At 62.8% G+C, this 115,343-nt stretch carries 100 protein-coding genes and 4 tRNA genes (2 of these 104 only partly in view); 61 read left to right on the top strand and 43 right to left on the bottom strand.

The window, feature by feature from the left end:
* The 5 genes from queA to AB433_RS06860 form a co-directional block, all read right to left on the bottom strand.
* Window positions 1–573 carry the 5' portion of a tRNA preQ1(34) S-adenosylmethionine ribosyltransferase-isomerase QueA gene (queA, locus tag AB433_RS06880; RefSeq protein ID WP_047820454.1) on the bottom strand. It extends 462 nt beyond the left edge of the window, so only the first 573 of its 1,035 coding nucleotides appear in the window; it begins with the start codon at window positions 571–573; the stop codon falls past the left edge of the window.
* A gap of 98 nt (window positions 574–671) precedes the next feature.
* On the bottom strand, window positions 672–1,457 hold the full coding sequence (locus tag AB433_RS06875) for a peptidylprolyl isomerase (protein ID WP_047820453.1): 786 nt from the start codon (window positions 1,455–1,457) through the stop codon (window positions 672–674).
* Between the two features lie 70 nt (window positions 1,458–1,527).
* Window positions 1,528–2,040: a pantetheine-phosphate adenylyltransferase gene (gene coaD, locus AB433_RS06870; protein ID WP_047820452.1), complete on the bottom strand. Its 513-nt coding sequence runs from the start codon at window positions 2,038–2,040 to the stop codon at window positions 1,528–1,530.
* A gap of 57 nt (window positions 2,041–2,097) precedes the next feature.
* Window positions 2,098–3,036 carry a polyprenyl synthetase family protein gene (locus AB433_RS06865; RefSeq protein WP_047820451.1) on the bottom strand — a complete coding sequence of 313 codons (939 nt, stop codon included), beginning with the start codon at window positions 3,034–3,036 and terminating at the stop codon, window positions 2,098–2,100.
* A gap of 5 nt (window positions 3,037–3,041) precedes the next feature.
* Complete coding sequence (locus tag AB433_RS06860) at window positions 3,042–3,296, bottom strand: exodeoxyribonuclease VII small subunit (protein WP_047820450.1); 255 nt, start codon at window positions 3,294–3,296, stop codon at window positions 3,042–3,044.
* A gap of 122 nt (window positions 3,297–3,418) precedes the next feature.
* Here AB433_RS06860 and purL point away from each other — a divergent pair, with 122 nt between their 5' ends.
* Window positions 3,419–5,638, top strand: a complete 2,220-nt coding sequence (purL, locus tag AB433_RS06855) for a phosphoribosylformylglycinamidine synthase subunit PurL (RefSeq protein ID WP_047820449.1) — start codon at window positions 3,419–3,421, stop codon at window positions 5,636–5,638.
* Between the two features lie 84 nt (window positions 5,639–5,722).
* Window positions 5,723–6,451 (top strand): hypothetical protein, encoded by a 729-nt coding sequence (locus AB433_RS06850; RefSeq protein ID WP_047820448.1) that lies wholly within the window; start codon window positions 5,723–5,725, stop codon window positions 6,449–6,451.
* Window positions 6,452–6,503: 52 nt separating this feature from the next.
* On the opposite strand, the gene serB is transcribed toward AB433_RS06850, so the two are convergent.
* Window positions 6,504–7,385, bottom strand: a complete 882-nt coding sequence (serB, locus tag AB433_RS06845) for a phosphoserine phosphatase SerB (RefSeq protein ID WP_047820447.1) — start codon at window positions 7,383–7,385, stop codon at window positions 6,504–6,506.
* Between serB and miaA the strand changes: the two genes are divergently transcribed.
* The 7 genes from miaA (at window position 7,378) to leuA (ending at window position 15,084) form a co-directional block, all read left to right on the top strand.
* Window positions 7,378–8,364: a tRNA (adenosine(37)-N6)-dimethylallyltransferase MiaA gene (gene miaA, locus AB433_RS06840; RefSeq protein ID WP_047820446.1), complete on the top strand. Its 987-nt coding sequence runs from the start codon at window positions 7,378–7,380 to the stop codon at window positions 8,362–8,364. The genes serB and miaA overlap by 8 nt on opposite strands.
* A gap of 110 nt (window positions 8,365–8,474) precedes the next feature.
* Window positions 8,475–10,217, top strand: coding sequence for a biosynthetic-type acetolactate synthase large subunit (gene ilvB, locus AB433_RS06835; RefSeq protein ID WP_156170900.1), 1,743 nt, complete (start codon window positions 8,475–8,477; stop codon window positions 10,215–10,217).
* Complete coding sequence (gene ilvN / locus AB433_RS06830; protein ID WP_047820444.1) at window positions 10,217–10,732, top strand: acetolactate synthase small subunit; 516 nt, start codon at window positions 10,217–10,219, stop codon at window positions 10,730–10,732. Before ilvB ends, ilvN begins: the two co-directional genes overlap by 1 nt.
* Before the next feature lie 123 nt (window positions 10,733–10,855).
* On the top strand, window positions 10,856–11,875 hold the full coding sequence (ilvC, locus tag AB433_RS06825) for a ketol-acid reductoisomerase (RefSeq protein WP_047820443.1): 1,020 nt from the start codon (window positions 10,856–10,858) through the stop codon (window positions 11,873–11,875).
* A 102-nt stretch (window positions 11,876–11,977) separates the two neighbouring features.
* On the top strand, window positions 11,978–12,625 hold the full coding sequence (locus AB433_RS06820) for a YceI family protein (RefSeq protein ID WP_047820442.1): 648 nt from the start codon (window positions 11,978–11,980) through the stop codon (window positions 12,623–12,625).
* On the top strand, window positions 12,625–13,023 hold the full coding sequence (locus AB433_RS19405) for an I78 family peptidase inhibitor (protein WP_053059031.1): 399 nt from the start codon (window positions 12,625–12,627) through the stop codon (window positions 13,021–13,023). Before AB433_RS06820 ends, AB433_RS19405 begins: the two co-directional genes overlap by 1 nt.
* Before the next feature lie 381 nt (window positions 13,024–13,404).
* Window positions 13,405–15,084 carry a 2-isopropylmalate synthase gene (gene leuA / locus AB433_RS06810; protein WP_047820441.1) on the top strand — a complete coding sequence of 560 codons (1,680 nt, stop codon included), beginning with the start codon at window positions 13,405–13,407 and terminating at the stop codon, window positions 15,082–15,084.
* A 28-nt stretch (window positions 15,085–15,112) separates the two neighbouring features.
* Here the strand turns inward: leuA and AB433_RS06805 are convergent, their stop codons facing one another.
* The 3 genes from AB433_RS06805 to AB433_RS06795 form a co-directional block, all read right to left on the bottom strand.
* Complete coding sequence (locus tag AB433_RS06805) at window positions 15,113–15,598, bottom strand: AHH domain-containing protein (RefSeq protein ID WP_245626605.1); 486 nt, start codon at window positions 15,596–15,598, stop codon at window positions 15,113–15,115.
* A 76-nt stretch (window positions 15,599–15,674) separates the two neighbouring features.
* Window positions 15,675–16,598, bottom strand: coding sequence for a hypothetical protein (locus AB433_RS06800; RefSeq protein WP_156170708.1), 924 nt, complete (start codon window positions 16,596–16,598; stop codon window positions 15,675–15,677).
* Between the two features lie 27 nt (window positions 16,599–16,625).
* On the bottom strand, window positions 16,626–16,979 hold the full coding sequence (locus tag AB433_RS06795) for an NAD(P)H-dependent oxidoreductase (protein WP_311735621.1): 354 nt from the start codon (window positions 16,977–16,979) through the stop codon (window positions 16,626–16,628).
* A gap of 227 nt (window positions 16,980–17,206) precedes the next feature.
* On the opposite strand from AB433_RS06795, the gene recJ reads away from it, so the two are divergent.
* The 12 genes from recJ to AB433_RS06735 all read left to right on the top strand — a co-directional run bounded on the left by recJ (window position 17,207) and on the right by AB433_RS06735 (window position 28,917).
* A complete protein-coding gene (gene recJ / locus AB433_RS06790; protein WP_375782401.1) occupies window positions 17,207–19,024 on the top strand; it encodes a single-stranded-DNA-specific exonuclease RecJ in 1,818 nt (605 codons plus the stop codon).
* Between the two features lie 80 nt (window positions 19,025–19,104).
* A tRNA-Glu gene (locus tag AB433_RS06785) sits at window positions 19,105–19,179 on the top strand.
* A gap of 31 nt (window positions 19,180–19,210) precedes the next feature.
* A tRNA-Glu gene (locus tag AB433_RS06780) sits at window positions 19,211–19,285 on the top strand.
* Between the two features lie 128 nt (window positions 19,286–19,413).
* Window positions 19,414–20,622 (top strand): sensor histidine kinase, encoded by a 1,209-nt coding sequence (locus AB433_RS06775; protein WP_245626604.1) that lies wholly within the window; start codon window positions 19,414–19,416, stop codon window positions 20,620–20,622.
* 152 nt (window positions 20,623–20,774) lie between these two features.
* Window positions 20,775–22,151, top strand: a complete 1,377-nt coding sequence (locus tag AB433_RS06770) for an OprO/OprP family phosphate-selective porin (RefSeq protein ID WP_047820437.1) — start codon at window positions 20,775–20,777, stop codon at window positions 22,149–22,151.
* Between the two features lie 125 nt (window positions 22,152–22,276).
* A complete protein-coding gene (locus AB433_RS06765) occupies window positions 22,277–23,320 on the top strand; it encodes a substrate-binding domain-containing protein (RefSeq protein ID WP_047820436.1) in 1,044 nt (347 codons plus the stop codon).
* A 21-nt stretch (window positions 23,321–23,341) separates the two neighbouring features.
* Entirely contained in the window at window positions 23,342–24,724 is a 1,383-nt protein-coding gene (pstC, locus tag AB433_RS06760; protein ID WP_047820435.1) for a phosphate ABC transporter permease subunit PstC, read from the top strand.
* A gap of 7 nt (window positions 24,725–24,731) precedes the next feature.
* Window positions 24,732–26,006 carry a phosphate ABC transporter permease PstA gene (gene pstA, locus AB433_RS06755; RefSeq protein ID WP_047820434.1) on the top strand — a complete coding sequence of 425 codons (1,275 nt, stop codon included), beginning with the start codon at window positions 24,732–24,734 and terminating at the stop codon, window positions 26,004–26,006.
* Window positions 26,007–26,014: 8 nt separating this feature from the next.
* Window positions 26,015–26,824, top strand: coding sequence for a phosphate ABC transporter ATP-binding protein PstB (gene pstB / locus AB433_RS06750; protein WP_047823510.1), 810 nt, complete (start codon window positions 26,015–26,017; stop codon window positions 26,822–26,824).
* 18 nt (window positions 26,825–26,842) lie between these two features.
* Window positions 26,843–27,517 carry a phosphate signaling complex protein PhoU gene (phoU, locus tag AB433_RS06745; RefSeq protein WP_047820433.1) on the top strand — a complete coding sequence of 225 codons (675 nt, stop codon included), beginning with the start codon at window positions 26,843–26,845 and terminating at the stop codon, window positions 27,515–27,517.
* A 99-nt stretch (window positions 27,518–27,616) separates the two neighbouring features.
* Complete coding sequence (gene phoB, locus AB433_RS06740; protein WP_047820432.1) at window positions 27,617–28,306, top strand: phosphate regulon transcriptional regulator PhoB; 690 nt, start codon at window positions 27,617–27,619, stop codon at window positions 28,304–28,306.
* 158 nt (window positions 28,307–28,464) lie between these two features.
* Window positions 28,465–28,917, top strand: coding sequence for a hypothetical protein (locus tag AB433_RS06735; protein ID WP_053059029.1), 453 nt, complete (start codon window positions 28,465–28,467; stop codon window positions 28,915–28,917).
* Window positions 28,918–28,957: 40 nt separating this feature from the next.
* Here AB433_RS06735 and AB433_RS06730 read toward each other — a convergent pair whose 3' ends face one another.
* From AB433_RS06730 to AB433_RS20925, 6 genes are all read right to left on the bottom strand, one after another.
* Window positions 28,958–29,704 carry an extensin-like domain-containing protein gene (locus AB433_RS06730; RefSeq protein WP_047820431.1) on the bottom strand — a complete coding sequence of 249 codons (747 nt, stop codon included), beginning with the start codon at window positions 29,702–29,704 and terminating at the stop codon, window positions 28,958–28,960.
* Window positions 29,704–33,270, bottom strand: a complete 3,567-nt coding sequence (locus AB433_RS06725; RefSeq protein ID WP_047820430.1) for an error-prone DNA polymerase — start codon at window positions 33,268–33,270, stop codon at window positions 29,704–29,706. Before AB433_RS06725 ends, AB433_RS06730 begins: the two co-directional genes overlap by 1 nt.
* A 4-nt stretch (window positions 33,271–33,274) precedes the next feature.
* A complete protein-coding gene (locus AB433_RS06720) occupies window positions 33,275–34,708 on the bottom strand; it encodes a UdgX family uracil-DNA binding protein (protein WP_047820429.1) in 1,434 nt (477 codons plus the stop codon).
* Window positions 34,705–35,961 (bottom strand): putative DNA modification/repair radical SAM protein, encoded by a 1,257-nt coding sequence (locus tag AB433_RS06715; RefSeq protein ID WP_047820428.1) that lies wholly within the window; start codon window positions 35,959–35,961, stop codon window positions 34,705–34,707. The genes AB433_RS06720 and AB433_RS06715 overlap by 4 nt, the downstream gene beginning before the upstream one ends.
* Window positions 35,962–36,363: 402 nt before the next feature.
* A complete protein-coding gene (locus tag AB433_RS06710; protein WP_082134819.1) occupies window positions 36,364–37,944 on the bottom strand; it encodes a DUF6504 family protein in 1,581 nt (526 codons plus the stop codon).
* Window positions 37,868–38,767 (bottom strand): hypothetical protein, encoded by a 900-nt coding sequence (locus AB433_RS20925; protein ID WP_179944960.1) that lies wholly within the window; start codon window positions 38,765–38,767, stop codon window positions 37,868–37,870. The genes AB433_RS06710 and AB433_RS20925 overlap by 77 nt, the downstream gene beginning before the upstream one ends.
* Before the next feature lie 56 nt (window positions 38,768–38,823).
* On the opposite strand from AB433_RS20925, the gene AB433_RS06705 reads away from it, so the two are divergent.
* Window positions 38,824–39,423, top strand: coding sequence for a pyridoxamine 5'-phosphate oxidase family protein (locus AB433_RS06705; RefSeq protein ID WP_245626603.1), 600 nt, complete (start codon window positions 38,824–38,826; stop codon window positions 39,421–39,423).
* A 70-nt stretch (window positions 39,424–39,493) separates the two neighbouring features.
* Here AB433_RS06705 and AB433_RS06700 read toward each other — a convergent pair whose 3' ends face one another.
* Window positions 39,494–40,924, bottom strand: a complete 1,431-nt coding sequence (locus AB433_RS06700) for a sodium-dependent transporter (protein ID WP_047820425.1) — start codon at window positions 40,922–40,924, stop codon at window positions 39,494–39,496.
* Window positions 40,925–41,034: 110 nt separating this feature from the next.
* Here AB433_RS06700 and panB point away from each other — a divergent pair, with 110 nt between their 5' ends.
* Together panB and AB433_RS06690 are read left to right on the top strand one after the other, a co-directional pair.
* Window positions 41,035–41,910: a 3-methyl-2-oxobutanoate hydroxymethyltransferase gene (panB, locus tag AB433_RS06695; RefSeq protein ID WP_047820424.1), complete on the top strand. Its 876-nt coding sequence runs from the start codon at window positions 41,035–41,037 to the stop codon at window positions 41,908–41,910.
* A 60-nt stretch (window positions 41,911–41,970) separates the two neighbouring features.
* Window positions 41,971–43,032: a DUF475 domain-containing protein gene (locus tag AB433_RS06690; RefSeq protein ID WP_047820423.1), complete on the top strand. Its 1,062-nt coding sequence runs from the start codon at window positions 41,971–41,973 to the stop codon at window positions 43,030–43,032.
* Here AB433_RS06690 and prsR read toward each other — a convergent pair.
* The 4 genes from prsR to AB433_RS20405 form a co-directional block, all read right to left on the bottom strand.
* Window positions 43,029–44,402: a PEP-CTERM-box response regulator transcription factor gene (gene prsR, locus AB433_RS06685; protein WP_047820422.1), complete on the bottom strand. Its 1,374-nt coding sequence runs from the start codon at window positions 44,400–44,402 to the stop codon at window positions 43,029–43,031. The genes AB433_RS06690 and prsR overlap by 4 nt on opposite strands.
* Entirely contained in the window at window positions 44,402–46,480 is a 2,079-nt protein-coding gene (gene prsK / locus AB433_RS06680) for an XrtA/PEP-CTERM system histidine kinase PrsK (protein WP_156170707.1), read from the bottom strand. Before prsK ends, prsR begins: the two co-directional genes overlap by 1 nt.
* Window positions 46,481–46,646: 166 nt before the next feature.
* On the bottom strand, window positions 46,647–46,931 hold the full coding sequence (locus tag AB433_RS06675) for a hypothetical protein (protein ID WP_047820421.1): 285 nt from the start codon (window positions 46,929–46,931) through the stop codon (window positions 46,647–46,649).
* A gap of 82 nt (window positions 46,932–47,013) precedes the next feature.
* Entirely contained in the window at window positions 47,014–47,163 is a 150-nt protein-coding gene (locus AB433_RS20405; protein WP_156170706.1) for a hypothetical protein, read from the bottom strand.
* 186 nt (window positions 47,164–47,349) lie between these two features.
* Here AB433_RS20405 and AB433_RS06670 point away from each other — a divergent pair, with 186 nt between their 5' ends.
* Window positions 47,350–47,970 (top strand): response regulator transcription factor, encoded by a 621-nt coding sequence (locus tag AB433_RS06670; protein WP_169749310.1) that lies wholly within the window; start codon window positions 47,350–47,352, stop codon window positions 47,968–47,970.
* Here AB433_RS06670 and AB433_RS06665 read toward each other — a convergent pair whose 3' ends face one another.
* The 4 genes from AB433_RS06665 to efp form a co-directional block, all read right to left on the bottom strand.
* Window positions 47,971–49,770 (bottom strand): SLC13 family permease, encoded by a 1,800-nt coding sequence (locus tag AB433_RS06665; RefSeq protein WP_311735622.1) that lies wholly within the window; start codon window positions 49,768–49,770, stop codon window positions 47,971–47,973. It abuts the gene before it with no gap.
* Window positions 49,771–49,838: 68 nt separating this feature from the next.
* A tRNA-Leu gene (locus AB433_RS06660) sits at window positions 49,839–49,922 on the bottom strand.
* A 78-nt stretch (window positions 49,923–50,000) separates the two neighbouring features.
* Window positions 50,001–50,825 carry an inositol monophosphatase family protein gene (locus AB433_RS06655; protein WP_047820419.1) on the bottom strand — a complete coding sequence of 275 codons (825 nt, stop codon included), beginning with the start codon at window positions 50,823–50,825 and terminating at the stop codon, window positions 50,001–50,003.
* Window positions 50,826–50,834: 9 nt separating this feature from the next.
* Window positions 50,835–51,398 carry an elongation factor P gene (efp, locus tag AB433_RS06650; protein WP_047820418.1) on the bottom strand — a complete coding sequence of 188 codons (564 nt, stop codon included), beginning with the start codon at window positions 51,396–51,398 and terminating at the stop codon, window positions 50,835–50,837.
* A 188-nt stretch (window positions 51,399–51,586) separates the two neighbouring features.
* Here efp and AB433_RS06645 point away from each other — a divergent pair, with 188 nt between their 5' ends.
* The 6 genes from AB433_RS06645 to AB433_RS06620 all read left to right on the top strand — a co-directional run bounded on the left by AB433_RS06645 (window position 51,587) and on the right by AB433_RS06620 (window position 57,853).
* Window positions 51,587–52,126: an adenine phosphoribosyltransferase gene (locus tag AB433_RS06645; RefSeq protein ID WP_047820417.1), complete on the top strand. Its 540-nt coding sequence runs from the start codon at window positions 51,587–51,589 to the stop codon at window positions 52,124–52,126.
* A 137-nt stretch (window positions 52,127–52,263) separates the two neighbouring features.
* Entirely contained in the window at window positions 52,264–53,892 is a 1,629-nt protein-coding gene (locus AB433_RS06640) for a peptide ABC transporter substrate-binding protein (protein ID WP_218916925.1), read from the top strand.
* Window positions 53,893–53,896: 4 nt separating this feature from the next.
* Window positions 53,897–54,814, top strand: a complete 918-nt coding sequence (locus AB433_RS06635; RefSeq protein ID WP_047820416.1) for an ABC transporter permease — start codon at window positions 53,897–53,899, stop codon at window positions 54,812–54,814.
* Window positions 54,807–55,748 carry an ABC transporter permease gene (locus tag AB433_RS06630; RefSeq protein WP_082134817.1) on the top strand — a complete coding sequence of 314 codons (942 nt, stop codon included), beginning with the start codon at window positions 54,807–54,809 and terminating at the stop codon, window positions 55,746–55,748. The genes AB433_RS06635 and AB433_RS06630 overlap by 8 nt, the downstream gene beginning before the upstream one ends.
* A 6-nt stretch (window positions 55,749–55,754) precedes the next feature.
* Window positions 55,755–56,798: an ABC transporter ATP-binding protein gene (locus AB433_RS06625; protein WP_047820415.1), complete on the top strand. Its 1,044-nt coding sequence runs from the start codon at window positions 55,755–55,757 to the stop codon at window positions 56,796–56,798.
* Entirely contained in the window at window positions 56,795–57,853 is a 1,059-nt protein-coding gene (locus tag AB433_RS06620; protein ID WP_047820414.1) for an ABC transporter ATP-binding protein, read from the top strand. The genes AB433_RS06625 and AB433_RS06620 overlap by 4 nt, the downstream gene beginning before the upstream one ends.
* Window positions 57,854–57,920: 67 nt before the next feature.
* On the opposite strand, the gene AB433_RS06615 is transcribed toward AB433_RS06620, so the two are convergent.
* Window positions 57,921–62,630: an NAD-glutamate dehydrogenase domain-containing protein gene (locus AB433_RS06615; protein WP_156170705.1), complete on the bottom strand. Its 4,710-nt coding sequence runs from the start codon at window positions 62,628–62,630 to the stop codon at window positions 57,921–57,923.
* Window positions 62,631–62,915: 285 nt separating this feature from the next.
* On the opposite strand from AB433_RS06615, the gene otsB reads away from it, so the two are divergent.
* From otsB to AB433_RS06600, 3 genes are read left to right on the top strand one after another with little or no spacing between them, the layout of a single operon-like run.
* Window positions 62,916–63,659 (top strand): trehalose-phosphatase, encoded by a 744-nt coding sequence (otsB, locus tag AB433_RS06610; RefSeq protein WP_047820412.1) that lies wholly within the window; start codon window positions 62,916–62,918, stop codon window positions 63,657–63,659.
* 34 nt (window positions 63,660–63,693) lie between these two features.
* Window positions 63,694–65,085: an alpha,alpha-trehalose-phosphate synthase (UDP-forming) gene (locus AB433_RS06605; RefSeq protein ID WP_047820411.1), complete on the top strand. Its 1,392-nt coding sequence runs from the start codon at window positions 63,694–63,696 to the stop codon at window positions 65,083–65,085.
* A gap of 33 nt (window positions 65,086–65,118) precedes the next feature.
* Entirely contained in the window at window positions 65,119–65,634 is a 516-nt protein-coding gene (locus AB433_RS06600) for a hypothetical protein (protein WP_047820410.1), read from the top strand.
* On the opposite strand, the gene recG is transcribed toward AB433_RS06600, so the two are convergent.
* A complete protein-coding gene (gene recG, locus AB433_RS06595; RefSeq protein ID WP_047820409.1) occupies window positions 65,631–67,709 on the bottom strand; it encodes an ATP-dependent DNA helicase RecG in 2,079 nt (692 codons plus the stop codon). The two genes, AB433_RS06600 and recG, sit on opposite strands and share 4 nt — an antisense overlap.
* A gap of 52 nt (window positions 67,710–67,761) precedes the next feature.
* On the opposite strand from recG, the gene AB433_RS06590 reads away from it, so the two are divergent.
* From AB433_RS06590 to AB433_RS20395, 20 genes are all read left to right on the top strand, one after another.
* Window positions 67,762–68,028 (top strand): FAD assembly factor SdhE, encoded by a 267-nt coding sequence (locus AB433_RS06590; protein ID WP_047820408.1) that lies wholly within the window; start codon window positions 67,762–67,764, stop codon window positions 68,026–68,028.
* 51 nt (window positions 68,029–68,079) lie between these two features.
* A complete protein-coding gene (mfd, locus tag AB433_RS06585) occupies window positions 68,080–71,628 on the top strand; it encodes a transcription-repair coupling factor (RefSeq protein WP_047820407.1) in 3,549 nt (1,182 codons plus the stop codon).
* 77 nt (window positions 71,629–71,705) lie between these two features.
* Window positions 71,706–72,500, top strand: a complete 795-nt coding sequence (locus AB433_RS06580) for an NAD kinase (protein WP_047820406.1) — start codon at window positions 71,706–71,708, stop codon at window positions 72,498–72,500.
* Between the two features lie 102 nt (window positions 72,501–72,602).
* Window positions 72,603–72,677: transfer RNA gene (locus tag AB433_RS06575), tRNA-Asn, on the top strand.
* A 176-nt stretch (window positions 72,678–72,853) separates the two neighbouring features.
* On the top strand, window positions 72,854–74,026 hold the full coding sequence (locus tag AB433_RS06570; RefSeq protein WP_047820405.1) for a tyrosine-type recombinase/integrase: 1,173 nt from the start codon (window positions 72,854–72,856) through the stop codon (window positions 74,024–74,026).
* The gene (locus tag AB433_RS06565) at window positions 74,023–74,712 is read left to right on the top strand and encodes a hypothetical protein (RefSeq protein ID WP_047820404.1); all 690 of its coding nucleotides are present in this window, start codon (window positions 74,023–74,025) and stop codon (window positions 74,710–74,712) included. Before AB433_RS06570 ends, AB433_RS06565 begins: the two co-directional genes overlap by 4 nt.
* Window positions 74,713–74,781: 69 nt before the next feature.
* Window positions 74,782–74,982 (top strand): helix-turn-helix transcriptional regulator, encoded by a 201-nt coding sequence (locus AB433_RS06560; RefSeq protein WP_047820403.1) that lies wholly within the window; start codon window positions 74,782–74,784, stop codon window positions 74,980–74,982.
* Window positions 74,979–75,266 (top strand): hypothetical protein, encoded by a 288-nt coding sequence (locus AB433_RS19395; protein WP_156170704.1) that lies wholly within the window; start codon window positions 74,979–74,981, stop codon window positions 75,264–75,266. Before AB433_RS06560 ends, AB433_RS19395 begins: the two co-directional genes overlap by 4 nt.
* Window positions 75,263–75,574, top strand: coding sequence for a hypothetical protein (locus AB433_RS19390; protein WP_053059026.1), 312 nt, complete (start codon window positions 75,263–75,265; stop codon window positions 75,572–75,574). Before AB433_RS19395 ends, AB433_RS19390 begins: the two co-directional genes overlap by 4 nt.
* Before the next feature lie 143 nt (window positions 75,575–75,717).
* Complete coding sequence (locus AB433_RS06550) at window positions 75,718–77,067, top strand: IS1380 family transposase (protein ID WP_169749280.1); 1,350 nt, start codon at window positions 75,718–75,720, stop codon at window positions 77,065–77,067.
* Window positions 77,068–77,301: 234 nt separating this feature from the next.
* Window positions 77,302–77,526, top strand: a complete 225-nt coding sequence (locus tag AB433_RS06545; protein WP_053059025.1) for a hypothetical protein — start codon at window positions 77,302–77,304, stop codon at window positions 77,524–77,526.
* Window positions 77,523–77,753, top strand: coding sequence for a hypothetical protein (locus AB433_RS06540; RefSeq protein WP_047820401.1), 231 nt, complete (start codon window positions 77,523–77,525; stop codon window positions 77,751–77,753). Before AB433_RS06545 ends, AB433_RS06540 begins: the two co-directional genes overlap by 4 nt.
* 3 nt (window positions 77,754–77,756) lie before the next feature.
* Window positions 77,757–78,542: a helix-turn-helix domain-containing protein gene (locus tag AB433_RS06535; RefSeq protein WP_047820400.1), complete on the top strand. Its 786-nt coding sequence runs from the start codon at window positions 77,757–77,759 to the stop codon at window positions 78,540–78,542.
* Between the two features lie 81 nt (window positions 78,543–78,623).
* A complete protein-coding gene (locus tag AB433_RS06530) occupies window positions 78,624–79,202 on the top strand; it encodes a hypothetical protein (protein WP_218916924.1) in 579 nt (192 codons plus the stop codon).
* On the top strand, window positions 79,189–79,413 hold the full coding sequence (locus AB433_RS06525; protein WP_047820398.1) for a hypothetical protein: 225 nt from the start codon (window positions 79,189–79,191) through the stop codon (window positions 79,411–79,413). Before AB433_RS06530 ends, AB433_RS06525 begins: the two co-directional genes overlap by 14 nt.
* Window positions 79,406–80,116: a hypothetical protein gene (locus tag AB433_RS06520; protein ID WP_156170702.1), complete on the top strand. Its 711-nt coding sequence runs from the start codon at window positions 79,406–79,408 to the stop codon at window positions 80,114–80,116. The genes AB433_RS06525 and AB433_RS06520 overlap by 8 nt, the downstream gene beginning before the upstream one ends.
* Window positions 80,100–81,560, top strand: a complete 1,461-nt coding sequence (locus tag AB433_RS06515) for a phage terminase large subunit (RefSeq protein ID WP_183309171.1) — start codon at window positions 80,100–80,102, stop codon at window positions 81,558–81,560. Before AB433_RS06520 ends, AB433_RS06515 begins: the two co-directional genes overlap by 17 nt.
* 12 nt (window positions 81,561–81,572) lie before the next feature.
* Window positions 81,573–82,052: a phage upper tail fiber protein gene (locus AB433_RS06510; RefSeq protein ID WP_156170701.1), complete on the top strand. Its 480-nt coding sequence runs from the start codon at window positions 81,573–81,575 to the stop codon at window positions 82,050–82,052.
* Window positions 82,053–83,213, top strand: a complete 1,161-nt coding sequence (locus AB433_RS20400; protein WP_156170700.1) for a hypothetical protein — start codon at window positions 82,053–82,055, stop codon at window positions 83,211–83,213.
* A complete protein-coding gene (locus AB433_RS20395; RefSeq protein ID WP_156170699.1) occupies window positions 83,210–83,413 on the top strand; it encodes a hypothetical protein in 204 nt (67 codons plus the stop codon). The genes AB433_RS20400 and AB433_RS20395 overlap by 4 nt, the downstream gene beginning before the upstream one ends.
* Window positions 83,414–83,462: 49 nt before the next feature.
* On the opposite strand, the gene AB433_RS20390 is transcribed toward AB433_RS20395, so the two are convergent.
* Entirely contained in the window at window positions 83,463–84,044 is a 582-nt protein-coding gene (locus AB433_RS20390) for a hypothetical protein (RefSeq protein WP_156170698.1), read from the bottom strand.
* 308 nt (window positions 84,045–84,352) lie between these two features.
* Here AB433_RS20390 and AB433_RS06490 point away from each other — a divergent pair, with 308 nt between their 5' ends.
* Window positions 84,353–84,523 carry a CsbD family protein gene (locus AB433_RS06490; protein WP_047823495.1) on the top strand — a complete coding sequence of 57 codons (171 nt, stop codon included), beginning with the start codon at window positions 84,353–84,355 and terminating at the stop codon, window positions 84,521–84,523.
* Between the two features lie 63 nt (window positions 84,524–84,586).
* Here AB433_RS06490 and AB433_RS06485 read toward each other — a convergent pair whose 3' ends face one another.
* The 3 genes from AB433_RS06485 to AB433_RS06475 form a co-directional block, all read right to left on the bottom strand.
* Window positions 84,587–86,152, bottom strand: a complete 1,566-nt coding sequence (locus AB433_RS06485; protein WP_053059023.1) for a Ppx/GppA family phosphatase — start codon at window positions 86,150–86,152, stop codon at window positions 84,587–84,589.
* Window positions 86,149–88,311 carry an RNA degradosome polyphosphate kinase gene (locus tag AB433_RS06480; RefSeq protein ID WP_047820392.1) on the bottom strand — a complete coding sequence of 721 codons (2,163 nt, stop codon included), beginning with the start codon at window positions 88,309–88,311 and terminating at the stop codon, window positions 86,149–86,151. Before AB433_RS06480 ends, AB433_RS06485 begins: the two co-directional genes overlap by 4 nt.
* A 276-nt stretch (window positions 88,312–88,587) precedes the next feature.
* Entirely contained in the window at window positions 88,588–88,944 is a 357-nt protein-coding gene (locus AB433_RS06475) for a tetratricopeptide repeat protein (RefSeq protein ID WP_156170697.1), read from the bottom strand.
* Window positions 88,945–89,272: 328 nt separating this feature from the next.
* Here AB433_RS06475 and AB433_RS06470 point away from each other — a divergent pair, with 328 nt between their 5' ends.
* Together AB433_RS06470 and AB433_RS06465 are read left to right on the top strand one after the other, a co-directional pair.
* Window positions 89,273–90,811, top strand: a complete 1,539-nt coding sequence (locus tag AB433_RS06470; protein WP_245626602.1) for a hypothetical protein — start codon at window positions 89,273–89,275, stop codon at window positions 90,809–90,811.
* Window positions 90,812–90,831: 20 nt separating this feature from the next.
* Window positions 90,832–93,663 carry a TonB-dependent receptor domain-containing protein gene (locus AB433_RS06465; RefSeq protein ID WP_342670037.1) on the top strand — a complete coding sequence of 944 codons (2,832 nt, stop codon included), beginning with the start codon at window positions 90,832–90,834 and terminating at the stop codon, window positions 93,661–93,663.
* A 93-nt stretch (window positions 93,664–93,756) separates the two neighbouring features.
* Here AB433_RS06465 and AB433_RS06460 read toward each other — a convergent pair whose 3' ends face one another.
* From AB433_RS06460 to AB433_RS06450, 3 genes are all read right to left on the bottom strand, one after another.
* Window positions 93,757–94,428, bottom strand: coding sequence for a response regulator transcription factor (locus AB433_RS06460; RefSeq protein ID WP_047820390.1), 672 nt, complete (start codon window positions 94,426–94,428; stop codon window positions 93,757–93,759).
* Window positions 94,429–94,672: 244 nt separating this feature from the next.
* Entirely contained in the window at window positions 94,673–97,450 is a 2,778-nt protein-coding gene (secA, locus tag AB433_RS06455) for a preprotein translocase subunit SecA (protein WP_047820389.1), read from the bottom strand.
* A 140-nt stretch (window positions 97,451–97,590) separates the two neighbouring features.
* A complete protein-coding gene (locus tag AB433_RS06450; protein WP_156170696.1) occupies window positions 97,591–97,866 on the bottom strand; it encodes a hypothetical protein in 276 nt (91 codons plus the stop codon).
* 108 nt (window positions 97,867–97,974) lie between these two features.
* Here AB433_RS06450 and argJ point away from each other — a divergent pair, with 108 nt between their 5' ends.
* The 3 genes from argJ to AB433_RS06435 are packed head-to-tail and all read left to right on the top strand — an operon-like array spanning window position 97,975 to window position 100,614.
* Window positions 97,975–99,195 (top strand): bifunctional glutamate N-acetyltransferase/amino-acid acetyltransferase ArgJ, encoded by a 1,221-nt coding sequence (gene argJ, locus AB433_RS06445; RefSeq protein WP_047820387.1) that lies wholly within the window; start codon window positions 97,975–97,977, stop codon window positions 99,193–99,195.
* 4 nt (window positions 99,196–99,199) lie between these two features.
* Window positions 99,200–99,817: a glutathione S-transferase family protein gene (locus tag AB433_RS06440; RefSeq protein ID WP_047820386.1), complete on the top strand. Its 618-nt coding sequence runs from the start codon at window positions 99,200–99,202 to the stop codon at window positions 99,815–99,817.
* Window positions 99,814–100,614: an inositol monophosphatase family protein gene (locus AB433_RS06435; protein ID WP_047820385.1), complete on the top strand. Its 801-nt coding sequence runs from the start codon at window positions 99,814–99,816 to the stop codon at window positions 100,612–100,614. Before AB433_RS06440 ends, AB433_RS06435 begins: the two co-directional genes overlap by 4 nt.
* On the opposite strand, the gene trxA is transcribed toward AB433_RS06435, so the two are convergent.
* The 9 genes from trxA to AB433_RS06390 all read right to left on the bottom strand — a co-directional run bounded on the left by trxA (window position 100,611) and on the right by AB433_RS06390 (window position 114,285).
* Window positions 100,611–100,931, bottom strand: a complete 321-nt coding sequence (trxA, locus tag AB433_RS06430; protein WP_047820384.1) for a thioredoxin — start codon at window positions 100,929–100,931, stop codon at window positions 100,611–100,613. The genes AB433_RS06435 and trxA overlap by 4 nt on opposite strands.
* Before the next feature lie 76 nt (window positions 100,932–101,007).
* Window positions 101,008–104,490 (bottom strand): double-strand break repair helicase AddA, encoded by a 3,483-nt coding sequence (gene addA / locus AB433_RS06425; protein ID WP_047820383.1) that lies wholly within the window; start codon window positions 104,488–104,490, stop codon window positions 101,008–101,010.
* Complete coding sequence (gene addB / locus AB433_RS06420; RefSeq protein ID WP_047823486.1) at window positions 104,487–107,471, bottom strand: double-strand break repair protein AddB; 2,985 nt, start codon at window positions 107,469–107,471, stop codon at window positions 104,487–104,489. The genes addA and addB overlap by 4 nt, the downstream gene beginning before the upstream one ends.
* Before the next feature lie 10 nt (window positions 107,472–107,481).
* Window positions 107,482–108,207: a nucleotidyltransferase family protein gene (locus AB433_RS06415; RefSeq protein WP_156170898.1), complete on the bottom strand. Its 726-nt coding sequence runs from the start codon at window positions 108,205–108,207 to the stop codon at window positions 107,482–107,484.
* Window positions 108,208–108,209: 2 nt separating this feature from the next.
* Window positions 108,210–109,223: an aminoglycoside phosphotransferase family protein gene (locus AB433_RS06410; RefSeq protein ID WP_047820382.1), complete on the bottom strand. Its 1,014-nt coding sequence runs from the start codon at window positions 109,221–109,223 to the stop codon at window positions 108,210–108,212.
* The gene (gene tsaE / locus AB433_RS06405; RefSeq protein WP_082134814.1) at window positions 109,220–109,675 is read right to left on the bottom strand and encodes a tRNA (adenosine(37)-N6)-threonylcarbamoyltransferase complex ATPase subunit type 1 TsaE; all 456 of its coding nucleotides are present in this window, start codon (window positions 109,673–109,675) and stop codon (window positions 109,220–109,222) included. The genes AB433_RS06410 and tsaE overlap by 4 nt, the downstream gene beginning before the upstream one ends.
* Entirely contained in the window at window positions 109,672–112,002 is a 2,331-nt protein-coding gene (locus AB433_RS06400; RefSeq protein ID WP_047820381.1) for a PAS domain-containing sensor histidine kinase, read from the bottom strand. The genes tsaE and AB433_RS06400 overlap by 4 nt, the downstream gene beginning before the upstream one ends.
* Before the next feature lie 131 nt (window positions 112,003–112,133).
* Window positions 112,134–113,576, bottom strand: a complete 1,443-nt coding sequence (gene ahcY / locus AB433_RS06395; protein WP_047820380.1) for an adenosylhomocysteinase — start codon at window positions 113,574–113,576, stop codon at window positions 112,134–112,136.
* A gap of 238 nt (window positions 113,577–113,814) precedes the next feature.
* Window positions 113,815–114,285, bottom strand: a complete 471-nt coding sequence (locus AB433_RS06390) for an S-adenosyl-L-homocysteine hydrolase (protein WP_221403562.1) — start codon at window positions 114,283–114,285, stop codon at window positions 113,815–113,817.
* 188 nt (window positions 114,286–114,473) lie between these two features.
* Here AB433_RS06390 and AB433_RS06385 point away from each other — a divergent pair, with 188 nt between their 5' ends.
* Complete coding sequence (locus AB433_RS06385) at window positions 114,474–114,953, top strand: peroxiredoxin (protein WP_047820379.1); 480 nt, start codon at window positions 114,474–114,476, stop codon at window positions 114,951–114,953.
* A 49-nt stretch (window positions 114,954–115,002) separates the two neighbouring features.
* Here the strand turns inward: AB433_RS06385 and AB433_RS06380 are convergent, their stop codons facing one another.
* Window positions 115,003–115,343 carry the final stretch of a glycosyltransferase family 4 protein gene (locus AB433_RS06380; protein WP_047820378.1) on the bottom strand. 793 nt of this gene lie beyond the right edge of the window, so the window shows 341 of its 1,134 coding nt (coding positions 794–1,134); the start codon falls outside the window, past its right edge — the gene reads right to left on this strand; its stop codon occupies window positions 115,003–115,005.

Raw genomic sequence — 115,343 nt, 5'->3', positions numbered from 1 at the left:
CGCGGCAATCAGGTCCGGCGTAAAATGCAGCGCCGCAGTGGGTGCCGCAACCGCGCCATCCTTTTCGGCGAACATCGTCTGGTAATCGCTGCGGTCGGCCTCGTCCGTCGGGCGCTTGCCCGCGATGTACGGTGGCAGCGGCATGCGCCCTGCCCTCTCCAACAAGACCTCGACCGGCTCTTCGCCCTCGAACGCCAGCGTGAAGCTGCCGTCGGCGTGGCGTTGTTCGGCGATTGCGCTAACGTCGGCGGGAAAGGCGATGCGGTCGCCTTCCTTCAGGCGCTTGGCATTGCGGATGAACGCCTGCCAGCGGCGCAAGTCGATCCGTTTGTGCAGCGTTGCGCCGATCCGCGCCTCGCCCCGCAGACCTTCCAGTTGCGCCGGGATCACGCGGGTGTCGTTAAAGACCAGCACATCGCCCGCGCGCAGCACTTGCGGCAGGTCGCGCATTGTCAGGTCCGCAAATGGCGCATCGCCCGCGGCCACCAACATGCGCGCGGAATCGCGTGGTCGCGCCGGGCGCAGCGCGATCCGTTCGGGCGGCAGCTCGAAATCGAATAGGTCAACCTTCATCGCCCGGCGCCTAAAGCCTTTTCAGAAAAAGTTGATAGACTTTTTCGTTTCGAAAAGGCGCAAAATCAGAACGCACCGTGGGCGACGGGTTGAAAAGGTCAGTCTACGGCTTCTTCAACCGCATCGCCGGCGGCGGGCAAGTCCTGCCCCACGCCTATCGGGGCCGAAAGCATGTCCGACGTGATCTCGCCGGTCATCGGCGTCGTCGCGGGCGGGGCAAGATGCTGGCTGCCCAAAGAGGCTTGCAGGATCTTCGTCGGGCTGGGCGGCGGCGATCCGCGCGAAATTGAATCGACATAGTTCATGCCCGCGATCACGCGGCCGAAATTCGTGTATTTCCGGTCGATCTGCATCGTCGGATAGAACACGATGAAGAACTGGCTGTTGGCAGAATCCTCTTCCTGCGCGCGGGCGGCGGCTACTGTGCCGCGCAAGTGCGGCACCTTGTTAAACTCCGCCTTCAGGTCAGGAAGTTCCGAACCGCCCATGCCAGTGCCGGTCGGATCGCCGGTCTGTGCCATGAAGCCTTCGATCACGCGGTGAAAGATCACGCCGTTGTAGAACCCCTGCTGGGTCAGCGTCTTGATCCGGTCCACGTGCTGCGGCGCCCATTCGGGCTTCAGCCGAATTGCCACGCGCCCACCGTTCGACAGGTCGAGAAACAGGATATTCTCTGGATCATGATCCAGCGAGGTATCGACGGTCCAGTACGTCTTCGGATCGATCGGCACAGGTGCAGCCTCAACCGGCGCTTCCTCAACCGCCGAAGTCTCTGCCAGGGCATCGTCCTGCGCGGCGACGGGCGTTGCGATCATAAGCGAGGCGGCCAGCGCGATCGGTGCCGCGGTAACCACGCCCGCCAGGGTACGAAGACTGAAATTCATGCGCTGTATCGATCCCGAAATTAACTCGATCCGCCGCTTAGACGGGCCACGCTGTCGATGCAATGAACGGTTAGTAGTCGCCCCGGCGGCCCTGCTGTTCCACCCGCTCGATCACTTCCTCGCAGACCTTCGGGCTGACGAAGCGGGTGATCTCGCCGCCGAACATGGCGATTTCCTTGACGAGTTTGGACGCGATCGGTTGCAGCGATACGTCGGCCATCAGGAACACGGTTTCGATATTCGGGTCCAGCTGCTGGTTCATGCCCGCCATCTGGTATTCGTATTCGAAGTCCGCCACGGCGCGCAGCCCGCGAATGATGACCCGTGCGCCCTGTTTCTGTGCGAACTTGATCAGCAGGGCGTTGAACCCAACGACCTGCACATTCTCGATGCCCAGCGCCTTCACCTCACGCTCCACCATCGTCATGCGTTCTTCGGGGGTGAACATCGGGTTTTTCGACGGGTTGGTCGTCACGCCGATGATCAGCTCGTCCACCAGCTTCGACCCGCGCCGGATGATGTCGAGATGCCCCAGCGTGATGGGATCGAACGTTCCCGGATATATGCCGATACGCTTGCTCAAACCATGCCTCCCAAACGCGGTAGTCCGCGCCGATTACCCCTGTTCGTGGCGGTCAAATCAATAGTCCCGTTCGGTGATATAGCAGGCGACAGCGCGCAGCACGTCGGCCTCCGCCCCGTGCGAAGCCAGATGCCCGACCGCCTGATCGACCAGCACCTGCGCCTGTTCGCGCGCCCGGTCCGCGCCCACTAGAGAGACGAACGTCGCCTTGCCCGCCGCCGCATCCTTGCGCAGCGCCTTTCCAGCCAGTTCCTCGTCCCCTTCGTGGTCGAGCAGATCGTCGACGATCTGGAACGCCAGCCCGATATCGCGGGCATAATTTCGCAAATGCGTCCGCCCCTCCGGAGGAATGCGTCCAAGGATCGCGCCCATTTCGACCGACGCGCCCAGCAGGGCACCGGTCTTCAATTGCTGAAGCCGGGTCACGGTGTGCAGGTCGAAGCCGCCCTCGCCGCCTTCATCCCCTTTGGCGGCCTGCTCCGCCATCATGTCCATCATCTGGCCGCCCGCCATGCCATCCATCCCGCTCGCCTTGGCCAGCGTGGCGACCAGTTCGGACCGGATGAAGGGATCGGCCGTTACCTGCGGGCTGATCAGGATGTCAAAGGCCAGCGCGTGGAGCGAATCGCCCGCCAGCACCGCCGTCGCCTCGTCGAAGGCGACGTGCACCGTCGGCTCACCATGGCGCAGGTCGTCATCGTCCATGCAGGGCAGGTCATCGTGGATCAGCGAATAGACGTGGATCGCCTCTACCGCGCAGCCCGCCCGCACTGCGGAATCGCGGGTTACGCCATACATTTCCGCCGTCGCCGCCAGCAACAAGGGGCGCAACCGCTTGCCGCCGCCGATCGCGGCGTGGCGCATCGCGTTGACCAAAGGCGCGCGGGCATCGTCGGGAACGGGCAGCAGGACATCGAAATGCCGGTCCACATCCTCACGCATCTGCGTCAGCGCGGTCCCCAACAGGTCCGGTTGCACGATCCCCTCCACCGCCATGAGGTTCAGACCCCACCTTCGTCGAACGGTCGCGTTCCGGTCGGCGCACCGTCCGGCCCGGCGACGATCTTCTCAATCCGAGCCTGCGCCGCATCCAGCCTTGCCTGGCAATGTTTGCGCAGCGCTTCGCCGCGTTCGTAAAGCGTGATCGATTCGTCGAGCGCGACATCGCCGCTCTCAAGCCTGCGAACCACGTCTTCCAGCGCTTTCAGTGCCTGTTCGTAGGTCAGCTCGGAAATCTGATTTTGGGCCTCATCCATGGGCGATAGCAATGGCGGCGCATGCCCCAACGGTCAAGCGTGTGGTCAAGCGCGGCAAAAGGGCTGCCACAGATCATTTAGGGACTGGATCGGGGGCCCGCCGGTGGTTAAGGGCGCGGGGCATGAGCGAGATCACTCCTGACGTCGTCGAGGCCCACGGCCTTTCCCCCGAAGAATACGAGCGTGTCCTGCACGCGTTGGGCCGCGAGCCGAACCTCGTCGAGCTTGGCATATTTTCGGTGATGTGGTCGGAGCATTGCTCTTACAAATCCTCGCGCTTCCACCTGAAAAAGCTGCCAACCGAGGCGCCGTGGGTGATCTGCGGTCCCGGCGAGAACGCGGGCGTCATCGACATCGGTGACGGTCAGGCCGCGATCTTCAAGATGGAGAGCCACAACCACCCGTCCTACATCGAACCCTATCAGGGTGCGGCGACGGGCGTCGGCGGCATCCTGCGCGACGTGTTCACGATGGGCGCGCGCCCGGTGGCGAATATGAATGCGCTGCGCTTCGGTCGGCCCGATCATCCGAAGATGAAGCATCTGGTCAAGGGCGTGGTCGAGGGTATCGGCGGATACGGCAACTGCGTCGGCGTGCCGACCGTTGGCGGCGAGACCAATTTCCACAAGGCCTATGACGGCAACATCCTGGTCAACGCGATGACCGTGGGCGTGGCCGATGCGGACAAGATTTTCTATTCCGCCGCGACGGGCGTGGGCAATCCCATCGTCTATGTCGGATCGAAAACGGGCCGCGACGGCATCCACGGCGCGACGATGGCGAGCGCCGATTTCGGCGACGATATCGAGGAAAAGCGCCCGACCGTGCAGGTTGGCGATCCTTTCGTCGAAAAGCTGCTGATCGAGGCCTGCCTTGAACTGATGGCCACCGACGCCATCGTCGCCATTCAGGACATGGGTGCGGCGGGCCTGACATCGTCCTCAGTCGAAATGGCGACCAACGGCAAGGCGGGCATCCGGCTCGACATGGACAAGGTGCCTTGCCGCGAAGAGGGCATGACGCCCTATGAAATGATGCTCAGCGAGAGTCAGGAGCGTATGCTCATGGTGCTCAAACCCGGCTGCGAGACACAAGCCGAAGAAATCTTCCGCAAATGGGAGCTGGACTTCGCGGTCATCGGCGAAGTCACCGATACGCAGCACATGGTACTGGAATTCGGCGGCGAGGTCGTTTGCGATATTCCGCTCGGGCCCCTTGCCGCAGACGCGCCGGAATACGAACGGCCCTATATCGGGCGCGAGGAATATGCCGCGTGGGCCAAGGTCGGCCCAATGGGTGAGGTACCCGAAACGCATGACGTGGCGGCGGACCTGCTGAAGCTGGTTGCGACGCCCGACCTGGCAAGCCGCAAGTGGATCTGGGAGCAATACGATTCGCAGGTCGGTGCGGACACCATGCAGAAATCGGGCGGCGACGCGGCGGTTGTGCGCGTGCACGGCACGAAAAAGGCGCTGGCGATCAGCACCGATTGCACCCCGCGCTATTGCTATGCCGACCCCTACGAAGGCGGCAAGCAGGCCATTGCAGAGGCCTATCGCAACATCTCCGCCGTTGGCGCGACGCCGCTGGCGGTGACCAACTGCCTGAACTTCGGCAACCCGCAGCGACCCGAAATCATGGCGCAGTTCGTCGGATGTCTTCAGGGCATGGGCGAGGCTTGCCGCACGCTCGACTTCCCGATCGTGTCGGGCAACGTCAGCCTTTATAACGAAAGCAAGGCGACCGGCGGCGGCTCCGCCATCCTGCCGACCCCCGCCATCGGCGGCGTCGGGTTGATGCAGGACCATGAGACGATGGCCACGATTCGCTTCAAGGCTGAGGGCGAGCAGATTGTCGTGATCGGCGGCGAATCCGGACACCTCGGCCAGTCGCTATACTTGCGCGATCTGCACGGCCGCGAAGAAGGCCCGCCCCCGCCGGTCGGCCTCGATCTGGCCAAGCGCGCGGGTGAGACGGTGCGCAAGCTTATCGCAGATGGCGCGGTGACCGCCGTGCACGATTGCTCCGACGGCGGGCTTGCCGTGGCGCTGGCCGAAATGGCGATGGCCAGCGGCATCGGTTGCGCGGTTGCCCTGCCCGAAGGCCGCGACAGCGCCGCCGGGTTCTGGTTCGGTGAGGACCAGTCGCGCTACGTCGTCACCGCTAAAGCAGCCGAACCGATCCTCGAAGCCGCCGAAGCCGCTGGGCTCGCGGCGATCGCGCTGGGCGATGTCGAGGGTGACGAGGTGGTGTTCCGCAGCGTGGGCGGCGAGAGCCGGGTTAGCGTTACGGACCTGAAGGCGGCGAGCTTGTCGTTTTTCAAAGAGTGGATGGAGAGCTGATTAGCATTCCCGAAGTCGGCAAATTGCAAATGGGTGTGGCCACACATAGTTGTTTTCTAGAGCCCATTCGCATAACTACTTGTCATGTCTATACTCGTCGCTGCTGCCGGACTGCTCGCCGTTCCAGAAATAGTGCCTGATACCGAGTCCTATCCAAGCAAGTCATTGCGCAGTGCGGAATCTGCTGCGGCTCTCATAGAATTCGTGATTGATCCCGATGGCGATCAGATAAGTTGCACGACACTTGCCGCATTCGGTTCAGAAGGTCTGGCAAACGACATTTGCAAACTGCAGCGTAAGGCTCAATTCGAGCAAGCCTTTTCAGCGGCAGGTAGGCCAACTTACGGAGTTGTGCGTGCTTTTATCAAATACGCGATTCCCTTCTTCGAACATCGGAAAGCAGGACAAAGCGAAAACATCATGAGCCTCGTGGCACCGGGCATTACGCATGAAGTCATAGGATCCGTGCTGATCCGGGGTGATCGCCTCCCTAGCCCCAACGCTTTAAAGAATTTGGAGAAAACCCGAATTGTCGCTTTGCCCGACGTTACTTTCGATGTGAAATCGCTACCCGGCAGCGACGATGACTTTATTGACGAACGTGTTACCGTCGAAATTGACGACAGAAGCCAAGTAACCGCTTGTACTCCTCTCTCGAGGACAGACTCTGATCAAGTCGTTAGCGACTATGCAAAGGCCGCCTGTGAGAACGTTATAGGCATGCATATGCCTGATGCACTTACGATTGATCAACGACCGGTCGAACATGTAAGGCATCTAGAGGTACGGTTCGCCATCGCTCGCGATAAGTAGGCGATTCTAGACCCATAGATCAGGCCATGCTTCGCCCGCCACCAAGCAAACCTCAATCCACCCAATCCGACTGCGGCACGCCCAACAGTTTCAGCACACTCGTCAAATCACCGCGATCGACGAACCCGTTCGCCGCCGCCTTGGCCTTGGGCTTGGCATAATAGGCAACGCCGTAATCCGCCGCCTCGATCATCGGAATGTCGTTCGCGCCGTCGCCGGTCGCAAGGCTGACCGCGCCATCGCCAAGGCGCGCCATTTCCTCGTTCAGAGTGGCCAGCTTCGTGCCGCTGTCCACGATCTCCGCCGCAAGTTTGCCGGTCAGTTTGCCGCCCGCCACGCCCAGCACGTTGCCGACAACACGCTCGAAACCAAGCATCTCCGCCACAGGATCGGCGAACGAATGGAACCCGCCCGTCACCAGCACCGTGCGGCATCCGCGCGCCTTCAGTGTCTCGACCAGAACCCGCGCCCCCGGCATCGGGCGAATTCGCTCGTCCAGGCAACGGGTAATCGCGCTTTCCTCAAGCCCCGCCAAAAGTCCGACCCGCTCGGTCAGCGCGCTGGCGAAATCCAGTTCACCCTGCATCGCCCGTTCGGTGATGTCGGCGATCCGCTCTTTCAAACCCGCGAAGTCGGCCAGTTCGTCGATGCATTCCTGCCCGATCATCGTCGAATCCATGTCCGACACGAACAATTGCGGCACCGTGATCGGCTTGTCCGCCATCAACATGTCGCACGGTCCGAATGCGCCTTCCAGCACGCCGCGCACAGTTGCCGGATCGCCGTGGGGCAGCATCACTTCCAGCACGTCGGAGCAGAAGTCCAGCATGGCCGCCTGCGCAATCGGCGCACCGGCCCGTTCCAATTCCGCCGTCGCCTTTGCCAGCGCGGTTTCAAGAATGGCCGGGTCTGCTATCAGCCGGGCGATGAGCACGCGTCTTTTCTCCGATGGTCTGGATCCTGGTCTGGAATCAGGTCTTCCAAAGGTCGCGCTCATTGCAGGGCCGACGGCCAGCGGCAAGAGCGATCTCGCGGTGGACCTGGCGCTTAGCTGTCAGGCGGCGGGGCAACCGGCCGTGGTGATCAATGCCGACAGCGCGCAGGTCTATGCCGATTTGCGCGTGCTGTCCGCGCGCCCCAGCGATGACGAGATGCGCGGCGTGCCACACGTTTTGTTCGGCGCGTGGGATGGGGCCGATCCCTGTTCGGCGGCAGACTGGGCCGCGCGGGCGAAGGCGGAAATCACCGAGGCACACGCCGCGGGGCAATTGCCGATCCTCGTCGGCGGAACCGGTCTTTACCTGCGCACCCTGATAGACGGCATTGCACCGATCCCGGCCATCGAACCTGCGATCCGCGCCGAAGTCCGCGCCCTGCCCGTGGCCGAGGCGCATCTGGCGCTAATCAACGAAGACACGGCGGCGGCGCAGCGCCTGAACCCCGCCGACACGACCCGCGTCGCCCGCGCGCTGGAGGTTGTGCGCAGCACCGGGAGAACGCTGGCCGATTGGCAAAGCGAGCTGGAGGGCGGGATCGGCGCGGACATCGACCTGACCGCAGCGATCCTGCTGCCCGACCGTGAGACGCTTTACGCACGGTGCGACCGCCGCTTCGCCCTGATGCTGGAGCAAGGCGCGGTCGAGGAAGTACGCGCCCTCCTCGCCCGCGACCTCGATCCCGACCTGCCTGTCATGCGTGCCATCGGGGTGCCGGAAATTGCGGCAATGCTGCGCGGGGAGATAGACGCGGCGGAGTGTTCGGCCCGTGGCGCGCAGGCGACTCGGCGCTATGCGAAACGGCAGTTCACGTGGTTCCGCCACCAGCCCCCAAAGCATTGGCAATGTTTCCGATCAGAGAATTACACCAAAGAGCGAATTCACGAAACAATATTTCAAACTCTACGGTTGACATGATATTGTATGTCTCCTAGTTGCACCAACGAATGGAATTAGGGAGAGACGGCCCGGGCGCACGACGCCCGGGCCGATTTTCTTGGCCGAACCCACTTTTCGAACGGAGAATGATTGTGACCGAGCGCAGCGGCGCCGACATCCTGATGGACTGCCTCGTCGACCAAGGTGTCGACACGGTATTCGGCTATCCTGGTGGTGCGGTCCTGCCGATTTACGACGCCCTCTTTTCCGACAATCGCGTGCGTCATATTCTCGTCCGGCACGAGGCCGGGGCCGCCCACGCGGCGGAAGGCTATGCACGGTCCACCGGCAAGCCCGGCGTCGTGCTCGTCACGTCCGGCCCCGGCGCGACCAACGCGGTCACCGGCATTGCCGATGCCTTCATGGATTCGATCCCGATGGTCGTTCTGACCGGTCAGGTCGCAACCGCGATGATCGGTACAGACGCCTTTCAGGAGGCGGACACCGTCGGCATTACGCGCCACTGCACAAAGCACAACTATCTGGTGAAAGATCCGGCTGATCTTGCGGCGACCATCACAGAGGCGTTCCAGATTGCCACCACCGGTCGCCCAGGCCCGGTCGTGATCGACATTCCCAAGGATGTTCAGGTCGCCAGCGCCCCGGTTCAGAAGCTGGAGAAGCCGAGCCGCTATGCGCCGCCCCACGCCGGCGCCGACGATGCGATCGCCGAAGCGGTCGCTATGCTGGCGGCGGCCAAGGCTCCGGTACTTTATAGCGGTGGCGGCGTCATCAATTCGGGGCCGGAGGCGTCGGAGCTGCTGCGCGAATTGCAGACGCTGACCGGTGCGCCGATCACCAGCACGCTGATGGGCCTTGGTGCGTTTCCTGCGCAGAACAAGGCGTGGCTGGGAATGCTGGGCATGCACGGCACCTACGAAGCCAACATGGCGATGAACCGGGCCGATCTGGTACTCGCCATCGGGGCGCGTTTCGACGACCGGGTGACAGGCCGGGTAGAGGATTTCGCCCCCGATGCGAAGAAAATCCACATCGACATCGACCGGTCCTCGATCAACAAGACTGTGCGGGTGGACCTGCCGATTCTGGGCGATTGCGCCAGAATTCTACGCCAGATGATCGATCAGTGGAACGCGACCGGGGCCAAGGCACAGAATCTTGGCGAATGGTATGCGCGGATCGACGGATGGCGTGCGCGCCAGTCGCTGGCCTATCCGCGGTCCGAGGAAGAGATCATGCCGCAGCTCGCGATAGAGCGGCTGTATGAGCTGACCAAGGACCGCGATCCGATCATCACGACCGAAGTTGGCCAGCACCAGATGTGGGCGGCGCAGCACTTCCACTTCTTCGGCCCGAACAAGTGGCTGACCAGTGGCGGCCTTGGCACCATGGGTTACGGCCTGCCTGCCGCCATCGGCGCGCAGCTGGGCAACCCGGGTTCGCTGGTTATCGACATCGCAGGCGAAGCCTCGATCCAGATGAACATTCAGGAACTGGGCACGGCCAGCCAGTATCGCCTGCCGGTCAAGGTTTTCATCCTGAACAACGAATACATGGGCATGGTCCGCCAGTGGCAGGAACTGACCTATGAATCGCGCTATTCGAATTCGTACAGCGACGCGCTGCCCGATTTCGTGAAACTGGCAGAGGCTTATGGCTGGAAGGGAATCCGGATCGACGATCTGGCCGATCTGGACAGCGGCATTCAGGCGATGATCGATTACGATGGCCCCGTCATCGTCGATTGCCGCGTGGCAAAGCTGGCCAATTGCCTGCCGATGTTCCGGTCGGGCGCGGCGCACACCGACATGATCCTCTATGGCGACGATACCCAGCGTGAGGTTACCGCCGAAGCGAAGGCATCCGTCTGATGCATATCGAAAAACGCGCGGCGGAGCGCCACGTCCTTGCCATCACCGTCGATAACGAAAGCGGCATCCTCGCCAAGATCGCGGGCCTGTTTACGGCGCGCGGGTACAATATCGACAGCCTGACGGTCGCCGATATCAGCGAGAACCATACCGTTTCGCGGATCACCATCGTCACCCACGGCCCGCCCGAAGTGATCGACCAGATCCATGCCCAGCTGGAACGCCTGGTCCCGGTTCACAAGGTAGCCGACCTGACCGAACTGGGCCCGCACGTTGAACGCGAACTGGCGCTGGTCAAGGTCGCCGGGCAAGGCGACACGCGGGTAGAGGCACTGCGCCTTGCCGACGTTTTCCGCGCCAAGGTGGTGGACAGCACGACCGAGAGCTTCATCTTCGAAATCACCGGCGCGCCGGAGAAGATCGACAGCTTCGTTTCGCTGATGCGCCAGCTTGGCCTTGTCGAAGTCGGTCGCACCGGCATCGTGGGCATGATGCGCGGCGTGAACGGAGCGTAACGCCGGGTCCAATTTCGTCTCATACGATACATTTGAAGCAACCATCCAACATCGCTATGCGCCGCCCCACGTTTTACCGGCGCGCAGGCCAAATCAGCAGGCGTAAAGCCAAGGGGAATTGAAGTGAAAGTCTATTACGACGCCGACTGCGACCTGAATCTGGTCAAGGACAAGAAGATCGCCATCGTCGGCTATGGCTCGCAGGGCCACGCCCACGCCCAGAACCTGCGCGACAGCGGTGTCGCCAATGTTGCCATCGCCCTTCGCGAAGGCTCTGCCACGCGCAAGAAGGCCGAAGGCGCCGGTTTCAAGGTCATGACCAACTCGGAAGCTGCCGAGTGGGCCGACATCGTGATGATCCTTGCGCCCGACGAGCATCAGGCCGCGATCTATAACGACGACATCGCCGGCAAGATGAAGCCGGGCAGCGCGCTCGCCTTCGCGCATGGCCTGAACGTCCACTTTGGCCTGATCGAAGCGCCGAAAGACATCGACGTCATCATGATCGCGCCGAAGGGTCCCGGCCACACCGTGCGCGGCGAATACATCAAGGGCGGCGGCGTGCCCTGCCTGATCGCGGTACACAACGATGCGACCGGCAATGCGCATGACGTTGCGCTGGCCTATGCCAGCGGCGTTGGCGGCGGTCGTTCGGGCATCATCGAAACGAACTTCAAGGAAGAGTGCGAAACCGACCTCTTCGGCGAACAGGTCGTTCTGTGCGGCGGCATCACCCACCTGATCCAGGCCGGCTTCGAAACGCTGGTCGAGGCGGGTTATGCCCCCGAGATGGCCTATTTCGAGTGCCTGCACGAGACCAAGCTGATCGTCGACCTGCTGTACGAAGGCGGCATCGCCAACATGCGCTACTCGATCAGCAACACCGCCGAATATGGCGACATCAAGACCGGACCGCGCATCATCACCGATGAGACCAAGGCCGAAATGAAGCGCGTTCTGGCCGACATTCAGGCGGGCCGCTTCGTCAAGGATTTCGTCCTCGACAATCGCGCCGGTCAGCCCGAGCTGAAGGCAAGCCGCAAGGCTGCTGAAGCGCACCCGATCGAGAAGACCGGTGCCCAGCTGCGCGCGATGATGCCATGGATCACCGCGAACCAGTTGGTGGACAAGGAAAAGAACTGATCTTTTTCCAATAAGCCGAATATTGAAGGCCTGCGCATCATCCGCTTGATGCGCGGGCCTTTTTCGTTAGCGTTGCGCCAACACGTCCACAAAAGGGTTTCCATGCGTCGCACATTGATCGCCATTGCCGCCGCCTGCCTCACCGTTCCGGTCTCCGCCCTTGTTGCGCAAGGCGATGCACCGCAATTCGCGCTGGGCCAGCCCGATCCGGCGCTGGTAAAGGCGGGAAGCTACGCCACCGATCCGCACCACACCCTGGTCGGCTGGCGGGTCAATCACCTTGGGTTCAACGACTATTTCGGCATTTTCGGCGATGTCACCGGCACGCTGGACCTAGACCCGGCGAACCTTTCTGCTGCCAAAGTCGACGTCACTATCCCCGTTGCCAGCGTCACCACCGCTAGCGCGGGATTGACCGAGCACTTGCTGCGCGCGGGCAAGGACGGGGGCAAGCCCGACTTCTTCGGCCCATCCCCCGCCCCTGCGCGCTTCGTATCGACGATGGTCACGCCAACCGGGCCGATGACCGCACAGATCGTCGGCGACCTGACGCTGAACGGCGTGACCGCCCCGGTCGCGATCAACGCGACCTTTACCGGGGCCGGACCTGCGCCGATGAGCAACAAGGAAACGGTGGGCTTCGAAGGTCGCGCGCTGTTGAAGCGCAGCACGTTCGGTATCGACATGGCCATCCCGCTCGTCTCGGACGAAGTGGAACTGGACATCACCGCCGCGTTTGAGAAGCAGTGATGCGCCGCCCCGCATTCGCCCTGCTCGCCCTGCCCCTTATCGCCGCTTGCAGCGCGCAGGAACCGGGCGACCCGCCCGCCGGGACGCCATCGCCGACCGAAACGCTGGCATCGGCGACATGGCAGCCGCCCGAATCCTGCCCCGGCTGGGCCGACGCGGATCGTCCGTCGGGATCGAACTGCTATGGCATCCTGCCCGAGCGCTGCGGCGCGGATCGCGCGGTTGTCTATGTTGGGCAGGCGATCACCACCGATATCAAGACCGTTCTGCAAGGCATAGCGCCGGACGGGATACGCGTAATCGGTCCGGACGATGCGATCACCGACGACTTGCGTGAAGGTCGGCTGAACGTCTCGACCGATGCCGATGGCGTGATCACGAAGGTCGATTGCTACTGACCGCGGCGTGATGCTGTCCTACAGGGGCGGAATGCGGCAGGCTGTTTCGCATGTCCTGCCGTTCCGCCCCCCTCTCAATTGCCATATCCGATCAATGCGAATGGATTGATCGACGGAATTTCACTTACCCGTGTCAACTTCGTCAACTTCCAGCGCTTATGCTGCCCGCGCAGTCCCGGCGAATCCGGGCTGGACAAACGGGAACCGACACAGCATAGCCACTTGCGAAATGACCGTGATGCGCATCCCTTCGGCTTTTGGCCTACTGCTTCGACTTACACGCCCCCGGGCGTGACCTTTGCGCTGTCCGCGGGCGGCGCGCTTGTCGCCCGGGGGACTTGAAGCCGCACCACAGTTCGAAACAGCCAAGAAGTTCATAAAATGACGATGCTGCAAGACCCGCAGGTCAAATACCGCCCCTTCCCCACGATCGACATTCCCGATCGGACCTGGCCTAATGCGACCATCACAAAGCCGCCGCGCTGGCTGTCGACCGACATGCGCGATGGCAACCAGTCGCTGATTGATCCGATGGACAGCGTGAAGAAGAACCGCTTCTTCGATCTTCTGGTCAAGGTCGGCCTGAAAGAGATCGAGGTCGGTTTTCCGGCGGCGGGCGCGACCGAGTTCGACTTTATCCAGAACCTCGTCCGTTCGGGCCGCATTCCCGACGACGTGATCGTGCAGGTCCTGACGCAAAGCCGCGAAGACCTGATCAAGCGGAGCTTCGAAAGTCTGCAGGGCGCGAAGCAGGCCATCGTCCACGTCTACAACGCGGTCAGCCCCGCGTGGCGCGATATCGTGTTCAAGATGAGCAAGGACGAAGTGCGCGGCATTGCCGAGGCAGGCGCCAAGGTCATCCGTGACGAGGCGGCGAAGTACCCCGACACCGACTGGCACTTCGAATATTCGCCCGAAACGTTCAGCACGGCGGAGCTGGATTTCAGCATCGAGTGCTGCGAGGCGGTGATGCAGATCCTGCAGCCGACGCCCGAGCGGCCGATCATCCTGAACCTGCCCGCGACGGTCGAATGCGCGACGCCCAACGTCTATGCCGACCAGATCGAGTATTTCTGCCGCAACCTGCCCAATCGCGACAGTGCGGTGATTAGCCTGCATACCCATAACGACCGCGGCACTGGCGTGGCTGCCGCCGAACTGGGCGTGATGGCGGGTGCGGACCGTGTAGAGGGCTGTTTGTTCGGCAATGGCGAGCGGACAGGCAACTGCTGCCTCGTGACCGTGGCGCTGAACATGTACACGCAAGGGGTCGATCCCGGCCTCGACTTCTCGAACATCGACGAGGTGATCGAGACGGTCGAATACTGCAACCAGATCCCCGTGCATCAGCGCCACCCCTATGGCGGCGAACTGGTCTTCACCGCGTTTTCGGGCAGCCACCAGGACGCGATCAAGAAGGGGTTCGAAGCGAACGAGCAGCAGAACGACCAGTACTGGCGCGTTCCCTACCTGCCGATCGACCCCGCCGATCTGGGCCGCAATTACGAGGCTGTTATCCGCGTGAACTCGCAGAGCGGCAAAGGCGGCTTCGCGTGGGTTCTGGAACAGGATCGCGGGCTGAAACTGCCCAAGCGAATGCAGGCGCATTTCTCGAAAGCCGTGCAGCGCATGGCCGACGAGACAGGTCGGGAACTAAACGCCGCCGATATCTGGGATGCGTTTCAGCACGAATACCACCTGTCCCGGCCGCAGCATTTCCAGCTGGTCGATTATGAGGAACAGCGCACCAAGGACGGCACCCGCGTCTTCACCGGCACGGTCAGCGAAGGCGGCAAGGAACGGACGGTCTCGGGCCGGGGCAACGGGTTGATCTCTTCGGTAATCGCCACGCTTTCCGAAGCGTTCGGGGTTACGATGGAAGTGCTAGACTACACCGAACACGCGCTATCGAAGGGCAGCGATGCCAAGGCGGCGGCCTATGTGGAGTGCATGACGGCAAGCGGCGATATCGTCTGGGGCGTGGGCATCAGCGCCGACGTAGCCACCGCCAGCGTGCGTGCGATCCTGAGCGCCGCAAACGCGGTACATCCGGCGAGTTAGGGAAGTAACGAAGCGGGCGAGAGGCGGTTCAGCCGTTTCCGCCCGTTGCGCCCCACAGCGCTTCGGCCATTGCGTCAAGATGGGCAAAGTCCACGCCGTGTCCGATAGGATCGCGGCGGTTCAGCACCATCGGGCTCTTGCCCTCGCCCTTCAACCGTCGGGCAAGACCGCGCTGCACCAGCCGGATGCGCGAAAGGGCGGCACTACGCGCCTTCCGCTCATTCCTGAGCCTTGCCTGCGACCATTCCATTTCGACTGCGCCGACCCTTTCGAGCACCAGTTCGTTATAAATCCTGTGCGGCCCCCGGTGCAGCGGCAATCTGTTATTCATCGCAGCCTTTTCCGTGGCCGGCAAAAGGATGCCGTTCGCGTTGAAATCGTCAAACCAAACCGCGCGCGGGGCAACGGACGAGAGCATGACCGCTAGGCTGCGGACCCGCAACAGCTGTCTGGGCACCAAATGGTGCTTTTGCCAGTCGCGCCGAAAGCCCCGCGAACCCGGGCGATTAACCATGGAAAAACGACGCATGATCGTTGGTACACCAATAGCAGCTTCTCCCGTCCCTCAATTAACGTCTCGGAGAGAGAGTTTAAAAAATTGGTGTCCTTTTTAGGTTAATTTTTGAACCGTTCGCAAATGGAGCAATCTCGAAACCGCCATATCCCTCGATTTCGATGGTGTCTTCATGCTCGACCGGGCCGTTTACCACCAGGTAATTAATAAACCTGATCGCGACCCTTGCGCGATCCAAGCCCGACAGGTCGGAAGAGGCGGGAATGGTCAGTTCCTGCCCGCAGAAAAGCGATAGCCCGGTGCTGACCAGAGTGCCGCCAGCATCCGCCGTCATCCCGACGAGACCGAGCGCGGGAAACGCTCCGCCTCCGAGCCAGCCGGTAATCACTTTAACGAAATAGTCCGCCGACATCGCCGCGGAGGCGGGGACCCATCCGGCGGCGAAAAAGCCTTCATCCGCCGCCATCGCAAGCGCCAAGCGGGATGCGGTCAAGACCGACTCCAAAGTCCAGCCACGCCCCGGATCATCGACCAACGCAATCTTGACCGTCTCGCCCTTTTCCAGAAGGTCGGGCCGAATATCGAAATGGCTTTGCGGACGATCGCAACCAGGCCAATCTCCATCCGAAGCCTTCGACACGAGCAGGCGATGCCCATCGACCGACACGACCATGTCCGAATCGTTTCCCGACACGCTGTCGGCATCAAAGCCAGCCAGCGCCAATAGGTCGGCCAGCTTGCGACGATCGGGCGCCGCCCCATCGAACCAGAGGACGTAGCCGATGGAAGGCGCGGCCCCGGCGCCTTTCGCAAAATATCCCCTGCCCTCTGGCATGTTTACAGGCTCCTGCCGCTGAAGCGCGACGCTATGCCGACCCTCGATTTCTCGTCGACCCCCCAAAGGTCCGATATGTCCACGATGGACATTGTTGTCGTTAAGACCGTTAATGCCTGTTAGGCAATCGCCATGAACAATCCGCCCGAGATTGAGACGTAACAACAAATTTTATGTATTCGTTGCGCATAATCAGAACAGACCGATGCTTAGCCCCTCCCCCAAAGCGGCCCCCATATCGGCGCATTCTTGACGCGCTTTTTCCGGCAAAGATTTCGCTGCCAGTATAGCCTCGGGCGTCTGCGCCGCAAAGTTCACGATCAGCGGATCCGCTACGCGTTTCAGCCGCCAGCCCGCTACAATCCGGTCGATCTGCCGCGTGGCGCCCTCTCCATCCGACCCTGCCGCGATGGCAGTCGCAAAAGCGCGCCCCTCGATCTGGCCGAGCAGCGGATAGTAGGTCGTATCAAAGAACTCTTTCATCGCTCCGGTCATACTCGCCAGATTTTCGGGGCAGACGAAAAGATAGCCCTGCGCAGCCAGCATCGCTGCTGCATCGGCATCAGTGCAATGAAGCAATCGGGCCTTAGCGCCCGCAGCCTCTGCGGCGGCCTCCGCCATGGCACGTGCTCCGCCGGTGCGGGAATGCCATACGATCAGGAGGAGCGGTTCGGCGGTCATCCCAATAGGTTTCAGCGGTCTCTTGGGGAAAAGCAAGCGCGCCGCCCGGTCCCGTGTTTACGCGATGGGTCCGGCAGGAGTATCTTCCCGAGATGGCATCCCGATCCGATCCGATAACGAACCCCGCTGGCGACGGGCTGGAGGCGCTGGCCTGCGGCGTGGCCGCGTCGCTCTCCGGCAAGGCGTGGCGCTGGCGCGGCGGCAATATGGCGTTGGGGTCCGGCGGGATGCAGGCGGGTGAAGATCTGCTGACCCAGATCTTCACCGCGCGCGGCATCGCGCCCGACGATATAGAGCGGCACCGTACGCCTACCTTGCGCGGATTTCTGCCCGATCCGTCGATTTTTGCCGATATGGATGCCGCCGCCGACCGGCTTGCGCAGGCGGTGCTGAGCGGCGAGCCGATCACGGTCTACGGTGACTACGACGTCGATGGGGCGACCAGCAGCGCGCTTCTGACGCGCTTGCTGCGCGATCTGGGGGCCGATCCGGGGCAATATATCCCCGACCGCTTGCTGGAGGGATATGGCCCTTCCGGCGAGGCACTGGTCCGTCTGGGCGAGCAAGGCAGCAGCCTGATCGTCACCGTCGACTGCGGTGCGATGGCGCATGAGGCGCTGGCCATGGCGCACGATGCCGGGATCGAGGTCATTGTAGTCGATCACCACAAGTGCGCAGCGGAGAACCCGCGCGCGGTGGCCCTGGTCAATCCGAACCGTTTGGATTCTAGCGACGAGGCAGCCTCGTACGGCCACCTTGCCGCCGTGGGTGTCGCGTTCCTGCTGGGCGTTGCCCTGCTGCGCACTTTGCGCCAGCGCGGTTTCTTCGCGGATCGCCCCGAACCGGATCTGCGCGGACTGCTCGACCTCGTTGCCCTGGGCACGGTGGCCGACGTAGCCGCGCTGCATGGCCTGAATCGCGCCTTCGTAGCGCAGGGTCTGAAGATCATGGCCCGGCGCGACAACATCGGGCTGGCTGCGCTGATCGACGCAAGCCGCCTGAATCGCGCCCCGCAATGCAGCGACCTTGGATTCGCGCTTGGCCCCCGCATCAACGCCGGTGGCCGTGTAGGCGAATCGACTCTGGGCGTGCGACTGCTGGCCGGTGTGGACCAGGCCGAGGTGCGCGATATTGCAGCTCGGCTAGACGCGCTGAATGAGGAACGCCGCGCGATCGAGGCGGACGTACAAGAAGCGGCGGAGGCCCAGATCGCAGGCCAGCATAACCGCGCGGTCGTGGTGCTTTCGGGGCGCGGCTGGCACCCCGGGGTGATTGGCATTGTGGCTGGACGCATCAAGGAAAAGACCGGCAAGCCCACCATCGTTATCGCTTTCGACGAAGCTGGCGAGGGCAAGGGGTCTGGCCGCTCCATTTCCGGCGTCGACCTTGGCGCGGCGATCATCGCGGCGCGTGGTGAAGGCCTGTTGGTCAAGGGCGGCGGTCACGCGATGGCGGCAGGCATGACCGTGGAAGAGGCCAAGATCGACGCTCTCGCCGACTGGCTTGATTCGCACCTTGCCCGAGATGTCGAACGCGCACGGGCCTCGCAGGCGATGCTGGTCGATCTTTCCGTCAGTCCCCGTGGGCTGCAACCCGATCTCGTCTCGCTGCTGGAAACCGCAGGTCCCTACGGTGTCGGCTGGCCTGCCCCGCGCGTGGCGGTCGGGCCGGTTACGCTCGTCAAAGCCGATGTTGTCGGTCGCGGCCATGTGCGCGTGATCGCCAGCGGAGCGGATGGCGCGCGGTTCAAGGCTATCGCCTTTCGCGCCGAGGAAAGCGACATGGGGCAGGTTTTGCTGCACGGGTCGCGGGGCCGAAAACTGTGGCTGGTGGGCCGTGCGAAGATCGACGACTGGGGCAGCACCCCCGCGGCAGAGCTGCATATCGAGGATGCAGCATTTGCCGACTGACGATAGCTTTGCAATTTCCTGTAATTGAGCCTTGACCGCCCGCAATACGCCCCCTAAGTGCGCGGGCCTGCCACCGACGTGGCCCCTTCGTCTAGCGGTTAGGACGCGGCCCTTTCACGGCTGAAACACGGGTTCGATTCCCGTAGGGGTCACCACGGTGCGCACGGCGCGCACCCTTTGCGACGCGGCCCCTTCGTCTAGCGGTCAGGACGCGGCCCTCTCACGGCTGAAACACGGGTTCGATTCCCGTAGGGGTCACCAACCCTTCCGCAAAATGACAGATATATTACAGTGGCGCACCGCGTTCGCTCCGCCTATTGGCCTGCCATCGTGCCGAGCCATGTGATTCATCCTTTGCCCGCATCGATGCCGCCATTGGGCGCGCACGCGTGAACGACCGGGTGCCTTGGGGCGGAATGGCGCTGGCCTTGGCCGGGTCGGTCACGCTGTTTCTTTCGACATTCGAATTCTGGCTCTCGCTTGCCGTGCTGGTCGTGTGGATCGGGTCCCTGTGGCTGTCGCGCCCTGCCCCCGACCGCATGCGTCCGCGCGACGAAGGATCGACGATCACGCAGGATTCGATGCGCGATCTGATCGAACCGCTGAACCTGCCTTATCTCGTCATGGAGCATGGTCGGATCACGCTGGCCAACAAGGCCGCGCGCGACGTGCTGGGCGGCCACGTTATCGGACAAGATGCGCGCGTTGCTTTACGTCATCCAGAGGCGGTGCGACTGCTCGACAAGAACGTTGCGGGCGAGGCAACCATTCGCGGGCTGACCGGGCCGAAAAGCGTGTGGCAATTTTCGCTGCGCCCCGTCGATACACGGCGTGCGATGATCGAACTGGTCAATCGCACGGCAGAGGCGGACATCAGCCGCGCGCACACCGACTTCGTCGCCAACGCCAGCCACGAATTGCGCACGCCGCTGGCCTCTATCATCGGTTATGTCGAAACGCTGATCGATGGCGAGAACCCGGACAATGCCCGCCCGATCAAGCCGGAGACGCGCGCCCGCTTCCTCGAAACCATCGCGCGCGAGGCGAAACGGCTTCAAGCGCTGGTCGAAGACCTGATGTCGCTTTCCCGTATCGAGGCGGAGAAGCACGAATTGCCGCCCACGGTCTTCGACTTTGGCCCCAGCATCGATACGCTGATCGCTGGTATGCAGACGCTGCACGGCAAAGACCGGATCGAATTCAAACGTGCGCATCTGCCGATGCCGATCCGTGGCGACGAACAACAGGTGCACCAGCTCGTCCGCAACCTGATCGAAAATGCGCTGAAATACGGTGCCGATGATCAACCGGCGCGCGTTTCGCTCCAGCTTCAGGGCGACCTGCTCGAACTGACGATCCGCGACACGGGTGAAGGCATTGCGCCCGAACACATCCCGCACCTTACGCGACGGTTCTATCGCACCGATCCCGGTCGCAGCCGCGCGGTAGGCGGTACCGGTCTTGGCCTCGCCATCGTCAAGCATATCGTCGAACGTCACCGAGGCCGACTCGCCATCGAAAGCACGCTGGGCGTCGGCACCACGGTGATCGTGCGGTTGCCTCGATGGCAGGACGACAGCGCAGCAGTTTCCGCCTGACTTGTCGCGAACACCGGGGAAAGCGCCGGAAAACACGCGCTGTCCACAGGATTGCTACAACAATCCGACAGACTGTAACAAAACCGTCACCTGCCGGTCATACGGGCGTCGCCAATTCAACACGGAATTGCAACGAAAGGGGCTAACCTGCCATGAGGACCATCACCACGTCGGCCATCGCGATGATCGCGGCAGCCGGTCTTGCCACCCCCGCCTTCGCCCAGGACAGCGAAGCCGAAGCGATGCGCGCCGAACTGGAAGCGATGCGCGCGCAGATGCAGGCGATGGCCGCACGGATCGATTCCCTTGAGGGTCAGCTCGTCACCGCACAGGCCAAGGCCGATGCCGCGACCGAAACCTCCACCACCGCGTTGGCCGCTGCTGAGGAAGCCAAGAGCGACACCTCCGTAAAGTGGAAGGGCGCCCCGCAGTTCGAAGGCAATGGCTTCACCTTCAAGCCGCGCGGCCGGATGCAGTACGACGTCGGTTACCTTGGGGCGCCGGATTCCTTCACCGACAGCGCGGCCGGTTTCGGCAGCGAGCTGCGCCGCGCATACCTTGGCTTCGAGGGCACGATCCCCGGTGGCTTCGGCTATCGTGCAGAGGTCAACCTTGCGAGCGAGGAGGTCGAGTTCACCGACCTCTACATCACCTACGCCGCCAGCGAATCGGTCAAGCTGACACTAGGTCATCAAAAACCGTTCTGGGGCCTTGAGGAACTAAGCAGCGATCTGTTCACCTCTTTCACGGAACGCGCGGCGATCAACACCGCGTTCGGGTATGAGCGCAAGGTCGGCCTTTCGGCGGCGATTTCTTCGGGCGACGTGCTGGCGCAAGGCGGCATCTTCACCGACAGCATCACCGACCTGAACAACGACGACGGCGACAACGAACTGGCCTATAGCGGCCGCGTCGTCTTCATGCCGAAACTGGGCGAAAACCAGCTCCACCTTGGCGCGAACGTCAATTATCGCGACGCGAACGCGGTGAGGAGCGTGAACTATCGCGTTCGTCCGTCGATCCACACGCCCGACGTGCGCTTTATCGCGACCGGCGGCATGCCCGTGGAATCGGAATTGGCCTACGGGCTTGAGGCTGGCTACATCGCAGGGCCGTTCCATGCCGCTGCCGAAACGCACTGGCAAAAGGTCGGCCGCCCCGGCCTTGCCGATCCGACGTTCTTCGGTGGCTATGCCGAAGTCGGCTATTTCATCACCGGCGGCGACAGCCGTGGTTACAAGAACGGCGCGTTCGATCGCGTGAAGCCGACCAACGGAGTCGACAAGGGCGGCCTTGGCGCGCTGCAGGTCAACGTGCGGTACGACTACCTCGACCTGAACGATGCCGGCGTCGTCGGCGGCAAGCAGGACGGATACGAGTTGTCGCTGATCTGGACGCCGACCGATTATACCCGGTTCCTGATCAACTATGGCCGGATGGAATACACCGACGCCGCGATTCCCGGCGTGGATGGCGACCGTTCCTACGGCGTCGATGCCTTCGGCGCGCGCGCCCAGATCGATTTCTGATCGAATTAACTGCTTAAAATCAAACTATTAGCAATTCCATCGCCGCTGCCGGGTTGCTGTCACATCCTTGTCATGGGATGGGCATAGAGCGCCCGGCAAGCATTTAGCGGAAGGGGTATTTTCCAATGCGTTTCACCAAGTCCATCGTTCTCGCTGCCATTTCGACCGTCGCGCTTGCCGCCTGCGGTGGAGAGCAGGCTGCTGCCTCGCGCGATCAGATCAAGGCCGTCGGTTCGTCCACCGTCTATCCGTTCGCCAAGGCCGCAGCGGAAGAATTCACCCGCTCGTTCCCGCAGTATTCCTCGCCGATCATCGAATCGACCGGCACCGGCGGCGGCATCAAGCTGTTCTGCGCCGGCGTAGGCACCGGCCATCCGGACATCGCCAACGCGTCGCGCCGGATGAAGGCAAGCGAGTTCGAAACCTGTGTGCAGAACGGCGTGACCGAGGTGATGGAGATCGAAGTCGGCAAGGACGGCATCGCCATCGCCGAATCGAAGGAAGGCCAGAACTTCCCGCTGACCACGCAGCAGATCTATGAGGCGTTGGCCAAGGAACCCTATGGCAAGCCGAACACGACCAAGAACTGGTCGGACATCGACCCGTCGCTGCCGAACGAACCGATCCTCGTTTACGGCCCGCCCAGCACCTCGGGAACGCGCGACGCACTGGCTGAACTGATCCTCACCGAAGGTTGCAAGGCCGACGCCGCGACCGCCGCGCTGAAGGAAAGCGATGAAGACCGCTTTGAGCAGATTTGCACCGAAGTGCGCAGCGACGGCGCCTATGTCGAGCAAGGCGAGAACGACAACCTGATCGTTCAGAAGCTCGCTTCGAACCCCAAGGCGATCGGCATTTTCGGCTATTCCTTCCTTGAAGAAAACGCCGACAAGCTGCGTGGCCTGACCATCAACGGCAGCGAGCCGACCTACGAAAATATCGCCAGCGACAATTATCCGGGCGCGCGTCCGCTGTTCATCTATGTGAAGAAGCAGCATGTCGGCGCGATCCCCGGCCTGGCCGAATACCTCTCGACTTGGGTCGATAACTGGGCCAAGGGCGGGCTCTTCACCCAGAAGGGCATGATTGCCTCTCCGGAAGAGGCGCAGGCGAAGTTCGCCGATGTCGTGTCCAACATGACCACGATCAGTGCCTCTGATCTGAAATAGTCGGGACGTACGTCTAACAAAATGTCGCCTGCGATTTTTGTTCTATTAGCCGTTGGCCTGGGCCTTGTCGGGTGGCTTGCCGCCAGGCAAAGGGCCTGGGCCTTCGCGTCGCAAGGCGATACGCGCCTGCACTCGCTGCCCCGGTACCATGCGTGGTACGTGGCGCTTTGGGCATTCGTGCCCGCGCTGGTCTTTGCGCTGGTGTGGAACTCGGTCAGCCCCGGTCTGGTTCTGCAATCGGTGCTGGCCGATCCGGCTGCTTCGGCTCTGCCCGCGTTCGGCATGACCCGCAACACCATTCTGGCAGAGGCGCTGGCCGTCGCGCGGGGTAGCGCGCAGGGCGTCTTCAATCCGCTGGCCGAACCGCTGATCGAGCCGGCCCGCGCGGCGATGCAGCGTTATTCGATCATCGGGATCGTCGTCACGCTGCTCATCGGCTTTGCTGCAGGTGTCTATGCCTTCCTGCGCATCCGCCCTGATTTCACTGCCCGCACGCGGGTTGAACGTGCGATCATGTGGCTGCTCATCGGAGCCTCGCTGGTCGCGATCCTGACCACCTTCGGTATCGTCATCTCGCTATTGTTCGAGACGATCCGCTTTTTCGGCATGGTCAATCCGATCGAATTCCTGTTCGGCACCCACTGGTCGCCGAACCCGATGGGCGACCCTGCCTATACGAAAAGCGAAGATTACGGCGCACTGCCACTGTTCTGGGGCACGATCTATATCGGCGCGATAATCGCCATGATCGTCGCCATCCCGCTTGGGCTGATGAGCGCGATCTACCTGACCCAATATGCCTCCTCCGGCTTTCGCAAGTGGATGAAGCCGATGCTGGAGATCCTCGCGGGCGTGCCCACGGTGGTCTACGGCTACTTCGCCGCGCTGACCGTCGCCCCGATCATTCGGGACGGGGCCCACGCCATCGGCATTTCCAGTGCAAGCAGCGAATCGGCGCTGGCCGCCGGTCTGGTCATGGGCGTGATGATCATTCCTTTCGTCTCCTCGATGGCCGACGATTCCATCGCAGCCGTTCCATCAGCCATGCGCGACGGCAGCCTGGCAATGGGTGCGACCAAGGCGGAAACGATCCGCAAGGTTCTGATCCCTGCCGCCCTGCCTGGCATCGTCGCGGGCGTGATGCTGGCGGTCAGCCGCGCGATCGGCGAGACGATGATCGTCGTCATGGCCGCCGGTGCCGCCGCGAACCTCTCGGCAAATCCGCTGGAGAGCATGACGACCGTCACTTACCAGATCGTCGCGATGCTGACCGGCGAAGGCAGCTTCGACCACCCGGCCACGCTGTCGGCGTTTGCGCTCGGCATGGTCTTGTTCGTCGTGACCCTCGCCCTGAACTTCATCGCCCTGCGCGTCGTAAAGCGCTATCGCGAAGCCTACGAGTGATCCCGACATGAGCAGTACCTCAGCCGGACCGACCACCGCCGAAGCCCGCGCGGCGCGCAATGCGCGGCTGCAGGCGCGGCTGGAAAAACGCTACGCCGCAGAGCGCCGGTTTAAGCTGTTCGCACTGGCCTCGGTCGTGTTTTCTGGCATCGTTCTTGCCATCCTGTTGGTAACGATGACCGCCAACGGCATCGGTGGATTTACGCGCGCCGAACTGGACGTGAAGGTCGATTTCCCCTCTGCGGGTCTAACCGTGACAGAAGGTCGCCTGCGCCAGCCCGGTGCCGAAAGCGCGTTGCGCAGCGCAGGTCTTCCCGAGGTTCTCGCCTTCTCTGCCACCGAGGCTTTTGGACAGGACGTTGCCGATCAGCTTGGCAACGGGGCATGGCGCGATCTGGCCAAGCAACTTGTGCGCGATCCTTCGATGCTGAGCCGCGACACGGTGGTATCAGTTCCGGTGGGCCGGGACCTTGCCTCTGCCGTGCGCGGCGACGGCAACTCCGAAATGCGCGCAATGGCGCAGCGGCTTGAGGAACAAGGCGTGCTTCACCGCGCGTTTGACTGGGGCTTTCTTGAGCGCGCCGACGCGACCGACCCACAGGAAGCTGGCATATGGGGTGCACTGAAGGGCTCGCTGCTGACGATGATCGTCACTCTCGCCCTCGCATTCCCGATCGGCGTGCTGGCGGCGGTGTATCTTGAAGAATACGCACCCAAGAACAAGTGGACCGACATTATCGAAGTGTCGATCAACAACCTTGCCGCAGTGCCTTCGATCATCTTCGGCCTGCTGGGTCTGGCCGTTTTCCTCGCGATCTTCCCAAGCTATCGCTCTGCCCCGCTGATCGGCGGCATGACACTGGCGCTGATGACGATGCCGGTCATCGTGATTTCGGGGCGCAACGCGATCAAGTCGGTGCCGCCCTCGATCCGCGACGGTGCGCTGGCAGTCGGCGCTTCGCCGGTGCAGGTGGTGTTTCACCATGTTCTGCCGCTGGCCCTGCCCGGTATCCTGACCGGTACCATCATCGGCATGGCCCGCGCGCTGGGCGAAACCGCGCCGCTCCTTATGATCGGCATGCGCGCCTTCGTCGCCTCTCCGCCCGATGGCTTTACCTCTCCGTCAAGCGTGCTTCCGGTGCAGATTTTCCTCTGGTCCGATGAAATCGACCGGGGTTTCGTGGAACGCACCAGCGCGGCTATCATAGTGCTATTGCTGTTCCTGCTGGCCATGAACGGTCTGGCAATCTATCTGCGCAATCGGTTCGAAAGGCGCTGGTAAGGATGAAGATGAACAATCCCGAACTGACTTCCACGGCCCCCGGCACGTTTACCGACGCGGGCCCGGCGAAGATCAGCGCCGACAAGGTTTCGGTCTATTACGGTGAGAAAAAGGCGATCGACGAAGTCTCGATCGACATTCACACCAAGTATGTGACCGCGTTCATCGGCCCGTCGGGCTGCGGCAAATCGACGTTCCTGCGGACCCTGAACCGCATGAACGACACGATCCCCAGCGCGCGCGTCGATGGCGAAATCCTGTTGGATGGCGAAGATATCTACCGTTCCAAGATGGACGTGGTGCAACTGCGTGCACGTGTCGGCATGGTGTTCCAGAAACCGAACCCGTTCCCGAAGTCGATCTATGAGAATATCGCCTACGGCCCGAAAATCCATGGTTTGGCCGAGAGCAAGAGCGACCTCGACGGCATCGTCGAACAATCGCTGCAACGCGCCGGCCTGTGGGACGAGGTGAAGGACCGTCTGTCCGATTCGGGCACCGCGCTTTCGGGCGGTCAGCAACAGCGCCTGTGCATCGCCCGCGCCATCGCGGTCGATCCCGAAGTGATCCTGATGGACGAGCCTTGCTCGGCTCTCGACCCGATCGCCACCGCGCGAATCGAGGAGCTGATCGACGACCTGCGCGGGCGCTATGCCATCGTGATCGTCACGCATTCCATGCAGCAGGCGGCCCGCGTTTCGCAAAGAACCGCGTTTTTCCACCTCGGAAACCTTGTAGAATACGGTCGCACCAGTGACATATTCACCAATCCGCGCGAAGAACGGACCAAGGATTACATCACCGGACGCTACGGCTGAGGACACGCGACGAGCAATATGGAACACACGGTAAAGGCCTTTGAAGAAGACATCACCCGCCTGCGCGGCCTGATCGCGGAGATGGGCGGCCTTGCCGAATTGTCGGTGCAGGAATCGCTGGACGCCATCGTCAACGGCGATGACGAACTGGCGCAGAAGGTCATCGCCCGCGACAAGGAGATCGACGCGCTGGAGATGGAGGTCGACCGTCTGGCCGTCCGCATCATCGCCCTGCGCGCGCCGATGGCCGACGATTTGCGCGAAGTCATCGCCGCGTTGAAAATTGCAGGCGTGGTCGAACGTATCGGTGATTATGCCAAGAACATTTCCAAGCGTGTCGGCAAGATCGAAGGCCGCCGCCGCTTCGAACCGCTGGCGCTGATCCCGGCCATGGGCGAAGTCGCGGCCGAAATGGTGCACGATGTGCTTACGGCCTATGCCGCGCGCGATCCGCAACTGGCCAGGGAAGTCATCGCCCGCGACGCCACGGTCGATGCCTTCTACGATTCGATTTTCCGCAACCTCGTTACCCACATGGTCGAAAACCCGGCCACGATCGGGTCCGCCGCGCAGCTGCTTTTCGTGGCGCGCAATGTGGAGCGGGTTGGCGATCATGCGACGAACGTTGCCGAGATGGTGCACTATGCCGCGACGGGCACCTATCCGCCCGATCGGGAAGAAGCCACGCATTGACCCGGACAGATCTTTGTCGTCCGGTTGTCATACGGCGGTAACGAAAGGCGTGTGAAGGAGAACCAGTTTAGGTTCCAATGACCGGAAAGGGCATGTCCATTGCCAGCCCCTCGCCTGCTGCTAGTCGAAGACGATCTTTCGCTGGCCGAATTGCTGCAATATCGCTTCGAATCCGAAGGTTATGACGTCGCGACCACCGCCGATGGCGACGAGGCCTTGCTTCTCGCCAACGAACAGGCGCCCGATCTCGTCATTCTCGACTGGATGGTCGAAGGCACCAGCGGCATCGAAATCTGCCGCCGTTTGCGCCGCGACAAGGAGACAGCGCACGTTCCCATCGTGATGCTGACCGCGCGCGGAAACGAGGACGACCGCATTCGCGGCCTTGAGACCGGGGCCGATGACTACATAACCAAGCCGTTCAGCCCCCGCGAACTGATCGCCCGCGTCGGCGCCGTGCTGCGCCGTGTGCGTCCGGCGCTGGCCGGGGAAACGCTTGAGGTGGGGGACATCAAGCTCGACGCTACAAGCCATCGCGCCACTCGTCGCGGACAGGCCCTGCAACTAGGGCCGACCGAGTTCCGGCTGCTGAAGTTCTTCATGGAGCATCCGGGCCGCGTATTCAGCCGTGGCCAATTGCTCGACGCGGTCTGGGGCACCGGCAGCGATATCGAATTGCGTACGGTCGACGTCCATATTCGCCGCCTGCGCAAGGGGCTTACGGTCGACGGCTGCAAGGACCCGGTCCGCACCGTCCGATCCGCCGGCTATGCTTTCGAGGCGGTCTGAACCTTCCGAAAATTTGCCTGTGGACTCGGCCTTTTCACAGGCCTAGCCTCCCCCTCTGCGTAAAGGGATGGCCCTGAGTGGGGACTGGGTCGCCCATACCTTTGCCTTGAGAACCCGCAGGCTTTCTGCCTGGCGGGATGGCAAATGGGAGACGCCTGATGAAAATGCTTCGTATGCTCGCACCGGTTGCACTTGCCGCGGCCACCTTGACTGTGCCGCAAGTCGCGCTGGCGCAGGATTCAGAGTGGCCGATGACGTCTGGCGAGTATGTCGATGTTGCCGGAATTTCCATCGATGACGGGCATGGCCTCGACTACGCAAAATTCCTCGCCGCGACATGGCGCAAGGGGCAGGAATTCGCAAAGTCGCAAGGCTGGATCACCGGGTACGAAGTTATGTACAACGTCCACCCACGCAAGGGTGAACCCGACGTCTACTTGCTGACCCGCTTCGTGAAATGGGCTACGCCCGAAGAGGAAGAGGCACGGGGCAAAGTCTATCGCGCACACATGGCAATGACCGAAAGCCAGATGCAGGCGGCCTCTGCCGGACGTGCTGAGTATCGCCACGTGCAAGGTTCGATGCTGCTGCAGGTCGGCAAGTTCAAGTGATCGATGTCTGATTGGGGCGACCCTTGCGGTCGCCCCTTTTCTAGCGGCAATAACCGCCGAATCCGCGCTGCGCCTGATCGAGATGGAAGTGATCGGCGTGGAGCGCGTTATAATCGGGTGAAAGCGTCGTGCCAAAAACGTCGCAGGCCCCGTCACGGGCGGCCCGCAGGAACGCGGCGGTTTCATCCCCGGCATCCCAATCGCGCAACACACTGACGGTTCGCCCGTCGGCCAGTTCGAACCCGGCGATGTCGATGGCGTTGCCGGTGGCATGTTCGCTCCACCGCCCGGTCGATGCGCCGTTGACCCGGCGGCAATTCGCGGTGCCAAGCTGGCTGATCCGCACGACGCGGCTGCCCAGCAATTCCTCTGCGGCGGGCTGTACGCGGTGTTCCAGCCACCACGCCAGCCCCGCGTGAACGCCGCAGGTCGCATCGGCGCGGGCCGGTGTGAACGACAGGCCGAGTTCGGGATCGGCATCGGGAATCAGACGATCTTCGCGCAGGCAGGCATCCTGACCGACAGGCTGCAGTTCATCGAATGCGATGCCGGACCGTTCCAGAACCGCCCGGCAATCCGGCCCGCCATCGCGCAGGGAAGTCAGCTTTTCGCCGGTCGCCCACCCCTCTTTCTGCCCGATCGTCAACGGCGCGCGCGGATCGTGTTCCGGGTGCCGCGCCAGCCAATCCAGCCCGTAGAGCACCGCGCCGCCGATGAGCAGCGCGGCGACGATGGCATAGTCGAACCGGAACGGGCGGGTTGGCAGCTTGGCAAATCGGAACATCATCAATGAAAGTCGCGAGACTTCGGAAGTATCCTGCCGACACCTTTTGCCGGGTCCTTCGGAATAATCCGCACGTCACGCGGATGCCGCCCCTGAAACCCGCATTCGCGATTGCCCGCAGGCGGCGGCTCCCACGGATCGAGCGGGCCTAAATCGGCCGCCCCATCAGGCGCACTGACATAAGGATCGTCCACCCCTTCGCGCAGGTTGTCTCGCGGATTGAACTTGTCGGATAGCGGGCTGGCGACATGGTCGGCACGCGCCAGTGTCATCGGCAGGCGATCTTCGGACAAATGGTCCAGCTGGTGCGTCGCATCCTCCATATGCACGACGATCACGTGGATCACCTCGTCATCGTATTCGACGCGGCCCCGCACCTCCATCAGCCGCGCGCCCATCACCACCTTGCGGTATTTCTCCTTCAGGTGCGGCCAGACGACAAGGTTGATGACCCCGCTCTCATCCTCCAGCGTGATGAAGCAAACGCCCTTGGCGCTGCCGGGCCGCTGGCGGATCAGCACCACGCCCGAAACCAGCACGGCAGAGCGGACCTTGCGGGCGCGCAGATCGGCGGCGCGCACGAAGCCGCGCTCTGCCAGATGCGGGCGCAGGAAAGCCATCGGATGCGCCTTTAACGACAGTCGCGTGGTCTGGTAATCGGCGACGACTTCCTCGGACAGCGGCATCTTGGGCAGGCGGGCAGGCGCGTGTTCCGCCCCCTCGTCCCGCGTCCGCGCGTGTTCGAACAGCGGCAAGGGCGGCGCGGAAACAAGGCTGCGCGCATCCCACAGCGCCTGCCGCCGCGACAGGGCGATCGATCCGAAGGCATCGGCGCTGGCAAGCCGCTCGACATGAGCAGCAGGAATGCGGCTGCGTTCGCGGACCTGCGTAACGTCGGCGAACGCCCCTTCCTGCTCGCGCGCGTCGATCAGCATGGCGGCGACGTGTTCGGGCAAGCCATCGACCATGCGCAGGCCGAGGCGCAGCGCCACGCGGTCACCCGCGACAGGCTCCAGCGTACAGTCCCATTGGCTGGCGTTGACGTCGGCGGGGCGGACTTCGACCCCATGCTCCACCGCGTCGCGCACGATCTGCGCCGGGGCGTAGAACCCCATCGGCTGCGAGTTCAGCAGCGCACAGGCAAAAGCCGCGGGGTAGTGGCATTTCAGCCAGCTCGACACATAGACAAGGTGCGCGAAACTGGCCGCGTGGCTTTCGGGGAAGCCATATTCGCCGAACCCGCGGATCTGGTTGAAGCAGCGTTGCGCAAAGTCGCGGTCATAGCCGCGACCCACCATCCGCTCGACCATCATGTCCTGCAATTCATCGACCATGCCCCGGCTGCGGAACGTCGCCATCGCCTTGCGCAGCCGGTTCGCTTCTGCGCTGGAGAACTTCGCCGCATCCAGCGCGATCTTCATCGCCTGCTCCTGAAAAATCGGCACGCCCAATGTACGCCCAAGAATGCTGGACAATTCGTCGGGCGGGCCGTGATCGGGGCCGGGCGCGGGGATTTCCACCCGTTCGGCCCCCCGGCGGCGTTTCAGGTAGGGGTGCACCATGTCGCCCTGGATCGGACCCGGGCGGACGATCGCGACCTGGATGACAAGGTCGTAGAACTCACGCGGGCGCAGGCGAGGCAGCATGTTCATCTGCGCTCGGCTCTCCACCTGAAACACGCCCAGCGAATCCCCCTTGCGGAGCATCGCGTAGGTATCCGGGTCCTCGCGCGGCACGGTGGCCAGCGTCATGCGGCTGTTGTGGTGATCGGCCACGAGGTCGAGGCACTTGCGCACGCAGGTCAGCATGCCCAGCGCCAGCACGTCGACCTTCAGAATGCCCAGCGCCTCGATATCGTCCTTGTCCCACTCGATGAAACTGCGGTCGGGCATGGCGCCGTTTCCGATCGGTACAGTCTCGGTCAGCGCGCCATCGGTCAGGATGAAACCGCCAACGTGTTGCGACAGATGACGCGGCATTCCAATCATTTGCTGCGTTATCTTCAGAACCCGGCGCAAGTGAGGATCGGTAATGTCCATCCCGGTTTCGGCGGCATGACGCTCTCCGATCTCGCGCCCCCATCCGCCCCACACGGTGCCAGCCAGCGCGGCGGTCGCATCCTCGGACAGGCCCATCGCCTTGCCCACCTCACGGATCGCCATGCGCGGGCGATAGTGGATGACCGTGGCGCACAGCCCGGCGCGGTGGCGGCCGTATCTTTCGTAGATGTGCTGGATCACCTCCTCGCGCCGCTCATGCTCGAAATCGACGTCGATGTCGGGCGGCTCCTTGCGCTCTTCGGAAATGAAGCGGTCGAACAAGAGCGCATGCTGGGCCGGATCGACGGCGGTGATCTCAAGGCAATAGCAGACGGCGGAATTGGCCGCGCTGCCCCTCCCCTGGCACAGAATCGGCGGATCGACCCCGCGCGCGAAATCGACGATGTCCTTGATGGTCAGAAAATACCGGGCGAGATCGAGCTTTGCGATCAGCGCCAGCTCACGTTCCAGCGTCGTACGAACTGTATCAGGCAAGCCATTGGGATAGCGTGATTTTGCACCTTCCCATGTCAGGATTTCAAGGTGCCACTGCGGAGTGCGGCCCTCGGGATAAATCTCTTCAGGGTATTCGTAGCGCAATTCTTCCAGATTGAACCGACAGGCATCGGCAACGCTGCGCGCCGCATGGATCGCATGGGGCCAGCGGGCGAAGAGGCGGCACATTTCTTCCGGGCCCTTCAGGTGCCGCTCGGCATTGGCGTGGAGCAGGTGCCCTGCCTTCGCCACCGTCGTCTTATGACGGATCGCGGTCATCACATCCTGCAACGGGCGACGGTCGGGCGCGTGGTAGTGCACGTCGTTGGTGGCCAGCAGAGTCAGCCGGTTCGCACGCGCCAGCGCATCGAGCTGGTCGATCCGGGCGAGATCGTCGCCGGTATAAAGATAGCTGGCCGCCAGATGCCGCATCGCCGGCAAGTCGCGTGTCAGATGCGGCAGCAGGTCGGCAAAGGGCAACCGTGCCTCCACCCGCTCCGTCTCGCCGCCGCTAAGAGATACGACATTGCCGGGCACGCGCACCGTGAACCGCGCCGCCAGATCGCGCGGCGGCAGCAGGATCAGGTGGACGCCTTCGGAATGCGCGGCCAGCATGGCAAGGTCGATCTCGCACACGCCCTTGTCCTGCCATTCGCCGTTCAGCGTCTGCATCCGCCCCTGCGAAATCAGGCGGCAGAGGCGGCCATAGGCAGCGCGGTCGGTGGGATAGGCAAGAAAGCTCAGGCCTTCCACCGTCTCTATCCGCGTGCCGATCACCGGACGGAGCTTCAGCGTCTGCGCCTCGGTATGAACCCGCACCACGCCCGCGAAGCTGTTGGCGTCGGCGATGCCGATCGCATCATAGCCCAACGCGCGGGCAGCCATCACCAGGTCCACCGCGTCCGATGCACCGCGCAAAAACGAAAAGCATGAAACCAGCCCCAATTCGACGAAAGAGGCGCGCGTTGGCGCGTCGATCAGGTCTGGATCGAGATCGATCCGGCGCTTTTCGGGCGTGAGCGGTCCCTCTGGCATGACATCACGCCAGTTCCGTCAGCCGCGCAGCCACGGCGGCCAGATCGGCGCGGAACAGCCGCTCCTGCTCTTCCCGCCCCGCTCCATCGAGCCGCAGCAGATACGACGGATGCGCGGTGACCCACAACTCGCTCCCATCCTCCAACGGGATAGGTGCACCGCGCACCTTGCTGATCGACACCGTCTTGCCTAGCATCCCGCGCGCGGCACTCGCCCCCATTGCAAGCACCAGTTTCGGCTGCACGATCATCCGCTCGCTCTCCACCCACCAGCGACAGACGTCGATCTCCTTCGCGCTGGGGTTCTGGTGCAGCCGCCGCTTGCCACGCTGAACATACTTGAAGTGCTTGACCGTGTTGGTGACATAGGCCGCACCACGGTCGATCCCGGCCTGCGCCAGATGCACATCCAGCAATTGCCCCGCCGGACCGACAAAGGGCCGGCCCTGCAAATCCTCCTGATCGCCCGGCTGTTCGCCGACGATCATCAAGACCGCATCCTGCGGCCCCTCACCCATCACCGCGGTGTTGTGCAGTTCGCCGATGGGACAGCGCGCGCAGGCGTGGATTGCCTTGTCGATGGCATCCAGCGTCTCGGGCCGCTCACCCATGTCGAGCGCGCCCTTCTCCACCATCGTCGCCTCTCGTGCCTGTGCCCCTGCGATCAGTTCGGGGATGATCTGCGCCTCCGGCATATTTTTCCAGTACTTGCGCGGCATTTCTTTCAGCATCGCGCCAACCTTCAGGCGGGCGGGGTTGAAGATCGAGGCATAGTAGCTGCGCCACAAATCTTCCGCCGGGTCGCCATTGGGCGCATCGGCGCGGGTCGCAGGCGGGCCTTCGCGCAAAGTCTCACCATCCCAGTGCAGGCTGCCGTGCGGCGTCAGGATCGACCAGCGCATGTTGGCAAACCGCCGCGTGAAGAAACCTGCATTGTGGCGCAGGATATGGTGGAACGGTTCAAACCACGCGACGTAGTGCTCGCCCCCATTTTCCTCCTCGACCACGCGGAAGCGAACGAAGGCGCGCATCTTGTGAATGTCGCGCCGCACTTCACGCGCCATTTCAGCCATTGCGCGAACATCGGGATCGGCGGCGTCCTCGATCAGTTTCGGCTTGGCCTGCAACCGCCAGAGCACACGATATAGTAGAGAAAACCGCGTAGAATCAGAATTCAACAAGACAGTCTTGGCAATTTCCATGAATCGCCGGGATACACGCGGCGGCGGTGCATCGCGGTCCGGCACCGGCAAGCGCCTGTCACCATGAGTGAACAGGTCCCCCGCCTGCCCGCCCGGTTCGGTCCATGCCACGCGGTCGGGCGGAACGTCGGCCATCAACAACCGCCGCGCATGATCGCGCCATTCCTCGAAATCGTCGGAGGACGCCATCGGCACCACGTAATAAGTGCCAAGCTTCACGTGTTGCAGGGCCGTCATGCCACAAACAGCTCCAGCTGTTCGACCTTAGGCGCGATCAGGGCTTTCAGGTCCGCCCGGTCGGTCAGCAAAACAGGCCGCCAGTCCACCGTCACGATGAACGGCTGCACCTTCTTCACCGAGACTGTCAGCTTCGCCACGTCATCCAACCGCAACCGCCGATGTCGCCGCGCCGACAGGATCTGGCCCACCGCGCGCGTGCCCAGCCCGGGCACGCGCAGCAGCGCCTCCTTCGGCGCGCGGTTCACGTCGACCGGAAAGCTCTCGCGAAACTTCAGCGCCCAGGCCAGCTTGGGATCGATGTCGAGCGGCAGCATCCCGTCCGCGCCTGCCGCCTGCGCCACCTCGTGCGGGGCGAAGCCGTAGAAGCGCATCAGCCAGTCCGACTGGTACAACCGATGCTCGCGGATAAGTGGCGGGCGCTTCAGCGGCAAAACCGCGCTGGCATCGGGGATCGGGCTGAACGCGCTATAGTACACGCGCCGCAGTCGGTGGCGGGTGTAGAGCGAACTCGCCCGCGTCACGATATCGGCATCGCTCGCCGCATCGGCCCCGACGATCATCTGCGTCGATTGCCCGGCGGGCGCAAACCGGGGCGCGTGGCGGAACCGCTTTTTCGCGTCCTTCGCCTCGACAATGGCATTGTTCATCCCCGCCATGGCCCCATCGATCTGGCCCGCGTTCTTGTCTGGCGCGAGGCGGGTCAGCCCGGCATCGGTCGGCAGCTCGACATTGATCGAGACGCGATCGGCATAAAGCCCCGCGCGATGCACGATCTCCGGGTCCGCCTCGGGGATGGTCTTAAGGTGGATATAGCCACGAAAATCGTGCTCTTCGCGCAAGATACGCGCGGTTTCTACCAGCATTTCCATCGTATGGTCGGAACTGCGTATAATGCCGGAGGAAAGGAACAGCCCCTCGATATAATTGCGCTTATAGAACGTCAGCGTCAGGTCCGCGACTTCCTGCGGCGTGAACTTCGCCCGCTCTACGTTCGAGCTTTTGCGGTTCACGCAGTAGTGGCAATCGAACACGCAGTGGTTGGTCATCAACAGCTTGAGCAGCGAGATGCAGCGCCCGTCCGGCGCATAGGCGTGGCAGATGCCCATCCCTTCGGTCGAGCCGATGGCCCGACTTCCTTTTGGCCCGCCCCGACTGTCCCGCTTCGACGTGCCTGACGATGCGCAAGACGCATCGTACTTTGCCGCATCGGCAAGAATCTTCAGCCGGTCGAGAGTAGATTTCTGCGCCATATGTTCTTCTTATGTTCTTTTTCTCAGCAAGCCAATATCCTTTGTGAATCGGCCTGTCCAAAACGATACTCTTGGGGGAAAATTGAAACTGGTTGCCACCCGGACAGCGCCTTGGACGTCCTGGACGGTGTGCCTACTGGCAAGATTGTCAGTGACGCGGCAATGGAACCGATGGGATGACAATGAGTTAACCACGAGAACCGCGGAATTCCGCCGTTTTCTTTTGCTTCCCAGAAATAGTTAACGCATAGTGTTAGAAATTCGCGATTCGAGAGATCGCTCACCCGCCGCGCATTGCGCGATGGATGAAAACAGTCATTTCGCAGAGACGTTTTTGACGGTTAAGCACGGATGGCCTCCGTGTTGGGGCGGTGGAGTTCATCTTCATCGCCCCTTTTCGTTTCAGCCGAACAGCCCGTGCAGGAACCATTGCGGCAACCCGCCCCGCCCGTCGCCCGCCAGCCCGGCGCGATAGACCCAGTAACGGCGGCCCTGCCCATCCTCGATGCGGTAATAATCGCGCAGCCGCGTACTGCCCCTTTCACGCCACCACTCCGGCGCAATCCGTTCCGGCCCCTCCGCCCGCGCCACTTCGTGCAACGCCCCGCGCCAGCGGAAACGGTGGGGCAAGCCATCGGGCGTGGCGTAGAGCACCTCGATCATTTCCGCCCGGTCGAGCAGTTTCAGCGGGCGTTGGTGAAAGGCCAATTCGTGCTGCGCGGCGGGCAGCGGTTCCAGCGGCGGGTGCCAGCGTTGCGCGCGTTCGGGGATGTGGCTGGCATGCGGCACGGCGCGGCGCACCGCCTGCGGGCCAAGCCGGGTGGAGAGCCGGTCGATACAGGCGGCTAGGCTGGTGCCGTGTTCCTCGCTGCTTTCGCCCAGCCTGTCCTGCGTCAGGCCCAGCGGCTCGGCCCAACTGGCGGTCAGGCGCACCATTTCGAACCCGAAGCCCGCCTCCAGACTTTCGTTCGCGCGGGTCAGCTTTTCGTTGAAGAGGCGGCAGAGGTGATCGGGATCGCGACTGGCAGCGGCAAGCTCAAGGCGGCGCTGCACCACTTCGCCATCCACACGCCAGCAGGCAAGGTCGATACGCCGCGCGCCCTCGCCCCGCCCCTCCAGCTCTCGCACCAGCGCGGCGGCGAGGTCGGCGATGACCACTTCGAGCAGCGTCAGGTGGCGGATCGGCTCCATCAACCGGCGCTGGACCATCACCGGATGCACCGCGATCACCGGCAATAGCGGTTCCGGCACCCGGCCCAGCAACTGGTCATGGCGCAGCAGCGGGTTCGCGCTGGGCGTCTTGCGATTGCGGAACCGGCGGGCCAGCGCGTCGCGCCCGATCCCGGTCAGGTCGCCAAGACGCTTCAGGCCCAACCGCCGCAGCACCAGCAGGACATCGTCATCAAGCCGCAATGCCGCCATCGGCAAAGGGGCAAGGCGATCGGCCACATCGTCCCCTTCGGGCAGGATCGCGCCAGACGGCCCGTGGTGTGCGAGCGCCCATGCCGCCCCCGCCGTTGGCCCGATGGCAAGGCGCGCGGCAAGGCCGTGCCCGGCCAGCACCCGAGCGGCATCGCCCAGCAAGCGGCGCTCTCCGCCGAACAGGTGCGCTGCGCCGGTGACGTCGACGATGACCCCGTCGGGCGGGTCCATCGCGCTCCACGGCCCCCAACGCTGCGCCCAGACCGCCATTTTCTCCAGAAATGCCAAGTCCCCTGCGGCATCGGCAGGGTGCGTGACGACAGCAGGGCACAGCGCGCGGGCATCGGCCAGCATCGCTTCCACCCGAACGCCCTGTGCGGCGGCAGCGCGGTTGACGGCGGCGATACGCGGCCCGTGCGCGGTTTCGCGGATCAGCGCGACGGGGTGGGCATCTTCCCCCTCCCCCTCGGCTAGTGGCGAACCGTCAGCGCCCTTCCTGCCGGGATTGGGGCGCAGCCGACGCCAGCGATCGATCGACAACCGCGCCAGCCAGATCGCCATCACGCGGCGTGACGACGGTTTCGGCGACGATAGGGGCACGGTCGCTGCGGTCATGCTCTCCCTCCTGTCTCGTGATCCACCAAGTACCGGGGCGCAGGCCCCTTGCGCGGAACAAGTCCGCCTTCCACCGCGCCGCACCGGGTGCCTGCGCGTTCCAGCGCGGGGCTAGCGACGGGGCCGAAGCCACCTCCCACCGCATCCGCGCCGCGCCCAGATCGCGCCGCGCGTCGAGCCTCACCAGCCACAACGGCACGCCATGCCGCTCTGCCGCCAGCACAAGGCGGCGCGAGGCGGTAAAGTCGAACTCGCGCGGGTTGCCCGCGACCTCACCGATGACAAAGGCAAGATCGCGGCAACGGATTCCTTCCTCCAGCGCGAAGAGCGCTTCCGCCGCGTCTTTCACCGCGACGTGCACCATCCGGTGCCGCAGATCGCGTGGCAGGCCCGGATGATAGGGCCGCCCGCCCAATCGCATCGCAGCCCGATCCTGTACCCATAGGAAGCAGCGCTCGTCGCTCACCTCCTCCGGCACGGCCTTTTCGGGCTGCAAGTCCGGTGCAATTCTGGGTGTGGTTTCAGCCAACGCAATCGCCAGCCCCGCGCCGCTAGCCTCCGCCCCCGGTGCAAAGATGTCGCCCGCACCCCGAAACGCGAAATGCGGTCCCCACGCACCAATCGCGTGCCCCTCCCCGGACGCAGACTCACCATCCCCCAGCCATCGAGCGGGAGCGAGGCGGGCGGCCGGGAAGATCCCCGGCGGCAGCGGATCGGCTGCTGCCGCCGGGACATTCCCGCCGCGAGGCAGGGCGGCGGAATCGGTCATGTAAATCGGGTGCCGTTAGTGGCGAATCGAATCTCTCAACGAAATTTGTTCTTATTATGTTCATGCCTTCCCGTCCATGCTCCCGGTCCGTCGCAGCACATCGTTTCTCCACCGAAAATCCGGAACGCCTCACCCGCTTTCCCGTTGGTGTTTCAAACGAAAGGATTTTTACCATGAAATACGATCAAGGCGATCCGAAAGAATTGAAACATGAGTTTTGGGAATCTTTGGTCGATTCCCCGTTTCTGATGCTTCAGCTTGATGCCGACCCCGACAGTGCTGCCCCGATGACGGCCCAACTGGACAAGCATGCCGATAGCGCAATCTGGTTCTTTACCACCCGCGACAATCGTTTTGCCAAGATGGGACCTGCCACCGCTACCTTCAGCTCCAGTGGCCACGATTGCTTCGCCCGCTTCGAAGGCGTGCTGAGCGAGGAAACCAGCCGCGAACGGCTTGAAAAACAATGGAGCAATATGGTCGAGGCGTGGTTCCCCGAAGGTAAGGACGATCCCAACCTGCTAATGCTGCGCATGGATCTGGGCGACGCCTCGATCTGGTCCGGCAAGTTGGGTGCCTTCAACGTCGCCCGCATGATGCTGGGCATGGACGTTACCGACCATATCAAGGGCGGTCATGTAGAGACCGCGCTCTGATCTGACCCGATCCGCTCGTCACGGATCTCGGTAAGGGTCGCCCTGAAAGGGGCGGCCCTTTTCGTGTGAGTTACACAAGAAGACCGGGGAACAATCCAAACAGCAGGATCAGCGCCACCGCCACCGGTGCGACCCATGCGATCAGCCCGCGAAACAACGCCAGTCTGGCCCCGCTCAGCCCCGTCTGAGCCGCCATCAACCCGCGATCCATCCGCCAGCCGGTAAACAGCGATACGCCAAGCGCCGCCAGCGGCAGCATGACCTTGCCGGTCAGCCCGTCGATCGAATCGAGAATGTCGTTTTCCGCAAAGATCGGCCAGAACGACAGCGGCCGTACATCGGACCACACGTTATACCCCAGCGCGCAGGCAATCCCGATCAGGAACGCCGCCCCGCCCACCAGCGGTGCCGCGATCCGGCGGCGCAGGCCGACCCGGTCGATCACCAGCGCCGTCGGCCCCTCGAGCAGCGAAATCGAGCTGGTCAGCGCGGCAAAGAAGATCAGGATGAAGAACAGAAATCCGATCAGCGCCCCGCCCGGCATCTGCGCAAAGGCGATAGGCAACGACTGGAACACCAAAACCGGCCCCGCCGCCGGGTCCAGCCCCACGGCCAGCACGATCGGAAAGATCATCAGACCCGACATCAGCGCGACGCAGGTATCGGCAAGCGCGATCATCCCCGCCGTCGGCGCGAGTTTCAGGTCATCGCCCAGATAGGCCCCATAAGTGATCAGCGCCGCCGAACCGAGCGAAAGCGAGAATAGCGCTTGTCCCAATGCTTCGTTCACGGCGACAGGCGTCAGGCGCGAAAAGTCGGGCGTGAACAGGAACGTCACCGCTTCTGCAAAGGCCCCGGTGAATGCGCCATAGATCGTGATCCCGGCCAGCAGCACGAAAAAAGCGGGCATCATGATGCCCGCCGCACGCTCAATCCCGTTGTGCACGCCGCCCGCGACGATCATCACCGTCACCGCCATGAACAGCGCGTGCATCAGGATCAGCTCGCCCGGATTGGCAAACAGCTCGCCCATGCGCCCGGTAATCGCATCCTGGCTATCGCCCGCAAAGGCCGGCGCAAACGGGCTGCCCTGCCCGACAACCTCGCCCAATTCGAAGATCATCACGATCACGTAATGCAGCGCCCAGCCTGCCACGACCGAGTAGAACGACAGGATCAGGAACGCGGCAAGGATTTCCACCCCGCCGAACATTCCCCAGCGGCGCGATTTGCCCGATTGCGAGGCCACATTGGCAATCGAGGTCGCCGCATCCGAACGCCCCGCCCGGCCGATCATCACTTCGGACAGCACCAGCGGCAGGCCTAGCAAGGCGACGCACGCGATATAGACCAGCACGAAAGCGCCGCCTCCGTTTTCGCCCGCCAGCGTCGGGAACCGCCAGATATTGCCAAGGCCCACGGCCGCACCGATGGCTGCCATAAGAAACGCGCTGCGCGAGGACCAGCCCTCGCGTCCTGCTGTTGAGCCTGCTCCCGCCATACCCCGTCTTCTCCGACTCTTGGTTTCAATCGTGCCTTTTTGTGCAACGAAATGTCCGTCGCGTCGAGGTACGCTTTGCCTTGGCCGACAGCTTCGCTAGAAGCGCGCACATGTCCACGACCTTTCAGCTCGACACCGCGACCAGTCGCGCCAATCCCACGCCAGCGCCGATGAAGCGGCTGACGGTGCCAAAGATCATGCGCCGCAAGTTCGAAGGGAAGACCGAAGAGCCGCTCGTGATGCTGACCGCCTATACCGCGCGGCAGGCGCAGTTGCTCGATCCGCATTGCGATATGCTGCTGGTGGGGGATTCGCTGGGTCAGGTGATCTATGGCCTGCCCAGCACGCTACCCGTTACGCTGGACATGATGATCGCCCACGGCGCGGCCGTGGTGCGTGGATCGTACCATTCGTTGGTCATCGTGGACATGCCGTTCGGCAGTTACGAAGCCAGCCCGCAACAGGCGTTTGAAAGCGCCAGCCGGATCATGGCCGAAACCGGCGCGGCAGCGGTGAAGCTTGAGGGCGGTCAGGCCATGGCCGAAACCATCGCATTCCTGAGCGCACGAGGCATTCCGGTGATGGGCCATGTAGGCCTGACCCCGCAGGCGGTGAACGCACTGGGCGGATACATGGCGCGGGGACGGAATGAGGCTGAAGAGGCAAAGATCATCGCCGATGGCGTCGCGGTGGCAGAAGCAGGCGCGTTCGGCGTGGTAATCGAAGGCGTGGTCGAGGATATCGCCATCGCCCTGACCGAAAAGGTCGCCATTCCCACCATTGGCATCGGCGCGTCGGCCCAATGTGATGGTCAGGTGTTGGTTACCGAAGATATGCTGGGCATGTTCGAGCGGGTGCCGCGATTCGTGAAACGCTATAACGACATCGCGACCATCATTTCAGACACTGCAGCAACCTATGCCAGGGAAGTGCGCGAACGCAGCTTCCCCGGCGACGAACAGATCTATCCGGCCCGCAAGGACTGAACCAAACGGCCTGTCGGTCGTTCATCCCCTTTCAACTTCCATTACAGGACGCCTTCCCCCTTGAAGACGCTTCTCGCCCACTACCGCGGCTCGTTCATCTTTACCTTCATTTGCCTTGGGCTGGCTGTTTGGCTTGGGATTTCGCAAGGCGATGGGATCGCGGGCGTATTCAACGTCCTGTGGATTGTCGTCGTGCTCTCGATCCTGGAGGTTTCGCTCAGCTTCGACAACGCCGTGGTCAACGCCACCGTGCTGAAGGACATGCCCGAAAAATGGCAGAAGCGGTTCCTGACCTGGGGTATCGCCATCGCCGTGTTCGGCATGCGTATCGTATTCCCGCTGGCCATCGTGGGCATCGCGGCGAAGCTGAACCCGATTGAAGCAATCAACCTGTCGCTGAACGAGCCGAAGCGGTACGAGGAAATCGTATCCTCCGCCCATGTAGGAATCGCCGGGTTCGGTGGCGCGTTCCTGACGATGGTGGGCCTGAACTTCTTTTTCGATGGCGAGAAGGACATTCACTGGATCCGCGCGATCGAGAAGTTCCTTGCCAAGGTTTCGAACATCAAAGCAGCTGAAATCGCACTCCTCGTCCTCGGCCTCTACGGCATATCCGTGATGCTGCCAGAGGAGGAGGCGCTGACTTTCGTGACCGCGGGCATGCTGGGCATCGTCACCTATATTGCGGTCGAGGCAGTCGGCACCCTGCTCGACATGTCGGACAACAAGGCGGCAGAGGGCGCGGCGCGGTCGGGGCTTGGCGGGTTTCTCTATCTGGAAGTGCTGGATGCCAGTTTTTCATTCGACGGTGTCATTGGGGCCTTTGCGCTGACCAACAACATGCTGATCATCGCGCTGGGCCTGTCGATCGGTGCGATGTTCGTTCGTTCGATGACCATCCATCTCGTCCGTGCCGGTACGCTGGCGCAGTATCGCTACCTAGAGCACGGCGCCTTTTGGGCGATCATCGTGCTGGGCGTGATCATGTTATTGACCGCAAAATTCCATATTCCTGAAATCATCACCGGCCTGATCGGCGCAACCCTGATCCTGATCTCGCTGTGGTGGTCGGTTCGCTATTCAAAGCGTCACCCGGAAGAGGCGAACGCCGTCATCGATTAGGCCTGCAGGTCGTACTGCTTCATCAGGTCGTAGAGCGTCGGGCGGCTGATCCCCAGCATCCGCGCGGTGGAGCTGATGTTGCCCTCGCTGCGGGCCAAGGCGTGGCGGATGACCCGGCGATCGGCCTGTTCGCGTGCGGCCTTCAGGTTCAGCGCATTGGCCAGTTCCTCGTCCGGCTCTGCAAGGTCGAGATCTTCTGCCGACACCAACTTGCCATCGGCCATGATCACCGCCCGCTTCACGCGGTTTTCCAGTTCGCGGACGTTGCCCGGCCAATGCCATTCGTCGATAGCGGTCAGCGCGTCGGTGGCGAAGCCCGATACTTTCGGGTTCATCTCCTTGGCAAAGCGATGCAGGAAATGGCGGGCCAGTAACGGCGCGTCACCCGCGCGTTCGGCCAGCGTCGGGATGGTCACGACGATCTCGGCAAGTCGGTAATACAGGTCTTCGCGGAATGTCCCTTCGGCGATCATCGCCTGAAGATCGCGATGCGTGGCGCAGACGATGCGCGTGTCGACCGCAATGGCCTTGCGCCCGCCGATCCGTTCCAGCGTGCGTTCCTGCAGAAAGCGCAGCAGCTTTGCCTGCAAGGCCAGCGGAATGTCGCCCAGCTCGTCCAGGAACAGCGTACCGCCCTCGGCCAGCTCGATCTTGCCCTCTCGCGTCGTCGTCGCCCCGGTGAAGCTGCCCTTCTCATGCCCGAACAGTTCCGATTCCAGCAGTTGTTCGGGTATCGCCGCGCAGTTGATCGCCACGAAGGCCCCGCCGCTGCGTGGGCTGGCATCGTGCAATCCGCGCGCCAGTAATTCCTTCCCCGTCCCGCTCGCGCCTTGGAGCAGAACCGAGACATCGGCCGGAGCGACCCGCTCGATAGTCCGCGCCACACGCACCATTTCGGGCGAGGACGTGATCAAGGTGCCCAGCACACGCTGGTCCTCACCCACTTTAGCGGCCAGCGAGCGGTTCTCACGTTCAATAGCTCGCAGGTTTAACGCGCGCCGAACGATCAGCGCCAGTTCGTCGATCTTCACCGGCTTGGGATAAAAGTCATAGGCCCCGCGCTCGATTGCCTGGAGCGCGGATTCGTGGGCTCCGTGGCCACTGGCGACGATCACCTTGGTATCGGGCTTCAATTCCATGATCGCGTCGAGCACCGCAAAGCCCTCGGTCGTGCCATCGGGATCGGGCGGCAGACCAAGGTCGAGCGTCACGACATCGGGTTCGATACTGCGCAGCGCGGTAATAGCTGCATCGCGGTCGCCCACGACAGTTACGTCGAAATCATCCCACGCCCATTTCAGCTGCGCCTGCAAGCCGGGATCGTCCTCGATCACCAAGATCTTGGGCAGGGTCTCGCTATCCTTGGCCATCAGGCTACCTTCCTTGCGGGATCGATCCGGGCATTGGCGCGGGGCAGCCAGACGATGAAGCGCGTGCCGATCCCGACCCGCGATTCCACTTCCAGCCTGCCGCCCATTGCACGCACCATTTCGCGCGCCTCGAACGCGCCGATGCCGAAACCGTCGTTCTTGGTCGAAACGAAAGGCTTGAACAGCCCGCCGCGCACGAATTCGGGCGACATGCCGCAGCCCTTGTCGATTACCTCGATACCGACCAGCTTGTCGGTCCCGGCGAAATGCACCTGTACCGGCGTGCCGGGTTCGCTCGCCTCTATTGCGTTGCGCACCAGATGGCGCAGGACCTGATCGAGCGCCTCTCGATCCGCCAGCAACTGCGGTGCGCCGGGGCCGACCGCAACCAGCCCACCGGCAATCTCCGGCTTCAAAGCGTCCGCCACCACTTGCGCGCCGTCAACAGTCATCAGCCCACCCTGACCATGCGCGCCATAGCCCGACAGCCGGCCTAGCAGGCCTTCCAACCGATCCGATGCGCTGCGCAGCGTCACCAGCATATCGGCCCGGAACGCGGGCTTTTCGATATGGCGTTCGGCATTGCTGACCATCAGGCTGAACTGGCTGGCCAGGTTCTTGATGTCGTGCATGACGAAGGCGATGCGGCGATTGAATTCCTCGAACCGCGAGGCCTCCAACAAAGCACCCTGCGCCCGATTCTCCGCCAAGTGTGCGGCCAGTTGCTGTGCGACGATGCGCAGGATGTCGTGATCTTCCCAATCCAGCCTGCGCGTATAGCTCGGACGCGCCAGCACGATCACGCCGATCACGCGATCCTCGACCAGCAGCGGCACCATCAGCCACGCGCGCGGCGATCCGATCAGCCAATCGGGCAGAAGGTAACGGTCGAGAGCCATCTCAGTCTCGTCACGCACCGCGTCCAACGAAACGATACCGCCGCCCCGCTCCAGCATACCCAACGCCGCGGCGTTCATGGCAACGGGCGGAACCTCCAGCGAAGACCAGTTCCAACGCGCGGCCAGAGTGACCTGACCGTCGTCTCCGGGGGCCAGCAGCAAGCCCGCCGGACTGTCGACAATATCGGCCAGCGCCTGCACCGCGCGCTGCTCCAACGGCGGAGCATCGACACCGCGACCGGCGATCGTCTTCGAAAGCCTCAGCCATTCCTCACGATAATCATAGCGATGGCGGAACAGGTTGCGCGTGACGACCTCTGACAGCCAGTGGCGCAGGCTGCGCGATGCGATCAGCCCGCCGATGGCCACCGCAAGGACGACCGCCCCGAACCGCCCCAGCACGCCCAGCGACAAGCTGCTGCGGGCCAGCGCCCCGTCGAGGGTGAAGAGCGCGAAGAGATAGAGCGCGATGACCAGCAACGAGAGGGACTGAAAGGCAACGCTACGCGACGGGGCAAACGCGCGCGTGATCTTTTGCCGCGCATCGAACCACAGCAAAACCGCAACCGTACCCCAGGCCATGGCCCGCGCGATCAACACCGCATTCGGCAATCCGCCCCACAAATAGGCAACCGAATAGACGTTAAGTTCACACCCCCAGCCCAGCACGAGCGCACCCGCCATCCAGCGCAGGCGCGGCTGCAATTGCGGTCCTGCCCCGACGTAGAGGTTGTGTACCAGTACAAGGAACCCGATGGCGAAGAGCATGTGGAAGATCGCCGAAACCTTGGCGATCAAACCGAAAGCGGCCGGATCGACGAAAATCTCGGACAGCGCGACCAGTGGCACTTGCGCCAGTTCCGCAACGGCCAGCGCCACGATCACTGGGCCGACGGGCCGCAAGCTGGCGTGACGACCGTCTGCGGCGAACAGCGCTCGGATCAAGGCCAGCCAGACAAGATTTCGCATGGCGGTGACCAGCCAGACGGCCCGCACGTCCAGAACCTGCGGTGCGTTGGCCAGCAAATGAACGGCGGTCACGCCCAGCGCGGCAATCACCAGTGCGCGCAAGGCGACCGGCCTGTCGCGGCGCCAGAGCATAAACGCAACCGTCAGACAAACGAGGGCCGACATGGCCTGGACGCTGACGGCCACAAGCGACCAGGCGGTGATCGGCATGGCCGTCACCGCTTGCACCGCAAGCACAAGGCCGGGCCGACCGGTTCAGGAAAAGTGCAATGCCCCATGACGCCGTAGATTTAGCCGGGACATGGTAAACGACGGGTAAAACTAAAGGCGCCGAAAACGCTGGTCTTCGACGCCTTCGTTTGTCCTTGTAAGCGGGTTACTGCGAAATCCGGTCCGTCGCCGCATCGGCGGCATCGCCGACGCTTTCGGCTGCGTTGCCGACGCTGTTCGCGGCATCGGCGACCGCATTGTCCTTTGCGACTTCGGCGGAATTGTTGTTCATGAAAAAGAACACGCCGATGACAAGCGCCACGATCAATACGATCGCGATCACCCACCCAGCCCCTCCACGCGACCGTTCGGGCGCATCATGGATGATTTCGGTGTGGGTATGGGTATCGCCAGTCGGCGTACGGGTTTCGGTAATTCTTTCTTCGACCATCACGGGTCTCCCCAATTACAACTTGGGGATTAAACGTTCAGGTCTTGTCAGAAGTTCCGGATGCCGCCGCAGCGACCGGCAATCAGCCGCCCAGCAAACCGTCCAGCGTGCGCCGGAAAGCCGCGCCCCGACCGGCCTCGGACTTTGAAATTGTGTCCAGCCAGTTTGCGATTTCGCCAGTGGTTTCCTTGTCGCCCGAATGCGGGTCGATCATGGTCTTGCCGTTGTCCATTTAGCAGTCCCCGAGTGTTTTCTCACTCGCCAAAAAGCGCTTTCCTTACATTCATGTCAATAGCACGAATGTCGTAGGTGCTGCGATTTTTGACCATGTGGTAACGCCGCAACATTACTCTGGTTCCTAGCATTGCAAATCGTGCACGGATCGCCAGATTGTCGCACAATGCTTTCCCGACCGGTTTTGCCTGAATCCGCTTTTTCTGCCTGCAATGCGGTCGATCAACTGGAAATAGAGGCTGCGGCAGCGCGAATCACCCTGCGATTCGTGCCTGATGCGCTGGCCTTCGTCAGTCTGAACGAGGCGGACGCGATGACTCAGATCCGCGATAAACGAAAGGCCGCCAACACGATCGTCGGCCTGGCAACCCGCGCATGGAAGGCAGCCCGGATCGCCGCGCTTGACGCAGGGGTCGACGAATTCCTGACGATGGGGCCGCTCGAGCCTGCTGAACTGGCCGCGCGGCTGGAGTTGCTGGCAACCGGGGCAGCGGTACCCTCTGCGTTCAAACTGCACCGCGTTGATCGATCGGTTGCGGTAGTAGGTAAGCGCCACCCCCTGACCGCGCGCGAAGTCGATCTCCTAACCATGCTGCTCGACGCCAAGGGGCGTTACGTTACGCACAATGCTCTGCTTGAACGGTGTTGGGGCTCACCCGATCTCGACAGGCAGAAACTGCGCGTTGCCATCAACCGGCTGCGCAAACGGATAGAGCCCGATCCGGCCCTGCCCCGCTATATCCTTGCCGAAGCCGCCATCGGCTATCGCATCGGCACCGGCGCACCGATGCAGCCGGCCGGATAACTACATGTAGGTGATGACCAGCATGATCGACAGCACGGTCGCCATCAGGATCACCAGCGGTACACCCGTCCGAAGATAGTCGCCGAACTTGTACTGCCCTTCTTCCATGATCAGCATGTTCGTCTGATAGGCAATCGGCGTTGCGTAACACAGGTTACACCCGAACAGCACGGCCAGCACCAATGGCTCCACCGGCAACCCCAACGTCTGCGCAATGCTGAAGGCAATGGGCGTGCCAACCGTGGCCGCCGCCGCGTTGGACGCAAAGTTGGTGAGCAAGGTCACGAACAGCATCACCGCAGCAACGATCGCCGCCGGTGGCAGGAATTGCAGGCCCGCGGACAGCAATTGCCCCAACCAGCCCGCCGCCCCGCTTTCAAGGATCAGGCGACCGATGGCGATGGACGCGGCGACAAGCACGATGACATTGGCCGAGAGCGCCCGCCCCACACGGTCGAACTTTACGCAACCGGTGGCAAACATCAGGATCGCACCGCCCAAGGCCGCAATGGCGATGGGCCACAGACCGATGCTGGCCGTGAAGACCGAACCGAACATGATTGCGCCAGCAAGCCATGCCTTGGATCGGCGCGGCACCTCGACCACGCCCTCCAGAAGGAGCAGACGGTCGCTCTCCGCAAATTCTTCGATCTCCGCCAGCGATCCCATGACCAGCAAAACATCGCCAGGACGCAATTGCAGTTCGGAATATTCGTGCCTGCCCACATCGGGGCCGCGAGTCTGCTGGTGAATGCCCAAAACCGCCACCCCGAACTGACCCGCGACGCCCGATGACGGGATCGTCAGGCCGACAAGGCGCGATTCGGCGGTAACCGCCATTTCGACCACGACGACATCGCTGGCATGCCCGCGCGCGGCGGCGTTGATGCGTTCGACCACCCAGGCCGGAGCGACGCGGGCCTTCAGGCTGCGCATCGCCTCTTCCAGCGCCTTGTGCGACCCGCTGACCGGCAGGCGCGAATTGGCGGTAATCTGCCGGTCGAGCGAACCTTCGAACTGGAAATCCTCTGGCATTCGCGCCTGAAGATCGCGCGGCGTTTCCCCGATCAGGTCGCTATCGTCGTCGACGCGTAGCGTAGCGGAAAACACCCGGCGGTTGCGTGCAAAAGCCTGCCCATTGTCAGGCAACAGGCGCGGCATCACCAGCCACAGGTACGGCAGCGCAAACAGCGCCGCGACCGCGACGATGTGCGTATAGTCGAACACCCGCATCGGCCGCATGCCAAGATCGGCCGCAATCGACACAACCAGCAGGTTCGTCGAAGTGCCGATGGTCGTAGCCATGCCGCCGATCAGGACCGCCGCGTTCAGCGGGATCAGCGTTTTCGAAGCCGCCATCGCCCCGCGCTCTGCCAGCGCCACGAACACGGGCAAGAGAAGCACCAACACCGGCGTATCATTGACCATCATCGACAACGCCATCGCCAGCACGAGCGATACGAACATGCCCAGAGAGCGGTTGAACTTCCAAACCTCGGACAATAGCCGCGTCGCCGGTTCCAGCGCGCCGGTCACTACCAGTCCCCGGCCCATGATCATCAGCGCACAGATCGTAATCAGCGCCGGATGACCGAAGCCGGCGAATGCCAGCGTCAGTCCGTCGGTCTGGTGCTGACCCTCCAACGGAAAGAAGAACAGACCCAGCGCGATAATGACGATGGTCACAAGGCTGACGATTTCGGTTGCGATTCGCCCGCGCGCAAAGGCCACGAACATCGCCACCGTCAACAGCATGGCGGCAAGTGCGTGAAAGGGTGGGATGCCGGGCATGTCCATCATGGACTACCAGCCCCCCGTCTTTAATGCCATGCCAATAGAAGCCATCGCGCTTGTAACACGATGGTCGATGGTGCCCCTGGCCCGACTCGAACGGGCACGTCTTGCGACAAACGATTTTGAGTCGTTCGCGTCTACCATTCCGCCACAGGGGCACACCACGGTCATGCCCATGACAGGGCCGCGCGGGTGGCTGCTCTTAGCGAGGGGTTGCCCGGTATTCAAGCGACCCTTCAAGCAGATTTCAGCGCGCCGACAAGCAACTTGTGAAGCCGAGAGTGCAGCGCATCGTTCCCGGCCAGAATCGTGGCATCGCAAATCTGCTGCGAACGTCCGCGCCAGTCCGAAACGAAGCCGCCGGCTTCGCGCACCAGCAAGATTCCCGCCGCGGTATCCCACGGTTTCAGGCCCGATTCCCAGAATCCCTCGTACCGGCCGGCAGCCAACCATGCGAGGTCGAGCGAGGCCGCACCGTAACGGCGAATGCCTGCAACGCGCGGTGCGATGGCGCCGGCGATCTTGCTCCATTCGTCGAAATTCCCAGCTCCGGCAAAAGGGATACCGGTGGCAATCAGCGAATCGGCAAGGTCGCGCCGGGCCGACACGCGCAGCCGCGCATCCTGAAGCCACGCGCCGCGGCTTTTTTCCGCCCAGAACGTCTCGTCGGTGACCGGCTGATAGACGACAGCATGGGTCACCTCGCCCCAGCCGGTACCGTCCAGCGTCGGCTCCTGCACCGCGATGGAAATCGCGAAGTGCGGCAACCCGTGCAAGAAATTGCTGGTGCCATCGAGCGGGTCGATAATGAAGCGCGGCTTGCCGTCCTCACCCTCAAGCTCTCCGGCTTCTTCCATCAGAAAGCCCCAGCCGGGGCGCGCGGCGCGCAGTTCGTCCCACAAGGTGCGCTCCGCCGCGCGGTCGGCCTTCGACACGAAGTCGGCGGGCCCCTTGCGGCTGACCTGAAGGTGTTCGACTTCGCCGAAATCGCGACGCAGACGCTGTCCGGCCTTGCGGGCGGCGCGCTCCATCACGCGAATTAGTCCGGTAATTGCCATGATCAGTCCGCCTTAGGAGGCTTTTCCGACATAGGTGCGTTCGTAAACGTCGACCACAATGCGGGTCCCGCTTTCGATATGCGGCGGCACCATCACGCGCACCCCGTTTTCCAGCACGGCTGGCTTGTAGCTGGACGAAGCGGTCTGGCCCTTCACCACGGCATCGGCCTCGACAATAGTCGCCTCGATCTGTTCGGGCAGCTGGACCGAAATCGGCTTTTCTTCCCACAGTTCGAGCGAAACCTGCATTCCGTCTTCAAGGAACGCAGCGGCATCGCCCAGCAGGTCCGAGGGTAGCATGATCTGGTCGAACGTCTCGGTATCCATGAAGACGAGCATGTCGTCTTCGGCATAGAGATACTGGAAATCCTTGGTATCGAGGCGCACGCGTTCGATCGTGTCGGCACTACGGAAGCGGACGTTGGTCTTGCGACCGTCCTGCAGGTTTTTCATCTCGACCTGCATATAGGCCCCGCCCTTGCCCGGCTGGGTATGCTGGATCTTGGCGACCTTCCAGATTCCGCCTTCGTATTCGAGGATGTTGCCGGGGCGAATGTCGACGCCGCTGATCTTCATGGGTGTTCAGCCTGTATCTATGCGTGAGGGGCCTGTCCGGCCCGTCCGATCTGGTGGAAAGCGCCGCCCTTAGCTTCTCACGCGCGGTCGGGCAAGCGAGCGCTTCCATTGCGGGCGTTGCGAGGTGGCCCATGCTGCCCTATCGTCTGCGCATTCGGCGTGGAACTGGAAGGACACGGGACACCGGCATGGACGACAACTCCGACCTTCGGGACATGATCCGCACGATACCCGATCATCCCAAACCCGGCATCCTGTTTCGCGATATTTCCACCCTCATGCTCGACGGCGGCGCGTTTTCCGCCACGATCGATAGGCTGGCCGACGCACTGGAGGGCGATCCACCGGACCTGATCGCGGGAATAGAGGCGCGCGGTTTCGTATTCGCCTCGGCCCTCGCCTATCGCCTTGGCTGCGGCGTGCTGATGCTGCGCAAGCGCGGCAAGTTGCCGGGCAGCACGATTTCCATCGAATATGCCCTCGAATACGGCACGGATATGCTGGAGATGCACGATGACGCCTGCGGACCCGGCGCAAATTTGGTGCTGGTCGACGACCTGATCGCCACCGGTGGTACGGCATTGGCCGCAGTCGAACTGTTGCGCCAGCGCGGCGCGCGGGTGAATCAGGCGCTGTTCGTGATTGATCTGCCCGATCTGGGCGGCGCGGAACGGTTACGAGAGAAGGATGTCGCGCCGCACGCCCTGATCGCATTCGAAGGCGAGTAATTTTCTTTTCCGCCAACAGTCATCGTTTTACCGCGCTGCACCTAAAAAAACCGGGAGAAAAGCTGAGGTTCAGGTGTTCCCGTTCAAATGCCCCGCTTGCGTTGCGCAATAAAATTTCATAGCTGCGAAGGATGCAAATGAAACTAGTTCGGAATGCGATGCTGTGCGTGCTGGCCGCTTTTGGCCTTGCCGCCTGCGATCGTGAGCGTGAAGTCGATATCGCATCGCGCGATGGCATCCTTCTCTACGGCAACGGGTCCGAGCCCAAGGGGCTCGACCCCCACCTCGTCACCGGGGTTCCGGAAAACCACATCATCTCGGCATTGATCGAAGGGTTGATCGCTTATCACCCGACCGACGACCTGTCCCCCGAACCGGGGATGGCCGAAAGTTGGGAGCATAACGGCAACTTCACGCAGTGGACCTTCAAGCTGCGCGACGCAAAGTGGACCAACGGCGATCCAGTCGTCGCGGGCGACTTCGTCTATAGCTGGCAGCGGATGCTGACCCCGGCGCTGGGCGCGGAATATGCGCCGATGCTTTACGTCATCAAGGGCGCACAGGATTTCCACGAAGGCAAGACCGACGACTTCTCGACCGTCGGTGTAAAGGCGCTGGACGACAAGACGCTGCAGGTCACGCTGGAAGGTGCAACGCCCTATTTCCTCAACATGCTGAAGCACTACAGCTTCTTCCCCGTGAACCCCCGCGCGGTCGAGCAAGCAGGCGGCATGGCCGACCGGGGCAGCAAGTGGTCGACTTTCGACAACTATGTGGGGAACGGCCCGTTCAAGCTGAAAACCTGGGTCACGAACCAGGTTATCGAAGTTGAGCGCAACCCCGATTATTGGGATGCCAAGACCGTCAAGCTGAACGGCATCCGTTTCTTCCCGGTCGAGAACGCCGCAACCGAGGAAACGATGTTCCGCGGCGGCCGACTGCACATCACCAGCACGGTGCAGCCCGACAAGATTCCGGTCTTCAAGGAAAAGATGCCGGACATCCTGCACATCGACCCGTACCTCGGCGTCTATTTCTATCGCGTCAACGTAACCCGGCCGCCGTTCGACAATCCGAAGGTGCGCGAGGCGCTGGCGATCTCTTTCGACAAGCAGTTGCTGGTCGACAAGGTTACCAAGGGCGGTCAGGCCCCGGCTGTCGGCTATGTCCCGGCGGGTATCCCCGGATACCCCACGTCCGACACGGTGCAGTATAACCCTGAGCGCGGACGCCAATTGCTCGCCGAGGCAGGCTATCCCGGCGGCAAGGGCTTTCCCAAGGCGGAAATCCTGATCAACACCAGCGAAGCGCACCGCAAGATCGCAGAAGCCATGCAGGCGATGTGGCGCAAGGAGCTGGGCATCGATGTCGGCATCTATAACCAGGAATGGAAGGTCTATCTCGATAGCCAGTCGAACCTGGACTACGACCTGTCCCGCTCGGGCTGGATCGCGGACTATGTCCACCCGTCGACCTTCACCGACATGTTTACCACCGGCAACGGCAACAACGATACCGGCTGGTCAAACCCGCAGTACGACCGCCTTGTCCAACAGGCGCAAGTTGCGCAGGACGAACCCGAGCGGCTGGAAATTCTCCATCAGGCAGAGGAACTTCTGCTGAAGGAACTGCCCATCGTGCCGATGTACTGGTACACCCGCGTATATCTGCTCGACCCACGCGTGCAGAACTGGAATCCGAAGCTGCTGGACAACCGCAACTACAAGTACATCTCGCTGGCTGCGGACAAGAACGGGACACAATAGCCCCATGGCAAAATTCATAACGCTCCGGTTCCTGCAGGGCATTCTCGTCCTGCTGGGAATCTACGCCGTAACGTTCTTCCTTGTGGCGGCAACGCCGGGCAGTCCGTTCAGCACCGAACGCGCCATCCGGCCCGAAATCCTCGCCCAGATCGAGGCGTTCTACGGATACGACAAGCCGACCTGGGAACGGTTTCTGTCCTCGCTCGGCAATCTGCTGCGCGGAGATTTCGGGCCTAGCGCGGTTTACGCCAACCGTTCTGTCACCGCCATCATCGCGGAAAGCTTTCCCGTCTCGCTGAAGCTCGGTTCGATCTCGCTGGCCATCGCGATCCTGCTGGGGGTTCCGGCGGGTATTCTTGCGGCGGTGAAGAAGAACACGTGGCTGGACTATGTGCCGATGTCCACGGCGATGGCGGGCATCTGCCTTCCCACCTTCGTCATGGGCCCGTTGCTGGCGCTGGTCTTCGGCCTGATCTTCGCGATCCTGCCGGTGGCCGGGTGGTTCGGCCCCGAATTCGTCATCCTGCCCTCGGCAACGCTGGGCCTCTACTACGCCGCCTATTTCGCGCGCCTGACGCGCGGCGGGATGCTGGAAATGCTCAATCAGGACTGGGTCCGCACCGCCCGCGCCAAGGGCGTGGCGGAAAGCACGATCGTGTGGAAGCATTGCCTGAAGGGCGGACTGATTCCGGTTATCACTTTCCTCGGTCCTGCTCTGGCGGGCATCATTTCGGGATCCTTCGTGGTCGAAACGATCTTTCAGGTTCCCGGCCTTGGCCAATGGTTCGTGAAGGGCGCGCTTAACCGCGACGATTTTCTGATCCTTGGCCTTACCGTTCTTTTCGCGGCGCTCATCGTCCTGATGAACCTGCTGGTCGACATTGCGCAGGTCGCGCTCAACCCACGGCTGAAGTATGACTGATCATTCCGAAACCGCTGTACTCGGCAACGAAGCCGCACCTCCGCCGGTAAACTCCGCATCGGAAATCGCGGAAGAAGAACTGGTCCAGGGCTCCTCGCTCTGGAAAGACGCGTGGTCGCGGCTGAAGAAAAACACGCTAGCGGTCGTCAGCCTGATTATCTTCCTGTTGATCGTGGTGTTCTGCGTCGTCGGACCGGTTTTCGTGCCCTATGACAGCCAGACGCAGGACCTGTTCCTTGGCGCTACCGGCCCCTCGGCGGAGCATTGGTTCGGCACCGATACGCTCGGCCGCGACCTGCTTGTCCGCACGATGGAAGGCGGTCGCATCTCGTTGATGGTCGGCCTTGTCGCCACGGTCGTCAGCCTTGCCATCGGCGTTATCTATGGCGCGACCGCCGGTTATCTGGGCGGACGCGTCGATGCGGCGATGATGCGCTTCGTCGACCTGCTCTACGCCCTGCCCTTCACCATCTTCGTCATCCTGCTGATGGTCGCCTTCGGGCGGTCGATGTGGCTGATGTTCGTTGCCATCGGCGCGGTCGAATGGCTCTCGATGGCCCGTATCGTGCGTTCCGGCGTCATGGGCCTGAAGAAGCAGGAATTCGTCGAGGCGGCGGTTTCGCTGGGCTACAGCCACAAGCGGATCATCCTGCGTCATCTTATTCCCAACGTGCTTGGCCCCGTCATCGTCATCGCGACGCTGACCGTGCCTGCCGTGATGTTGCTGGAGGCGTTCCTGTCGTTCCTCGGCCTTGGCGTTCAGCCGCCGAACGCTTCATGGGGCGTGCTGATCAACGAAGGGCAGCAGAACATGGAAATCTTCCCGTGGCTGCTGATCTTCCCGGCGTTCTTCTTTGCCCTCACCCTTTTCTGCCTGAACTTCCTTGGTGACGGCCTGCGCGACGCGCTCGACCCCAAGAGCGCGAAGGACTGATCCCTCATGGCACTACTCGACGTCAAAGACCTCAGGACTTCTTTCTACACCCGCGATGGCGTAGTGCGCGCGGTCGACGGCGTGTCCTTCTCGCTAGACAAGGGCGAGACGCTGGGCATCGTCGGCGAATCCGGATCGGGCAAGTCCGTCACCTGCTATTCGTTGATGCGGCTCATCCCCGAACCTCCGGGCCGGATCGACGGCGGCACCGCGATCTTCGACGGGCAGGACCTGCTGAGGATGAGCGAGAAGGAACTGCGCAAGATTCGCGGACGCCGGATCAGCATGATCTTCCAGGATCCGATGACCTCGCTGAACCCATACCTGCGGATCAGTACCCAGCTCATCGAAGCGCTGCGGTTGCACTACGACGTCGACAAGAAGACGGCGGTGAACAAGGCGATTGCCGCGCTGGAAGAAGTGGGCATCCCCGAAGCGGCCAAGCGCGTGCACAACTATCCGCACGAATTTTCCGGCGGCATGCGTCAGCGCGTGATGATTGCGATGGCGCTGATTACCGAACCCGACCTGCTGATCGCGGACGAACCGACCACCGCGCTCGACGTTACGGTGCAGGCGCAGATTATGGACATCATCAAGCGCCGTCAGGAAGAGCTGGGCACCGCGGTCATCCTGATTACGCACGATCTTGGCGTCGTGGCGGGCACCTGCGACAAGGTGAATGTGATGTACGGCGGCCGCATGATGGAAAGCGGCACGGCGGACCAAGTGTTCTACAACGCCCGTCACCCCTATACCCGGTCCTTGCAAAAGACGATTCCGTCGCTGCAGACCAAGGGTGAGGAACTTTACACCATCCCCGGACTGCCGCCAGACGTGTCGAAGCCGATTCAAGGCTGCGCGTTCTATCCCCGTTGCCCCTATCCCAAGACCGGCAAGCCTGAGGGCGATCGCCCCGATCTGGTCGACATGGGCGACGGCCACTGCTTCGCCGATTGCCGCTTCTGCGATTCCTCGGCCCCGATCGAGAGCGTGCTATCCAAGGTCGACAGCCCCGATGAAGTGATCGACGCGGGAGCAGCGCAATGAGCGAGCATGTCGAACCGGCCGTTCCGGTCAATCCGCGCAGCGATTTTCTCGTCCTCGACGACGTTCACACACACTTCGACATGGGCAAGCACCTGCTGACCCGTGAGAGCAAGGGCGTGGTCAAGGCCGTCGACGGCGTGACCCTGACGGTGAAGGAAGGCGAGATTCTCGGCCTCGTCGGCGAATCCGGCTGCGGCAAGTCCACCCTTTCGCGCACCGTGATGCAACTGATCCGGCCGACTTCGGGCCGCATCTTCCTTGAAGGCAAGGAACTGTCCGCGCTGTCCGAAAAGGACATCCGGTCGGAACGCATCAATTTCCAGATGATCTTTCAGGACCCCTACGCGTCGCTAAACCCGCGCATGACGGTTCTGGATACGCTGGCCGAAGCAATCCGCACGCGGCATCCCGACGTGAAGGGCGATGCCCTGCGCGCCCGCGTCGCCGACCTGCTGCGCACCGTGGGCATGAACCCGACGCAGATGAAACGCTATCCGCACGAATTCTCGGGCGGTCAGCGTCAGCGTGTTGCGATTGCGCGTGCCCTTGCGCCAGAACCAAAGCTGATTATCGCGGACGAACCGGTTTCGGCGCTGGACGTTTCCATCCAGTCGCAGATCCTGAACCTGCTCAAGCGGCTGACGCGCGAGATGGGGCTGACGATGATCTTCATCAGCCACGATCTTTCCGTCGTGCGCTACATAGCGGACCGGATCGCGGTGATGTACCTCGGTCGCATCCTCGAACTGGGCGAAGCGTCGGACATCGTCGACCATCCGCTGCACATCTATACGCGTGCGTTGATGAGTGCGATCCCCGCGCCCGATCCGCGTTCGGAAAAGACCCGCCATCGCATCGTGCTTCAGGGCGATCCGCCCTCGCCCATGAACCCGCCCAACGGTTGCAACTTCTGGCCGCGCAGCCCGTATGAGCATGATGAACGGATGAAGCATGAAGAACCGATACTGACCGAAATCCGGCCCGATCACTTCGCCGCGAATTGCCCGTTCTGCCTGCAAGGATCGGATGCCCCGGCAGAGGCGATGGCCAAATAGGCCCCGGTTCTTCGGACCAAAAAGCGGCGCGTACCAATGCCGGTACGCGCCGCTTTTTTTCGGCCTGTCAGGCCCCGAACAGACCCCGTGCCTGCCCGGCGATCAGCGCCAGCATAGATGGCGAAACCGGCACCGCGCTCTCGGCCCGGGCCACCATCGCACGGAATTGCTGGATCGTGCCATCGTTCTTCGCCGCCCAGCTTTCAACCGCCGCTTTGGGATCTGCCTTGGCGGTTTTGCCGCGCAGCAACTTGCGCAGGAATTCCAACCGCATCTGCTGCAGATCGCGCGACAGGCCGGCGACCAGCAAGCGTTCCCACGGGTCCGACGGGCTCATGACCGCCGCCGTCTGCTGCGCCCAATCGATGCCAAGCCGCGCGCCGAGATCGGTGAAGACGCAGGCGATGGTGCGCGCATCGATCCCGCTATCCGCCGCGAGACGGGCAAGTCCGATTGCGCCGTCCAGCTGATAAAGGTGCACAACCGCCGCCGTTTCCTTGGCAGGTGCACCCTTGCCGCCCAGATCTTCGCGTAATTGCTCCGAATGCGTGCGCGCCGCGCGCTCCAAAAGCCGGTCGGTATCCTTGGAAAGCGCCTCGACGTAAGGCGCCAGTTCGGCATGAATCGCCTGCGGAGAGACACTTTTTCCGTCCAGTCTCAGCAGGTCGGCGATATGCCCGCGCACGGCGCCCGCCATCCGATCGAACAGGGCAAGCCGCGCTTTTTCCGGCATCGCCCCCGTTTCGATCCGCTGCCAAAGCGCCTTCAGGTCGAATAACGCATCGGCAGCGACAAACGCCGCCGCCACATCGGACAGCCGCGCGTTCTCTTCTTCCGCAACCTCAAACGGCAGCACGATGCCGAGCCGGTTGATCACGCGGTTCGCCAGTTCGGTCGCCACTATCTCACGCCGCAACCGGTGCTCCTCGATATATTTGCGGAATTTGTCCTGCATCTCCACGGGGAACGAACCGATTAGCGTGCCTTCGACCGCCGGATCGTCGGGCAGGTCGTGATGCTCGATCGCGTGTTGCAGCACCAGTTTCGAGCTGGAGAGCAGGACCGCCAGTTCCGGGCGGGTCAACCCGTGCCCTTCCGCCGCGCGGCGGGTGAACACATCGCTCGTCGCCAGCCCCTCGGTCTTGCGGTCGAGGTCGCCGCCGTCTTCCAGCTGCTCGATCAGGCGTATCTGCGACGCGGTGGCCGCCGATCCGCCTTGCTCCGCCACAGACAGCGCCAGCGTCTGCAAGCGGTTGTCTTCCAGTACGATCGCTGCGACCTCGTCGGTCATCTCGGCCAGGAAATCGTTACGGCGTTCCAGCGACAACCGCCCCGCCTTTCGCGCGGCCTCCAATGCGATCTTGATGTTGACCTCGTTATCCGAGCAATCGACGCCAGCCGAATTGTCGATGAAGTCGGTGTTGATCCGGCCTCCGCCGAGCGCAAATTCGATACGGCCGGCCTGCGTGATGCCAAGGTTTGCACCCTCGCCGATGACCTTGACGCGCAATTCAGACGCATCGACGCGCAGCAGGTCGTTGGAGGGATCGCCCACCTCGACATGGTTCTGCGTGGTCGCTTTTACGTAAGTGCCGATGCCGCCGAACCACAGCAAATCCGCCGGGGCCTTCAACACCGCCGAAATCAAGGCGTCGGGTTCCATCTCCTTGTCCTCGACGCCCAGCGCCTCGCGCGCCTGTTTCGACAAGGGGATGCGCTTCATCGTGCGCGGAAATACGCCGCCGCCCTTGCTGATCAGCTTTTCGTCGTAATCGGCCCAGCTGGATCGTGGCAGGGCGAACATGCGCTCGCGCTCTTTCCAGCTTTTCGCCGGGTCGGGATCGGGGTCGATAAAGATGTGACGGTGATCGAAAGCGGCGACCAGTTTGATCGATTTCGACAGCAACATACCGTTGCCGAAAACGTCGCCCGACATATCCCCGCAGCCGACGACCTTGACGGTGTCGCTCTGCACATCGACGCCCATTTCGAGGAAATGGCGCTGCACCGAAATCCATGCGCCGCGCGCGGTGATGCCCATCGCCTTGTGGTCGTATCCGTTCGAACCGCCACTGGCGAAGGCATCGCCCAGCCAGAAGTCGTGCTTCATCGCGATGGCATTGGCGATGTCGGAGAAGCTGGCCGTGCCCTTGTCCGCCGCGACGACGAAATAGGGATCTTCGCCGTCAAGGATACGCACGTTCCGCGGGTGCACGACCTTGCCATCGACAATGTTGTCGGTGACGGACAACAGTGCGCGGATAAAGACCTCATAGCTGGCCTTGCCCTCTGCGGCCCAGCTGTCGCGGTCCTTCAACGGATCGGGCAATTGCTTGGGATAGAACCCGCCCTTCGCGCCGGTCGGCACGATGACCGCGTTCTTCACGCGCTGCGCCTTCATCAGGCCGAGAATTTCGGTGCGATAATCATCACGACGGTCGGACCAGCGCAGGCCCCCGCGCGCCACCGGTCCGGCCCGCAAATGGATGCCTTCGACGCGGCGCGAATAGACGAAGATCTCGCGCCACGGCAGCGGCTTGGGCAAGCCGGGCACGCCCGCGCTGTCCAGCTTCAGGGCCAGCGCTTCTTCCGCGGCGGGTGAAAACGCATTGGTGCGCAACACCGCCTCTATCACCGCGTGAAAATGCCGCAGCAGCCGGTCGTCGTTGATGGCGTTGACCTTGACCAAACCATCGCGGATCGCCTTGCGCGCCTTTTCGGACGCGGCATCGGGATCCGCGACCGCCGGATCATGCATCGCATTGAACAAGGCGATGAGCGCACGTGTAATGTCGGGCGCGCCGACAAAGGCGGAAACGGCAGTGGCGACGGTAAAGCCCAGACCGCCCTGCCGCGAATAGCGATAGATTGCGCGCAGCAATTCGGCATCGCCGCGGCCCAGGCCGGTCGCGACGACAAGGCGGTTGAACAGGTCGTTCTCTGCCCGGTTGTTCAGCACCACCGCAATCGCTGCTTCGATATCGGCGGCGCGTTTCAGGATCGCCGGAATGTCCTCCGCGCCGTCCAGCCCCAGCACGAAGTCGTGCACCGTGCCGATCCGCCTCTGATCCAGCGGGGTCGGGATTTCGGCCAGCACGCGAAAACCGAAGTTCTCCAACGCCGGAACCGCATCGGACAGCGGCAGGGTGCCTTCGTACTGATAGACCTTCAGCCGCAGCTGGTTTTCGGGATCGCTGTCCAACCGATAGAGCCGCGCATCGCGGCGCAGCGACGGATCGTCGTCGGGCAGAGCGGCCAGCGTTTTCATGCGGATGATGTCGAGCGCCGCCTCCGCAGCGCCATAGTCCGCGCGATAGGACACCGGAAAGGCGTTGCCGAACCGCGCGGCCAATGCCGCAGCGCGCCCCGCCTCTTCATGCTGCGCCAGTTCTTGCTCGACCGCGTCTTCCCAGCCGCGCAGCATCGTCTGCAAGTGCGCGTCCAGCTTCTGCTCGTCGAGCGAACCTTCGACCTTGCGAATGTCGAGGACGAAGCGCAGCAATGCCAGATTGCCGCCCTCTATCTGCAAGGCCCAGTCGAGCGTTTCCGCCCCAGAATCGCTTTCCAGCAGGTCGATGATGCGCAGCCGCGTCTCGGTACTCATCAGGTCGCGCGGCAGCCAGACGAAGACGAACAAGTGCCGGGCCAGCGGCGCCTCGACCATAGCAAGGCGCGGACGCGGCATGTCGTAAAGTCCCGACATCATCGTCGCCAGACGTGCGATGGCATGATCCTGCAAGCCTATCAGCAGATCGTGCGGCAGCACGGTCATCGCGTGCAGCACGGCCTTGCCGGTATGACCCTTCGGATCGAAGCCCAAGCGCCGGGTCAGCTCTCCGAATTCGCGGCGCATGCGCGGCACGTCTTCGGGCGGAGTGTTAAGGGCCGCGCTGGTCCAGACGCCCGCGTGGGCGGAAATGGCGACGACCTCGCCATCTTCGAGGACTGGCACGAGAAACAGGTCGAGCGGGGTCGAGCGGTGAACCTTCGAAAGCTGGTTCGCCTTTACCACCAGCGGCGCATGGTCCAGAGCCTCTCCCTTGCGATCGTCGAACCATGCGAAGGCGCGGTCCCAGGATGCGTCTGCCAGCACCGCCTCCGCGCTCTTGCGGCAGATGCCGTGGACTTCCTTTTGGCTGCCATCGCGCATCCGGGTCACATGCCCCAGCTGCGTCAACATGCCGCCCGCGAACCAGTCCAGTAGCGCGCTGCCTTCGGGATCGGTGATCACGCGGGAATCGCGCAGCATGGTGGCGATCAGTTCGGGCCAGTCCTCTACCGCGGCGCGCACGTCGGCCAGCGTAGCCTGCAACGCCTGCTCGATCTGCTTGCGATGCGCGCCATCGACGCGGCGCGCCTCGACATAGATCATCGACTCGCAGTCGCCGCCTTCGCGCTCCTTGCCAATCGAGACCAGCGTGCCATCCTTGTCGCGCTGAACCGGAACGATCGGGTGGACCAGCGTATCGGCCACAAGCCCGAATTCGCCGAGCGTAGAGGCGATGGAATCGACCAGGAACGGCATGTCGTCGTTGATGATCGCGATCCGCGTGCCGCGCCGTCCCTCGGGCGCAGAGGCGATGACGATGGTCGCTTTGCCGCCGCTGCGCTTTTCCGCGGCCTCGATCAGGAACCCGGCGATCTCTCCGCGTCTTCCCTTGGGCAAGGGTTCGTCACCCGGAAGTTCGGATTCCCGGATATGGTGGACCAGAATATCGATCTGAGACTTCGAAGCCTGCGCCTTTGCGGTCTGCGGCTTGCTCTTGGTATTGCTCAATGTCCCTCGCCTTAATGCTGGAGTTCGGGCCACGACGGGCCAATGCGACGCCCCATTCCTGAACCCGCCGCACGGCGGTTCGATCCCGGCCTTTTTCGGGGAGAGGGGGTGGGAGTGGCAGCAGTTGCCGACATGCGCGCATGTTTGCCACTGGTTACACCGGCAATCAACGCGAAGCGGTCACCAATGCACCGCAAAATGGGCGCAATCTGGCGGCCCTGTCATGCTGCATTGGCGAAGAACAGGTTGACCGGGCCCGCCCCCGGCGCACATAGGTGAATTGCAATGATGACCCTGCCGCATCCCCCGTCGCCCGATCCTTCGCGCGATGCCCTGTTCCTCGATTTCGACGGCACGCTGGTGGACCTTGCCCAGACGCCAGACGCGGTGGTCGTGAGCGAGGCGCTGAAAGATCGGTTGCTGCGATTGAACGCGATGTTCGCCGGCCGGCTGGCGCTGATCAGCGGGCGTGCGATTTCTGTGCTCGACGGTTTCGGCCTGCCGACCATCGCTTGCGCGGGCAGTCACGGGGCGGAATGGCGGCTTTCGGGCGAAGCGACGCGAGCGATGCCTCGGCCAGACGCGCTCGACCTCGCCAAACAGGCGTTCATCGATTTTGCCACGAGCCGCGACGGGGTGATTTTCGAGGACAAACCGCTTGGCGCTGGCCTGCATTTCCGACTGGCCCCCGATCACGGCGCGGCCTGTATCTCTTTGGCGAAAAGCCATGCCGAAGGGCTGCACCTGCAACATGGCCACGCCATGATCGAATTGCGCGTTCCCGGCGTGCACAAGGGGACCGCGCTGGCCGAACTGATGCGGCAGGCACCTTTCGCCGGCTATCGCCCGATCTTCCTTGGCGACGATGTCACGGATGAAGACGGGTTCGTTCAGGCACGCGACGATGGCGGCTACGGCGTGCTGGTCGGCGCCAAACGAGACACGAAGGCCAGCTACCATCTGCCCGGCCCCGAAGCGGTCAACGACTGGCTCGATCGTATCGTGGAACAGCGGGAGGCGGCTGAATGATGCGTGGTTCGCATCTGATACAGGGAGTGCGCCCGTGGGACGCCTGATCGTCGTATCGAACCGGGTATCGATGCCCACGCCCGACGGTGCGCAGGGCGGACTTGCCGTCGCGCTTCAGGCGGCCTTGCGCGAATCCGGCGGGCTATGGTTCGGCTGGTCGGGGCGAGAGGTCGACAAGTTCACCGGATCGGTCAGTTTCGAGGAAATCTCCGGCGTACGCTCTGCGGTGGTCGATCTGGAACCGCAGGATGTTGAGGAGTACTACAACGGCTTCGCCAATCGCACGCTCTGGCCGCTGTTTCATTATCGCATCGATCTGGCCAAATATAACCGCAGCTTCGGCAGCGGGTACGAACGGGTGAACAAGCGGTTTGCCGAACCGCTGCATGTCATGATCGAACCCGGCGATACGGTCTGGATCAACGATTACCACCTGATCCCCATCGCGTCCCAGCTGCGCGAACACGGCATCCGAAACAAGATCGGGTTCTTTCTGCACACGCCGTGGCCGCCGACGCGCCTGCTGGTCTCGCTGCCCTATCACGAGCGGCTGGTGCGCACGATGTTCGATTATGACGTGCTGGGGTTCCAGACGGCGGAGTGGCTGGAAAGCTTCCTGCACTATTGCCAGAACGAGCTGGGCGGCACGATCGACGGCGAATACGTGTCGTTCGAGGGCAAGACCCTGCGCGCGGTGGTCTGCCCGATCGGGATCGACTTCGAAAACTTCCTACAAGCATCGAAAACCGATGCGGCGCAGGCCCTGTCCGAACGGGTAAAGGTTTCACTGCGCCAGCTTTCGATGATCGTCGGCGTGGACCGGCTGGATTACTCGAAGGGGTTGGAAGAGCGGCTCAACAGCTACGAACATTACCTGCAAAAGCACCCGGAATCGCACCGTGCCGTGGTGCTGATCCAGGTCGCCCCGCCTTCGCGCGGAGAGGTCGAGCATTACCAGCACGTGCGCGATCACCTGAACGCCATGTCGGGCCGGATCAACGGCGCCTTTGCCGAAGTGGACTGGACACCGATCCGCTATGTCAATCGCGGCTATAACCGGGATGAACTGACCGCTCTCTACCGTGCCGCGCGGGTCGGACTGGTAACGCCCTTGCGCGATGGCATGAACCTTGTGGCCAAGGAATACGTCGCGGCGCAGGACCCGGACGATCCCGGCGTGCTGGTCCTTTCGCGCTTTGCCGGGGCCGCCGCGCAGATGCAGGAAGCGCTGCTGGTAAACCCCTACGCGCCCGAGGAAGTGGCCGATGCCCTGCACAAGGCGCTGACAATGCCGCTTACCGAACGCAAGCAGCGCCACGCCGCGTTGCTGGAAGGCGTCAAGAACGAGGACGTCCACTGGTGGCGTGAAAAGTTCGTGCGCATCATCGAGGAAACCGACTGCCGTCAGGGCGTGGCCGCGCAATAAGGCTGACGGACATGCCTTCCGCGGTGTTAACGTTTGCGCAACGCTGATCGGGAAGCCTTTCGCAACACCTATCTCGCTATTTCCGCAGGTCTGCTGCCCGTAGTCCGGGCATGGGAGATCGCGATGAAGGAAGCAGGTTCAGCCCGGATCATACTGGCCACGGCAGGCATTGCCCTGTCGATCATGGCGGTGAAGACCGTCCTGCCCGCCATTCCGCTGATCGCTACGGTTCTGGCCTCGGTGCTGGGCCTTGCGCTGATCTTCTCGCTATATCGTTCGGATTCCCGAACCCGCCGCGCCGCGTCTATGCGGCTGGCAACGTCAGAAGTGGAACTGCCAACCGACGCCGATAGCCCGGCAATCCGAGCCCGGATGGAAACCCGCCCATTGCCGCAGATCGCTCCCGGCCCGCTGACCCGCGTGGCGCCGGATGCCGAAAAAGCCGCCGAACCCTGCACACGCGACCGCGTGAAGGCCGCGCAAGCCGATGCGGTTCTGGATTTGACGCCGGATATGGCGCTGAGCGTCGTTCGAAGCGAAGCGGGCTAACCCCCGCGCAATAGCTGCACGCCATAATCGCGCTCGAACAGATAGAGCGCGATCCGAGCCGCCTCGCCCCGCGCGCCGGTCAGGCCACCGTCACGATCCATCAATAGCCGTGCGTCGTCGTGCGCCGCCTCCAGTAATTCGCTGATCTGCTCGGGCGTGGCGACAATGAAACTCTGTTCGCCCGATTGCCGCGTACCAAGGATTTCGCCGCCGCCGCGTAGGCGCAGGTCCTCTTCGGCCAGGCGAAATCCGTCCTGCGTTTCACGCATCAGGGCCAGCCTTTCGCGCCCTGTTTCCGACAGCGCACCGCCGCGCAACAACAGGCAAACCGACTTCTCCGCCCCGCGCCCCACACGCCCGCGCAACTGGTGCAATTGGGCCAAGCCGAATCGTTCGGCCTGCTCGATCACCATCAGCGAAGCGTTGGGTACATTGACGCCGACCTCGATCACCGTGGTCGCGACCAGCACCGCGACCTCGCCGCTGGCGAAGCGCGCCATGTTGGCGTCCTTGACCTCGGCCGGAAGCTGGCCATGGACCAAGGTAACCGCCGCATCGCCCAGCGCCGCACACAAGGTATCGAACCGCTCCTCGGCGGCGGCGATGTCCTCGGTCTCATGCTCACGCACCATCGGGCAGACCCAGTATGCCTGCTTCCCCTCCGCCACATGGCGATGCAGCCCGCCGACCACATCATCCATCCGCTCCACCGCGACGACGCGCGTGTCGATCGGTTGCCGCCCCGGCGGCATCTCGTCCAGCTTCGACACCTCCATCTCGCCGTATTGCGCAAGGGTCAGCGTGCGCGGGATCGGTGTGGCGGTCATGGCAAGGCAATGCGCGGTGCCTTTGGCCTTCTGTTGCAACAACAGCCGCTGCCCGACGCCGAAGCGGTGCTGCTCATCGATCACGACAAGGCCAAGATTGCGGTAATTCACGCTGTCCTGAAAGATCGCATGGGTACCGATCAGCACGTCGATGCTGCCGTCCAGCAAGCCCATCAGGATCGATTCTCGCGCCCGGCCCTTATCCCGCCCGGTCAGGATCGCGATTTCGATCCCGGTCCCGCGCGCCATTTCGCTCAGCGTCTCGAAATGCTGCCGTGCAAGTATTTCGGTCGGGGCCAGCAGCGCCGATTGCGCCCCGCCCTCAGCCGCGATCAGCATCGCGTGCAGCGCTACCGCCGTCTTGCCGCTGCCGACGTCGCCTTGCAGCAGGCGGAGCATCGGGTGTTGCTGGGCCATGTCGCCCTCGATCTCGGCCACGGACCGTTTCTGCGCTCCGGTAAGTTCGAACGGCAGGCGCAACTTTTCGCGCAAGGCTCCATCGCCGCATAAAGGCACGCCCTTGCGACGGCGATTATCGGCTTTCACCAGCATCAGGGCCAGCGCCGAAGCAAACAGTTCGTCATAGGCCAATCGGTCCCGCGCCGCCTTGTGCTGCCCCTGATGCGCCAGAACCAGGGCATCGCGCCACGCTGGCCATTGCTGGCGGTCAAGCTGCCCCGGCTCTATCCATTCGGGCAGGTCAGGCAGTTCGCCCAGCGCCTGATCCACCAGCGCCTGCAAACGGCCTTGCGTCAGTCCCTCACTCAATCCGTAAACCGGCTCGCAAGTCGCGCCCAGACCCACTCCATTTTGGCCCGGCCCGCCCTCATCCGAAACATGATCGGGATGCACGATCTGAAGCATGTCGCCGTATTGGTCGAGCCGCCCTGCCACCCAACGCCTTTCATTCAGCGGCAACTGCTTTTTCGCGCTGTACGAAGCGCGCCCGAAGTAGGTCAGCGAAACGACATTGCCGATCTCGTCGGTGGCCAGCACGTTGAACGGCCCCCGCCCCGTCCGGCTGGCGCGATATTGCGTGGGCGTCAGCGGCACGATCACGTTCTCGCCCACGACCGCATCGTCCAGGTTCGCGATCACGCGCCGGTCGATAAACCGTTCGGGCAAGTGATAGGCAAAGTCCTTGACCCGGCTCAGGCCCAGCTTGTCGAGCGGCTTTTCCAGCTTTGGGCCGACGCCTTTCAGGCTTTCCGCTTCGGCGAACAGGGGGTTGAGGATTTCGGGCCGCATCCCTTTCCTTTAGCGCCTTGCGCCCGCCGGTCCACGGGGGTAACCGGCCCGCATGGTGGATAGCGCACGTCTTGGCCGATTGAAATTCCGCGCATGGCATCGCGGCACGCGGGAAGCCGACTTCATGATCGGTGGCTTTTTCGACAAGCATCATGCCATATGGGACGAAGCCCAGTGCGACTGGTTCGAGGCTCTGCTGGAAGAAGACGACGTCCACGTCATGGCTTGGGCGATGAACGTCGAACCCGCACCGGAACGCTATGAAGGCCCAATGATGGAGGCGATGCGGCGGCTGGATTACGTGCACGTCCATCGCTGACAATTCCGGGTTGCGCCGGAACCGCCGGACGCCCAGATAGTCCCCTTAGAAATGGCTGACCTTCCCCGTATAATCGCCGCGGAAAACCCGCTGGTGCTGTCTTCGCTTGCGCGCGGCGCGTTGCCGCTCGTCCTTTCCGACCTTGCCCGCGCGGCGGCGCATGGCAAATCGCCAGCGCGCGCCGTGTTCATCGCGCCCGACGAGCAGGCAATGGCGGCGGTGGCCGATGCCGCCCCGTTCTTCGCGCCCGAACTGGATGTGATCGAGTTTCCGGCGTGGGACTGCCTGCCCTACGACCGGTCCAGCCCCGCCCTGTCGGTCAGCGCGCGCAGGCTGGCGGCGTTACAGGCCTTGCAGCGCAAGCGCCCAAAGGACAATCACACCCCGCAGCTGCTGGTCACGACGGTCAACGCCCTGCTGCAACGCGTGCTCACCCCGTTCCGCATTCGCGAGGCGACGCGCCTGCTGGAAGAAGGGACCGAGATCGGGCACGAGAGCCTTATCGCCCTGCTCCAACGGCAAGGCTACGCCCGCAGCGACACTGCGATCGACGCGGGCGAGTTCGCGGTGCGCGGATCGATCTTCGACATCGTGCCCAGCGGGCTGAAGGCGAAGAACGACAAGGGAGAACTGGAGCAAGCCGGTCTGCGGCTCGACTTCTTCGGTGACGAGCTGGAGAGCCTGCGCCTCTACCATCCCAATACGCAGCGCACGACCGGCACGGTGAAGCAGCATCTGCTTCTCCCCGCCAGCGAGGCCTTGCTGGACGAAGACACGATCAAGCGTTTCCGCAGCCGTTATCGCGAACGCTGGGGCGCGGCCGCCACTGGCGATCCGCTCTATCAGGCGGTCAGCGACGGGCGGCGGCTGGCTGGCATGGAACACTGGCTCCCGCTGTTCGAGGACAAGCTGGCGACCCTGTTCGACCATCTTGGCGACGGGGACGTCACGATCATCGACGGCGGCGCGCTGCGTGCGGGTGACGAACGGCTCGACGAAATCGTCGACTATCACCGCGCCCGCACCGAATCCGCGCGCACCAGCCCCGGCGCCTATCGCCCGCTAGCTTCGGATGCGCTGTACCTCAGCCGCGAGGAGTTCGAAGACCGGCTGGAGGGCTGGCCCGTCCACCGCACCTCGATCTTCGCGGAGCCCGAGGCGGAGCGGACCATCGACTTCGCTTTCACTTCTGCCCGCGACTTCACGCCAGAGCGCACGCGCGGAGACAATGTCTACGATGTTGCCGCCAAGTACCTGAAAAAACAGGCCGATGGCGGCAAGCGCGCCATCCTCGCCTGCTACTCGGAAGGCGCGCGGAAACGCATTGTCAGCCAGCTTGGCGAGGCCGGAAAATACGAACCCGCCACCGCCGAGACGTGGCAGGAAGCGCTGGGCACGGCGGCCAAAAAGCGCCCGGTCGCGGTCGTCCTCCCGCTCGAATCCGGTTTTGCGACAGACGATCTTGAGCTGGTTACAGAGCGCGACCTGCTCGGCGACCGCCTTGTCCGCCGGAAGAAGCGCAAGAAGGACGCCGATGCCTTCATGGCCGAGTTGCAGGCGCTCCAACCCGGTGATCACATCGTCCACATCGACCACGGCGTTGGGCGCTATCTCGGCCTGCAATCAGTGCCGGTGGGCAAGAGCCCGCACGATTGCGTCGCGTTGGAATACCACGGCGGCGACAAGCTTTATGTGCCGGTCGAGAACCTCGACGTCCTCTCACGCTACGGCAGCGGTGAGGAAAGCGTGCCGCTTGATCGTCTCGGCGGCGAAGGCTGGCAAAAGCGCAAGGCCCGCCTGAAAGAGCGCATCCGCGAGATTGCGCACGAATTGCTGGCAACGGCGGCCAAGCGTGCCTTGCAAAAGGCGCCCGTGATCGAAGCCGACCCACAAAGCTACGATCCATTCGTCGACCGTTTCCCATGGAACGAGACCGAGGATCAGGACCGCGCCATCGGCGACGTCATGCGCGACCTTGAGGACGGCAAGGCCATGGACCGTCTTGTCTGCGGCGACGTCGGCTTTGGCAAGACAGAGGTGGCCCTGCGTGCCGCCTTCGTCGCGGCAATGGCCGGGCAGCAGGTCGTAATGATCGCGCCGACGACGCTGCTCGCCCGTCAGCACTACGCCAATTTCTGCGAACGGTTCGCCGGGTTCCCGCTCAACATCGGTCGCCTCTCGCGCCTCGTCCCCGCCAAGGAAGCCGCCGAGACTCGCGACGGGCTGGAAGCGGGCAAGATCGACATCGTCGTGGGCACCCACGCGATTCTGTCAAAGAGCGTGAAGTTCAAGCGACTAGGCCTTGTAATCGTTGATGAAGAACAGCGCTTCGGCGTCACCCACAAGGAGAAACTGAAGGCTCTGCGCGCCAATGTCCACGTCCTGACGCTGACTGCCACGCCGATCCCGCGCACGTTGCAAATGGCCATGTCGGGCCTGCGCGAACTGTCGGTCATCCAGACGCCGCCCGTGGACCGCCTCGCCGTGCGGACCTACGTTATGGAGTGGGACGACATGATCGTTCGCGAAGCATTGCTGCGTGAACACCACCGCGGCGGCCAAAGCTTCATCGTCGTGCCCCGCATCGCCGACATGCCCCGGATCGAGGATTGGCTGCACGAAACCGTGCCCGAGGTGAAGGCCGTTACCGCCCACGGTCAGATGGGTGCGGGTGAAGTGGAAGAGCGGATGAGCGCCTTCTACGAGAAGAAGTACGACGTCCTGCTCTCGACCACCATCGTCGAATCGGGCCTCGATATTCCCAGCGCCAACACGATCATCATCCACCGCGCCGATCGTTTCGGCCTTGCCCAGCTATACCAGCTGCGCGGCCGCGTCGGCCGGTCGAAGTTGCGCGCCTACGCCTACCTCACGACCGAGGAGGACAAACAGATGTCCGAGGTCGCGGAAAAGCGTCTCAAGGTGCTGGGCGATCTCGATACGCTGGGTGCGGGTTTTCAGCTGGCCAGCCACGATCTCGACATTCGCGGCGCGGGCAACCTGCTGGGCGATGAGCAGTCGGGCCACATCCGCGAGGTCGGCTTCGAGCTCTATCAGTCCATGCTGGAAGACGCGATCCTTGCCGCCAAGGCGGGCGAACTGGGCGTGGTCGAGGATCGTAGCGGCCTTTCCCCGCAGATCACCGTCGATGCTCCGATCATGATTCCCGAGGATTACGTCCCCGACCTATCGATCCGTATGGCGCTCTATCGCCGCCTGAACGAAGCGAAGGACAAGGACGAGATCGAGGCGATGGCGGCAGAGATGATCGACCGTTTCGGCCCGCTGCCTTCCGCGACCGAAAATCTCGTCAAACTCATCGAGATAAAGCTGCAGGCCTGCGAGGCGAACATCGCCAAGATCGACCTTGGCCCACGCGGTGCGCTCGTGGCTTTTCACAAGGACGAGTTCCCAGATCCGATGGGCCTGATCGGCTATGTCGAGCGGTTGAAGGGCACGGCACGCCTGCGGCCCGACAACAAGCTGGTGATCGAGCGCAACTGGGGTGATCCGAAATCTCGCCTGAATGGCCTGTTCCAGCTTACCAAGGGCCTGTCCGCCATCGTTCGCCGGGCGATGAAGCAGACCGAAGCGGCTTAACAGGCGCACGAAGGTTCGTTGCATTGTCTGCCCCTGACCCATAGGGTCCGCCACGAATTCGGGGGAGTCGGAAGACAGTGGCCAAGGCCCGCAAGAAGCTTGAGAAGCTGGCGCTGACCGCGTCGCCTACGGACAAGGCGCAGACAGCGGCAGAGGAAATGCGCGCCGCGTACGACTTCGTCCCGTTCGAGGATGCCGACGGCATCGTCGTTCTGGGCGGCGATGGCTATATGCTGCAAACGCTGCACCAGATGATCGACAAAGGACGCATCCTGCCCGCGTACGGCATGAACCTGGGCACGGTCGGTTTTCTGATGAACAAGCGCGAGGCGAGTCGGCTACCGATCCTCGAGCGTGTGAACCGCACCCGCCAGTTCGAGGTTTCGCCGCTGATGATGACGGCCACTACGCATGGCGGGGATACGATTACCAGTTGCGCGATCAACGAAGTCTCTCTGCTGAGGGAAACGCGCCAGACCGCAAAGCTGGAGATCAAGGTCGGCCACAAGGTCCGCATCCCCGAGCTTGCCTGCGATGGTGTGCTGGTGGCGACGCCCGCCGGGTCCACCGCCTATAATTTCAGCGCCAACGGGCCGATCCTGCCGCTCGGTTGCGGATTGCTCGCCCTCACCCCGATCTCGGCCTTTCGCCCGCGGCGTTGGCGCGGGGCGATCCTGCCCGACCATCTGCCGATAGAAATTCGCTGTCTGGATGCAAAGAAGCGTCCGGTCTCGGCCGTGGCCGACCAAAAGGAAATTCGCGATGTCGACTCGATCCGGGTGGAAGTGGCGCACGAACGCGACCTGACGCTGCTGTTCGACCGGGGCCACAGCCTGGACGAACGCATCGTGGCGGAACAGTTCGAGATCTGATTTCGGCGGCACTGGCGAAGTTGTGAAAAATGCTGCCAAGTCAGGCTTGCCAAAGCCGCCCGCGCCCCATATAGGCGCACCCCTGCCCGCCAGATGGGCTGCTCCCCGATAGCTCAGCGGTAGAGCATTCGACTGTTAATCGAATGGCCGTAGGTTCGAATCCTACTCGGGGAGCCACTTTTTCATTCAGCGTTGTTCACGACCGCCCACAAAACAGGGCGCAACCCCGCAGAACTGCGCGCTTTTCCTATTCATAACCGTTCATTGACATTCGCCCCCATTCGCGCCTAATGTGTGGTACTCAGTGTAGGAACAAGCACTGACCCAACTCAGACAACCCGAGGGGGCATGTTATGGGCAAACTGACGGCGGCCAAGGTCAAAACACTGATCGACAAGCCGGGACGTTACAGCGATGGCGATGGATTGATCCTGTTTGTGCGCGCACCGGGGCAGGCTTCATGGGTCGCGCGCTTCCAACACAACAACAAGCGCCGCGACTACGGAATCGGCAGTGCCAAGCTCTACAAGCTGGCAGAGGCGCGAGAGAGGGCTTGGGAGGTCCGCAGGGCGCTTGCCGATGGTCGAGACCCCCGAACCCTATGGGAGCAGCCTGCACCGCTCCTGCGCACGTTCCGTGAGGCCGCAGAGGATTTCCTGAGCGCAAAAACGGATGATGTAGGCACCAAGCGCCAGAAACAGGACCGATCGAACCTTACCCGCTATGCCTTCCCTTCGCTGGGTAGGTTGCAGGTCCAGACGATCGAGGCAGACCGAATTGCCGATTGCCTTCGCCCGATATGGACGACGAAGCCCGAGGTCGCGCGACAGGTCCGCAGCCTGATTGTCCGCATCCTACGCTTCACCCGTCCCGATGGCGCGCTGTTCGTGGGCACACTTGGACCCGCGATTGCCGATCGACTGCCCAAGCAGCCATCCAAGGGGAATTTCAGCGCCCTGCCCTATCAGGAACTTCCCGCGTTCATGGACCGCTTGCAGGGCAAGTCCAGCATGGGCGCGCTTGCCTTGCGTATGCTTATCCTGTGCGCCAGCCGCAGTGGCGAGATTCGCGGTGCGACATGGGATGAAATCGACTTCGCTCAGGCGGTGTGGACGATTCCCGGCGATCGAATGAAGATGAGCAAGCCTCACCGCGTCCCCCTCACCCCGCAAGCGCTCGCTGTGCTGGAAGAGGCCAAAGTGCTCCGACGCTCCGATTATATCTTTCCGAACGGCAAGGGTGTGGCCCTCTCTGACATGGCATTGACCAAGACGCTGCGCGACATGAGCATGAATTGCACCGCCCACGGGATGCGCAGCACGTTCCGCGACTGGGCCGCAGAGCAAACATCGGTCGCAGGCGAGATTGCCGAAGCGGCACTCGCTCATGCCGTACCGAACGCAGTGGAGGCATCCTACAAGCGCACCGATTTCTTCGATAAGCGCCGCGACCTGATGAATAATTGGGCACGTTTCGCCACTGGCGAGGATAGCGCTGAGATCGTCGCGCTGGCGAACGCGCAGTGAGCGAAGATCCATTCCTGCGGCACATTACACCCGACGCGGTGGAGGAAACGCTCGCAGGCTATCAACTCGTGCCTAGAATGAGCTTCGATCGCGTTGCCGGTGCCATTCGGCAGGCCTTGGGGCCGACGGTGCCGTTTCCGCCGATTGGTTGCGAGGAGGCCAGCGGAGAAAAGGAGTTTCCGTCCAATCTAACAGCATCCAAGTCGGCCTGGGGGCAAGTGTGGGATAAGGCGGGGAAGGCTTACGGCGCTATCAGGCGCAGCGATGACGAATTGCGCCACCACTTGTCTGAAGCCGACTTGGCGCGCCTTGACGCTGCCGAAACGGCATTGGGAGAACTGTTAGAGGTTGCCTTCAGGCTGAAGGACAGAGAACCCGAGCGGACCCGTTGGCGTGATGCCCGTGCCCAATCGCTACGTGTCGAGCGCGCTTTCCAGTTGTCGCACGTTTTTAGGTTCGCGTTTGGTCGCGACCCCACAATCCTGAGCGAAGATTGGGCCGCCGATGCGACCGGCGGGCCGTGGCCGGATTTTTATCGTCGAATCATGGCGCTTGCATTCACCGAACCGAAAACACGGCGCGATGAAGTCGTCCTAGCAGCGGCCAGAGACCAGATATTGAAGCTACGCGAACGCTTCGGAGACGATGGCGAGGAACTATTCTCGCCGGATTTCGCGAGAGAATAAAACCCCGTCCGTAGAAGGGCACCACGACATAGTTGGATAGTCGTCCGCAACCATTCGGAGGACTGTCATATGAACAACTCGGCAAAGATCGCATACACCGTACCGGAGGCGCTGAGCGCGCTCGGCATCGGTCGAACCAACTTCTACAAACTCGCCAACGAAGGCAAAATTGATCTGCGTAAGGTTGGCGGGCGCACGCTCGCAACGGCAGATTCGCTTCACCGCCTCATCAATGAGGCCCCCGCCGCACATGAAACGGGGGACGTATGATGGACGCGAAAAACCCCCACGCACACAGCGCAAGGGCTTCGAATGTTGCGGCTAACAACTCGAAGTTTCCTACCATTCCGGGCACAGAAAATCCAACGATTGTTGACCGCTCCATTACGATCGGACGCGGCGACAAGGGCCTGTTCATGGTCTCGGTGACACCGCCGACCGCAGACCACCCACCGCAACTCTTCGACAACTACAGGCAGGCGCGCGGCTTCGCGGGCGGTCTGAGAATGTGCTGTCGTTGGCAGATTGTTGACGAAACGGGAGGCGGGAAATGACCGATTTTGACGAACTGCACCGCGCCTATCGCATCGCCAAGGCCGCCTTCGATTCTCACTCCGCTTTCGACTATGCACCAAAGGACGAGCCGGAGGGGTATCAGGACGAACTGAACCGTCTTTCCTCCATCACTACGCGGGCGATGGATGCTCTCTTGATGTGCCCAGTCGGAACGCAGCGCGAACTGGCCGAGAAGCTCGACATCATCGTGCGCGAGGAGATCTATGATGGCTGGCATCTGTGCGACGAGATTTTCGCAATCCTTCGCATCGATGGTCATCGCGTGCTGGACAGGAGGCGCGCATGAATATCGCGCACCTAACCCGTCTTATTCACGGGGTTGGCTACGAAGGGTTGGCGGGAGTGGCATAAGCCTCTGATCTGAATTAGGAACTGGGTGTCTACACCGGCCCTGCTGCAGGGCAGAAAATGCCACAGGCCACACCCGCCATGAACGACGATATCGCAAGCCCCTTCCGATTCCCAGCGGTCGACCGCAAGAAAGTCACAGCCGCGTTCGACGGTGGTCGGCTCACTTCGGACGGCGGCGTTCTGTTGCTGTCGCAGGCCGAGCGCGCGATGGGTATCTGCCAGCGGCTTGCGACTTGCATTGCCGATCCGCGCGATCCTGCGCGGGTGATCCATCGCCTCGACGACATCCTGCGTGCCCGCGTGTTCGCGATCGCCTGCGGCTATGAGGATGCCGACGATCTCGATGCCCTGCGCGACGATCCGGGCTTCCGCCTGGCCCTGGGCAAGCTGCCGGGATCGGGCGCGGGGCTGGCCAGCCAACCGACGATGAGCCGGTGGGAGAATGCACCGATCACGCGCGAGTTGGCGAAGATGCTGGCCGCGATGATCGACATCTACTGCGCCAGCTATCCGGCCCCGCCGGCGGCGGTGACGCTGGATATCGATGATACCTGCGATGTCGTCCATGGCTATCAGCAGTTGTCGTTCTGGAATGGTCATCATGGCGAGCGTTGCTTCCTGCCGATCCATGTCTACGACACCGCCACTGGCCGGCCGGTGGCGATGCTGCTGCGCACCGGCAAGACACCGTCTGGTGTTGAAGCTGCCGGTCACATCCGGCGCCTCGTGCGCCACATCCGCCGGCAATGGCCCGAAACGCACATCACCATCCGCGGCGACGGGCACTATGGGCGGCCCGAGGTCATGGCCGTCTGCGAGGGTTGCGGCGTCGACTACGTGTTCGGCCTGCCGACCAACGCCGTGCTACGCGCCGATCCCGAAATCGTCGTTGCCGCCGATGCCTGTGCGGTCAAACGCGCTCAGCGCCAGTACCCGGTCCTGCGCACCTATGCCGAGACCCGCTACGGGGCCAAAAGCTGGAAGTGCCAGCGCCGCGTCGTCGCCCGGATCGAGGCCAGTACGATGGGCATGGACATCCGCTATGTCGTCACTTCGCTGACCGAAGGCTCGGCCGAGCACATCTATGATACGCTCTACTGCGCGCGCGGTCAGGCCGAAAACCTGATCAAGCTGCACAAGACCCAGCTGGCCAGCGATCGCACCTCGTGCCGCTCTCCCAACGCCAATCAGATGCGCCTCATCCTGCACACCGCCGCATACTGGCTCCTGTGGCGCATTCAGCAGGAAATCCCCAAGGCAGCCTCGCTCGCGACCGCCGAGTTCGCAACGTTGCGCCTCAGGCTGCTCAAGGTCGCTGCCCGCGTCATTGAGAGCGCCACTCGCATCCGTGTCGCCTTCGCGTCAGCCTGTCCCGATGCCTCCGTTTTGAAAGCCATCGCCACCAATCTCAGGCCTGCACCTACTTAGGCGGTGCGGCTGTGCCGCCGAACTCCGAGCTCCATTCCATCAACCTCGAAAAGCCCATTGATCCTGACGCGGTGAAAAATGCCGTCGAAGACGCTCGCCCGGACTACGCCGCCAACGTCAGATCAAGGCCCATCCACTTCGCTGCTGCGGCCTCATGAATAAACCGGGCTAACAAACGGCGCAATCCCGGTCGCACGTGGCGATCTTGAACGCATCCTGCACACACTCACAGCAATGCAGGAAACCAGCGGCCTTGCAGCGGCCATCATCCTTGAACGACTAGACCAGTTGGACGGCGACTCCGACGTTGAACCGAACGGCGACGAGCTGGACGGCAACTTAGGCGAGGACGATTTCTGCCCCCATCGACCCGGCATGTGGGGTGGCGGCGTAGGCTGTCCGATCAGCGATCCCGGCGGCTGTGAGCATGACGGGCGCGAAGAGGAGCACGAACAATGACGGGCCGCATCGTGTCACTGGCTGCATTCCGCGCCGGGATATCGACAGATGGGCAACGCCTCGTCGATCAAGTCAGGCTGGCAGACTACGAATTCCAGATGCGCGCTGTGCATAGGGAAATGGAAATCTTGGCGGAGAAACTGTCGTGGAAGGACAGGGTAGCGATTGCCAAGGCCATGAGAACTCGCCGGTGGGAAATATTCCAGTCCAAACATGATCCGGAGTAAGCGATGGGGCAGGACCGCTCAACCTATCGCGATAAGCGAAAGCATGTCCGATCGTTCAAGAAGCAGATCGACACCGACGCATGGCGGGCGCTTAGCGGCTCTGCCGTAAAGGTCATGCTGGCGATGGGCCTATTTGAAAATGGCGATAACAACGGCGAGTGGTTTTTCAGCGACAGAACCGGCGCAGAGATGACCGGCCTCTCACGGAATACTGTTCGCCGCGCCATTGCCGAACTTATCGAGATGGGCTTCCTCTATTGCAGCGAACGCGGTGGATTTAGCCGCAAGACACCCCACGCGGCCAAGTACGGCTTCACGTGGCTGGCCGGCCCATCGGGACCGAACCGCGCCCCGTCACACGCCTATGAAAAGTGGAAACACGAAAATTCACGGGACCAGTTTCTGACACGAGCGGGCGCAGTTTCTGACATTGGCTTGGAAACGTCGCATCCCACTGGCGCAGAACTTGAGCCAGATGGAATGGAAAAACCTGTCATTTCCGCCGATGCCCATTTCTCAGATATTGAGCCACAAACAGTTAGCCAGGGGGATAGGTTAGCGGGACTGGAAACAGAACAACGGAAACAAGCCAATTCATGTACGCGGGCCGAATTGGACGCTTTGCGCCAATCAACGCTCGATCACCTCGGCAGGCATGATCCGGGGGAGCAATCACGCCTCGCTGACAGTCTTGGCATCCCTCATGGCACGCTCAGCAAGTTCATTCACGGACGGAATTTGCCGGAGAGATACCGGGATGCATTATCCGATGCGGTGATGGTGTTTTGATGGTGAAAGGCTCGCTGACCCCTATTCCTCCCGCACTAAAAAGGGCTGGCTCTGCCGTTCAGAGTCGAACCTAACTAGGAAATGCTTGTTTTCTATGGCCATGCCCAGCGATCACAGAACGCGTCACCGATTTTCCCACACTATGACCATCACATTGACCCGATAAGCTCGCAAAATGCGGGAGCGTCCGTAGAGGGTGCCGATCGAACAGCGCACAGTGCTTGTGCCGTGACAAAGCCTATCACCCATAGACCGCTCAAGCGACCCGGCGGAAAGCCAAGCAAGCCCCCGGCCAATGCGCTTGCACTGGTGCGCGAATATGCAGCCGATGGCTTCTCAGTCGTCGGTGTGGCGGCAAAGCTGGGCACGACCCCCAAGACGTTCAACAAGTGGCTAGAGGCGCAACCCGAACTGCAAGACGCGTTCGATGCGGGCCGCGAGTCCGAACGCTGGGCACTGCATAACAAGCTGTTCCGGCTGGCAATGGAACAAGACAACGCTCCGGCTGCCATGTTCCTCCTGAAAGCACGTCACGGCTACCGGGAGGGCGACCAGAGCGCGCAGGGCGGTGGTGTGAGCGTCACCATCGCCCTGCCTGGGGCCATGTCACGCGAACAGTATGCACAGAAAGTGAAAGGTACGATCGATGGACAGAGATGAGTTTGGCGCAATAGGCGATGCGTTCCGCAACATTGGCGGGATCATGAAGGAACGCCATAGGCAGGAGGGGGCTGGCGCAACGCCACCCTTTCCGCACTTCCACGACCATCTGAGCCGCGAGGCCAAGCGCATGATTGCGAATGGGCAGGCCGATCTCGGCAATGCCGTGCTGGCGTTCCGTGCTGCCGTCGAGGATGCAGACAATGAGTAACGTGCCCGACCCGACCGTACAGGCGCTTGCACACATCGCCGACCGCATGCTGCGTGATATGGGCGACCACAGCATTGCACAGCGCATGCAGGGCGAGGTCAGCAGGCTGCGCGACAGCGCCGCCACACTGGACGACCTGCGCAAGACACGCAGCCCGTACGACACGCCGTCTGCACATGTGATGAAGATTGGAAAGGCCAGCAAGAAGTTCGACAGCGAAATCACCGCCATGATCCAGCGGGCGACTGACCTGTATCGAGCGGGCACGCGAGATATCGAGGCTCGAATTGCTGCCAAGGTCAACTTGAAGCAGAACGAATATGCGCAAGAGGTGCGTGCCCGCTTTTTCGGCATGGATGGCAAGGCCCGTGCCGCCTTCATCAAGGATATGGTCGATAACAATGACGGCCCCTTGCTGGCGGCGATCGTGGAGGCATCCCCAACGCTTTCCGGCATCACCGCCGAGCAGAGCGCGGCCTACAAAAAGATGATCCTTTCCCGGCACGCCGGGGCTGAGATAGACGAGCAGGCCAGGCTGGACGAGGTACTCGATGCCGTCAGCACAGCAAGCCGCTCGGCCGGTAATTTTGCCAAGGGGCTGACCGATCCGAGGCAGTTGGCGCGGATCGAGCGCGAAGCCGCCGAAGCCGACGCCGCCAATGAAGCCTTCAATCAGGCGATGCAAAGTGAATCTGGAATATAACCCCTTCCAAGCAGAGGTTATGGGCGTCCCCGAGGATACCGATGTCTTTCTCGGCGGGGGGCGCGGCGGGGGCAAATCCTATGCCCTCGCCCTTTTGGCTTTGCGCCATGTCGTGAAATACGGGGCGCGGGCGCGCATCCTCTACATTCGCCGCAGCTACAAGGGCATTGCCGACTTTGAATTGATAACGCGCGAACTGTTCGGCGGGATTTACGGCGCACAGGCGCGTTACAACGGCGGCGAGCATGTCTGGCGCTTTCCCAGCGGCGGTTACATGGAACTTGGCCAGCTTGAGACCCATGCCGACTATGCCAAGTATCAGGGCCGCACCTTCACGCTGCTGATGGTGGATGAGGCGGGGCAATATCCGGACAGCGCCTTGCTCGACATTCTGCGCTCGAACCTTCGCGGGCCGCAGGATGTGCCGATCCGCGTCGTCATGGCGGCAAATCCGGGCGGCGTGGGCCATTACTGGCTTGCCAAGCGGTATGTTTTCAAATCAGCCCCGTGGAAGCCCTTTGACGAGGAAAAATCCGGTCGCGAGTGGGTCTATGCGCCTTCGACGTTCGCAGGGAACAAGTTCATCGACCGCGCGCAATATGGGGATCAATTGCGTTCTAGCTGCCCTGACGATCAGGAGCTTCTAAAGGCGTGGATCGATGGCGATTGGGCCATTGTCCGAGGTGCCTATTTCGCGAGCGTGCTGGACGAAAGCCGCAACGCGGTGGACCCGTGGGCGGAAATCCCGAAGGGCTGGCGAACATACCTGACCCACGACTTTGGCAGTAGCGCGCCGAGCGCAACCTACATCGTTGCCAAGTCACCCGGCGCCGAGGGTCCGGACGGCAAGTTCTATCCCCGCGACAGCCTTGTGCTGGTGGACGAACTGGCGACCTGCAAGCGCGACAGGCCAACCGAAGGCCTTGGCTGGACTGTGCCGATCTTGGCGGAGGAAATCGTTGCCATGTGCAAGCGCTGGGGCGTCCGAGCGCAAGGTGTGGCCGACGATGCGATATTCGCTGCCCACGGACACAGCAATGGCAGCATTGCCAACGAGTTTTCACGTTATGGCGTCCTGTTCAGTCCGGCAAAGAAAGCCGACCGCCTAACCGGCTGGAACATCATGCGCCGCATGCTGGCCGACGCTGGAAAGCCCGATTTGCCCGGACTCTATGTGTCGCGCGTCTGCGAATATTTCTGGTCAACCGTGCCCTATCTCGCCCGCGATCAGAAGCGGGTTGAGGACGTGGATTCCAGCGGCCCCGACCATGCCGCCGATGCCGTTCGCTACGGCTGTCTGCGGCAAGACCGGACCATTCAACGCGTCCGGATTGGGGGATATGATGGAAAAGCCGAAAGACCCCGCGCCGTGGTCGCCGGAGCGCCTTTGGTTCGATGCGCTTTTAAATCCCGAACGACCGCCAGAGAAACCCGTCAAGCCTGAGAGTAAGGACTGATGCCCGCACCGACGATCCCGACCCTCACGCCCGCACCCGACGCACCCTTGCGTTCGCAAGCGCCCGCTACCTTCACGCCTGCGGCGGAAGCCTTTGTCGATTGGCAAGGTGACTTCCCCACGGAAATGAACGCAGTCATTGCGGCGATTGCAGCGATGGCGGCCTATATGGAGGGCCTGACAGGCTCCAGCGGGCCGATTACTGCCACGGCGCTGACAATGGCGACAAACCGCCTGCTGGGCCGCTACAGCGCCGATACAGGCGCGATAGAGGAAATCAGCCTTGGCGACGGGCTGGACCTGACAGGCGGCGTTCTGGACCTTGCCGCGACACCCTTGCTGACAGCAAACGACCTCTCCGATCTGGCCGACGCACCGACCGCGCAAGTGAACCTTGGCTTTATCGTCGTTGCCGATCAGGCGGCATACGATGCGCTGACCCCGGACGCTGACACATTCTATTTTGTGCCGGAGGCGTAAATGCCGATCTATCGCGGGGCAAATCAGGTTGCGGCGCTCTACCACGGCAGCACGGCAATCGGGCGCGTCTACCACGGCAGCACGCTAGTCTATGACAGCACGCCAGAGAGTGCGGAAGTCGAGCGCGTGCTTTTCATCGGCGTTACCGGCAGCGATGTAACGGCGGTGGGTGGGGCCTATGCGACGCCTTACAACGATGACAGCCTTGGCCCAGCGGGAGAGAATACAGACCCCTATGGCATGTATGCACCGGGCGTGAGCAACATCGTCACGGTTCCGGCGGCGCTCGACGGGGCGCTGATGCGCGTCCTGATGCAGCGCGGCCCATTTGCTGATGACGTTAGAGCATTCCCTGTCCTTAACGGGGCGCAACCAAAGCAGTTTGGGGCGCAATACTGCGACATGGACCTCAACGGCGTCTGCTACATGAACCTGACGACCGCGCCCTATATCTTTTCAGAGGACGACGAACTGTACGGCGTGGCCGGGTTGGCTGGCTCTGGCACAGGTGGTTGCCGCGCCGATCGTACTTGGTTCGCGATGGAAAAGCTGCCCGCTGGGACGCCTTATTGCGTGGCTGTGCGCACAAGCAACTATGACGCGCCAGAAAATGCTTTCCCGATACCGCTCACCACGATGCTGGAAAATACCGGCGATTTTACGTTACTCGGCAACGGTACTATCCGCATCGACGTTGCAGGCTTCTATCATTTCGCGGGCGCGTACAGCACGGTAGGCGCGGCCAACGCCGAACGGCTGAATCTTCTCAGCACCGGCAATCAGGTCATCCCATATCAGTCCACTCAGGGCGTTACCGGTCAGCGCGCGTTCTCTGCATCCGGCCCGCCGCTGGGTCTGTCGTCTATCCGCAGGGCTATAAACCCGGTTCGGTTGCAACGGTCAGCGATAACAACTGCTTCCTTGCAATCTGGAAGGCATCGGACAATCCGCGCATCCTGCTTCGAATCCCGACCGCGCAGGCTCTCACACAAAGCACCTGGAATATCTTGGATTGGGGCAGCAGCGGCACCGCCGATATTGTTTATGATACGACCGGCGGGGCGTTCGATCCCGACACCAGCCAGACGCAGCTTGTCGTGCCATCGGGGCACAGCAATGCCAAGTTCTGGATTGGCGGAACCAGCACCAGCGACGAAATGAGCATTGGGCTTGTCGGACACCCCTACCTGCAATTCATCTCCAGCGGGCAGGTGGCGACTTCATTCGTGGGCGCGAACCTAGAAACGCCGTGGCTTGAGGCCGATCCCGGCGACCCATTCCATGTGCAGTGCTACGAAACGCTTTCTGGCAAAGCGATGGTATCGAGCAACTGGACCTATTTCGGAGCCGAGTTTGCCTAGCCCCCAAAGGGCTTGTCTCTATCCAGCGATTTAGGGCGAGAGCGATGGCTCATTTAGAAAAAGCGCCGATCTCGACGGCACGACGCCCGTCCCTCTCGGCATTTGCCAATTTCTTAAGCGCGGATCTCTCGACTTTCCCACGAAAACGATAACCGTCAGCGGTATAGGCTTGTATCACTGTTCTTGTAGTAATGATCCCCCAAGGGGCCTTACGAGTGAAAAGCGGTCCCGTACGTCCGAACCGCTCTGCATGCTGCAGAATGTTATCACGCCCGATACGGCTCGAAACTTCACTGCCGGGAGCTATTATATAGGGCGGAGATAGCATTCCTATGCGAGGTTCGAACATCTGAACAGCGTGTCTTAAGCGCATCCACTCAGGACCCCATTTGAACCATCCTGTGCGCCAGCCCAAGCTTCTGACCTCAGCATCGCGCCCACCTACGTTGACGACGCTAAATGTCATTACATGCTCGGTATCGTCGCCAATGAGAATCAATTGCTCACGCAAAGAGACTGTAAGGTTTGGACGGCTCGCCCGTCTCGCCAAACGCAGCGAAACGATGACTGCCGCCAAGGTTGCGGCGGCCCCGGCAACCTGACCGATAGCTGATATAGCTTCCCAATTCATCGACACCCCCAAAAGGGAATGCTTGCACAAGAATCGCGGCTCGGGCAATGCGGACGAATGTGGGAAAAATAGTCTCGATAAACCAGTTTTTACTAATATTACCGTTTTATATCATCTCGTTAGTGGAAATCCGTGCTAATCCTACTCGGGGAGCCACTTTTTCAAACTCGCCGCCACCTTTTCGCCATCGTTGATCGATGAGCCGAAATGCGCGTGCGACGAGCGCCGGACCCGATCCGTCGGTTCAGCCGTTCTCTTATCAAACGCAGGCAAAACCGCCTGTTTGCAAATAGATAAGGAGAGCCATGATGGGCGAACTTACGGAAAAGGTAAAAGGCAACGTCAACGAAGCCATCGGCAACGTAAAGCAGGAAAGCGGCAACCCGAACACCCGCGCAGAAGGCCGCGAGCAGGAAGCCAAGGGTGAAGCCCAACAGTTCAAGGGCGAGGTCGAAGGCAAGCTGGGCAACGACATCTGATTGATCAGCACTGACAACGAAAAGGCTCCGGAATTCCCGGGGCCTTTTTCGTGTGGGCGGCGATTATGCGGCTTCGCTGGTGTCTTTGGTACGTAGTGCCGTGAACTGCGCATCGCTGAGAATCTCGATCTCCGGTTCCAGGCCCATGCATTCGGCCAACTTCTTCATGTCCTTGCGCACAGGGGGCACGGAGAGAGCGGCGTGACTTTCATGAATCGCCAACAGCAGGGTACCGCCATCCGCCCGCAGCCGCGCCGCCTGTAACGATGCTTGCGACTGCATCCCCAACCGGCGGGCCAGTCGCGTGGCGAGGCCCCATGCCGTCGCCAGCTCCAATTGCTCTGTCGATGCCAGTTCGGTCAGAATCGGTGGCATGCCGGTCGCGCCGCCGTTGGCGATGGCCGCTGCCGCCATCATCGCGCGATCGGCATCGTCCACCCCCAACCAGCGTTTGTAAAGCGCCCAGTCCATCGCGTGATTCAGGCGAAGGTTGGGCTCCACCTGCAACGACGCCAGCGAGAGCATCGTCGCGGCGAGCCGCAACCGCTCGTTCCCGTTGCTGCTGCGCGGTACGGCATCGACGGTCCAGCCCGCGATCCGGGTGCATAACATCGGCGGCGCGCCGTGTTGGCCCGCGAACAACGACAGACCCGCCAACAGCGGGTCCTGCGCCTTTTCCGCCGCGCTGAGCCGGTTATAAAGTAAGCCTTCGCGTAGGCCCCACGCAGAAAAGACCAGACGCTCCGGCTGCAATGTCTTGAGCAAGCACCCCAGCAGCGCCGCCGCATGCGGCAAAATCTGGGCGCGCATGGAAGATACGCGCGGAATTGTCTGCAAATCCTGCGCCGAGGCCTTGGCCGTGCGCCGCGCCAGCTTGGCCGCCATCCCGACATCAACGCACAGCCCGTGCGGGTCGGATAGCGGGTGCCCCTGCTGCTCCATCGCCAGCACCGCCATCGTCCGCCATGTTCCGCCGACAAGGAACAACGTGCCGCCGGTCTCGCGCTTCCAGCCTTCCTGCTTCAGCGCCTTGCCCACGCGGGACTGGAACTTGTCCTCGCCATCTTCACGCAGGGCCGCCAAACGCAACGAGCCTAGCGGCAAGGTGCTACCCTCGCCCGGTTCGTCACCCGAAATCTCGATCAGTTCCAGGCTGCCGCCGCCAAGATCGGCCACCGTACCCACAGCACCGGGGAATGCCCCTATCACGCCCAAAGCGCTGGTCTGCGCCTCTTCCTTGCCGGAAATAATCCGCACCTTCAGGCCCAAGGCCCGCACCTTCGCGATGAAGGCCTGACCATTGCCCGCGTCGCGCACGGCGGCGGTGGCTACGGTCTCTACGTCCTTGATGCCAAGGTCCGCCAGGATCAGCGCAAACCGCGCCAGCCCGATCAGGGCCAGTTCGACGCAATCGTCGCCCATATTCCCGGTCTGCGACAGATCACGGCCAAGGCGGGCCGTCACCTTTTCGTTCGCGAGCACCGTCGGCGCGCGGGGCGATCCGCCATAGACAACCATACGCACGGTGTTCGATCCGATATCGATGATCGCCCGCTTGCCGTTGTCGGCGGTCCAGTTCCCCTCGACGCGGCGGCGATAGGCGCTTTTTCCCGTCTGGTACGACGTCACACGCTGGCGCCCCGACGCAGGGCGAGACGGGGTATCTGGTCTTCGGACAGGGCCTGTCCACGGCCCGACAGCGACGGGTTGGTCATAAAATAGCGATGCAGGTTAAACGGCTTGGTCCCGCTCTCGACGCGCGTATAGGAACCGTCCGGCTGAAGCAGCCAGCTTTGTTCGGTATCGAGAAGATTGGCGACAAGCACTTGCTGTAGAACCTGATCATGCACCGTCCGGTTCCGGATCGGTACCATGGCTTCGACCCTGCGGTCGAGGTTGCGGCTCATGGCATCGGCCGATGTTATGAACAGGCGCGCCCGCGGGCTGGGCATGCGATAGCCGTTGGCAAAGGCCCAGATGCGGCTGTGTTCGAGGAAGCGCCCGATGATCGACTTGACCTCGATGGACTCCGAAACCCCCGGAATGCCCGGCTTCAGGCAGCATATGCCGCGCACCACCAATCGGATCGGTACACCCACGGCGCTCGCTTCGTACAGCTTGTCGATCACGCCCTTGTCGGTCAGTGAATTGAGCTTCGCCCAGATTGCCGCCGGACGTCCCTTGCGATGGTTGGCGATTTCGCGGTCGATGTTGCGGTAAATCGTTTCGCGCATGGCGATGGGGCTGATGACCAGTCCCTCTGTCTTGCGCGGTTCGACATAGCCGGTGACAAAATTGAACAACCGCGACGCGTCCCTTCCCATGCGCGGATCGGCGGTAAAGTACGACAAGTCGGTGTATATCCGCGCGGTCACCGGGTGATAGTTGCCGGTGCCGAAGTGGCAGTAGGTCCGGTATCCGTCCCCCTCGCGCCGCACGACCATGCTGACCTTGGCATGGGTCTTCCAGTCGACGAAGCCGTAGATTACCTGCACGCCCGCGCGTTCAAGCTGGCTCGCCCAGAGGATGTTCTGTTCCTCATCGAACCGGGCTTTGAGTTCGACCACGGCGGTGACCGATTTGCCCGCCTCTGCCGCGGCGATCAGGGCGTTGATGATCGCGGATTGCTTGCCCGCGCGGTACAGCGTCTGCTTGATCGCGACTACATCGGGGTCTTTCGCCGCCTGCCGGACGAAGTCGACCACCACCTCGAAACTTTCGTAGGGATGGTGGATGACGATGTCCTTCTCGCCGATGGCGGCGAAGCAGTCTCCGTCATGCTCCATGATCCGTTCGGGGTAGCGCGGGCTGTAGGGCTCGAACTTAAGGTCGGGCCGGTCCTCATCAACGATCTCGGCGAGACCTTCCACGCCGATGATCCCGTCAGTCTTGATGACAATGGCGTTTTCGAGGCCCAGCTGTTCGCGAAGCAGCGCCTCTGCCTCGGGATCGAACTCGGCATCCAGTTCCAGCATGATGACCTGCCCGCGCCGCCGCCGCTGAATAGCGCTGCGGAAATAACGGACGAGGTCTTCGGCCTCCTCCTCGATCTCTATGTCCGAATCGCGGATGACGCGGAACACACCGTCGCCCTCGATCCGAAAGCCGGGGAAGATCAGGTGGGCATAACGGCAGATCAGCCGCTCTACCGGGATATAGCTTGCCTCCTCGCCCGGAATGCGCACGAAACGCGGCACGGCAGAGGGGACTAGGATCATCTCTACCACGCCCTGCCGGTCGATCAGGCGGGTCAGGTTGAAAAGCAGGCCCATGCCCTGATTGGCGACGAACGGAAACGGATGGGCCGGATCGATCGCCTGCGGGGTCAGGACGGGCAGGATGTGCTGCTCGAAATGCTCTTTCAGCCACGCGCGGGCATCGGCATCCAGCCTGCTTTCGTCGGCGACGTGGATGCCGGTTTGGGAAAGCTGTCCGCGCAGATCGCGCCATGCGGCCTGTTGGCGGAACTCCAGATCGCGGATCGCCTTGCGGATGGCGGACATCTGCTGCGACGGGGTGCGCCCATCGATGCTGAGCTTTGAAATCCCGCGCTGCATCTGCCCGGCAAGACCCGCCACGCGGATCATCACGAATTCATCGAGATTACTGCCGGATATGGACAGGAACCGCAGCCGCTCGAGCAGCGGGTAATCCTCTCGCGCAGCCTCTGCCAGCACGCGGCGGTTGAACGACAGCCAGCTGAGTTCGCGATTGGTATAAAGCGCGTCGGCAGGCAGCCCGTTGGCGGCAGGCTCGTCGGTCGTCGGAACTGGACTCTGTTCGTTCATCGGCCCTGTCGCTGGCATGCGTTGTTCCGGGGCGGTGCAACCCGTGCCGCCACCCCCTTCGCAAAGGGCCATGAAGGCGGCGCGTTACACCAACGTTACGGTTTCACAACGCAGGTCCGACAGTCAAGCAAACCGTCGCGGCAGGCCGAACGCAAACGGGGCCGGGATGGCGATCCATCCCGGCCCCGTGTCCGTGCGGCTTGATATCGTTCATCGCGGGCGTTGGGGGTATCCCTTACGAAAACGATCCGTCAGCAGCAGTCAATCCCGCGCCGGTCAGTCCACCCGGGCCATGCGAGACTGTTCGAAAGAAACACTATAGGTCCGCGCCAGCTCTGCCCTGGCCAGTACGCGCGAATCGATCCATTCGCCGTCGACCGTTTCCAGCTCGTAACGCTCGGCCACGGCGGCCTTCTTATAGGCCTCACGCGCGTCGGCGGTGCGACCCGTCGCCAGATAGGCGGCGGCCAGATTGATCAGGCGGGCCGGATCGTGGCGATCGCCTTCTTCCAGCTGGGCAATCGCCTCTTGCGGATTACCGTTGGTCAGAGCGTCGTATGCAACTTCGGTGGTGTCGGCAGTCGAAGGCGTGCCTGCTGCAAGGGCCATCGCGATAATTGTTCCAAGAGCCAAGACATCTCTCCTCATTCGATAAGTTGAGGCAAGAATGCGGTTCGACCCGCCGATCTGCAACGAAAATGTCATATAGTCATCGAACTGTAACATTTCGGCGGTGCAGCAAACCGTCGGAATTGCAGCATTCCTGACAATCTGCGGTCACTTTTCACGGTTTATCGCAAACTGTGGATTGCCATCGAACTGTAATCCGGCGGCAAACAAACTGTCACTTCCCACGCCTAGCCCGGCCCTCGCGAAACGCATTCGCTTTTCTGATTCTCGGTACTTGAGGGGACCGCTCGTCGTGACAAATCTTCATCGTTCACTCGTCATTGGCTGCTCCGTGCTGGCACTCGCCGGCTGCGGCGGTGGCGACAAGATCGTCTCGCCCGGCACGGGCGGCGACATCATCATCAACAACCCGACCCCGGCACCCACCGGCGGCACGCCCACGCCTTCGCCGACGGCTTCGGTCACCCCGGCAGGCAGCTGCCCGACGCTGACCGGCGTTACCGACGATGGCCTGATTTCCGGCCCGACCGGCACCTATCGCGTCTGCCTGCTGCCGAACCAGATCAATGCCTCGATGGACCTGCCCTATGTTCCGGGCCTGCTCTATGCGATCGACGGCCGCGTCGATATCGGCAGCGATGGCGGTGCCGCGCCCGACAACAGCGACGGCCTGACCGACACCAACGTCACGCTGGGCATCGATCCGGGCGTTATCGTCTTTGCCAAGACCGGCCGTTCATTCCTGCTGGTCAACCGCGGCAACAAGATCAACGCGGTCGGCACCTCGACCCGCCCGATCGTCTTTACCAGCCGTCAGAACGTGATCGGCACAGCCACGGCCAGCAGCGAAGGCCAGTGGGGCGGCGTGATCGTTTCGGGCCGCGCGCCGGTCGTCGACTGCGCCGAAACGCTTGCCACGCCGGGCACCGTGGATTGTCAGCGCCAGATCGAGGGCGAGGACCAGCCCGCCCTGTTCGGCGGCGCGACCGTCGACGACAACTCGGGCACGATGAGCTATGTCCAAATCCGCTACTCGGGCTTCGTCCTTGGCGAAGGCAGCGAGCTACAGTCGCTGACCACCGGCGGCACTGGCACCGGCACCAAGTTCGACCACATCATGTCGTACAACTCTTCGGACGACGGCATGGAATTTTTCGGCGGCTATGTCGGCATGAAATACGTGGTCGTTGCCGGTCAGGGCGATGACGCCATCGACATCGACACCGGCGCACATGCCGGCCTTCAGCACGTTATCGTCGTCGAACGCCCCGGCGTCGGCAACTCGATGAGCGAGATCGACTCCTCGAACGGTCTGGTCGATGCCACGCCGCGTACCGACGTTCGCATCTCGAACGCCACGTTCGTCGGCAACTCCGCATTCCCGGACGGCGCGGGCCTCTATGTTCGTGGCGGTGCCGATTACTGGCTGACCAACTCGATCGTGGTTTCGCCGCAGGACGAATGCGTGCTGCTGCGCGACAATGCCACCGTGCAGACGACCGGCCCCGACGAACGCGGCCCCGTCGTGTTCAACTCTGTCGCGATGCAGTGCGGCGGCGACGGCGCGTTCAGCGATGCCCGCAGCCTGGGCGACGAAGGCCTGGCCGAGTTCAACAAGGACAGCAACAACGACGCTTCGGCGACCGACCTGCTGATGGCCACCTTCTTCAACACCGCCAACGCCAACAGCTATGCCGCGTTCAACACGGCCAACCTTGAAACCAGCTTCTTCTTCGCATTTGACGATACCGACCACATCGGTGCCGTGAAGGACGCGACCGACAACTGGTACGAAGGCTGGACCTGTTCTTCGTCGTACATCGACCTTGGCAACAACGTCGGCAGCTGCGCCAGCCTGCCGGTCTACTAAGCGAAAACTCAGGGGGAAGTGTGCGGCAGCGATCTGCCGGGCACTTCCCCTTCTTCGCATTCGACAACATCAAAATTCACGACCATCAGGGGGTCATCACGATGTCCAAAGGCAAGCAGGTCGCCGCGCTGCTTCTGCTCGGTTCCGCACTTTCGTTCCCGCATATCGCCATTGCGCAGGGCACCGGGGGCGCACCGGGCAATACCGGAACGGGCCTGTCACCCGCCGATGGCGAAACGACCGGCGATTCGCTTGTCGAGCAAACCGACGGCGCTGAAGACACCTATGATGACGAGGTCGAGCAACCCGACATCTCCGTCCCCGGCGGCGCGATCGTCGTGACAGGCCGTCGCAACCGCGACGTGGTCCGCGCCTCGACGCAGGTCGTGAACGTCCTCTCGTCAGAAGAAATCGCACGGACCGGCGAAGGCGACATCGCCGGTGCCCTGTCGCGCGTAACCGGTCTTTCGGTCGTCGGCGACGGCTTCGTTTTCGTGCGCGGCCTTGGCGACCGCTATTCGCTCGCCCTGTTGAACGGCCTGCCCCTGCCCAGCCCCGAACCGCTGCGCCGCACTGTTCCTCTAGACCTGTTCCCGACCGACATCGTGTCGTCGTCACTGGTCCAGAAAACTTACTCCGCCAACTTCCCCGGCGAATTCGGCGGCGGCGTCATCAACCTGACGACCCGCGCCATTCCCGACGAAAGCTTTCTGAAGTTGTCGGCCAGCATCAGTGGCGATTCCGAAACGACCGGCTTTAACGGCCTGACCTATTACGGATCGGGCAGCGACTGGACCGGTTTCGACGATGGCGCACGCGGCCTTACGCCAGAGCTGAAGGCCTATTTCGACAGCGGGCTCAGCCTCGACAATCCGGCCATCGATCAGCAGGCCATTGCCGGAACGCTGGTCGATCCGAACCTTGCCCTGTTGCAGCAGGTCGACGATGTGCCCGCCAACTTCTCCGGCTCGCTTTCGGCAGGTACGGCGGTCGACATCGGCAGCGATGCGCGGCTTGGCATCATCTTCAACGCCTCGCTTTCCAACAGCTGGCGCAATCGCACCGCGATCAAGCAGACATCCGCCGACCTGGTGAACATCGACACCGATTTTACCGAGTTCCAGACGAACCAGAAGATGGTCGCCAGCGGCCTTTTGGGCATCGGTCTGGAATGGGGCGACCACAAGGCCCGCTTTACCAATGTGTTCATCCGCGACACGTTGAAGCAAAGCCAGCTTGCCATCGGGTACGACGCCGATCTGGATAACACCCGCCTTGTCCAGGACAACGGCTGGTTCGAACGCCAGTTGTTCGACAGCCAGGCCGTGGTCGAACTGGACTTCGGCCGCCTTGGCGTGGACCTGCGCGGCGGCTTCGCCCGCACGGATCGTGAAGCTCCCTACGAATACAACTTCGAATACGTCCGCACCGACCGTGAGAGCGATCCGATCGGCGATGTCTTCATCAACCTGCTGAACGGCAACGAAGGTGATGCCTCCGTCGCGTTCTCGGACCTGAACGAAGAGCTCTGGTACGGCGGGATCGATCTCAACTACGAAGTGTTCGATGCAACGCAGCTGACGTTCGGCTATGCCCACACCGACACCTCGCGATATTCGGAGCGTCGGGCCTATACCTTCCGCGCGACGGGTTCTGGCTATATCCCTCCAGACGTCGATGCGATCGATCCGACGCCGTATCGCGTTATCGGATCGCGCTATCCCTCGGTCTTACTCAGCCCGCTGTTCATCGATTATTTCAACATCGGCCTGATCGACCAGACGCCGACGACCCCGGCGTTCCAGGCCGACCTCACCATCGATGCGGGCTATGGCAAGATGACGTGGGCGGGGCTAAGCGGCCTGACCGTCGATCTCGGCGTCCGCTATGAAGACGCGACCCAGATTGTCGCCCCGGTCAGCGTATTCAGCGACACGGCGGTCAATACCGCCGCCGTCACCAACATCGCGAACGATTACTGGCTGCCCTCTGGCACGATCACCTACGAAGTCACGCCGGAACTTCAACTGCGCGCGAGTGCTTCGAAGACGATCGCACGCCCGCAGTTCCGCGAGTTGATCTTTCAACCCTATCGCGATCCCGATTCCAGCCGAGTTTACGAAGGCAACCCGTTCCTGAAAGACAGCGAACTGACCAACTTCGAAGCGCGCGCCGAATATTACCTCGGTCGCGGCAACCGCGTGTCGCTGGCCGGGTTCTACAAGGACATCGAGCGTCCGATCGAAGCCTATTCGAACTTTTCCGACAACAGCCAGGTCACGCGCTATGCCAACGCGCCCGCCGCAACGCTCTGGGGTGCAGAGTTCGAGCTGAACTACGGCATCGACCTCTATTCGCTTGGTTCGTGGTTCGAGACGAAGCGTGCGCTGGTCGTCACCAACTACACCTATACCCAGTCGGAGATCAAAGTTTCCGACGGGGATACGACCGCCACCTTCCCTTCGCCCGTGCCGCGTCCGGCGAACCTGTTCTTCAGCGACGGTCTGCCGCTGACCGGGCAGTCGGACCACCTGCTGAACGTTCAGCTGGGCATGGAAGATACCGACAAGCTGCAACAGTTCACGGTCCTGTTCTCCTACGCCAGCAAGCGCGTGACGAGCCGTGGCACGCTGGGCCTGCCCGACATCGTCGAAGACCCCGGCCTGCGGATCGACCTTGTCGCGCGCGAAGGCACGGTGTTCATGGGCGTGCCGATCGAGATCAAGGCGGAAGCGCGCAACATTACCGGCCGCGACCATTTCGAATATCAGTCGGACGGCACCAACCGTATCGAGATCAACAGCTATGACGTCGGTCGCAGCTTCTCGCTGGGTATCTCGGCGGAATTCTAGATCCCTGCCCCGGACCACCGGGAATTATAAAACCCGGGTCGCTGCGAAGCGGCCCGGGTTCTTTTTCGTCCGTATTGATCGGAGCGGAAAGCATCAGGGACTGTCGAGAACGTAGCCCATCGCGCGAACCGTGCGCAGCATATCGCCGGCCCCTGCGCCCTTCAGCGCGCGGCGCAACCGGCCGATCCAGACGTCGACGGTCCGTTCGTCGATCGGCGGGTCCAGCTTGCCCAGACCTTGGATCAGGTCATGGCGGCTGAGCACCCGGTCGGGGTTTTCGACAAAGAAACGCAGCAGGCGAAATTCGTTCGGACGCAGCGGCACCGGCTTGTCGCGCCAGCGGGCCTGCAGCGCCAGAAGGTCGACGGTCAGATCCCCGAAGCGGATCTGCTGCGTGATCTGGCGCGGGCGGCGGTCCTGCGCGGCGAAGACCCGGTCCAGCACGGCGGTACGATCCAGTGGCCCGACCATGTAATCGTCCGCCCCGGCGCGCAGCGCACGGCGACGGTCCTCTGCATCGTCCTGCTCCAGCACGATGGTGACATGCGCGGCCTCTGTCCGGGGATCTGCACGAAGACGACGACACATCTCCAGCCCGGAACAATCGTCCATCACCCAGTCGAGAAAGGCCCACATCTGCCCATCGAGCAAGCGCCTTGGCCCGCCGCCGTCGATCCGGTCGAAGGTAAAGCGGGTTCCGGCATGCTCGAAATCATCGAGCGTGTCGCCGATCGGATCGCTGAGAAAGATATTGACCACGTCCACGAGGGCCCCCGGAAATCGTACGTTCCAAAGGCAAATGCCGCGCCTGTATGACGCATTCGTGACTACCAGACCGACAAATTGGCCTTCCGATAATCGGACGAATATCGTTCGGGTGGAGCGAAAAGTGCGGTGCGCAAGAACCGGCGCGCAGCGGCCATCATGGCCGTGAGCACCGGAAGCGCAGTGAACCGTGCTTTGCAGCCCTCCCGAGCGGGAAACGAAGCTGGCCAGAGGCCAATTCCCCTCAGGCCACGGCCCCATGACAGTGTTTGTACTTGTTGCCACTTCCGCAGGGACAAGGCGCATTGCGGCTGATGTCCATCCCGGCCCACGGGTTCTCGCTCTCCGCACCGCCCGGCCCGGCCTGCGCAAAAGTCGAACCCGCCAGCGCGCCGAACAGCGCCTGACGCTTCGACGAACCGTCACCGTCGTTGGAATTGTCCTCACCCGTCAGCGGATTGATATGGCCGGTCATCATGCCCGCACCCGGATCGGTGTTGGTCAAGAAATCGGGCAGGTCGGGCAGAACCGGCGGCTCCGGCTCAGCCATGCGCAGCTGGCTGGTCATCAGGATCTTGGTCACGTCCTCGCGGATCGCCTCCAGCATGCGTTCGAACAAGCCGAAAGCTTCCTGCTTGTATTCGTTGATCGGCGTCTTCTGCGCATAGGCACGCAGGAACACCACCTGACGCAACGCGTCGAGCGTGGCGAGGTGTTCCTTCCAGTGGTGGTCGAGGCGGTCGAGCAGGACCGACTTTTCGACCTGACGCCAGATCGAGGGATCGCTGTCGGCAAACTTCGCATCCATCTTGGCATCGGCCATCGCGGCAAGGCGCTGCTCAAGATCCTCGGGCTCGATCCCGTCTTCCTGCATCCATTCGTCAATGGGCGCAGGCTCGCCAAGGATGTCTTCGACCTTGGCCTTCAGCCCCTCGATATCCCATTGTTCGGGATAGGACCCCGGCGGGCAGGCAGCGCCGACGATGGCGTTCACCGTGTCGTTGCGCATGTCGATCACGACATCGTCGACTGCGTCCGCGTCCATGATGTCTTCGCGCTGCTCATAGATCACGGTGCGCTGGTCGTTCATCACGTTATCGTATTCCACGACCTGCTTGCGGATGTCGTAGTTGCGCGCCTCGACCTTCTTCTGCGCGGTCTCGATGGCCTTGGACAGCCACTTCGACCCGATGGCCTCGCCATCCTCAAGGTTAGAATTCATCATCTTGGAGAACAGCGTGTCCGGCCCGAAGATGCGTAGCAAGTCGTCTTCCAGGCAAAGGTAGAACCGCGACAGGCCCGGATCGCCCTGACGGCCCGACCGACCGCGCAGCTGGTTGTCGATACGGCGGCTTTCGTGGCGTTCAGTGCCCAACACGAACAGGCCCCCGGCATCCAGCACTTGCTGGCGCTCCGCCGCGATCTCTTCCTTGATGCGGGCCACGGCGGCATCGCGCTCTGGGCCCTCGGCCATGTCGCCCAGCTCGTCCTCGGTGCGGAATTCAAGATTGCCGCCCAGCTGAATGTCTGTGCCGCGGCCCGCCATGTTGGTGGCGATTGTCACCGCGCCCAGACGTCCCGCCTGCGCCACGATATGTGCCTCCATCTCGTGCATACGGGCGTTGAGGACGGCGTGCTTCACGCCCTCTTCCTCAAGGAATTTTGACAGCAGTTCGGACTTCTCGATGGAAACCGTGCCGACAAGAACCGGCTGGCCCTTTTCGTTATGCTCGCGGATAGAAGCGGCGATGGCACGGAACTTGTCGTGCGTGTTCTTGAAGAACTGGTCTTCCTCGTCGATGCGCTGCACCGGCAGGTTGGTCGGAATTTCCACGACGTTCAGCTTGTAGATGTCGAAGAATTCGGGCGCTTCGGTCGCCGCCGTGCCGGTCATGCCCGACAGCTTCGGGTACATGCGGAAATAGTTCTGGAACGTGATCGAGGCCATGGTCTGGTTCTCGGGCTCGATCTTCACACCCTCCTTCGCCTCGACCGCCTGATGCAGACCGTTGGACCAACGGCGACCATCCATCATGCGGCCGGTGAACTCATCGATGATCACGACCTTGTCGTCCTTCACGATATAGTCCGTGTCGCGCTTGAACATGTGCACGGCCTTGAGCGCCTGATCGAGGTGATGCACGACCTGCGTATTCTCGTAATCGTAGAGGTTCTCGGTCTCCAGAAGACCCTCGGCCAGCAGTACCTGCTCGACCTTTTCGAGGCCATCCTCGGTCAGCGTGATGTTGCGGGTCTTCTCGTCCTTCTCGAAGTCCTCTTCGTCCATCCGCTTCACCACCGCGTCGATCGCGATGTAAAGGTCGGACTTGTCTTCGGTCGGGCCGGAGATGATCAGCGGGGTGCGGGCCTCGTCGATCAGGATCGAGTCCACCTCGTCGACGATGGCATAGTTGAAGGGGCGGTGCACCTGCTGCTCGCGCGAGTGCTTCATGTTGTCGCGCAGATAGTCAAAGCCCAACTCGTTATTCGTCGAGTAGGTGATGTCGCAGGCATAGGCCTCGCGCCGCTGGCTTTCGTGCAGGTTCGGCACGATCACGCCGACGGTCAGGCCCAACCATCGATAGAGCTGTCCCATCCACTCCGCGTCGCGGCGGGCGAGATAGTCGTTGACGGTCACGACGTGCACGCCCTTGCCCGATAAACCATTCAGATAAGTCGCCAGCGTCGCGACCAGCGTTTTACCCTCACCCGTGCGCATTTCGGCGATCTCACCGCGGTGGAGCGCGATGCCGCCGATCATCTGCACATCGAAATGGCGCATGCCGAACACGCGCTTCGACGCTTCGCGCACCACGGCAAAAGCCTCTGGCAGCAGCGAATCGAGCGTTTCGCCAGCATCGAGCCGTTGCCGGAACAGCACGGTCTGGTTCTGCAGTTCCGCGTCGTCCATCGCCTCGTACGTGGGTTCAAGCGCGTTGATCTGGGCAACGATCTTGCCCATCGATTTGACGTAGCGGTCGTTGGACGAGCCGAAGAGCGACTTGGCGAAAGAGCCGAACATGCGAATTTTCCTTATGGAATTGGCCCAATGAATGCGAAGTTCGGGGGCCGAAATGCTGGGAAACGGGCCGCAGCGGCAAAAGTGCCACGCGCCCGGAACGGGTGGGGAATGCAGCGGCGCAAGGCCGCCGCGCAATCAACCTATTCGAGGGGCCGGTCGGCCAGCATGACGACGGGCAAAACGATCGTGACGGTGCGCCGCGCGCCCTGCGTCTCGAACGCGCCCGAACGGTTCGCGCGGGACGACAGCGTCTCGCTCGCCTCCGCTTCGCGGCGCACATTCTGGATATGCGCGCCCGACCGGTTTTCGCGTGTGATTTCAGCCGCTTCGCCTAGATACCCCATACGCGCCTGCCCCGGCGCAACCAGCGCGGCGAGGCCCAGCCAAAGGGCAGCAAGAGCAAAAATCCGTTTCATGCGAGCGCCAAGATAAGAGCGCCGCGCCGCAAAATCCACCCGCATAACCGTATTTTGCGCAAGAGAACCGCTTGTTAGGTGAAAGGCCGGGCGCTAACCGCCAGCATCATGGAAACATCGCCCCTCGCCCGCCCCTTCCCCGTCATGCCCGCCATCGACGGTGCCGTACCGCGTGTGGCGCGCGCGCAGTACAAGACGTGGGACCGCTGCGACCTGACTTATGTTGAGATGGCTGAGGGCACGAGCGTCGCGGGCGTATTCACCAGGAACGTCTGCTGTTCGAGCGAGGTCGAACTGGGCCGCGAGCAGATAAAGCTTGGCCGTGCGCGGGCGCTGGTCGTCAACGCGGGCAATTCCAACGCCTTCACCGGCTATCGCGGGCGTGAGGCGGTAGAGCAGATCATGGCGCAAGTCGCCGGGCACATCGGCTGCGAGCCGAGCGACGTCTTCGTTTCCAGCACCGGCGTCATCGGCGTGCCGCTCCCCAAAGACAAGGCAGAGGCTGGCGTGGCCAACGCGCTGACTGCCGATCCCTGTGATTGGGAAGCCGCCGCGGAAACGATCGGCACGACCGACACGTTCGCCAAGGGCGCGACCGCCAGCGCCATGATCGGCGACACCCGCGTGGAATTCAGCGCCATCATCAAGGGCAGCGGCATGATCGCGCCCGACATGGCGACGATGCTGGGCTATATCTTTACCGACGCGAAGGTTTCGCCAGGGTTCCTGCAACAGTGCCTGTCCGCCGCGAACGAGGCTACGTTCAGCTGCATCACTGTCGACAGCGACACCAGCACCAGCGACACCGTCCTTGCCTTCGCCACCGGCAAAGCCGGGAATGCCGAACTGACCGGCCCGGACAGCCCCGGCGCAGACGCCTTTGCCGCCGCGATCCACGACGTGTGCCGCCAATTGGCACATCTGGTCGTGCGCGACGGCGAAGGCGCGCAGAAGTTCATCGAGATCGCCGTGAGCGGCGCGATCAGTGACGATAGCGCGCGCCGGGTCGGCCTCGCCATCGCGAACTCGCCACTGGTGAAAACCGCCATCGCGGGTGAGGACGCCAACTGGGGCCGCGTCGTCATGGCCGTGGGCAAGGCAGGCGAACCGGCGGATCGCGACCGGCTCTCCATCGGATTTGGCGGCACGTGGGCCGCAAAGGACGGTCTGCCGCTGGCCGATTATGACGAAGCGCCGGTGGCCGCGCACCTGCGGGGGCAGGACATTCGCATCGATGTCGATCTCGGCATGGGCGACGGACGCGCCACGGTCTGGACCTGCGACCTGACGCACGGATACATCTCAATCAATGCGGACTATCGGACCTGAAGACATGACCGAACTGACCATCTGGGGCCGAATCAATTCCCACAACGTGAAAAAAGTCGTCTGGCTGACCGAGGAGATCGGCCTGCCCTATGTGCGCCACGATGTCGGCCTGCAATTCGGGATGGACGATGCCTATCTGGCCAAGAATCCTAACGCATTGATCCCCACCATTGACGATGGCGACCTGACGCTTTGGGAATCGAATACGATCCTGCGCTATCTGGCGGCCAAACACGGTGGGGAGCGCTGGTGGCCCGCCGATCCGGCCGTGCGCGCATTGAACGAGCGGTGGATGGACTGGCACTTCGGCTATGCCAGCGCACAGCACGGGGCATTCTGGCAAAACGTTCGCGTCCCCCCAGATCAGCGTGACCCAGATGCCATTTCCCGATCCGTAGAGGCTACGGCCAGGCGCATTGCCGTGCTGGAAGCGCATCTGGCCTGCAACGACTACCTGTCGCAGGGCGATTTCGGCATCGGGGACATCCCGATGGGCTGCTACATCCACACCTGGTTCGCCCTGCCGATCGATCGCCCGGCCTTTCCCAACGTGCGTCGCTGGTATGACCGGCTGCTCGAACGTCCCGCCTATCGCGAATATGTGGCGATCCCGCTGACATGAGCGATACGCTGACCCGCGAAGTCCACGCTCTGATGCAGCGCGTGGCGGAAAGCGTGGTCCTGCCCCGCTATCAATCGCTGGCCGCGCACGAGATTGTCGAGAAAAAGCCCGGCGATCTCGTCACCATCGCCGACCGCGAAAGCGAGGCGATGCTGGCCGAGGGGCTGGCGCGCATCTTGCCCGAAGCGGCCATCGTCGGCGAAGAGGCAATGCACGCCGATCCGACGCTGATGGAGCGGCTGGGCGATACGCTGTGCTGGATCGTCGACCCCATCGACGGAACGCGCAACTTCGCCGCAGGTCGCCCACCGTTCGGCCTGATGATCGCACTGGCGGAAAAGGGGGAAACCAGGGCGGGCTGGATCTATGACCCACTGCAGCAACGCCTGTGCCATGCGGCATTGGGCGGTGGCGCTTTCGTCGATGGCGAACGCGTTGCGGCGCGGGAATCCGGCGAAACGCCCCCGGTTGCGGCAATCTCGATGATCTTCATGGACGAGATGCAGCGGCATCGCATGAAGACCGCCATCGCGCCCCATTATCGCCTGACCGACATCCCCTACTGCGCGGCGGAGCAGTATCCCCGCCTTGCGCTGGGCGTGAACGATGTGTCGATTTTTGAACGCACACTGGCGTGGGACCACGCGGCGGGTGCGCTGTGGCTTAACGAAGCAGGCGGCCAATGCGCCCGGTTCGATGGATCACCCTATCGCGTGGACGAGTGGGAGCGCAAAGGCATGATCGCCGCGTCCAGCCCGGCCCTTTGGGACGGGCTGGCGCGGCGGCTGGAACCTTAAAGTTCCGATTCGAGCCACGCCTTGAGCGCACCCTTCGGAGCTGCGCCCAGCTTCTGCGCGGCGGGCTTGCCGTCCTTGAACAGGACCATCAGCGGGATCGACTGAACGCCCATCTGCGCAGCAATGTCGGTGTTCTCCATGATGTCGACCTTGGCGATGGTGACCTTGTCGGCCAGCTCGTCGCTGATCTCTTCCAACGCGGGGGCAATCATCTTGCACGGACCGCACCAGTCGGCCCAGAAATCGACCAGCACGGGCTTGTCGGATTCGAGAACGTCGCTCTGGAAGCTGGCGTCGGTGACGGCTTTGGTCGGCATGGGAATTCTCCTGAAAGCTTTGCACCTAGATAGGCGCGGCACGCCCGTTGGCAATCCGCCGCAAGGCCAATCAATTCTAGGCCCCCCGTAACCGGGCCTTCTCCGGCCCTATCAGGCTGTCGGGCAGAACGAACAGCCGCGGCGCATGGGTATAGAGCAATGCGCACTCGACCCGCCGTCCGGGATGAATCGCCTCAAGAGCGCAGGCATATGCGGCCATCTGGCGGATATAGGCGGCGGGGATCGCGGCAATGTCAGTGGGCGGACGGCGGGCGGTCTTGAAATCCACCACGCGGATCGGCGCTGCGGGCTCGGCGGGAAGGCACAGCCGGTCAATGGTGCCAGCCACGACTTGCCCGCCCACGGTTGCGGCCAAGGGCACCTCTGGCAGCGCATCGGGTCCGAAAACATCGGCAAAGTCCGGATTGGCCAGCGTCGCCACCGCCGCCGCGACCATCTCGGCCCGTTCGGCGTCGGACAGGTCCGCCGCCTGCCGCGCCAGCCATTTCGCGCCGGCCTCCGCGCGCCGTTCAGGCAGCAGTTCGGGCAATCGTTCAAGCAAACGGTGGATCAACACGCCGCGCCGCGCCGCAAATCCCGCATCGCCGCCCGGCCCCGCCGGCAGCGGCGGATCGGGCGCATCGTCGTCCTCGCCCAGTGACGATGGCGCGAGCGGGCGCGGCGGGCGCGGTTCCTCGGCCACCGGACGCGTCAGCCATGCGGGCACCAGCGGAAGCGGGGCCTGCGTGGCCCCGGCGGGCATCCCGTCCTGCACCGGCGCGGGCGTGCCCCATGTCTTCGCCGCCGCCCAGATATCGTCGTCGCGCCAGTCATCCTCGACCAGCGGTTCGAGCCGCGCGTACCAACTGTCGGCGGGCGCTTCGGTCTTTTTCGCGGGCAAAGCACCGGCCACGAACAGCGCCTCTTCCGCCCGCGTCATCGCAACATAGAGCAAGCGCCAGTGTTCTTCGCGCTCGGCCTTGGCGGCAGCTTCCTGCGCTTCGGCCAAAGGCCCCAGTCGTTCTTCCTTGCGCAGCCCCGGCATCGGCAGACTGCGCGCAGCGATGCCGGTGGCGATGTCGATCTCGTCCAGTTCCAGCGTGCGCGGCGGCGATTTGTCGGGATCGTCGGCAGTATCTGCCAAGATGACGATAGGTGCTTGCAGGCCCTTCGATCCGTGCACGGTCATCACGCGGACCAGCCCGCCCTGCTGCTCCGCCTCGCGCTTCAACTCGCCCTCGCCCGCGTCGAACCAGCGGATGAACCCGGTAAGGCTGGGAACGTTGCTGGCAGAGAATGCCAGCGCGGCGTTCAGCAATTCGTCGATGGGATCGTTCGCCTCTTTACCGAGCCGCGCGACCAGCGCCCGCCGCCCGCGCCACGGCCCGGCAAGCAGCCAGTAAAGCAACGCCTGCGGCGGCGCGTAATCCGCCTCTGCCAGCAAATCGAGCAACATCGCCCGCGCCGCCAGCGGCTTCGGCTCGCTCGATCCGCGCAAATGATCCCACAGCCGCATGCCCCGATCGCGATAGCCATAGGCCAGCAGATCGCCCTGCGACCACCCGATCAGCGGCGAGGTTAGCAAACACGCCAGCGACAGGTCATCGTTTGGCTGCGCAGCGAAGCGCAAGGCCGCCATCAGGTCCCGCACCGCCAGCGGCGCACCAAGCCGCAGTCGGTCCACCCCCGCAACCGGCACGCCCCGGGCATGCAGTCGCGCGACGATCAGCCCAGCCAGTTCCTTGCGCTTGCGGACAAGCACCATGACATCGCCCGCCTGCGCATTGCGCGCGCCGCCCTTGGCCAGCGGATAGCCCTGCCGCAGCCACGCCTGCACCTGCCGCGCGATATTGTCCGCCACGCGCCGGTCGGGGCGGGACAGCCACGATTGCTCGTCCTCCGGCTCTTCATCCTGCGGATCGTCGCCAGTCGATCCAACGGCGCGCCAGATCACGACCTGTCCGGGGCGATTGTCGCCAATGTGCGGTTCGGGATCGTCCTTCAGGCCGAATTCGCGCGGGCCGATGGCCTCGATCGCGGCATCGACGAAATCCAGCACCGGCTGCGCGGTGCGGTAGCTGCGCCCCAGCCCATATTCCTGCAACGGGCGGATTTCGGCATCGCCACGCAGGGCATCGAAATTCGCGCGCGTCGCCTCGATCCGGCTCTTCACCCGCTGCTTGGCGGCCTCGAAATTCTCGGGGCTGGTCCCCTGAAAGCGGAAGATCGCCTGCTTGTAGTCGCCCACCACGAACAGAGTGCGCAGCCGGTCGCCTCGCGCACCTTCGCCCGCGAAGAATTCGTCGGTCAGTGCGTCAATAACATCCCACTGCGCGGCGTTGGTGTCCTGCGCCTCGTCGATCAGAATGTGATCGAACCGCCGGTCAAGCTTGTAGCGGATCCAGTCCGCCATGTCGGAACGCTTCAGCAGCCGCGCCGCCTCGTGAATCTGATCGTCGAAATCGACCAACCCCTCGCGCGCCTTGGCCTCGCTCCACTTCAGCGCAAAGGCCCGGCCCAGCGTCAACGCCGGGGCGAGCCACTGGGCCAGCTCGCCTAGATTGCGGGCGCGCTCCACCGCATCGAGGCTTTCCCCAACCCGCGCCGCGTATTCGGCGTAATCGGGCAAGTGCTTTTCAACGGACTTGAGCGATTTCACGTCGCCCTTTTGCGTAAACACTGCCGCGCGAAGCTGGTCGAGCAGTTGTAGCCGCACATCGGCCCCGCTGGCCAGCCATGGCGCGGCCACTTCCTCGAACTTGCGTGCCGTCGCAGTGCCCCAGGCCAGCTGTGCCTCCAGGCAGCGCCGCAGCGATCCGATGTCGAACGCCGCGTCCTCGCACAGCGCCCGCACGTGCTCCTCGCCATGATCGGAGGACAGGCCCAGCAAACGATGCACGCGCGGCAACAGAGGCGGCTGCCACGCCCCCGGCCCTTCCCACGCAGGGCGCGCTTCGGCACAGGCCATCAGAAACCGCTCGACTCCCGACTGGTCGGTGCGCAGTGCCAACATCGCCAGCGCGTCGATCAGCGTCGTATCGCCTGCTGTCTCCGCATTGAGCAACATCTCGGCCAGCGTATCGCGGAGCAGGATTTCGCGGTCGCGATCCTCCATCGGCCGCGTGCCGGGGGCCAGCCCAGCCTCTAGCGGGAACGCCGAGAGCAGCCATTGCGAGAAGGCGTGGATCGTCTCGATCCGCAAGCCACCGCCGGGGCAGTCCAGTACGGCGGCAAAGCGGGTTCGCGCACGCGCTACCGTTTCCGGCCCCGGATCGGCCCCGATCGCAATCAGGTCCTGCGCCAGCGCCACGTCATCTGCCCGCACCCACCCCGCCAGCACGTCGTTCACGCGCGTCGCCATTTCCGCCGCGCCCGCCTTTGTGAAGGTGAGGCACAGGATCTGCGACGGCTCGATCCCCGGTCGCAGCAACAGGCGCAGCACCCGGGCCGACAGAACCTGCGTCTTTCCCGTTCCGGCGCTGGCCGAAAGCCAGACGGTATCGCGCGGGTCGACGGCATCGGCCTGACGGTCTTTAAGGGGATAGACCTTGGCGCTCATGCGTCCTCATCCCGGCCCTGCCACTCGTCGAGGCGCATCAGCTGATCGTAATCGTTGTATCCCGCCAGGTCGGGATTGAGCCGAGCTGTGAAAGCCTCGCTTCCGACGATCCAGCGGTCGATCGCATCTTTCAGGAACCGAGCACTCTCGAACAGGAAATCCTCCCGCGCGATGCCCGATTTCTTGCGGCCCTCAAGGATCGGCTCGACCATATATCCGAACCCGTCCTTGCCCTTCGCCAGCGACCAGTATTCGAACCGCGTGGGGGTTCCGCTCACGCCATCGAACCCGTCGCTCTCCGCGATCAGGCCGGTCGTGCCCAGCTGCAAGGCAAAGCCCTGCTCGACCATGCTCGCGCTGGGCGGCATGCCTGTCTTGTAATCCACCACGGCCAGCGTCCCATCGGGCAGGCGGTCGATGCGGTCGGCCTTCGCCGTCACCGTCACACCGTCGAAGCGCATCTCGCCCTTCTTCTCGACCAGCACGACTTCGCGCCCTTCGGCGGTCAGCCGCACCTGCTCCGCCTCTACCCAAGCCAGCCCCGCCATCAAACGCGGTTGCCACAGCCCGCGCATGAATGGATGGTTCGACAGGTCCGACAAATGCCCCGCCGCCAGAGGCAGCAGTGTGCCGGGTGCGCAGCCGAACTTGTCGTACCATTGTTGCAGGATGGCGTGCACCGCCGTGCCTTTCCAAGCGGGCGTCGGCTCTTCGTCGATGGATTCCAGGCGGCGCAGGCGCAGGATATGGCTGGCGTAGAACTGGTACGGATCGGACCGCAGGCGATCCAGCGCGGTGGCGCTGATTTCCACCTTGCGCTGATCGGCATCGGGCTTCGGTTCAGGGCGCGGATAGGGCGGCGCAGGATCGGCCTCGTCCATCGCTTCGGCCAGCTTAGGCGCTTCCGCCTCGACATGCGCGTCGAACTGGTCGCCCAGCATGGCCTTGACCCGCAGGACGAAGCGGCTGGCGATTACCGGCCCGCCGACATCACGGCGCGCGTGGCTCAACACGACTTCGGGCGCGCCCAGCGCCGCGGCAAGGTCGTGCGCGGCAAGGCCAATGCGGAAATCCCCACCCGGCACGCCCAGTGCACGCAACACGGCAGGGGCGATCAGCGGGTCGGTCGATGACGGCGCGGGCCACGATCCCTCGGTCAATCCGCCGCAGATGACGAGATCGGCGCGGCTCATCCGTGCCTCGATCAGGCCATAGATTGCGATACGCGGGTGCCCGCCCCACAGCGGTCGCACGGACTGCTGATCCATTGCATCGCGCAGCACGTTGGCGATTTCCGCCGGGTCGAGCGGTGTCGCCTCATCCCGCGCGGCCATGCGCAAATCCTCGACGAACCCCGCCAACGCGCGTCCATCGGCATTGGCCCAAAGCGCCGTTCCGCACAGCGCCTCCCCCGCCGTCGCCAGCGCATCGAGCGCCTCCAACAGCGGCACTTCCTCTGCCTCGCCCATCGCAACGAGCGGTGCGAGCAGGGCTTCCAACCCCTGCCACCATTCCGCCAGCGCCTTGTCGTCACGCTTGCGGGCCAGTTCCATCACCAAGCGTGCCGGCGGCTCCAGCCCCACGTCCAGCCTTGGTCCGCGTAATTGCAGGTCGAGCCGCCGGACGTGCTGCAACCACTTGCGCCGAGCGTCTCCCTCACCGCCCGCGAACGGGTGGGACAGGGCCGACAACAGCGGTAAGGGCGCGGCCCTCGTGGCGATCACCTCGGCCAGATGCAGGAACAGGCGCCCCGCCACCGTTTGCGGCAGGGGCATGCCCGCCGAATCGTCAGCACGGATGTTCCAGCTGGCCAGGTGCGCGATGACCCGGCCCGCCAGCCCGCGATCGGGCGTGACCAGCGCGATTCGCTTCTCCGGCACCTCCAACGCCTCACGGATCAGCACCGCGATGGCCTTCGCCTCCGCCTCAGGATGCGCGGTTTCCATGATACGCACGCCTGCCAGCTTGCGTCGTTGCGGCGGCAGATCGACCCAACTGGCCGACTGTTCGGGCGGAAGGAACAGGTTCGAGATCGCCTTGCTGCGTTCGGGCGGGGCAGCGCCCATGCCGCGCCGGTGCCAGGCGCGCACTTCGCCCCGGTTCACGCCCATGCGGTTCAGCAGCAGCTTCAGGTGATACTGCGGGTGCGTCACCGCATCGCCCGCACCCAGCGGCGGCTCGTCCGGATCGTCGGAATGACCCGCCGTGCCCAGTGCATCCCAGACCGCATCGTCAAGCGACAGGTCGAGATCGGGCAGCACAACAGCCCCATTGGATAGGCCCGCGACCACACGCAACAGGCGCGCAATCGCCGGGCTGGCGCTGGTCACGCCCGCTGCAACGATGGGATACGCGGGCGGCGCTTCACGCCAGCGCCGGGCGGCGTGGTCGAACAGGGCATTGCGGCGCGTCGGCGCATCGACTTCCCCCCGACGCTCCAACTCGGCGCTCCACTGCGCCTGCACCAGCCAGAACAGCCGCAAGTTCTGCTCCCAGTGATGCGCCAGATCGCCGACGATGCCGCGCACCCGATCGCCCAGCAGGTCGGCGGGATCGATCCCCTCAACCTGCAAACGATCAAGCGCGCGCGCAATCTCTCGCGCCTGTCGCAACAGGGCGGCGCGGGTCGGCACCGTCCGCCCTTCGGCCCGCATCGCCTGTTCCAGCATCGCCGCCAGCGACAGCCAGCGCCGCGTCTGATCCGCGGCGGGCGGCACGTCCGCGCCGTCGCCAATCGGATCGAGCAGCGGGCCAAGTGTTTCGTCAAGTTCGATATCGCCGATCACCGCCATGCGCGGCAGGAGCAAGCCCTCACCCGAAAGCCTCACGAACGCCTCTGTCACCGTGCGAACCGCGCGGCGGCTGGGGAGCAGCAAGGTCAGGCGGGCGAGACCGAAGCGATCTTCGGCATAGCGCGGAATCAGGCCAGCGACGAGGGCATCGGCAAATCCCCGGTGCGCGGCAATCGAATAAATATTCATGCGCGCGTGTTCAGACACGCGTGAACAGCTCCTCGGCCGGGGCGATATGCTCGGGCTGGCCGATCTCTATCCACTCCCCGCTATGGATCGTGCCGTATAGGCGGCCTTCCTCGATCGCGCGGCTCCAGAATACATTTGTGCTGAACTTCGCCTCGTCTGGCGGATCACGCAGCAGGCGGGATGAACACAGCTGAATGCCGCTGAACACGAAGGGCGCGACGCGGCCCGCCTTGCGGCGGCTTACCCGCCCGGTTGCGTCGAGATGAAAGTCGCCCACCCCGCGATAATTGTGCGCGCGCGGATGCGGTACAAGCAGAAGCAGCGCGTCCATCTTCTCCGCATCCCACGCGGTCGAAAGCTGGCGAAACACATCGCGCGGGCCATCCAGCCACATGGCATCGGAATTGAGGCAGAAGAACGTATCGCCCAGCAATTCCTGCGCTTTGACCAGCCCGCCGCCGGTTTCCAGCAACTGCTCCCGCTCGTCAGAAACGGTGACTTGGGGGCTTTGGCGCAGCTTCACATGCGCCTCGATCGCATCGGCAAGGTAGTGCACGTTTACAACCGCGCGCGAAACGCCCGCCGCCGACAACCGGTCCAGCGCGTGATCGAGCAGCGGCTTGCCGCAGACCTTGACCATCGGTTTCGGGCGGCTGACCGTCAGCGGGCGCATCCGCTTGCCCAGCCCGGCCGCCATGACCATCGCGACATCGGTCGCCAGCGGTTCCTTGCCCAACGTCACGCGGGCGTCGCCCCCCCCTTGGCGCGCAGGTCGGAAGGAATATTCGCGTCTATCCACCGCGCCAGCGGTTCCAGCGCCGGGTGCGCCAGATCGCGTTCCATCAGAGCCCAGACTCGCGGAATCAGATCGAGATAGCGGTGCTTGCCGTCACGCCGCGACAGCCGCACGAATATGCCGACGATCTTGGCATTCCGCTGCGCGCCAAGCCGGGCATAGTCGGCCAGAAACGCCTCTTCATCGGCAACATGCTGCAAGTAATGCCGCAGCATCTCTGCCTCCAGCGACGGATCGACATCGCGCCGAGCGTCCTGCAACAGCGAAACCAGATCGTAGGCCGGATGCCCGTTCAGCGCGTCCTGAAAATCCAGCAAGCCCTGCCCATAGGATTCGAACCCCGCATCATCGGGAGAGAGCAGCATGATATTCTCGGCATGATAATCGCGCAGCACGGTCACGCCCGAACCTTGCGCGGCCAGAACCGGCTCCATCACCTCGCGCCAAGCGGCCTCGTACCCGGCATCGTCCACAGACAGCCCATGCGCAACGCAGAACCACTCGGTGAACAGCTTTGCCTCACGCAGGTATTCGTTCAGGTCATAAGGGCGGAACGGCCCGGCGGGCGCGGCGTGCAGCTTGGCCAAAACCGACACGGCGTCGCGATAAACCGGCGTCTCGTCATCGGGCACATCGTCGAGATGATCGCGCATCCGGCGGTGCCCGAAATCTTCGAGCAGCACCAAACCCTGGGCCGCATCCTCGGCCAGAACCTGCGGCGCGCGAAAGCCGTGCTGCAACAGGTAATGCGCCGCGTTCAGAAACGGGCGCGGATCCTCGTTCGGCGGCGGCGCGTCCATCAGCATCGCGCTTTCGTCGCCGCGCACAATGCGGAAATAGCGCCGGAAAGAGGCGTCGCCAGCCAGCGGCTCTATCGCCGAATCGCCCCACCCGGCGGCATCCAGAAAGGCACGAGCATGGGGCGGAGCGGTATCGGGCGTAACAGCAGCGTTCATGGCAGGCGGTCTAGCCAATCTTGCCCGGCAGTGACAATCGCCAACCGCCCCTCATCCGCCGTTTCCAACCGGATCGAGAGGCATCCGCGTTCATGCGCGAAACCGCCGGCGTGTTCGGGCCATTCGGCAAGCAGCGCAGCGCCATCGCGATAGTCGTCCAATCCAAGTTCCTCGACCTCTGCCGGATCGTCCAACCGATAGAAATCGGCATGAACGAGCGGCAGGCGCACGGCGGGCGGATCATAGGTCTGGATGATCGCGAACGTTGGGCTGGGTACTTCGCCCTCATGCCCAAGCGCAGCGACAATCGCGCGGGCGAGCGTGGTCTTGCCCGCCCCCAGCCCACCCGACAGCGCGACGACATCGCCGGGGCGCAACAGGCGCGCGATCCTCGCACCAAATGCCTCGGTGGCGGCAAGATCGGGCAACCGGGTCGGCGCAGCGTCGGTCACGGCAGCGCGATGGTTGCGGTAATGCCTGAATTGGCGTGCTGCATGAATTCTATCGAACCGTCGTGCGCCTCGATCAATTCACGCGCGAGCGGCAGGCCCAGACCCGCATTTTGCCGCGCAATCTCCGCCTCCGGCCCGGTCGCTCCGGTCTGATAGTGGATCATGATGCGCGGCCCTTCTCGGCGGCGTTTCAGGTCGATGTTGATCCGCCCGTCCTTCCCGGTCACCGCAATCGCGTTGTCTATGACATTGCCGATTGCCCGCGCCAGCCGTCGCGGATCGCCGATGACCGTGCCCGCCGTGCGGTCGCCGCGCAGGTTAAGCGTAATCCCCGCCGCCTCGATATTCTGCGCGCGATCGTGCACCAGCCGGGTCATCAGAGGCATCAGTTCGATCGTCTCTCGCGCCAGCGGCAACAGCCCCGCCTCGCTCTGCGTCAGGTCCAGCACCGATTCGATCTGGTCCGACAGGCGCGCAGTCGATTCGAGGATCGCAGTGACATATTCCGCCCCGGCCTCGCTCAACTCACCCGCAACACCGTCGCGCAGCATCTCGGCAAACCCGGTGATAGAGGTCAGCGGCGTGCGGAACTCATAACTCATGTTCGCCAGGAACCGCGTCTTGACCGCATCCGCCTCGACCAGGGCCTGATTTCGTTCGAGCAGCGCCGCTTCGGCCTTTTGCGAATCGGTGATGTCGAGGCTGGTCAGCATGCCGTTCCCGTCGGGCAGCGGCACGCCCATCAGGGCCATCGTCCGACCATCGGACAGCGTCACCCGCCCGCCCGTCTGCTCGCGGCGGAGCGTTGCCGCCTCGATCACCATCCCGATCCTTCGCGCATCGGACGGGGCGTTCAGGCGCGGGGCCAGCGCCTCCAGCAAGGCATCGATATGCGGGTGGCTGCCAAGGAAGTCTTCCGACAGCGACCATTCGGACGCGAAGCGCCGGTTCCACAATTGCAGACAACCGTCGGGAGCAATCACGGCAACGCCTTCGAACAGGCTGTCCTGCATCGCAGTCCGCACCCGCAACAGGGTATCGCGCGCGCTGGCCAGTTGCAGCTGTTCGGTGCGGTCCTCGACAATCATCATCAAGCCGCCATCGGGCATTGGCTGGGCAACGATGCGCAGGTGACTTCCGTCGGGCAGCACCCATTCCTCGTCCTGCGCCTCGCTGGCGGTGAACCAGTTATCCTTTTCGCGCCGCCATGCCGGAAAATCGCGCACTTCTGGCAAGCGGCCCGCGTCGCGCATCACGCCGAACACTTCGCCGATGGGCGTCGATTCCTGCCCGATACTTGGCGGCAGGCGAAACAGGCGCTGCATCGGCAGGTTCACGAAGATCAGGTTGCGACCGGCATCGAACTGCGCGACGCCAGAAGACAACTGATCCAATAAAGCCCGCTGCGCCGCGCGGAATGCGCGATATTCGCGGGCAAGCATCTCAAATTCTTCGACATCGATGGCATAGCCCGCGATACCTTCGTCTCCGACAGGAAGGTCGCTGACTTTTACCGCGCGACGCTCGCCCTCGATCGTGGCCATCAGGTTGCGCTGAATCGCCTGACCGCTTTTGCGCGCTTCCAGGGCGACCTGTTTCGCGGAGACGCCCTCATGCTCCTCGACCAGTTCGATATTGCTGGCCACCACGTCTTCCGCGCTCTCGCCGCCGACCGCCGCGACATAGGCGCTGTTGACGAGACGAAGGCGACCATCGGCGGCGCGGAACCACATCGGTACCGGCGCGGCTTCGATCAGGCCGACAAGCGAGGAAAAATCGGTCCGAGCACGCTCTGCACTTTCGGTCAGGCGGGCAATCTGGGTCGCGCTGTCGCTGGCATCGACCAGCCAGACCAGCACGGCCCCGCCGCGCGATACCTGCGGATCGGCCAGATGCCCCGTCACCGCCAGCGCGTGCCCCTCTCCCTGCGGATGCAGGACCATGCGAAACGGGGCGGCGGAACTCAGCGTGCGGCGGACATGTTCGTACAGGGCGTCGATCTCCGCCCGCGGCACCCCGCGCGCGCCCTCACCCGCCAGTTCGGTGATCGTATTGGGCAGGGCATCCAGCCCAAACCAGCCCGCCAACCGGTCCGACGCCTCTATTCGCCCATCGGCCCGCACCAACAGGGGCAAGGCAGGTGCCTCGTCCATCATCCGGGTCATGCGCAGAACGCGCAGCTTGTCGCGGCGGGCGGTGAGCGAACTGCGCCGCGCGGCCAGCAGCGTCCAGGCGGCGGCCGCGGTCCAGCACGCCATCATCAGGCCCAGCAGCACGAGCGCCGGAACCCCGATCTCTATCGTATCCTGACCCCACCAGTTACCCATGGATCAACGGCTATGCCCCTCCCGCGCGCAAGACAACAGGCAGGGGCGATAGCACCCGGAAAAAAATCAATTTCCGTCAGGATATCGCCACGGGGCGACGAACCGAAGCCCGCCGCCCCGCAAACGGGCGATCAGTAGCGGTAATGCTCGGGCTTGAACGGGCCTTCGACCGGCACGCCGATGTAGTCCGCCTGCCGCTGCGACAGCGTGGTCAGCTTTACGCCCAGCTTTTCAAGGTGGAGCGCCGCGACCTTTTCGTCGAGGTGCTTGGGCAGGACATAGACGTCGTTCTTGTACTCGCCGCCCTTGGTATAAAGCTCGATCTGGGCCAAGACCTGGTTGGTAAAGCTGGACGACATGACGAAGCTGGGGTGCCCGGTCGCGCAGCCAAGGTTCACGAGTCGGCCCTTGGCCAGCACGATGATCTGCTTGGCGGGTTCATCTCCATTGGCAGGCAAGGTCACGACATCGGTACCGGGCTTCACCTCGTCCCAGTCGTAGTTGTCGAGCGCGCTGATCTGGATCTCGCTGTCGAAGTGGCCGATGTTGCACACGATGGCCATGTTCTTCATCGCCTTCATATGCTCGCCGGTGATGACGCCCTCGTTGCCGGTGGCGGTCACAAAGATGTCGCAGCGTTCGACCGCCTCTTCCATCGTGACGACTTCATAGCCCTCCATCGCCGCCTGCAACGCGCAGATCGGGTCGATTTCCGTCACCATGACGCGTGCGCCGCCGTTACGCAGCGAATCCGCACTGCCCTTGCCGACATCGCCAAAGCCGGCAACGCAGGCGACCTTGCCGGCCAGCATCACGTCGGTCGCGCGGCGGATCGCGTCGACCAGCGATTCCTTGCATCCGTAAAGGTTGTCGAACTTCGACTTGGTGACCGAATCGTTCACGTTGATCGCGGGGAAAGGCAGCTTGCCGTTCTTGGCAATGTGATAGAGGCGGTGGACACCGGTCGTCGTTTCTTCCGAAACGCCGCGGATGTTGGCGACCGATTTCATCAGATAACCCGGCTTTGCCTTCACAAAGGCTTTCAGCGCGCGCTGAAACTCGATTTCCTCGGCATTTTCCGGGTCGGGCAGTTCGTCGCCCGCCTCCAGACGGGCGCCCCACAGCGCGAACATCGTGGCATCGCCACCATCGTCCAGGATCATGTTCGCCGTTTCACCGTCACCCCAATCGAAAATGCGACCGACGTAATCCCAGTAATCGGCAAGGCTTTCGCCCTTGATCGCGAAAACCGGAATGCCCTGTGCGGCGATGGCGGCGGCGGCGTGGTCCTGCGTCGAAAAGATGTTGCACGTCGCCCAGCGGACCTCTGCACCCAGCGCCACCAGTGTTTCGATCAACACTGCGGTCTGGATCGTCATGTGAAGCGATCCGGTGATCCGCGCGCCCTTCAACGGCTGCGATGCGCCATATTCCTCGCGCAGCGCCATCAGGCCGGGCATTTCGGTTTCGGCGATCGCGATTTCCTTGCGCCCATAGTCGGCAAGGGCGATGTCGGCGATTACGTAGTCGTTCTGGGCTGCGGCAGTGGCCACGGGCTGCTCCTCTGGAGGCATGAAACAGGAAAAGCGGGTAGAGTACCCGGATGGCTCCGGCCTCTACCCGCTCTCCGTCCTCAGGGCAAATATAAAGAAACCTTTATATCACCCCGCGGCCCTGACACGATCACCGCGGCCCCCCTCGTGACCCGGTCGAAACCATCGAGGCGACCCCCGCAGTGATCCCCTGTTTCATCCACGCACCCCTGGCGGCTGGCGCATGGACGAACCGTGTGCCGGTTTTGCGTGCCTCACTTTAAAAGGAGGAAGCGAAGCGCGCGGGCCGGCTTTTTGCAAGCAACTGGTCAGCCGCCGCCAGGAGTCGGTGGCTGTCCCGATCCGCGGCGAGATCGCTGGTTACCTGCTTCAATTCCGCGCATTCCAGCCAAGGATGGCCCTGACCGTACTGGTTGGCCATGCTGACGCTGATCTTGTCCAGATGACGCTTGGCACCCTTGGCGCCGTACTTGCTGTTATACGACGTTTGCAGCGTGCGGGCGGCACCCTGCAGCGCGACGTTATGCTTCACCGCAAACTTGTCGTAATCGCGCTGAAACCCGTCGGCCCCATGGCGGCAGCGCAGCGCGGTCACCATCAGCATGATGTCCAGCTTGCGCAGCTTTTCGGCGCTGGAATAGTCGCTGGCTGCGGCCTGAGCCGGCGTGAAGGCGGCGGCGACAAGCCCGGCCGATGCCGCGGTCGCAATGAACTTTCCGAAAATTCCCATTGTTGATGCTCCCCGATCGATGAATCTGGCTGGTCTTCGATGGGGTGCAGCCTCCGCCAATAACTTTACGGAAACTTAAAGGCAGGCAGTAAAGCGATTTTAACCACGATACGGCGGGTCACGCCTTGCGGTGTCACAGACCGTCGCTATCTGTCGCCTGCGCAAGACACGCTTGAAAGGATAAGCACATGACGATTTCGGTTGGGGACTCGCTGCCCGATGTGACGCTGGTAAAGGCAACCTCGGAGGGTCCGGAAAAGGTTTCGTCGAAGGATTACTTCGCGGGCAAGAAAGTCGCGCTGTTCTCGGTTCCGGGCGCGTTCACCCCGACCTGTTCGGCCAAGCACCTGCCGGGCTTCGTCGAAAAGGCGGACGAACTGAAGGCCAAGGGCGTGGACGAAATCGCCTGCACCGCCGTCAACGATCCCTTCGTCATGCAGGCGTGGAAGGAACGCGACGGTTCCGAAGCGATCACCATGCTGGCCGACGGCAATGGCGAGATGGCCAAGGCGCTGGGCCTGACGATGGACGGTTCGGGCTTTGGCCTGGGCCAGCGCGGATCGCGTTGGTCGGCGGTTGTCGACGACGGCAAGGTCACGCAGCTGAATGTCGAAGAAGGCGGCAGCTTCGAGGTATCGAGCGCAGAGCACATGCTCGGCCAGCTCTGAGAGCCGGATCGATCCCAATAAGAGAGGGGCGCCTGCGGGTGCCCCTTTTTTATGGGCGGGTATCGCCGAGCAGGTCGCGATAGACCTGCTCTACCGAAGCGGAGGCGGCGTCCCAGGAAAAGCCCCCGCTGCGGTTGCGGGCGGCCTTAACCATAGCTTTGCGACTGTCCCGGTCGGCAGCAAGCCCAGCCAACGCCGCGACCGCCGCATCCAGATCGCGCGGTGCGTAGAGAACCCCCGCCGCCCCGTGATCGAGCAATTCGCGCGATCCCGGCGCATCGGCGGCGACAATCGGCAAGCCCGCCGCCAAACCTTCCAGCACGACGTTGCCAAACGTCTCGGTCGTGCTGGGATGGTGAAAGAGATCGGCGCTCGCCACCGCGCGGGCCA

The sequence above is a fragment of the Croceicoccus naphthovorans genome (assembly GCF_001028705.1).
In the GTDB taxonomy this organism is placed as follows: Bacteria; Pseudomonadota; Alphaproteobacteria; order Sphingomonadales; family Sphingomonadaceae; genus Croceicoccus; species Croceicoccus naphthovorans.
Note: the sequence above shows the minus strand (reverse complement) of the source record. Positions and strands in the feature narration are given on the sequence as shown.

Excerpts from the sequence above, each read along its gene's own strand:
- AB433_RS06540 (WP_047820401.1), top strand. The coding sequence starts at position 77,523 with ATGACGGGCCGCATCGTGTCACTGGCTGCATTCCGCGCCGGGATATCG.
- AB433_RS06875 (WP_047820453.1), bottom strand. The coding sequence starts at position 1,457 with ATGAATTTCAGTCTTCGTACCCTGGCGGGCGTGGTTACCGCGGCACCG.
- AB433_RS06400 (WP_047820381.1), bottom strand. The coding sequence starts at position 112,002 with ATGGGTAACTGGTGGGGTCAGGATACGATAGAGATCGGGGTTCCGGCG.
- otsB (WP_047820412.1), top strand. The coding sequence starts at position 62,916 with ATGATGACCCTGCCGCATCCCCCGTCGCCCGATCCTTCGCGCGATGCC.
- AB433_RS06635 (WP_047820416.1), top strand. The coding sequence starts at position 53,897 with ATGGCAAAATTCATAACGCTCCGGTTCCTGCAGGGCATTCTCGTCCTG.
- AB433_RS06535 (WP_047820400.1), top strand. The coding sequence starts at position 77,757 with ATGGGGCAGGACCGCTCAACCTATCGCGATAAGCGAAAGCATGTCCGA.
- AB433_RS06770 (WP_047820437.1), top strand. The coding sequence starts at position 20,775 with ATGAGGACCATCACCACGTCGGCCATCGCGATGATCGCGGCAGCCGGT.
- AB433_RS06645 (WP_047820417.1), top strand. The coding sequence starts at position 51,587 with ATGGACGACAACTCCGACCTTCGGGACATGATCCGCACGATACCCGAT.
- AB433_RS06805 (WP_245626605.1), bottom strand. The coding sequence starts at position 15,598 with ATGGTTAATCGCCCGGGTTCGCGGGGCTTTCGGCGCGACTGGCAAAAG.
- AB433_RS06525 (WP_047820398.1), top strand. The coding sequence starts at position 79,189 with ATGGACAGAGATGAGTTTGGCGCAATAGGCGATGCGTTCCGCAACATT.
- AB433_RS06860 (WP_047820450.1), bottom strand. The coding sequence starts at position 3,296 with ATGGATGAGGCCCAAAATCAGATTTCCGAGCTGACCTACGAACAGGCA.
- phoU (WP_047820433.1), top strand. The coding sequence starts at position 26,843 with ATGGAACACACGGTAAAGGCCTTTGAAGAAGACATCACCCGCCTGCGC.
- AB433_RS06625 (WP_047820415.1), top strand. The coding sequence starts at position 55,755 with ATGGCACTACTCGACGTCAAAGACCTCAGGACTTCTTTCTACACCCGC.
- ahcY (WP_047820380.1), bottom strand. The coding sequence starts at position 113,576 with ATGCCTCCAGAGGAGCAGCCCGTGGCCACTGCCGCAGCCCAGAACGAC.
- prsK (WP_156170707.1), bottom strand. The coding sequence starts at position 46,480 with ATGCCGATCACCGCCTGGTCGCTTGTGGCCGTCAGCGTCCAGGCCATG.
- pstB (WP_047823510.1), top strand. The coding sequence starts at position 26,015 with ATGAACAATCCCGAACTGACTTCCACGGCCCCCGGCACGTTTACCGAC.
- AB433_RS06710 (WP_082134819.1), bottom strand. The coding sequence starts at position 37,944 with ATGGCGATCTGGCTGGCGCGGTTGTCGATCGATCGCTGGCGTCGGCTG.
- mfd (WP_047820407.1), top strand. The coding sequence starts at position 68,080 with ATGGCTGACCTTCCCCGTATAATCGCCGCGGAAAACCCGCTGGTGCTG.
- AB433_RS06450 (WP_156170696.1), bottom strand. The coding sequence starts at position 97,866 with ATGAAACGGATTTTTGCTCTTGCTGCCCTTTGGCTGGGCCTCGCCGCG.
- pstC (WP_047820435.1), top strand. The coding sequence starts at position 23,342 with ATGTCGCCTGCGATTTTTGTTCTATTAGCCGTTGGCCTGGGCCTTGTC.
- AB433_RS06705 (WP_245626603.1), top strand. The coding sequence starts at position 38,824 with ATGTTCATGCCTTCCCGTCCATGCTCCCGGTCCGTCGCAGCACATCGT.
- AB433_RS06590 (WP_047820408.1), top strand. The coding sequence starts at position 67,762 with ATGGTGGATAGCGCACGTCTTGGCCGATTGAAATTCCGCGCATGGCAT.
- trxA (WP_047820384.1), bottom strand. The coding sequence starts at position 100,931 with ATGCCGACCAAAGCCGTCACCGACGCCAGCTTCCAGAGCGACGTTCTC.
- prsR (WP_047820422.1), bottom strand. The coding sequence starts at position 44,402 with ATGGCCAAGGATAGCGAGACCCTGCCCAAGATCTTGGTGATCGAGGAC.
- AB433_RS06850 (WP_047820448.1), top strand. The coding sequence starts at position 5,723 with ATGTCTATACTCGTCGCTGCTGCCGGACTGCTCGCCGTTCCAGAAATA.
- AB433_RS19405 (WP_053059031.1), top strand. The coding sequence starts at position 12,625 with ATGCGCCGCCCCGCATTCGCCCTGCTCGCCCTGCCCCTTATCGCCGCT.
- AB433_RS06570 (WP_047820405.1), top strand. The coding sequence starts at position 72,854 with ATGGGCAAACTGACGGCGGCCAAGGTCAAAACACTGATCGACAAGCCG.
- AB433_RS06795 (WP_311735621.1), bottom strand. The coding sequence starts at position 16,979 with ATGCTGGCTGCGCAGGGCTATCTTTTCGTCTGCCCCGAAAATCTGGCG.
- miaA (WP_047820446.1), top strand. The coding sequence starts at position 7,378 with ATGAGCACGCGTCTTTTCTCCGATGGTCTGGATCCTGGTCTGGAATCA.
- recJ (WP_375782401.1), top strand. The coding sequence starts at position 17,207 with ATGGCATCCCGATCCGATCCGATAACGAACCCCGCTGGCGACGGGCTG.
- AB433_RS06620 (WP_047820414.1), top strand. The coding sequence starts at position 56,795 with ATGAGCGAGCATGTCGAACCGGCCGTTCCGGTCAATCCGCGCAGCGAT.
- AB433_RS06435 (WP_047820385.1), top strand. The coding sequence starts at position 99,814 with ATGAGCGATACGCTGACCCGCGAAGTCCACGCTCTGATGCAGCGCGTG.
- AB433_RS06390 (WP_221403562.1), bottom strand. The coding sequence starts at position 114,285 with ATGGGAATTTTCGGAAAGTTCATTGCGACCGCGGCATCGGCCGGGCTT.
- AB433_RS20400 (WP_156170700.1), top strand. The coding sequence starts at position 82,053 with ATGCCGATCTATCGCGGGGCAAATCAGGTTGCGGCGCTCTACCACGGC.
- secA (WP_047820389.1), bottom strand. The coding sequence starts at position 97,450 with ATGTTCGGCTCTTTCGCCAAGTCGCTCTTCGGCTCGTCCAACGACCGC.
- AB433_RS20925 (WP_179944960.1), bottom strand. The coding sequence starts at position 38,767 with ATGACCGATTCCGCCGCCCTGCCTCGCGGCGGGAATGTCCCGGCGGCA.
- panB (WP_047820424.1), top strand. The coding sequence starts at position 41,035 with ATGTCCACGACCTTTCAGCTCGACACCGCGACCAGTCGCGCCAATCCC.
- addA (WP_047820383.1), bottom strand. The coding sequence starts at position 104,490 with ATGAGCGCCAAGGTCTATCCCCTTAAAGACCGTCAGGCCGATGCCGTC.
- AB433_RS06865 (WP_047820451.1), bottom strand. The coding sequence starts at position 3,036 with ATGGCGGTGGAGGGGATCGTGCAACCGGACCTGTTGGGGACCGCGCTG.
- AB433_RS06545 (WP_053059025.1), top strand. The coding sequence starts at position 77,302 with ATGCAGGAAACCAGCGGCCTTGCAGCGGCCATCATCCTTGAACGACTA.
- AB433_RS20390 (WP_156170698.1), bottom strand. The coding sequence starts at position 84,044 with ATGAATTGGGAAGCTATATCAGCTATCGGTCAGGTTGCCGGGGCCGCC.
- AB433_RS06715 (WP_047820428.1), bottom strand. The coding sequence starts at position 35,961 with ATGGCGCAGAAATCTACTCTCGACCGGCTGAAGATTCTTGCCGATGCG.
- AB433_RS06700 (WP_047820425.1), bottom strand. The coding sequence starts at position 40,924 with ATGGCGGGAGCAGGCTCAACAGCAGGACGCGAGGGCTGGTCCTCGCGC.
- AB433_RS06410 (WP_047820382.1), bottom strand. The coding sequence starts at position 109,223 with ATGAACGCTGCTGTTACGCCCGATACCGCTCCGCCCCATGCTCGTGCC.
- AB433_RS06550 (WP_169749280.1), top strand. The coding sequence starts at position 75,718 with ATGAACGACGATATCGCAAGCCCCTTCCGATTCCCAGCGGTCGACCGC.
- AB433_RS06510 (WP_156170701.1), top strand. The coding sequence starts at position 81,573 with ATGCCCGCACCGACGATCCCGACCCTCACGCCCGCACCCGACGCACCC.
- AB433_RS06675 (WP_047820421.1), bottom strand. The coding sequence starts at position 46,931 with ATGGTCGAAGAAAGAATTACCGAAACCCGTACGCCGACTGGCGATACC.
- AB433_RS06720 (WP_047820429.1), bottom strand. The coding sequence starts at position 34,708 with ATGACGGCCCTGCAACACGTGAAGCTTGGCACTTATTACGTGGTGCCG.
- argJ (WP_047820387.1), top strand. The coding sequence starts at position 97,975 with ATGGAAACATCGCCCCTCGCCCGCCCCTTCCCCGTCATGCCCGCCATC.
- AB433_RS06735 (WP_053059029.1), top strand. The coding sequence starts at position 28,465 with ATGAAAATGCTTCGTATGCTCGCACCGGTTGCACTTGCCGCGGCCACC.
- AB433_RS06725 (WP_047820430.1), bottom strand. The coding sequence starts at position 33,270 with ATGCCAGAGGGACCGCTCACGCCCGAAAAGCGCCGGATCGATCTCGAT.
- ilvN (WP_047820444.1), top strand. The coding sequence starts at position 10,217 with ATGCATATCGAAAAACGCGCGGCGGAGCGCCACGTCCTTGCCATCACC.
- addB (WP_047823486.1), bottom strand. The coding sequence starts at position 107,471 with ATGAATATTTATTCGATTGCCGCGCACCGGGGATTTGCCGATGCCCTC.
- AB433_RS06490 (WP_047823495.1), top strand. The coding sequence starts at position 84,353 with ATGGGCGAACTTACGGAAAAGGTAAAAGGCAACGTCAACGAAGCCATC.
- AB433_RS06765 (WP_047820436.1), top strand. The coding sequence starts at position 22,277 with ATGCGTTTCACCAAGTCCATCGTTCTCGCTGCCATTTCGACCGTCGCG.
- AB433_RS06530 (WP_218916924.1), top strand. The coding sequence starts at position 78,624 with ATGCTTGTTTTCTATGGCCATGCCCAGCGATCACAGAACGCGTCACCG.
- efp (WP_047820418.1), bottom strand. The coding sequence starts at position 51,398 with ATGAAGATCAGCGGCGTCGACATTCGCCCCGGCAACATCCTCGAATAC.
- AB433_RS06440 (WP_047820386.1), top strand. The coding sequence starts at position 99,200 with ATGACCGAACTGACCATCTGGGGCCGAATCAATTCCCACAACGTGAAA.
- AB433_RS06820 (WP_047820442.1), top strand. The coding sequence starts at position 11,978 with ATGCGTCGCACATTGATCGCCATTGCCGCCGCCTGCCTCACCGTTCCG.
- leuA (WP_047820441.1), top strand. The coding sequence starts at position 13,405 with ATGACGATGCTGCAAGACCCGCAGGTCAAATACCGCCCCTTCCCCACG.
- purL (WP_047820449.1), top strand. The coding sequence starts at position 3,419 with ATGAGCGAGATCACTCCTGACGTCGTCGAGGCCCACGGCCTTTCCCCC.
- AB433_RS06520 (WP_156170702.1), top strand. The coding sequence starts at position 79,406 with ATGAGTAACGTGCCCGACCCGACCGTACAGGCGCTTGCACACATCGCC.
- pstA (WP_047820434.1), top strand. The coding sequence starts at position 24,732 with ATGAGCAGTACCTCAGCCGGACCGACCACCGCCGAAGCCCGCGCGGCG.
- AB433_RS19395 (WP_156170704.1), top strand. The coding sequence starts at position 74,979 with ATGATGGACGCGAAAAACCCCCACGCACACAGCGCAAGGGCTTCGAAT.
- AB433_RS06665 (WP_311735622.1), bottom strand. The coding sequence starts at position 49,770 with ATGATGGACATGCCCGGCATCCCACCCTTTCACGCACTTGCCGCCATG.
- AB433_RS06385 (WP_047820379.1), top strand. The coding sequence starts at position 114,474 with ATGACGATTTCGGTTGGGGACTCGCTGCCCGATGTGACGCTGGTAAAG.
- AB433_RS06730 (WP_047820431.1), bottom strand. The coding sequence starts at position 29,704 with ATGATGTTCCGATTTGCCAAGCTGCCAACCCGCCCGTTCCGGTTCGAC.
- AB433_RS20405 (WP_156170706.1), bottom strand. The coding sequence starts at position 47,163 with ATGGACAACGGCAAGACCATGATCGACCCGCATTCGGGCGACAAGGAA.
- AB433_RS19390 (WP_053059026.1), top strand. The coding sequence starts at position 75,263 with ATGACCGATTTTGACGAACTGCACCGCGCCTATCGCATCGCCAAGGCC.
- AB433_RS06480 (WP_047820392.1), bottom strand. The coding sequence starts at position 88,311 with ATGAACGAACAGAGTCCAGTTCCGACGACCGACGAGCCTGCCGCCAAC.
- AB433_RS20395 (WP_156170699.1), top strand. The coding sequence starts at position 83,210 with ATGAGCATTGGGCTTGTCGGACACCCCTACCTGCAATTCATCTCCAGC.
- AB433_RS06640 (WP_218916925.1), top strand. The coding sequence starts at position 52,264 with ATGAAACTAGTTCGGAATGCGATGCTGTGCGTGCTGGCCGCTTTTGGC.
- AB433_RS06560 (WP_047820403.1), top strand. The coding sequence starts at position 74,782 with ATGAACAACTCGGCAAAGATCGCATACACCGTACCGGAGGCGCTGAGC.
- AB433_RS06630 (WP_082134817.1), top strand. The coding sequence starts at position 54,807 with ATGACTGATCATTCCGAAACCGCTGTACTCGGCAACGAAGCCGCACCT.
- recG (WP_047820409.1), bottom strand. The coding sequence starts at position 67,709 with ATGCGGCCCGAAATCCTCAACCCCCTGTTCGCCGAAGCGGAAAGCCTG.